Consider the following 109,793-nt stretch of genomic DNA (forward strand, 5'->3'; position numbering starts at 1 on the left):
GACATAGCGGCCGACCGTGGTGATGCAGATCGGTGGAGTGCTCGACGCGTACGTCACCTCCGGCTTGGCGTCGTAGCAGTGCGCGCCCGGCATATCCGGTGGCCCGTCCACCTGCGTGTAGTCGGGATTCGTCGTCGAATCGGCCTCTTCGGCGGCCATGTACCGGATGGCCGCTTCGGCGTCGCGGGTGCGGAAAACCGATCCGGTGGCGAATGCGGCGTAATCGACGCCCGCGTCGGCGATCGCGGCGGCGAGCTTGTCGGGTCGGGACGCGAGGTGCAGCAGGGCCTGGGTGGGATAGATCGCGCCCGCGGCGGGGTCGTCGGTCACCGGCAGGGTGCGGCTGAGAATGCCGTCGACATCCAGGGGCAGGTTCTCGATATCGGCGAGCGGGGTGGGCTCGTAGGACTCGAGCATCGCGAGTTGTTTGTCGAAGAATCGTTTCACGATGTCTGCGTTGGCTGTGGCGTCGAACGGCACGCTGACCGGGTCGGAGAGGTGCGCGTGGATCAGCAGGTCGCCGCGAACCAGCCAGGCGCGCAGATACTGAGTGGTGTATGAGCCCTTGGTGATATCGATGCGAACCTGTGCGTCGGGGTATCCGGGAATCTCGCCGGGCACGCCCGCGGTGCGTCGGCCCAATTCCTCGGCGGCGAAACGGGACTGGTCACCGCTCGCGTACCGGACTACCACGGTGTCGATTTCGCGGCCCGCACCGAACTGTTCCCGCCGGTTCGCGGATGTTTCCCAGCCCGCGACGACGCCGGGGATGGCGTCGAGGGTGTCCTTGCCGTTCTCGAAGCCGGTGCCCGAGAAATACGGCGGGTTCTCGGCGGTGACCGCATCGCCCGGCCGCTTAGAGAAGGGAAACCGGGTGTCGTAGTCATACGGTGTCGGCGAGGCGTTCCCGATGCGAATTCCCTCGCGAACCGCTCCTGACATCGCGGTCCTGGTTGCCTCGAGGTCGGTCGGCGTGGTCGGGTAGTTTCCGGAATCCAGCTGCGCGACGTCGACCCGCGGTGCCGTGGTGGTTGCCGAGTCCGCGTTGTCTCCACAGCCGCTCAATGCGATCGCGATAGCCGCAACGGTGCTGTAGGCAAAGATCTTTCGCATTCTCGTCTACTCGCTCTTCGTCAAGATCGCGTACTGCGCAGCGGTGCGTTCCTGCAGGGTGGGGTCGACGGACAGAGTTGTCCGCGATGAGCTGGCCAGCGACATCACCACCGCGACATACCGCTGGTAGACGAGCACGCAGAATCCGTTGTATCCCCGATTCGGGTCAGCTTCGGCCATCCGCACACACTGGGCGTCGGCGATGCCAGGTGGGGGTTCGAGCACCGCATCGCTCTTGTCACGGGCCGCGAGCACGGTCTGTAGCTTGAACGCGGCCTCGACATCGCGCGTGCGGTACACCGTACTGTAGCGTCGGCCGACCAGGTCGACGCCCGCCTCCTCGAAGGCGGCACGGGTTTCGGCGGGGTTCCGTTCGAAATGCAGGATCCCCGACGGCTCGAAGACACCGAAGTCTTCCTCGTGGTAGCTCATTCCGAACGGGTCACCGGCGGGTGATTCGCCGGTCGCTCGTCGCATGATCCCTTCGGGATCGAGGGGAGTGTCGAGCAGGTCGTCGGTGGGGATCACCTGGTAGCCGTCGAGTGGCGGAATCTGCAGTTCGAGAGTCTTTTCGACCATCGAGCTCAACTGGGCGAGATCGGGGGCGTCCTGCGAGGCGCTGACGACGATCACGAACGGGCCGTGTGCGAGGAACGCGCTGACCGAGGTGTCGTCCCGGTTCGAGGCGTTGGCCTCGGGATATCCCGCGATCGTCACCGGTTGCCTTGGGCGTTCACCCGAAGTGCTCGCCTGATACATGGCGGTCGCGGCGTTCCTGCTGTCCTGCGCGGTCGCGAAATGCAGGACGCTCAGGTGCAGACCCTTGGATTCCCGGACACTGCCGTTCACCCGCGACGCTGTGACGCCGGCGATGAAGTTGTTGTCGTCCACCGCGGACTCGAACATGGCCGGCAGGCCGTCGTCGTTCGACATGTCGGTGCCATCGGCGAACACCCTGGTGGTCAACCGGTCCGTCAGGTCCGGGTCGACATCGATCGGGTGGACGAGGACGTTGAGCAGGCGACGTCCGTCGATCAGCCTGATCGACTTCGCGGTGTCGGAGAACTTCAGCTCGAAGGCGGTCGGTTCCGTGACCGCCGCGCCGGTGTTCAGCCCGGCCAGGTCGACCGGCGTCATCCCGGGCAACGCTGAACCGGAAACGGTTGCCGCGCAGCCGGATGCGGCGACAACGAGGGCGAGCAGCCCGGCCAGCCGCCGCGTGTTCCGCATCGTCGGCGTACTCATCGGCGGGTGAGCAGGACGTACTGCGCGGCGACCTGCTGGTGGAGATCCTGCAGGTTCCGGTTGCGAACCTGGACGGCGTACCGGTCGACGTGCAGGTAGCAGCTGTAGTCCGCGACCTTCACCTCGCCGTTCAGCGACGACTCGTACGTGTTGGCTCGGCAGACGACCGCCTCGTCCAGGCCCTGTGGCGACTCGGCGGCCTGGGTGTCGTCCTCCGGCTGGTTCCACGCATCGAAATGATTCTTGGCCCCCGCCTCGGTGGTGGAGCGGAACACCACGGTGTCACCGAAGGTGATCAGGTCGACGCCGTACTCGGTGAAGGAGTCCAGCAGTTCGGCGTCCGGTTCGACGAACAGGCTCAACGCGCCGCGCCCGGTCGAGTACCCGTCCGGCTGCGCGCGGACCGGAGCGGCCGGATCCGAGGGCAGGGTGCGGCCGAGCAGGCCCGTCGGGTCGAGCGGGACCCGTTCGAGCTGGTCGGAAGGGGTCGGCACGAACTCGTCCAGGAGCGGGATCTGCACCTCGAGGGCCCGCTCGACCTGCGCGGTCAGCGAGGGCAGATCGGGTGCGCGGGTCTCGTCATCGATCTTCATGAAGATGATGTAGCGGTCGTGCACGGTCCACGAGCCGATCGAGGACACCGAAGGCCGCCAGTGGGCGTAGGTCTTCGGGAACTTGGTGATCGACACCTTCTCGTTGTCGGCGTTGAAGGTGAAGTCGTCGTTCTCGAGGATCGGTGCGACGGTTTCCGCGGTCTCGGCGTCCGGGAAGATCAGGACCGACAGGTTGAGCAGGCGCCGCGGCTCACCGCCGGACGGGCCGGTCGCCCAGGAATTCAGCCAGCCCGCGACGAGATCCTCGGCGACCTCGTCGAAGGTGTCGTTGATGATCAGCCCGCCGAGCCCCTTGCGGTTCAGCACGATCTGAGACGGGCTGACCAGGGTCTCTTTCCGGTTGTCGTACACGTAGGCAGGGTCGATCTCGAACCCGAGTGCCACGTGGTCGGCGAGGCGCTGAGCCTCCCAGGCTCGACCCTGGGTCAGGCTCTTGGCGTTGCCGACGGTGCGCGGTTGGGTCTGGTAGTTGCCGTAGTCGAGCGCCGCGGCATCCGGTTCGATCCTGACCGCGTTGCCCGAGACCTGCGCGCCGCACCCAGCGGCGAGCACCGCGGCCGTAGCCACCAGTGCCGTGCGTGTAATCGATGCACCCCGGATGAGCTGCACACCCTCCCCCTTCAACTGCCTAGCTGATCCGACCCTGGGCGGCGCTGTGTGAGTGGCAGTCCCCCGATGATCTGGTTCGCGGGGCATCGTAGCGCACCTGCGCTTGTAGGTTCCTTGTCAGACGGTGAGAAGAGGCTCTACCTGGGCATATAGCAGGCGATACCAGGGCCGCGTTCAGGCGATGCGCATGTCGTCGAGAGTTTCGGCGGTCAGGATCCGGGCCGCCCACTGGCGTAGCTGATCTGGGGTCGCGTGGCGCAGCGCGGCGGTGACTCTGGTCGGCATCGTGCCGAATTTCAGGGTGAGCAGCTCACGGAGGAGATCGGCTTGGCCCTCGGTCCTGCCTTCGGCCTTGGCTTCGGCCCTGCCTTCGGCGCGGAGTTGGTCAGCGGCGGTCACGATGGCTTCCTTTCCCTGGGGTCCGATGCGGTCGATGAGTGGTTGGAGCAGGTCACCCGAGGTGTCGCCCACACTGAGAATGTACGTCAGGAAAGCGGTCAGGTCATCCAGGGTGAGTTCGGAAAGGGTCGGTAGAAGTGGCTCGAGATCACGGTCGAGTCGCTTGTTCTTCGGGGCGGTCTTCAGCAGCACCTGGAGTGTGAGCGTCGGCGGGGTCGATGGACGCGCACAGAGTTCGGCGAGGGAGATTGTGCTGAGGTCGTCGAGGATGAACCGCAGACGTGGCAAATGGGGTGCCAGTGCCGATCGCAGGCCGGGTTCGACCTCGATGAGGTCGCACAGTTCGACCGGCGCGCTCCATGGTTGCTTGGTCGGGCTGGCGTGGACTACGACGGGGACGATCAGCGGCAGTGTCTTGCTCTTGGGATGTTCGCGAAGGTAGGCGTTCCAGATCGAAACCAGGTAGTCGATCATGCGGAAGGCCATCAGCGGGTCGCTGCGAGATTGGTGCTCGACGAGGAGATAGACGAAGGCGTCGTGACCGCCGACTGTGCGAGTGCAGAACAGGATGTCACTGAACGTGCCGCGGAGGTGTTTGGAGATGAAGCTGGTCGATACGCGGGTCAACTCGCTCCAGACGATCTGATCGGCGAGCTCCGGCTGCAGTAGTGGCCGCACCTGTGCTGCGGCATTGGCCGGAACGGCCAGCGTGTGCTGGACGACTGCGTCGTGCGGCTTGTCCGCTGAATCCCCCATAGCGACAAGCTATTTCAGCTGGTTTCTGCGGTCAATCGGGTGGCCGATGCCGCCGCAGCATCCCGAAGCCGGTCGGCGGACGGCTACTTCACTTGATAGTGCCGCGCCGGTACCCGCTCGGCGGTTCTCATCGAGCCGAGCTCCGGCAGCAGCATGCCCCCCGCACGGCCGCATTCAGGCTGCCACGCAGCAATTCGTCGACGTCGTCCTGCGATTCCTGCGGCGCTGTTGCTCTCCAGTCCAACGATGTCCAACCTTGCTCGGGCGATTCGCGGCGGCTCGCTGTTCTGTGCACCTGGTCACCGAGCAATGGATGATCACTGGAGTATCCATAAAGCGAGATAGTGGCTAGCATAGTGGCCATGAAGCGGCCCACTTCGCCTATCGTTGTCCGCAGTGCGAAGCAGATCGGGGGCTACCTGGCGAGTTGGCGCAAACTGCAGGGATCAACGGCGGAGCAGGTGGCCCAGCGCGCGAATATCACCAGGACAACCTTGCGTAGCGTCGAGAATGGGGGATTGGGCGTCACTATGGAGACTTACCTGTCGGTGCTGCACGCGCTCGGCATCCTCGGCGACGTGGCCAAAGCGGTCGACCCCTATGAGTCCGATCTCGGTCGTGCCCGTGCCGACCAGGCGCTCCCGAAGCGAGTTCGCCAGTGACCACCTCTGACAAGCTCACGGTGTGGGTTGAGTTGGGTGGACTGCCTGCGCGAGCAGGCTGAGCAAACAATCGCGGACTTGACTGTCTGAAGCCGCGGCAGGCCCGGGTGAGGCTACTTCACCCGGCTTTGCAGGACGGGGAGGAGGCGGGAGAGGAGGGTTTGTTCGGAGCTGGCGGTCCAGGTGCGGATGGAGCTGACGGTGATGGGGTCGTCGATGGGGATGACGGTGGCGCGGGAGCCCGTGATCTGGAAGGGGAGGCCGAGCAGGCCGCCGCCGCCTGCCTTCTCGTCGCTGCGGACGGCGAGGATGTAGCTGTCGTCGGGGGTGTCGAAGCGGGAGTAGGAGTTCTCGACCGGGCGGGGGGAGGGTTCGTCCCCGGTCTTGGTGTAGTTGAAGTTGTAGACGAAGCCCAGGTCTTCCAGGAACTTGGTTTGCAGGGTGCCGCCGAGGTAGGTGGCCACGGTGTTCTCGGCGTCGACGTCGACCATCAGGACGGTCTTGCCCGCGAAGTCGGGGTTGTCCTGGCGGGCCTGTTCGAGCGGGCTCAGCGCGGCCGGCGATGGTGCCGCGCTGGTGCCCGCCTGGGTCGACGGTGGCGGGTCGTCACCGGCCGCCCATACGCCGACGCCGACCGCGACGGCGACGACCGCGATCAGGGCGCCCGCGGCGAGCAGTACCTTATGCCGCGAATTCTTCGGTGCGGCACCGGTGTTCGGCGTCGGTGCGACCGGCGCGGTGGGTGCCTGGTTGGTCCACTGCGGCGGCGTCTGGATCGGATAGGTCGGCGAGGTGTGCGGGCCGGGGTGCTGCGCGCCCGGCATCAACGCGGCCGCCGCGGCGTCGGTGAATTCGCGACAGGTGAGATACCGCTCGTGTGGGTTTTTCGCCATCGCGCGGGCGAAGACCTGGTCGATGGCGGGCGGCAGGCCGGGGCGCACGCTGGTCGGCCGGGGTACCGGCTCGTGCAGGTGGCCCATCATCACCATGGCCGGTTGGGTCGCCGGATACGGGTTCTGGCCGGTGAGCAGCTTGAAGAACGAGCAGGCGAGGCTGTAGATGTCGGCGCGGTGGTCGAGCTGTCCGCCGGAGAGTTGCTCCGGTGGCGCGTAGGCGATGGTCGCGAGGAAGCTGCCGGTCTGGGTGAGTTCGGAGGCGTCGTCGGCCGACTTGGCCACGCCGAAGTCGGTGAGCAGCACGCGCTCGTCGTCGCCGTAGGTGTCCGAGAGCAGGAAGTTGGCCGGCTTCACGTCACGGTGCAGCAGGCCGCGGTGGTGCGCGAAGTCCAGGCCCTTGCCCATCTCGGTGATGATGCGCAGCGCGCGCAGCGGGGTCATCGCGTGCGGGTCGCGGGCGAGTTCGGCGGCGGCGTCGGTGCCCTCGACGAACTGCATGGCGATCCAGAGCTGGCCGTGCTCCTCGCCGCGGTTGTAGACCGAGACGATATTGGGGTGGTCGAGGCCGGCGGCGAGGTTGGCCTCGCGTTCGAAACGGGCCCGGAACTCGGGGTCACGGCTGAGTTCGGGGCTGAGGATCTTGAGGGCGTCGGTGCGGGGCAGGCTCGGATGGGCGGCCAGATAGACCGAACCCATACCGCCCGCACCCAGCTTGCGGATGATCCGGTAGCCACCGACGATGGTGCCTGGGCTCATCGCCATCTCTTACGATCTCCTGATTCGTTGCGACACTTGCCACGCTCCGGCGGGAGCTTACTGCCGGGGAGCGGTTCGCGCGGCGGGCACGTCATCGGCTGTTGGCGAAGACGGCGTATTGGGCGGCCGCTCGCTGCTGGGCGTCGAGCAACTGTTCGCTGCTGACGATGCCGACGTACTCCTTGTAGGCGAGGATGCAGCTGTAGCGCTTCTCGGCCTCGAAGCGCTTGTTCTCCACACACGCCGAGTCGGTGAGGTTGGGCGGGGGCGCGGCGTCCGCTTCGGTCGGCCAGAGGAAGAGTTTCTCGGTGACCGCGCGGCGCGCGGTTTCGGCATCGGGGGTGCGGATACCGATCGAGCCCCAGGCCACGGCCACCTGCTCGGCATTCATCGCGGTGAGCTGTTCGCCGAGATAGCGCCGGTTGTCCGGGATGGTGCCACCGGCGAAGTGCTGGAAACCTTGCCTGCCGGTGACGTAGGTGTATCCGCTGTTGGGCGCGGTCAGCTGGTCCGGGTTCAGCGTGCGCATGAGCAGATGGTCCGGGTCCCATGGCAGGGTCATGACCTGTTCATCGGTCAGCGGAGTCGCCTTGTCGAGCGCTGCTATCTGTTTGCCGTAGGCGGTCTCGGCCATGGTGGTGAGCGCGGTCAGGTCGGGGGTCGCGACCGAGAGCTGGAAGCCGATCACGAACGGGCCGTGCGGCATGAGGGTACGGAGGAAGGGTGAGTCGGGACGCCAATGCGCCGAGACCTCAGGGTATTTCGGCAGGCGCACCGCTTCGGCGCCGTCCTGGGCTGCGAGATCGGCGTCGTGGAATTCCCTGGCCGCGGCGCCGGCTCGCTCGGGGTCGGGGAACTGGAAGACCATGGTGGTGGCGGTAAGCCGGTTCGACGCCTTCTTGGTCGGCCAGCTGTCCCCGACGATGTCGGGGGTGAAGTCCTGTGAGGCACCCCTGGAATGGAAGCCGTAGAGCATCTGGTGCCGCTCCGCGATGCCCGACATGACGTCTTCGTTGCCCAGCTCGTCCGGGAGCAGGCGTGGGTTGGCGAAGTCCGCCGAGTTGCCGTACATCATCTGCGGATCGATGTCACCGGAGCTGATCGTGTAGTCGGCGATCCGCATCGCGGCCAGTTTGTACATCTCGTAGAAGTCGGGGACCGGATCGTCGTCGTGGGCATTGGGTGGCTCGGTCGGATACGCGCCCACATCGAGGGTGCTGATCGCGATCTCGCCGGGCACGGCGGTGCCTGCCACGGTGGACGCGCAGGCGGTCAGTGACGCGGTGAGGACGGCGCCGAGCAGCATCGACGCGGTGCGTGTCGTGGTTCTCATGCGGCGTTCACCAGCAATGCGTACTGCGCGGAGATGCGCTGCTGCACGTCGAGCAGCTGATTGGACCAGACGAACGCGGCGTAGCGGTCGTAGGACACCGCGCAGTAGAAGCGCACGGCCAGGCGTTCGCGGCCGATGTATTCCTTGCATCGGGCGACCGGCAGGTTCTTCGGTGCTTCGGCGGTGGTGAATTTGCGCGTCAGGCCGCCGAGTTCGTCGCGCACCGCCTGGGCGCCCGCGATATCCCTGGCCCGGAACACCTCGGAGCCGTCGTTGGCGTACAGGTCGACGCCGTTGTCGGTGATCATCTTCGTTGTCGACTCCGGGTCGGAGGAGAAATGGCGCGCGGTGCGGCCCGCGTACACGCCGGGCGGGTTGAGCCAGGAATCCTCGCGCGGGCGCGGCGCGGTGCGCCCGAGCATGCCGTCGCGGTCGCGTTGCAGCGTCATCAGCTGATCCACCGGAGTCGGCGTGAATTCGGCGACCGACCCGACGATGGTGTCGAGGCTCTGGCGGGTCAGGTCGAGCAGCGCTTGCTTGTCGACCTTCTCCAGCCAGATCTTCAGATAGTCGTAGAGCCAGGTGTAGATCACCAGGTGGCCGGTGGCGTACCAGGAGCCGATCGACTGCTGATCCGGCTGCCAATGCGCTTTGGCCGCGGGATAACCGGGGATCTCGATGGGCTGGTTGTTCGGCGCGTAGCCGAAATCGAGGCGCTCCAGTTCGGCAGCGGCGGAGGCGGCCTCGGCCTCGTCGGGGAAGATCATCACGGCGTTGACCATGTCGATGCCCTTGTTGTCGGGCGCGGTCTGGGCCGAGCTCACGAAGCCGCCGATGAAATCGGGCGCGATCTCGTCGAACCGGTCCACCGCCATGATCTTGCCGAGCGACGCCTCGGCGTCGATGAATACCGTGGCGATCCACTGATTGGCGTGCACGAACCGCGGGTCGATATCGGCGGGGGTGGGGACGTGATCACCAAGCCGTTCGGCCTCGATGAACCTGGCCTGATCCATATTCGCGACCGTGCCGACCTCGCGCGGCTGGGTCGCGTATCCGCCGACGTCGAGGGTGCTGATATCGATCGGGGGGTCGGTGGCCGTCGCCTGGGGCTCGTCACCGGTACCGCAGGCCGTCACGGTCGCGATCAGCGCCGCGGCGAGCGCGAGGCCCGCAGTTCTCGACATCGCCCTGGTACGCACGACAATCACCCTCCCCGAATCGATGGTCGGGCGGAATACTACGACACGACACCGACAGCGGGCGGGCCCGATTGTTCACAAACTGTTCGCGAGCAAGGCGAATTGGGCGGAGATCTTCTGGCGGACATCGGGTTCCTGATCGGAGCTCACAATGCCGAGATATCGCTTGTACGGCACGTAACAGCGGTATCTGTATTCCTCGTCGGCGTCGCCCTGATCGTTGAGTTGCAGGCATTTGGCACCGGGCACATCGGTGGGTGCGGCCAGCGAATCGTAGTGGCCGGAGGAGCCGATCAGCCCGGCCATCAGCGCCTGCGCACCGGCCAGGTCGCTGACCCGGGTAACCGAGCCGCCGTCGACCAGCGCGATGTACTCCGCGCCGGTGGATTCGATCAGACGCTGCCTGGTGGTCTGGTCGTCGGTGTTGTGCACCAGATGTCCGGTGCTGTACACGGCGAAGGAATGCTGATCGGGCACCAGGCCCGCGCGATTGTCGACGACGGCACGGGCGAGCAGGCGCTCGGAATCGATCGGCAGCTCGGCGAGTTTGTCGTAGGGGGTGGCCGTGAACGAGCTCAGCTGGTCGAGTTCGGCGGCCAGCGCCTTGTCGACCCAGGAGATGAGGTCGGCCGAGTCGGCGCGGGGACGCTGGACGAACAGCGAGATCACGAACTCCTCGTGCGCCAGGAACGCGCCGATCGTCGGCACACCGGGGCGCCAATGCAGGTACGCCTCCGGGTATTCGGTGGAGGCGAGCTTGCGATTGTCGGGGGAGACGGCGAGGTCGACGTCCTCGAGCTCGCGGGCGGCGAGCGTGGCCGCCGTCGCATCGGGGAAACGCAGCAGCGCGGTGGTGATCGCGGTCGCGTCGGCGGCGGGCCTGGTCTGGCCGTCGGGGTCGGGTTTGTCGGAGCCGAGCGCGGCGTAACCGGTGACGAATTCCCGGTTCTCCAGCACGGGTTCGGACACATTGGCGACGAAGTCGAGCGCGCGCTCCACGTCGGGGATGACGGTGCCGCCGCGGCCGTGCGACAGCGACGGATCGATCCGCACGGCGGGGACGACCGCGGCCGACATCCTGGTGCCCTCGACCAGCGCGCCCTTCGAGCCCGCGGTGTCGTCGTAGGTGTGCCGATCGGTCGGGTAGGTGCCGGTTTCCAGGCCGCGGACATCGGGTTCGCCCGGTACGGGTGTGCCACTGACGGCGCAACCGGTGACGGTGGCGACCAGTGCGGCACAACAGAGTGCGGACGCGATCTTCGTCGAAATGCTCATAACCGGCCCCTCGAATGTGCTGCCGCTGTAGGTGTGAAGTTACCGGACGAAGACCGCCCAGGGGGACCGATGCGGGTGGGTTTGCCATAGTCTGGACGGCATGGCGACGACCCTGCTGCGCGGTTCCGGTGGAGGCCGATTCCTGTGAAGGATCGGCAGGTCGAGGTGGTGCCGGGAAGCCACGCGGTCGCGCGGGTCGCGGGCGCGGTGATCGTGGTGGCCCATCGCGGTCCCGGGCGGCTGAGGTCCGATGACACCGCCGCGGTGGCGCTGGAGTCGCTGGCCGAGCTGGTGCGGGCCGCCGCCGAGGATCAGCCGGGTGGGCCTGGGTCGGTGGTCGCGCGGGAGGCAACGCGCTGGTTGATGAAGTACGCCGAGCAGATCTCGCCGGGTGTCCCGATCGATTTCGGCGTGCTCTCGGCCGCCGAGAACGGCGGCGTGGCGATCTTCCTGCACGGCGCGATCACCGCGGTGCTCGCCGGGGACGGCACCGCCGAGTACTACCGGGGCAGCGATGCCGCCTTCACTGTCGACCGGGTCGCGTCGGAGCCGGCGACCGCGGTCGCGCTGTTCGTCGACGACGCCAAGGGCCGCATACCCGATCTGCCCGCCGAACGCGGCGTCGGCTGGCTGGTCGAGGGCATCGCGCAGGCGGGCGGTGCGGTGGTCTGGTCCAACGGCACCAGGTCGCGGGTGCGGACCGCCGCTCCGGCGGGCGAGGCACGCCGCCCACCGCCGCCCACCGCGCGGGTCGACCGGGAACCGGCGCAGGGACAAGGGGATTCGCGACCGGCCGAGGCGCCCGAAACCGGCATGCAGCCCGCGACCTCGATGCTCGACGCGACCGGCACCGCCACCGGCCCGGCCCACGCGGCGGTCGATCCGTATTCGGTTGCGCCACCGGTCGATCGGCAGCATGCCGACACCAGCCACAGCGGGACCAACCCCGCCCCGGAACCCGACCCCGACCTGCAACGCAGATTGGAGTCGACCGCGCGGGCCACGGTGCTCACGGTGAAGGTGATGGGATTCAAGTGCGCGCGTGCGCATCCCAGCGATCCGCGCTCGGCGTTCTGCACGGTGTGCGGCATGCCGGTCGACCAGACCCAGGCCCTCGCCGAGGTGGTGCGCCCACCGCTGGGCATGCTGGTGCTCGACGACGGCATGACCTATCTGCTGGCCGCCGACGCGGTGATCGGCCGCGACCCGGAGAACTCCGAGGCCGCCCAGCGCGGGCTCATCCCGCTGCGCGTCGACGACTCCTCCGGCGGCATGTCCCGCGCGCACGCCGAAGTGCACCTGGTGAATTGGGACGTGCAACTGCTCGACCGCGGCTCCACCAACGGCACCCGCACCCGCCTGCCCGGCTATCGCGACTGGGTCCGGCTCACCGCCAACCAGCCGATGATCCTGATCCCCGGCACCGAGGTGATGATCGGCAACCGCGTCCTGCGCTACGAACCCGCCGCACCGCCCCCGTTCGGCTGATCGTCCTGCTGCCTCCGGCCCCGCACGGCCCGCGACTCGAGCACACCAGCGCCCCACCAAACACCGCCGGCTCCACACCTCACCCAGCCCCGTACGACCCGACCCCGAGGAGGGTCACGCCGCGCAGCGGCGGTCGCGGCCCGTCGGCGTCGATCAGGCGCCGTTTCGCAAGCGACGAAGGAGCAAGCAACGGCACCTGACCGACGCGACCAGGGATGCCGCACCCGAGCAGGCCAGCGGCTCAACAAAACACCGCAGCTGCACACCTCACCCAGCCCCGCACGACCCGACCCCGAGGAGGGTCCGCCGCGCAGCGGCGGTGACGGGGACCAAGGGGCCGCGACCCGAGCGCGCCAGCGCTCCAACAACTCAGCTGTATCGGGAAAGGCAGGTGGTTTCGCCGTTGAGGACGCCCGCCCGGAACGCGTCGACGCGGGAGAAGCCGCTCGGGACGGTGTTGCCCTCGGTGTCGCTGGCGGCGAGGCCGTCGGTGAGCAGGCCGGAGACGGCCTCGTCGAGGTCGCCCGCCGAGAGCTGGATATCGCCCTGGCTTGCGGGCCGGTTCGGCTCGGCGAGCTTGCCGGTGACCACGCCGGACAGGCAGGCCGCGCGCAGGCCGGTCTTCGCGCCGGTCAACTGCTGGCCGTTGCCGCGCTGCACGGCGAGGGTGTAGCGGGAGATGAATACGACGTAGCCGTTGTAGTCGCCGCTGACCTTCACCGGCAGCGGGCCGTCGTCCTCGGTATCGGCCGAGCCGCGTTCGGCCAGCGCGGGGACATCGGTGGCGATGACGTTCTCGGCTGGGCAGTAGGTGACCGGTTCGGTGGTCGCGCCGTCGGCACAGTCGATCCCGGCACCGGAGTACTGGTAGGTGGGGGCGTCGGACACCGGCAGGATGGCCTGCAACGCCTTGCTCAGCTCGACCAGATTGTCCTTCGTGATCGGGTACTCGCCGCGGCCCTGGTCGCCGGAGAAGGTCTGCGGCAGATTGCCCCTGCGCTGGTCGATCTCCTCGGCGTCGATGCCCTTGCAGCCGCGCGGGCCGTCGGTGAACCCGATCTGCACCGCGGTGACCCGCTCGAAGGCGGACCCGTGCACGCTCTCGGGATCGTCGGGATCGGAGTCGCGAATCGAAACGGTCGCGGCCAGTACCGAATTGAGCCCGTCGGAGGTGTTGATCGTGAAGTGTTTCGACTTGCCCTCGGCGACGTGCCGGATGAAGGCACCCGCGAAGCAATCGGCCTGCTGTTCCTTGACCAGCACCGGGGTCTTCTTGGTGACCATCTTGGCCATGGTCTGGATGGCGTGCCCGTACTCGTGCGCGAGCACCATCACCACCGACATCTTCCCGAAGGTCTCGGACATGGTGGGCAGCAGCATCGCGCGGTCCCAGCCGATCGAGTTGTCGCTGCGGCAGTAGGCGGCGTTGACCAGGTGGTAGGTGGTCTCCTTGCAGAATTCGACCGCTTGGCTGCGCGAGGCGCGGGCATTCCAGGAGATCAGCTTCTCGACCGGCGCGAAGGTCTCGCCGCGGAACTCGGCGGCGAACACGGCCTCCCAGTAGGTCTGGATGTCCTCGATGGCATTGAGCGCCAGCGCGTCGACCTCGCCGCCGTCGCCGTTGGTCGCGGTCAGCGTGGAATCGGGGACGCCGGGTCGCGGCCCGTTCGGTCCTCCGGTGGTGGGCAGGCCCGCCACCTGGAACGGGTCGTCGTAGATCGAGACGCCGCGGCCGTCGATCGACCGGGTGCAGCCGAGGCTGAGCAACGCCAATAGCACAGCGCTGATCGCAACGAACACTTGGCCTCTCGGCATCTGTCCCCCTGGTCGGCCGGATCGGAGTGCAGGTCGGGCGCCGGATCGGGCACGAAGCCTTCTCTCCGGGCACCGCCGATGTCCGGGTGATGGCATAGTATCCGCTCCATGTCTTCACCGGGGGCGCAGACCATCACCGTGCGCCATGATGGAACTGAACGAGTTTTCGAAGCGAGCCAGCAGATCACCATGGGACGGGCGCCTGAGGTCACCCTGTTCGTGGACAGTCCGCTGGTCTCGCGGGTGCACGCGACGCTACGCTTCCAGAACGGGGCCTGGGTGCTGGCGGACAATGGCAGTACCAACGGGGTGTTCGTCGACGCGCGCAGGTTGAACCAGCCCGTCTCGATCGACCGGCCGACCCAGGTGCGGCTCGGCGACGCGATCAGCGGCCCGCTGCTGCACCTGGTGCCTGCCGCGCCGTCCTCGCGGCACGCGGCGACCGTGCTCGCGCCGCCGTCGGCGCCGCAATCCCAGCAGCGTCCGCCGCAACGGCCGCAGCAGCCCTTCCCGCCGCCGCAGCAGTCCCGGCCGAATCCGCCGCAGCAACGGTTCGCGCCGTCGGCGCCGCAGCCGGTGGCGCCGCAGGACAACATCAACATGACGCGCCGCGCCGACTCCTCGATGCTGCCACCGGTGCGCAAGTCGGCCTCCACCGAGCCGGTGGCTCGCGGCGACCGGATCCCATCCGGCGGCCTGAGCATCGGCCGGACCTCCGACAACCAGATCGTGGTGAACGATCCGCTGGCCTCGCGCAAGCACGCGCGCCTGATCTCTTCGTCCGAGGGCCTGGTGATCGAGGACCTCGGATCGGCCAACGGCACGTTCGTCAACGGGCACCGCCAGCAGCGGACGGTGCTGCGCGAGCGCGACATCGTCACCATCGGCAATATCGACTTCGTCGTCACGCAGGGGGCACTGGCGCATCGGCAGAAGCCGGTGGCCGAGCTCGGCCTGTCGGTGCACGGGGTCGGGTTCACGGTCGAGGGCAACAAGCAGCTGCTCGTCGACGTCAACATGCAGGCCGGGCGCGGCACGCTCACCGCGCTGATCGGTCCGTCGGGCGCGGGCAAGTCGACGCTGTCGAAATTGGTGGCGGGCAATACCCAGCCGACCGGCGGTGTGGTCACCTTCGAGGGCCGCAACCTGCACGCCGAGTACGAAGCGCTGCGCTCCAGGATCGGTATGGTCCCACAGGACGACGTGCTGCACCGCCAGCTCACCGTCCGCCAGGCGCTCGGCTTCGCCGCCGAGCTGCGGCTGCCGCCGGATACCACCAAGGCCGACCGGCAGCAGGTGATCGACGGTGTGCTGCGGGAACTCTCGCTCACCCAGCACGCCGACACCCGCGTCGACCGGCTCTCCGGCGGTCAGCGCAAGCGCGCGTCGGTGGCGATGGAGCTGCTCACCGGCCCCTCGCTGCTGATCCTGGACGAGCCGACCTCCGGCCTCGACCCGGCGCTGGACCGGCAGGTCATGCAGATGCTGCGCGAACTGGCCGACGCGGGTCGCGTGGTGATCGTGGTGACCCACTCGGTCGCCTGCCTGGACATGTGCGACCAGGTGGTGCTGCTCGCGCCCGGTGGCAAGACCGCCTTCGCCGGTCATCCCGGCGGGGTCGGCGCCGCGCTCGGCACCTCGGACTGGGCGGAGATCTTCGCCAAGGTCGCGGCCGATCCGGATCAGGCGTTCGCGGCGTATCGGTCCAGACAGGCCTATGTGCCACCGCCACCGCCACCGCAACCGCTGCAGCGCGGCAACACGGGCGCGCCACCGCAATCGAGCGGGATGCGCCAGTTCAGCACGCTCGCGCGCCGGCAGTTGCGGTTGATCTTCGCCGATCGCGGCTATCTCGTGTTCCTGGTGGTGCTGCCGTTCATCCTCGGCGCGCTGTCGCTGGTGGTGCCGGGTAGTGACGGCTTCACGGAGGGGCCGCTGATCGCCCAGCCGGACGGATCCTTCGCCCGCTCCAGCGGCGGCGAGGCCCAGCAGCTGCTGGTGGTGCTCATTCTCGGCGCATGCTTCATGGGCGCCACCCTCACCGTGCGCGACCTGGTCGGCGAGCGGTCGATCTTCTACCGGGAGCGCGCGGTCGGCCTGCTGCCGTCGGCCTATCTGATGGCCAAGATCGTGGTGTTCAGCGTCACCGCGTTCCTGCAGTCGGCGGTGCTGGTCGGCATCACGTTCCTCGGCAAGAAGCCGCCGCAGGAGGGGGCGCTGATCCCGAGCGGCAGTGTCGAGCTGTACTTCGACATCGCGATGACCGCGGTGTGCTGTGTGGTGTTCGGTCTGCTGATGTCGAGCCTGGCCAAGTCGAACGAGCAGGTCATGCCGATGCTCGTGGTGATGATCATGGTGCAGCTGGTGATGGCGGGCGGCCTGATCCCGGTGACCGACCGGATGGGTCTCGAGCAGGTGTCGTACCTGTTCCCGTCGCGCTGGGGGTACGCGGCCGGTGCGGCCACCGTCGACCTGCGGGAGCTGGTGCTCGGCGCGCAGCAGGATCCGATCTGGGAACACAAGCCGGGCATCTGGGCCATCGACATCGTGCTGCTCGTCGTGATCACGGCGATTCTGGCCGTGATCACCTGGAGCAGGCTGCGGCTGAAGAAGAGTCAGGCATGAGTCGGCAGGTCAGGGCCCTATCGGAGGGCAAGATGCGCGTGTCGGCCGTCGACCGGGCACACTTGGTCCTGTGACGGTTCGAGTTGGCGCCCTGCACCTGGGGTGGGATGTGGTCTCCGTTGCCGCAGGCGGCGGCCAGACCCCGATCCGCCCGGTCGAGGTGGAGGGCACATACACCCCGCCCGCCTATCTGCTCGCCGACGCGGCGGGCCGGTTGCACACCGCCGGTGTCGACCGGCAGCGCCCGGATCTGGGGATGGCGATCGCCGATGTGCGCGACATCCTCGGGCATCCACAGATCGTGATCGCGGGCGCCACCTGGCCCGCGGAACTGGTCTTCCGCGCTCGGCTGTACAACCCGCTCGCCGCGGTCGGCAAGTATCTGCGCGGCAAGCCGCAGGTGGTGGCGCTGCCGTATCCGGACAGCTGGCCGGAGGAGAAGGTCGAGGTCTACGCGGCGCTGGTGGAGCAGCTCGACGTGGTCGTCGAGCCGCTGCCGGAGAGCGTCGCGCTGTCCGGGTATGTCCGGGCGCTCGGGCTGGTGTCGCCGCCGAGCGAGCGGCACCGGACCGGCCTCGGCGCCACGGGGGTGTACTCCGACGGCCGCACGCTACTGGTCGTTGCGGTACACGGGGACGACGAACAGCCCACCGAGTCGGTCGAGGTGTCGGTGAGCGCCGAGGCGCTGCGCGATGCCCGCACGGCCGACAACGTGGTGATCGAGGCGATGGCCGCGGCCCGCTCGATCGGCGCCGACACCTCGACGGTGCTGCTGGCGGGCAATGTCTGCTTCAACGACGCGCTGCGGCTGGCCTTCCAGAATCATCTCGGCCAGCGGCTGCAGGTGGCCGACCACCCGATGCACGCGCTGGTGCTCGGCGCGGCACATCTGCTGGTCAACGAGCCGGATCTGGACGAGGACGACTATCCCGAGTCCCAGCACCCCGGCCAGGGGTATGCCGCGCAGGTCGGCTGGGGCGCACCGCCACCGGCGCCGTCCGCCGGTCAGCCGCCGAGCCCGGCGGGTATCGTCGCCGGTCCGCCGACCCCGTCGACCGGGCGGCACGCGCTGCCCGAGCTGGAGGACGAGGAGCCCCGCGGCGGTCTGCTCGGCAAGGTACGCAAGGGTTTGTCCGGCGCACCGGTCGTGGTCGGTGCGCTCGCGGTGGTCGCGACCGCGTGGCAGGGTGGTGCCGCCGGTCCCGCCGCTGCCGCCGAACCGGTGCGCTGCGCGTTCACCCCGTACGTGACCACCGTCCCGCCGGAGGGGATCGCGAGTGCCCGCGGCGCGGGCCCGGTCTCCGAGGAGTGTGCCACCCCCGGCATCGACACCCTGCGCTACCGGATTCCCGGCCCGGCCCGTGCCACCGACCCTGGACCACCCGTGGTGATCTGACACCGGTGCCCGATTGTGGGGCGGTGATGCGTGGCTGGTATCGTTACCCGCTGGTGTGTGGAACGCCGGACTCGTTCGCGAGGTCGGCGCACCCTCGATGTCCCGGGTCTCCACCGGCCGCCGGGACGGGATCGAATCCACACCCGTGGCCGGCAACACCGACGACAGACAGGGAACGACTGTGCCTACGTACAGCCCCAAGGCAGGTGACGTCACCCGCAAGTGGTACGTCATCGATGCCACTGACGTAGTCCTCGGCCGTCTCGCCGTGCAGGCCGCTGGCCTGCTGCGCGGCAAGGGCAAGCCGACCTACGCACCGCATGTCGATGGTGGCGACTTCGTCATCATCATCAACGCGGACAAGGTTGCCATCTCCGGCAACAAGAAGCAGGACAAGCTGATCCACCACCACAGCGGACACCCGGGCGGCCTCAAGTCGCGCACTGTCGGCGAGGTGTTGGCGACCCGTCCCGATCGTCTCGTGGAGAAGGCCGTCAAGGGCATGATCCCGAAGAACAAGCTGGGCAACGCGATCGCGGGCAAGCTGAAGGTCTACGCAGGCCCGAACCACCCCCACGCCGCGCAGCAGCCGGTTCCGTTCGAGATCAAGCAGGTGGCCCAGTGACCGCTCCTGAAGAGTTCACCCCCGAAGAGTTCGACGCGGTCGACGAGACCGTGGTCGAGGTTGTCGAAGACGGCGAAGGCTACGAGGCCGAGTACGTCGAAGAAGCCACCTACGCCCCGATCGTGATCGATCGCCCGGTGCAGACCGTCGGCCGCCGTAAGGAAGCCGTCGTTCGCGTGCGCCTGGTGCCCGGTTCGGGCAACTTCGTGCTCAACGGCCGCACCATCGAGGACTACTTCCCGAACAAGGTGCACCAGCAGCTCGTGAAGTCCCCGCTGGTGACCGTCGAGCGTGTCGAGAGCTTCGACATCTACGCTCGCCTGGTCGGTGGCGGCCCCTCGGGTCAGGCGGGCGCCCTGCGTCTGGCCATCGCCCGTGCGCTGATCGAGGTCACCCCGGAGGACCGTCCCGCGCTCAAGCGCGCCGGCTTCCTGACCCGTGACCCGCGTGCCACCGAGCGTAAGAAGTACGGCCTCAAGAAGGCCCGTAAGGCGCCTCAGTACTCGAAGCGCTGATTTCGGTTCTGCCGACGGCAGGCTTTCCCCTACCCTGTGTTGGGTTACCCGCGTGAGCGGTGGGGGAGCCTCGTCAGCGGAGCACTTGTGCGAGAGCAGGCTGCCAGCTCATGCTGGCTGCCTGCTCTTGTGCTGCATTTCGGGACCTACGACTTTGAGGTAGAGGTATGGGACGGCTGTTCGGCACGGATGGGGTTCGTGGTCTCGCCAACGACACGCTCAGTCCGGAACTGGCGATGCGGGTCGCGGCGGCCGCGGCGCAGGTCCTCTCGCGTGGTAAGACGCGGGCGGTGGCGGTGGTCGGCCGGGACCCGAGGGCCAGCGGTGAGATGCTCGAGGCCGCGGTGACGGCGGGCCTGACCTCGGCGGGTGTCGATGTGCTCTCCGTCGGCGTGCTGCCGACCCCGGCCGTGGCATACCTGACCGGTCTCTACGACGCGTGCTTCGGCGTGATGATCTCCGCCTCGCACAACCCCATGCCCGACAACGGCATCAAGATCTTCGCGGCGGGCGGACACAAGCTCGGCGACGCGGTGGAGCAGCGCATCGAAGCCCTGATCGCCGACGGCAACACCGTGCGCCCCACTGGCGCGGGCATCGGCCGGGTGCGCGGCGACTACACCGTCGAGGGCACCCACGAACGCTATGTCGAGCACTTGCTCGAATCGACCGGGCAGCACCTGTCCGGGCTGACCGTCGTCGTCGACTGCGCGCACGGCGCGGCCGCCGAGGTGGCGCCGCAGGTGTACCGGGAGGCGGGTGCGACGGTGATCGCGATCAACGCCGATCCGACCGGCCTCAACATCAACGACAATTGCGGTTCGACGCATCTCGACGCGGTGCGCGCCGCCGTCCTCGCCCACGGCGCCGACCTGGGGATCGCGCTCGACGGCGACGCCGATCGCTGTCTGGCGGTGGACGCCACCGGCGAGGTCGTCGACGGTGACGCGATCATGGCCGTGCTCGCGCTCGCGATGCGGGAGGCGGGCGAACTCGTCGACAACACCCTGGTCGCGACCGTGATGAGCAACCTCGGTCTGCACATCGCCATGCGCGCCGCGGAGATCACCGTGCTCACCGCCGCCGTCGGCGACCGGTATGTGCTCGAGGAACTGCGCCGCGGCGGCTACAGCCTCGGCGGTGAGCAGTCCGGCCACGTGGTGTTCCCGCGCTACGGCACCACCGGTGACGGCGTGCTCACCGGTCTGCGGCTGATGGCGCGGATGGCCCAGACCGGCCGCCCGCTGCGCGAGCTCGCCTCGGTGATGAGCACCGTGCCGCAGGTGCTGGTGAACGTGCCGGTCAGCGACAAGGCCGCCGTCGCAGCGGCGCCCGAGGTGGGCGACGCGGTCGCCGAGGCGGAGCGGGTACTCGGCGACACCGGCCGGGTGCTGTTGCGGCCGAGCGGAACCGAACAGCTGGTGCGGGTGATGGTCGAGGCGACCGATCCGGTGCAGGCGCGTCAGCTCGCCGACGATCTGGCCAAGCGGGTCGCCGCAGTCTGAGCCCACGCTGCGCGCACACAAACCGCGCGCTGTGTGCTTTCCGGCCCCATCGCTCGGGTTTGTGGGCGCCAGGCGTGGCGGGTTTCCCGCTGGCGGGGCGTGCCGGGGCCATCTACTATCGGCATACGCCGTATGGACCTGTGTGCCGGTGGCGCGTGTGCTGCTCGGCGCACCGGAGAGTTTGGCGCGCAGCATGATTCGAAGGGGGCCGATCCATGTCGCCGCTGCCCGCCCGCAATTACCGCGACCAGGACCGGTATCCGGTGGAGTACGTGGAGCCCGATCCCTATCACCGCTGCGGCGGCGCCTGCGGCAGGCCGGGGTGCCGGGACGTGCCACAGGGGTATTCGCATCACACCGTGCCGATCCGGGACGAGGGTTATGGCCAGCCCGCCTACGAACCCGTCGCCGAACCGGAGCGCGGGTACTCGTTCGCGGTGCCGCGGCTGCCCAGATCCCGCGCGGCGATCGTGGTGCTCGTCATCGCGTTCCTCACCGGTGCCGCCGGGCTCGTCGGCGCGAAGCTCGGTTCCGATATCGACCTGTTCGGTGCGGCGGAAATGGCTGTGACGCAGTCGTTCTGATCAGAACTGGCCGACGACGAAGCCGCTGAACAGCACGCCGAACCCGCCGATCTCGGCCACGATCAGCCCGTACATCGACAGCCGTAGCGCGCCGGGGATCCGGCCCGCGAACTGATTGGTGGTGTCGCGGCGCCACCCGTGCAGCACGTAACTGGCGATCGCGCCGACGAAGAACGCGAGGACCACCAGCACGGCGATCAGATTGACAGCCGTCGGCCAGGCGCTGAGCTCGGTGAACACCGCGAGCAGCACACCGGCGAAGGAATACATCAGCGCGGCCCGGTGCGCGATGTCGACGTAGACATGCGCCGTCCCTTTGATCGAGGTACGGATGCCGTGATATTTCCACACCCCGAGCAGCAGGGCGCTCAGGAAGATGAGCCCGGTGATCAGCAGCGTGACACGGGTATCGATGCCAAGATCCATGGTGGTTCCTATTCCTCGGTGAGCCGCCCGCCCACCATGTGCCAGCGACGGGTCGCCCGCACAGAATCCAGCATCCGGCGATCGTGTGTCACCAGAATCAAGGTGCCGGTGAAGGATTCGACGGCCTGTTCGAGTTGTTCGATCGCGGGCAGGTCGAGATGGTTGGTCGGTTCGTCCAGTACCAGCAGGTTCACCCCGCGCGCCTGCAGCAGGGCGAGGGCGGCGCGGGTGCGTTCGCCGGGGGAGAGGGTGTCGCAGGCCCGGGTGACGTGCGGGCCGCGCAGGCCGAATTTGGCCAGCAGGGTGCGGACCTCGGCGTCGGGCCAGGCAGGCATCGCCGCGCCGAAGGTGTGCGCCAGGCTGTCGGAACCGCGGAACAGGCCGCGCGCCTGGTCGACCTCGCCGATCTCCACTCCGGAACCCAGTGCGGCGGAACCGGAGTCGGGAACGAGCTTGCCGAGCAGCAACGCGAGCAACGTCGACTTGCCGGAACCGTTGGCGCCGGTGAGCACGATCCGGTCGGCCCAGTCGATCTGGGTGGTGATGGGCCCGAGGGCGAACTCTCCGCGGCGCAGCACCGCGCCGACCGCGGTCGCCACCACCGACCCGCTGCGAGGCGCGGTCGCGATCGCCATCCGCAGCTCCCATTCCTTGCGCGGCTCCTCGACCACCTCGAGCCGTTCGATCCGGCGCTGCGTCTGCCTGGCCTTGGCAGCCTGCTTCTCGGTGGATTCGGCGCGGGTCTTGCGGCCCATCTTGTCGGCGTCGTTCTTGCCCTTGCGGCGGGCATTGCGCACTCCGTGCTCGAGCCAGTTGCGCTGCATCTGCGCGCGGGCCTCCAAACCCGCTTTGGTGTCGGCGAATTCGTCGTAGGCCTCGCGGGCGTGCCTACGGGCGATCTCGCGCTCGGCCAGATACGCCTCGTATCCGCCGTCGTAGAGGCCAACCTGCTGCTGGGCCAGATCCAGCTCTAGCACCCGGTTCACAGTGCGCGCGAGGAACTCCCGGTCGTGACTGATCACCATCAGCGGCACCCGCACCCCGGCGACGAAGCGTTCCAGCCTGTCCAGGCCGTCCAGGTCGAGGTCGTTGGTCGGCTCGTCGAGCAGCAGCACGTCGAAGCGCGACAACAACACCGAGGCCAGCCCCGCCCGCGCGGCCTGGCCGCCGGACAGGCCGGTCATCGGGGTGTGCAAGCCGCCGGGCAGACCGTCGGTGAGCCCGAGTTCGGCGGCCACCTCCTCGGCCCGCTGGTCCAGGTCGGCGCCGCCGAGGGCGAGCCAGTGCTCGAGCGCGGGCGAATAGTCGTCGTCCCCGCCGTCACCGAGGCGTTCGGCCGCGTCGTCCATCACCCGCTGCGCGTGCGCGACCCCGGTGCGCCTGGCCAGGAACTCGAGCACCGTCTCGCCGTCGATCCGCTCGGGTTCCTGCGCCAGGTAGCCCACCGTCGCGTCGGGCGGGCTCACGGTGATGCTGCCGGTGGCGGGCGTGCGGTCGGCCAGCATCCGCAGCAGTGTCGACTTGCCCGCTCCGTTCACGCCGACCAGACCGATCACATCGCCGGGCGCGAGGGTGAAGTCGAGGTCCGCGAACAGGGTCCGCTCGGCATGTCCCGCGGACAGACCGGTCGCTTGCAATGTGGTGCTCACGCCCTCAGTCTGCCCGTCTCGGGGTGTGACCCTGAGATCGGGCCCGGCGGAAATCAGGGTGCGAATAGGTCCGGTGACCGATGCGCCGGCCGGCCGCCGATCGGCACAGTGGAGTCATCACCGTTCGACAAGGAAGGCGCCACACAATGACTGCCCCCGCCCGCCGCTTCACCCGTTCGACCAGCGACAAATGGATCGCAGGCGTCTGCGGAGGGATCGCGGAGTACTTCGGCTGGAACGCCAATATCGTCCGCCTGGTCTTCGTGGTCTCCTGCCTGTTGCCCGGCCCCCAGTTCCTCATCTACCTGATCCTGTGGCTGATGATGCCCAAGAAGTGAGGACCGAGGTCCCCGTGAGCCGCTCGCGGATGACAGGATGGTGGTGATCCCGCCGCGCCGTCATCCGCGAGTTTCTGGTTTGAGGAGGAGTCCCATGGTCACCTCGGGCGACATCCCCGGCCTCGGTCTACCCGACATCGACGCCCATTCACCCCTGACCGACCTAGGCCCCGTCGAACTCCATCAGCCCGCTCAGGACCTCGACGGCGACGGAGTGGTCGACTCCATCACCGACAGCGATGCCCACGGCACGAGCGTCTGGTCCGACTACGACCAGGACGGTATCGCCGATCATGTGACAGTGGTGGAGTCCGACGGGGACTATGCCGCCTGGGAGTACCACCGTCATCCCGATGGGACATCGGAGTGGCGGCGGACCGATCAGGGGAACCTGGGTGAGTAGCGCGCGTCCGGTTCCGCACGTGGCCGACGTCGACTCGGCCTATATCGACGGTTTCGTCACCGTGTACGAACTCGTCGACGGTGAGTACAAGATGACGGGCAGTCGGCTGGTGAGCCAGTTGGCAGGCTGAGGAGCAGGCACGGAGTATCACCGTCATCCGGGCGGGACGTCAGTGTGGCGGCGGACCGACCAGGGGACCTAGGGGGAGTGAATTCGTGCGGCCGGTGCGGGAACCGGTGGGTGGGTTCGCGCGTCGAAGTAGGTAAGGCGCCGGTGTGGCGCATCCGAGGTAGCCGGAAGGTGGGGGAATGGGCGATACGGTTTCAGGCGGATTCGTGGCAGACCCGGTGGCGATGTCGCAGACGGTCGACACCGTGACCGACACCGTGACGACAACCCGGACCTCGGCGAAGGAGGTCGCGGCAGCGGCGTGGGTTGCTGCCGATGCTGGGCGGGCGTACTCCAGTAGTGGCCAGAAGATCGATTCGGCGTTGGATCGGGTGGTCAGCTGGGCGAAGGTCTGGACGAGCGCTTCCGAGCAGCTTGCGGACGCGATCGGCAAGGCGGCCATCACGTACACCGCTGTCGACAAGACCACCGCGCGCGGCCTCGACGGCGCTGCCCCAGCACCGGTGAAGTAGGCGCAGCGATGACCAGACCTATCAACGACGTGCTCGACGACGGCGCTCCCGGTCTGCAGTACTTCGAGCAGCTAGGGCCCCGATACGTCGCGGCTTTCGGCGGGAGCTTCGACTTCTACGAGTTGGTTCGGCCATACGACAACGAGCGCGACATGAACATCGCGAATCTCGAGGCCGCCGCAGGCGCGCTTCGCCAGCTCGTGACCACGGCCGACGCCAAGATCAGTGCGCAACAGTCGGCCGCCGGAACTATGCAGGCTGGGTGGCAGGGCGAGGCCGCCGCTGCTGCGGCGGGTCAGCTGGGGCAGATCGCCACCATGGCGAGTGAGGACCGAGACAAGATACGGACCTTCGAAGCTGCACTCTCCAAAGCCGCAGCGGAGATTCCCGGACTTGTTCAGGCCAAGGCAGACACCGTCTTGACATTGATGGACGACGCGGTGGACAAGTACTACGGGGGTAAGAAGACGAAATCGGTCCCTACGGTAGGTGGCCTGGCTCCAGCTGACATCGACAGTGTTATCGACGCCTCGAAGACCGGGAGCGGGCTCCTGAACGAGGAGTTGGCAGCGATCACGGCACATCGCAACTCCGAAGGCGTGACGGATATCCCGGATACTTCCGCGGAGATCAAGAACAAGACATCCAGGGAGTACCGCGACGCGATCAAGGACATGTGCCGACGCTGGCTGTCTATCGTCTTCATGCCCGACTACAACGGCAAGGTGCGGATCTTCACCGATCAATGCACCACGACTCGAATCGCTGTCGAGAGTCTTCTCGATGCCGTGGAGTCAGCGGCTGCCGGAGTTGTCGAGCGAAGCTACCCGTCTGTGTCGGGCACCGAAGTAGCCCCCGTCGAGGACTCGCAGCCACGAGGCGACCAGCCGAAGACGACGGACGATCAGACCACCACGGCTGGTACCCAACCGGGTGATCAGACGACATCGAATGGTGATCAGACGACGGACAACGGTGGTCAGACCACCACGGCCGGTACGCAAACCGGTGACACGACCACCGGGTCGACGGTGAAGACGACGACGAAGGAGACCACCACCGACGACTCGTCCACCGACGACGACTCGACGACCGACGACTCCGACATCAGCACGGCGCTGAGCACCCTCGCTTCGACGATCAGCGATCTGGGCACCACCGTCTCGGAGGCGTTGACCGGCGATCTGGGCGACACGATCACCTCCACGATCGAGTCGGCGGGTACGTCGCTCGGCGACAGCATCGAGCAGCTGACGGAACAGGCGAGCAGCCTGCTGTCGGCCGAGGGGCAGGAGGCGTCGTTCCAGCTGGGCGACACCACGGTGAGTATCGAAGCGGGGGCGAACGGGCTGACACTGACCACCACCGATTCCAGTGGTGCGACGAGCCAGTACACGCTCTCGCTGGACGAGAACGGGAATCCTGTTCTCACCCAAGATGCGTCGGGCGAGACCACCGATCAAGGGGATGAGTCGGCCGGCGTACTCGGTTCGGGCACACCACAATCCGGCACCAGCGACGGGGAACCCGGCGCGAGCGATGGCGGCGTGACCAGTGCTCCCGATGCGACCAGCCCGGAAACTCCCGATCTCACCGACGCGCCGGTGACCAGCGAAATCGGTTCCGGCGAAGAGTCTTCGGGCTCGGTGGCTGGCGGTGTTCCCGTCGGCCCACGCCCGGCCCGGCAGGAGGCCGACAGTGAACATGTCCCGAGTATCGATCAGCCGGTGAGCGATCCGGGCGACAGCGGAGCTGTGCTGGCCGAAGCGGGTCCGCTGTGATTGTTGGCGGATCGTCCGCGTTTTCGGGCGGATAGTCGACCGTGGACTACGCGGCAGAGATCGAGCAGATCGCGGCGGAAGCGCGGCGGCGGTCGGCGCTGCTGATGGACGAGATCGATGAGATCGACCGGCAGACCGCGATGCGCGCCGAACAGTTCGCCGTCGACGCCGCGGCGCGCCTGCGAGAACTGGCCGAGCAGGAGCCGGAGGCCACCGAAACCGCTGAGCCGCAGCCGGTACAGCCGGAACCAGACTACGAGGCCCCCGCACGCGCGGCGGCGCCTCCCGTAGCGGCCCCTTTCGTCCCCGACCCGACCATGACACCCGAACAGCAGCGGCAAGCCGAGATCCGGGCGGTGGTGGCGCGGGCTCGTGCCGCGCGGGAAGCCCGATCGACGGTCGCTCCGTCGGATGGCGACTACGACTCCGAGTCCGAGTACTACCGCCGGTCCACCTGGCTGGACTGAGAATCCCGCGCTCGAGTGGACGGGTGAGACCGGCCGGGGCAGTCTGAGCACGGTAGGCCGACGAAATCCGCTTCGCCGCGACCAATCCGGTCGCGGCGATCGAGGCCAACATGTCGGCCCCATCCCGTCCATCGTGCACCTGCGCCCCGACTTCCCGCTGGCCCTCGACACCGTGCCCGCCAGGGCGACTGCCAAGAGACCGACCGATCGTGTCGCCTTACGACTGATCGCGCAGACCTCGTACCACCAGACGAATCGCCAGGGTCATAGCGATGACGCCGAGCGAGAGGGAAGTCCAGATGACCAGGGGGCTCTCCTGCTGGGCGTACATGATCGGAACAGAGGCGGCCAGCACGGCCAATCCACTTCCCACAATCCACACGAACGGGGCCTTCGCGTCCTCGCGGATCTCAGGTGCGGGGCGCCGTGCGACGAGCAGTACCACCGCCACGACCGCCGGCGGGGGTACCCACTGGAGCAGATAGGAGCCTGACCAAAGGTCCCACCAGCCCTGGTCGCCGGTGCGGTACATCAGCTCGATCAATCCGACCACGGCGACCGGAGCCCCGACGAGGGAGCCCGCTATCCGCCAATCCGGGTGCCTCGGTGGCCGAGCGCTGTACTGGACTGCCATGGCATGGCCGAGGACAGCCGCGGCCGACGCGATCACCACGGCACTGGTCGCGGACCTCGCGAAGGATTGATCGCCCAGCGCGAGAGTCAGCGCGCTGCCTGCGAGGCAGATACTGACGCCGGCCACGCTCAGGACACGAGGACCGAGGAGGAAACCGAATCGGGCTGCCAGCCCCAACGGCACCAGCACCAGAAGTGCGAACGCTGTTCCCACGATTTCGATGGAATACCACCTCGCCCAGTAGTCCAGTCCGCTTGTCGTGAATACGAGCGCGAAGAACGCGAACCACAAAGCGAACAGCAACGGACCCTGGCCGGACGGTGCCGTCGGTCTCGGTGCCATGCTCTGCGGGGTTCGTGGGAGCGGGACGAATCCTGGTGGCGTAATGGCGGTTTGCGCGTTCGCAAGCATTTCCGGTGTCCAGGTGGGCGCCGGGGTCGGCCGGTTCCTCGGGGCCACCGCTGCGTTGCTCAGTTCCCGAGCCGCGGCCAGCGCGAACTGGGTGCAGGAGTCGAACCGCTGACGTGGATCTTTCGCCAATGCCCGCTGGATGACCATGTCCAATCCCGGTGGCAAACCCGGCCGCCGCTCCGAAACCCGTGGCGGCGGCGCGGACATGTGGGCGCCGATGACCGCCACCGGATTGGTTGCCGCGAAGGGAGCGGTGCCGCTGAGGAGCGTGAACAGCGTGCAGGCCAGGGAGTACTGGTCGCTGCGGTGATCCAGGACGCCGCCGGAGAGTTGCTCGGGGGAGGCATAGGCCAATGTCGCGGTGAAGGTACCGGTCTGGGTGAGGCCGTTCACGTCATCTCGAAGCCGTGCAATACCGAAGTCCGCGAGTAGTACGCGTTCGGGTTGGTGGGGCTCCGGGCTGGACAGCAGGATATTCGCCGGCTTCACATCACGATGCAGGATGCCTCGACCGTGCGCGAAGTCCAGTGCCGCCGCGATCTCGGTGATGATGCGGATCGCCCGTGCCGGATCGACCATGCCGAGGGCCCCGGCGTCGCAGCCTGCGACGTACTGCATCGCGATCCACAGGTTGTCGCCAGCCAACCCGCGGTCCTGAACGGCGACGATATTCGGATGATCGAGCTGTGCCACCAGGTCCGCTTCGCGCTCGAAACGCAGCCGGATCTCGTTGTCGCCGAGCAGATCCGAGTTGAGGATCTTGAGTGCGACCAACCTCGGGAGCCGCGGATGCCTGGCGAGGTACACGGTCCCCATCCCACCCCGGCCGAGAATCCGCTCGATTCCGTAACCGGCGAAGGTCTCGGATGTCCCCCTGGTGTCCACAGTGTTCCCTGTCTATCGCTTGGTCGTGTCGGCGCTTACAGCGGGCCCGCTTCGGCCAGCTGCGCACCCGAACTGCCAGGGGCCGTGGCCGGACCGGCGTCGGGGACGGTTGGCTGCGGGGTCTCGGCGGGTTCGTCGTCGGCTGTCCACAAGGGCGCGTTGTTGTAGGTGCCCGGATTGTGTTCGGCTTCCTGGCCCTTGGCGTTGAGTGCCCCGGTGGGATTCGCGGTCGGGCCCGCGGTGGTGCCACCGTCTTCGAGGCCTGCGGGGGCCTGCCCGGAAGCGGACGACGGCTCGCCAGTACCGGTGACACCTGATTCGGTGTTGTCGGTGATCACCGGGACGCCGTTCTCGTTCAGGGTGAGGCTGTACTCGTTGGCCGCGCCCTCGGAGTTCGTCGTGGTGAGCGTGAGCTGGCCGTTCTCGCCGGTGCCGACACTGACAGTGGTTCCGGCGATGGTGAATTCGGTGGTACCCGTGCCGTTGAACAGGCCGCTCAACTGTTCGATGCCGCTGGTGATCGAGGTCGCGAGGGAGCTGAGGCCGGTGCCGATCGACTCGGCGATGGATTCGGCGGAGTCCGATGATCCCGAGGTGAGGCTCGACAGTTCACCGACCACCGAGCTCAAGGTCGACAGACCGCTGGAAACGGTGGAGAGCAAGCTGCTCAGGTCGGTGGTCGACTCGTCGTCGTCGTTGTCGTCGTCGGTATCCGTTGTCGTTGTGGGGTTGGTGGTTCCCGCGGTGGTGGTGTCGGTGTCGTCGTCTTCGGTGGTGGTGGTGACGGGGGTGCCGCCGGTCGACGTGGTTGTCGTCTGCTGAGTTGTGGTCTGCTGTTGTTCTGTCGGCGGGGTTTCCGGGGCCGGGGGTGTGGAGAGATGCGCGACGTTGTTCAGGGCGTCGCTGACCACCTGCAGGTAGGCCTTGACGGCGGCATCGGTATCCGCGCACAGCGTGGTGTATGCCCTGAAGAACCCTTCGGCGCTTTCCTTGAAGGTTGTCCGCCAGGCCACGCACAGCGCGACAGCTTCAGTGTCGAACGCTGTCTTGTCGAATTCCGCGTTCGTGCTGTTGCCGCGGTCGTGATAGGTGGTATGGCCGGTCAGGACATTCGTGTTGGTTCCGAATACACCCTGCTCGGCAAGGCCTTTGATCCTGGCCCGAACACCATCGCCGATCCCACGGCGAAGCGCGTAATTGAGGATCAAGGAAACATCGTCGTTGCCCAGTGAAGCGTCATCGTCGTCATTCGTATTGATCCCCCGTCCGCCGCTGTCACCATTGCTCATCTCGACGCCATTGATTTCGGTGACCTGATAGAGCTTGCGGAAGGCGTTGGCTTTGCGCTGCAGACAGCTCTTCATCCCATCCACTGCCGCGTCGAGGACCCCTGGCAGGGCGCTGATTTCGGTGCTGGCTTCTTCCGACCACTCGTTGAGCGTGCTGAGCTTGTCTTTCGCCGCCTGGCCACTCGCGCCCTGCCAGGCGTATTCCAGAGTCTGTGCCACCTGGAGCTGGCTGGTCTGCGCCGCCGTCACCTTCGGGAGCGCGCTGGAGATGCGATTGCCTGCACCGACGAGATTGTTCAATGTCATGTCGGCTTGCTTGTAGTACGCCTTGTCGATCGCGTTCTCGGACTCCAGACAGATTCCAATGGCGCCCGCACCGCCACCCTCGCACGCGAGTTCGTAGCGAGCCTGAACGAGGTGGAACCAGAACAAGATGTCATCGGTCATGTCGGACATTCTGGTACCGAAATTAAGTATGCCCCACGCGTCTCGGCTGAGGTCATATTCACCGGTGTCTGCGGCGATCGAGTCGCCGAGCGATGTAGCGGTGTTGCCGTCGGGGCCGAATTCTGCCCACACCGCTGACGGATCGGTCCCGGAACCGTGCTCGATGATCCTGGCGTCGGTGCCCCCACTGCCGAGCCCGAGTTCGGATTGATCAGCCATCGGCTACTTCCCCTCGACGGTGAGGTCACCCTTGCTGTCGACGGAGACCCGATTGACTTCGCCGGCGAATTGATTATCGGTGTATTGCGCATTGTCGGCGCTATTGGTGAAAGCGTCGCCGAACGCGCTGCACGAACTGGACCAGTTCTTGACCGCGGAGGCGACGGCTTCGAAGCCTGCGACGATGTTCTTCGCCTCGGCGCTGTACTCGTCACCCAAGTCGTTCTCGGCGAACATGTTCCCCCACGAACCCGCCACCGCGGATAGTTCTTGCGAAGCGGAGGTCATCTCGGCGCCTTGCTGCCGGACGACAGTCGTATCGATATTGAGAATGCCGCTCATCACCTACACCAACCACGAATCGCGGCCGAACCCATTCGCCCTGGCCTCGTCGACATCCGTCCAGTCCGTCGGCTGGACATACACTTCCCGCTGATGGCTCGGCTGGGCTGCCTGCCGGGTGCGCATCCGGTACTCGTACATGAGCCGGTCCCGTTCCTCCCGTGCCTCGCGAGCCGCCTGCTCCTCCGGCGTCTCCGCGCCGAATCCCATCGCCGCGACACGCTCGCCGATCCGCTGCGTCGCTTCCGCGGCTTCGCGCTCGACCTGCTCGATGCGGCCTTCGGTCTCCCGTACGGCATCGATGTGTTCGCTGGTGATGCGATCGATTCTGGCCAGCCAGCTCATCGCCGACCACCCCGCAGCGCGGTACTCACTGTTGTTCCCCGGCGCATCTGCCTCCGCCCCTCCTACCGACTCCGGTACCCCCGAGGCTCCCCGCCCCGATGGCTCGAGACTCTACCGGACCAGCAGTCTTCTGGTTGAGGTGGAAGTCCGGTTTCGGCTGAGTCGGGCTACTTCCGGATGAGCTTTGCGATCGTGCCGACCGACAGTTTGGGAGCCTCCTCTTCGACCACGGCTTCCGGGTCGACGACGGTCGTGTGGGGAAGGACGGCTTCGGGGTCGGTGAAGGGGGCGTAGGTCTTGTCGGCGAGGAGGGTGTGCAGCAGGTAGCCGGTGAGGAGGGCACGGGTGGTCTTCTCGGTTTTGTGTTCGTAGCGGCCCGCGCCGAGGGCGGCGAAGAGGCGGCGGCCTTCGATGATGCCGTTGTGGGTGGCGCCGTCGATGGTGCGCAGGATGGTGGGGCCTGCCCAGTTGGTGGCCAGGACGCGGGCGTTGGAGCTGACCGAGTCGAGGTCGGTCGCGCCGGCCAGGATCAGGCCGGGCAGGTCGAGTTCGGGGGCGATGTTCTCCGCGGCCGGGGAGGTGGGGGCGGGGAACAGTGCGGCGACGGCGGCGACGCGGCGTTGCGCGGCGGCGATCACGGCGGCACCGGCACCCATGCCGTGGCCCGCAAGGGCGATGCGGTCGGGGTGCACGCTGATGGTGCCGTCGCCGAGGCGGACCTGGCTGACGATGTCGAGCGTGGTGAGCAGGTCGGTGGCGAGGTCGAGATGGGACGGGATCGGGCCGCGTTCGGTGTCGGGGGCGGCGACGACGAAACCCCACGAGGCGACGTGCTCGAGCAGGCTCTTGTAGTTCTCGGAGCTGGTCAGCCAGCTGTGCGCGAACGCGACCGCGGGCAGGTTTGACCCGGCCTCGGGGGTGAACACCACACCCGGCTGGCCCGCGATGCCGAGGTTTCCGCGCAGCACCCGATGGGGGCCACGCGCGGACAGGGTGCTCAGGAGCGACTTTGCAGACACCGACACGGCGTGAAGGGTAGCCGATCAGTAGGGTGGAGAACCATGTGCGGAATCGTGGGCTACGTCGGGTACCGGGACGCGCTCGGCGTTGTCGTCGACGCGTTGCGGCGCATGGAGTATCGCGGCTACGACTCGGCGGGGGTGGCGATCCTCGACGGGAACGGGTCGATCGCCATCGAGCGCAAGGCGGGCAAGCTGGCCAATCTGGAGGCCGAACTGGACGCCGCTGCCGCCGGGCGGTTCGCCGGTACCAGCGGGATGGGTCACACCAGGTGGGCCACCCACGGCGCGCCGACCGACCGCAACGCGCACCCGCATCGGGACGCGTCCGGGAAGCTGGCTGTCGTCCACAACGGCATCATCGAGAACTTCGCGCCGCTGCGCCGCGAGCTCGAGGACGCCGGCGTCGAGCTGCTGAGCGAGACCGACACCGAGGTGGCCGTGCATCTGGTCGCCCGCGCCTATGCCGAAGGGCCGACCGCGGGTGACTTCACCGCGAGCGCGCTGGCCGTGCTGCGTCGTCTGGAGGGCGCGTTCACGCTGGTCTTCACCCATGCCGACCATCCGGGCACGATCATCGCGGCCAGGCAGTCGACGCCGCTGGTCGTCGGTGTCGGGCAGGGCGAGATGTTCATCGCCTCCGATGTGACCGCGTTCATCGAGCACACCAGGGAGGCGGTGGAACTCGGCCAGAACCAGGCCGTGGTGATCACCGCCGACAGCTATACCGTCACCGACTTCGACGGCGGGACCGAGGGTGTGGTCAGCAGGCCGTTCACCATCGACTGGGACCTGGCCGCCGCCGAGAAGGGCGGCCACGACTACTTCATGCTCAAGGAGATCGAGGAACAGCCTTCCGCGGTCGCCGACACCCTGATCGGGCATTTCGTCGTCGACGAGAAGGGCGGCCGGATCGTCCTCGACGAACAGCGTCTCGCCGATCAGGAACTGCGCGAGTTCGACAAGGTGTTCGTCGTCGCGTGCGGCAGTTCCTATCACGCTGGTCTGCTCGCCAAGTACGCGATCGAGCACTGGACCAGGGTGCCGGTCGAGGTCGAACTGGCCAGCGAGTTCCGCTACCGCGACCCGGTGCTCGACCGGTCGACGCTGGTGGTGGCCATCTCGCAGTCCGGTGAGACCGCCGACACGCTGGAGGCGGTGCGCCACGCCAAGGAGCAGAAGGCGCGCGTGCTCGCCATCTGCAACACCAACGGCGCGCAGATCCCGCGCGAGTCCGACGCGGTGATCTACACCAGGACCGGCCCGGAGATCGGCGTCGCCTCCACCAAGGCGTTCCTCGCGCAGGTGGCGGCGAACTTCCTGGTCGGGCTGGCGCTCGCGCAGGCGCGCGGGGTGAAGTACCCCGACGAGGTGGCTCGCGAGTTCGCCGAGCTCGAGGCCATGCCGAAGCTGATCGCGCGGGTGCTGGAGACGGGGTCGCAGGTGCGGGCCATCGCACGCGAGCTGGCACAGGTGCCGACGGTGCTGTTCCTCGGCCGCCACGTCGGCTATCCGGTGGCGCTGGAAGGCGCGCTCAAACTCAAGGAACTCGCCTACATGCACGCCGAGGGCTTCGCGGCGGGCGAGCTCAAGCACGGCCCGATCGCGCTGATCGAAGACGGTCTGCCGGTGATCGTGGTGATGCCGTCGCCGAAGGGCCGTCCGGTGCTGCACTCGAAACTGCTCAGCAATATCCGCGAGATCCAGGCACGCGGGGCGCGCACCATCGTGATCGCCGAGGAGGGCGACGACACGGTGCGCCCGTTCGCCGACGATCTGATCGAGATCCCGGCGGCGCCCACCCTGTACCAGCCGCTGCTGTCGACGGTGCCGTTGCAGATCTTCGCCGCCGAGGTGGCCCAGGCGCGCGGCTACGACGTCGACAAGCCGCGCAACCTGGCCAAGTCGGTCACGGTCGAATAGTCACTCGACGGTGACGGTGCCGCGCATGTCCGGGTGCAGGCTGCACAGGTAGCGGTAGGTGCCGGGCTGGGTGAAGGTGTAGGACCATTCGCCCTTGGTGATGATGGGGCTGTTGATGCCCATCGCCTTGTCGCCGATGCCCTGCACGTTGTGCGGGGCCCGGTCGTCGAACTTCCAGGTGACGGTCTCGCCCGCCTTGATGGTGATCTCGGCGGGCGAGTACGTCATGTCCGAGACCGAGATGGTGTGGTCGGTCGGGGCGTGCGGAGTCTGGGCGGTCGTGGTGGCGACCGGGCGCGGCGTGCGGGTGGTGGACGCGGCGCTGTCCGAGTCGCCGGAGCAGCCTGCGGCGAACACGGTGGTGGCCGCGGCGCATCCGGCGAGGAGCAGGGCGGACGCGGCGCGGTGACGAACCATCGACATGGGTGTGCAGCGTAGTCTGCGAACGATCGCGGGCCGGTCGTGGCCCGCGGCGGCGCGATCGGGAGGCGACGATGTCGGATCGGCGTGGCTACTACACCACCGACGAGGTGCGGGCGGCCGAGGCGGAACTGTTCACCCGAGTGCCCGCCGGGATGCCGATGCGGCGGGCCGCCTACGGGCTGGCGACGGTCGTCGCGGCGGAATTGCGGTCGCGCACCGGCGGTGTCGCCGGTCGGGTGGTGGGGCTGCTCGTGGGGTCGGGCGACAACGGTGGTGACGCGCTGTGGGCCGGATCGATGCTGGCGCGGCGCGGGGTGGCGGTCACCGCGGTGCTGCTGAATCCCGAACGCGCACACCGCGACGGGCTCGCGGCGCTGCGGAAATCCGGTGGCCGGGTGGTCGAGCGGCTCGGCGCGGTGGATCTGGTGATCGACGGGATCGTCGGGATCTCCGGCCGTGGTCCCCTGCGGCCAGGTGCGGCGGAGATGGTTGCGGCCCTTGACGTTCCGATCGTCGCCGCCGACCTGCCCAGCGGTGTCGACCCGGACACCGGTGCGATCGGCGGACCGGCGGTGCGGGCCGCGGTGACGGTGGCGTTCGGCGCGTACAAGCCGGTCCACGCGCTGGCGGCGGCACAGTGCGGGCGAATCGTGCTGGTGCCGATCGGATTAAGGCTGCCGGAGCCGGGTTTTGCCCAGCTCGACCCGGCCGACGTCGGCGCAGGCTGGCCGGTCCCCGCCGCGACGGACGACAAGTACACCCAGGGGGTGGTCGGCGTATGCGCCGGGAGCTCCACCTACCCCGGCGCCGGGGTACTCAGCACCGGTGCCGCGGTGTCCGCGACGTCGGGGATGGTGCGCTACGCCGGTGACGACACCGAGGTGCTGGCGAAGTTCCCCGAGGTGATCGCCAGCGCGACGATCGGGGAGACCGGCCGGGTGCAGGCGTGGGTCTTCGGACCGGGCGCAGGCACCGACGCGGCGGCACGGCAGCGCCTCGCCGAGATACTCGCCACCGAGCTGCCGGTGGTCGTCGACGCCGATGGGCTCACGCTGCTCGCGGCCGAACCGGAACTGGTCCGTGGACGCACCGCGCCGACGGTGCTCACCCCGCACGCGGGAGAATTCGCCCGGCTCACCGGCACCACGCTCGGGCCGGACCGGGTCGCGGCCGTGCGGGCGCTCGCCGAGGACTGGCAGCTGACCGTCCTGCTCAAGGGCCGGGCCACGCTCATCGCGGCACCGGGCGAACCGACACTGGTCAGCGATGCGGGCGGCTCGTGGGCAGCCACCGCGGGCTCCGGTGACGTGCTGTCCGGGATCCTCGGCGCGCTACTCGCCGCGGGACGCCCGCCCGCCTGGTCGGCCGCGGCCGCCGCCAGGGTGCACGCGCTCGCCGCCGACCTCGCCGCGCACGCCGGTCGGCCGGTCGGCGCGCCGATCTCTGCTACGCCGCTGCTCGGTCATATCCGCGCGGCCGTCCGGGTGCTGCGCGAACTCGCCGGCGAGTAGGGGCCGGTTGGGCTACGGTGCTGGTCCGGTGATGCCGGGGCGCATTCCGGCTCGCCGACCCACCCCCGCGCGGTGGGCGCACCACGGCGCCGAGCAGTCCGGGTGCGCACGTGTCGCCCCAGGTGCGGGTAACGGTGCGGGTCCTGGCAGGATCGAAGCCGTGAATGCGCAAGTGGAAACTGTCATCGACCTGGATGCCATTGCCCACAACGTGCGTGTCCTGCGGGAGTTCGCGCAGGGCGCCGGGGTGATGGCGGTGGTCAAGGCGGACGGCTACAACCACGGCGCAGTCGAGGTGGCGCGGGCCGCGCTCGGCGCGGGGGCGGCAGAACTCGGCGTCACCACGGTGGCCGAAGCGCTGGCCCTGCGCGCGGCGGGTATCACCGCACCGATCCTGTGCTGGCTCAACACCATCGACGCCGACTACGCCGCCGCCATCGCCGCCGGGATCGAGATCGGGGTGTCCTCGCTCGCCCAGCTGCGGGCCGTCGAGCGGGCCGCTACCGCAGGCGGGCACCCAGCGACGATCTCGCTCAAGGTCGACACCGGCCTGAACCGCAACGGTGTGTCCGCCGCCGAATACCCACAGCTCCTGCGGGTACTGCGCAGGCTGGTCGACGAACAGACGGTCCGGTTCCGGGCGATCTTCTCCCATCTCGCGCACGCCGACGAACCCGAGCACCCGGTGCTGGACCGGCAGCGCGAACGGTTCGTGGAGACGATCGCCCAGGCCAAGGAGCACGGCCTGGAACCGGAACAGGTCCACCTGGCCAACTCCGCGGCCACCCTCACCCGGCCCGACCTGCACTTCGACCTGGTCCGTCCCGGCATCGCCGTCTACGGGCTTTCGCCCATCCCCGAGCTCGGCGAGTTCGGGCTGCGGCCCGCGATGACTTTGCAGGCCGAGGTCACGCTGGTGAAGAAGGTCGCAGCGGGGCAGGGCGTTTCCTACGGCCACCGCTGGATCGCGCCACGTGACACCACCGTCGCGTTGGTACCCGCCGGTTACGCCGACGGGGTGTTCCGTTCGCTGAGTGGGCGTTTCGAGGTGTGGCTGGGCGGTAGCAGGCACCGTAATGTCGGGCGCGTGTGTATGGACCAGTTCATGGTCGACCTCGGCGACAACGTGGGCGGGGTACGGCCCGGCGACACGGCGGTGCTGTTCGGCGGCGGCGCCGGGCACCCGCGCGCGCTCGACTGGGCCCGGCTGCTCGACACCATCGACTACGAGATCGTGTGCTCACCACGCGGTCGCGCGGTCCGTCGCTACGTGGGGACCGGCCGGTGAGGCGCGCCAAGGCCATCCGCCGTGGTGGTGTGGCGACGGCGGGCGTGCTCGGTGCGCTCGCGGTGGCGCACACCCTGCGCCGGATCGGCGCGCGGGTCATCTGGCCCGCCGAACGCGACGAGTACCGCGACGAGAACTTCGCTCTGATCGACGAGGACGCGCCGGGAGTGGTGTTCGCCGACGACGGCGTGTCGCTGGCCACCCGCACCTACGGCGACGACTCCGCCGAGCTGACGATCGTCTTCGTGCACGGCTTCTGCAACAGCATGGAGTCGTTCCACTTCCAGCGCCGCGACCTCGCCGCGCTGTGGGGCGATCGGATCCGGATGGTCTTCTTCGACCAGCGCGGACACGGCCGCTCCGGCACGCCGAGTACCGACAGCTGCACGGTGCAGCAGCTCGGCCACGACGTCGCGACCGTGCTGCGCGAGTGCGCGCCGACCGGGCCGGTGGTGCTGATCGGCCACTCGCTCGGCGGGATGGCGGTGCTCGCCGCGGCCGCGCAGTTCCCGGAACTGGTCGCCAAGCGCGTCGTCGCGGTGGGGCTGCTGTGTACCGCCGCCGCCGAGGTGACCTCGACGGGGCTGCCGCAGCTGCTGCGCAACCCGGCGATCGACGGCTTCCGGATGGCGGCGCGCACCGCGCCCGCGCTGGTGCAGGTGAGCCGCGCCGCGGGCAAACAGGTCGTCGCTCCGATTCTGCACGTCAGCTCGTTTCACGGGCCGGTGAGCCCGACGCTGTCGCGTTTCACCACCATGATGATCGACCGCACCCCGGTCGCGACGATCGAGAAGTTCCTGAAAGCGATTGAGCTGCACGACGAGTCGGCGGCACTCACGGTCCTTGCCGAGGTGCCGGTGCTGGTCCTCGGCGGCGCGCACGACATGGTGATCCCGTTCCGTAACTCGCGTGCGCTCGCGGCGGCACTGCCTGGCAGCGAGCTGGTGCGGGTGGCAGCGGCCGCGCACATGCCGCACATGCAGTACCCGGAACTGACGATGGCGGCGCTCGACCGGCTGCTCACGCGGGCCGGCTTCGGCGACGCGCGGGACGAGGAGGTCGTCGGTGGCTGACCAGCGGCAGCGCGTGCTGGCCACCGTCGACGACACCGAGGCCTTCGGTCGGGAGCTGGCCGCGACCCTGCGCGCGGGCGACCTGGTGGTGCTCGACGGCCCGCTCGGTGCCGGCAAGACCGCGCTGACCAGGGGAATCGCGGCCGGTCTCGGTGTGGTGGGCAGGGTCAGCTCGCCGACATTCATCATCGCGCGGGCGCACAAGGCCGGACAGCGGCCCGACGGCACGCCGGGAATCGCGCTGGTGCACGTCGACGCCTACCGCCTCGGCGGCGACCTGGACGAACTCGACGCGCTCGATCTCGACACCGACCTGCACCACGCGGTCGTGGTGGTGGAGTGGGGCAAGGGTGTCGTGGAACACCTCGCCGAACGGCATCTGCGGGTGCAGCTGACCAGGGAACCGGAATCCGATGTGCGCACGGCGATCTGGGAGTGGATCGAATAGTTCCCCGCCGGGCGGCACAGCTGCGCGCCAGGCGCGGATACCACCCGGTATTGTTGAGGCAATCATGCTCGTACTAGCAGTCGACACCGCGACACCCGCCGTTACAGCGGGATTGGTGCATCTGTCACCTGCCGCCGCCGCGGACACCCGGCCCGCCGTGGCGCCGCTCGCCGCCCGCGTGAAGGTCGACGCCCGCGCCCACGCGGAAGTGCTCACCCCGCAGATCCTGGAGTGCCTCACCGAGGCGGGCAAGCGCCGCGACGAACTCGACGCCGTGGTCGTCGGCGTCGGACCCGGCCCATTCACCGGCCTCCGGGTCGGTATGGCCACCGCCGCCGCGTTCGGCGACGCGCTCGGCCTGCCCGTGTACGGGGTGTGCAGCCTGGACGCCATCGCCGCCCAGGCGGCCACCGAGCAGCGCGATGCCGGTGAACTGCTCGTGGTCACCGACGCGCGCAGGCGCGAGGTGTACTGGGCCCGCTATCTGAACGGCGCGCGGGTGGCCGGTCCCGAGGTGTGCAAGCCCGCGGAGGTACCGATCGGCGCCGCGGTCGCGATCGCGGGTTCGGCCGCGCATGTCGACCTGTTCGATCTGCCGGTGCTGCCCGTCGAGACGCCGTCACCGGCGGGTCTGGTGACGGTCGCCGCCACCGAGCTGCTCGCCGGTACCGCCCCGGAACCGCTCGTTCCGCTGTATCTGCGCAGGCCGGACGCGGTGGAGAACAGCTTCCGCACCCTCGACCGGACCGGAGCGTGACCGCCGTGTCCGGCTACCGGATCGCACCGATGACGGTGTTCGACATCGACCGCTGCGTCGAGCTGGAGCATCTGCTCTTCCCCGAGGACGACCCGTGGCAGGCGGTGTCGTTCCGGTCCGAGCTGGCCGGACGGCACAATCGCTACATCACCGCCCGCGACGCCGACGACCGGATGGTCGGCTACGCGGGCATCGCGCTGCTCGGCGACCCCGCCAACCCCGAGGCCGAGGTGCACACCATCGGCGTCGATCCGGGCTGCCACCGCGGCGGCATCGGCACCCTGCTGCTGGAGGCGCTGCTGGCCACGGCGGGCGAACGCGGCGGGCCGGTGTTCCTCGAAGTGCGCACCGACAACGCGCCCGCCATCGCGCTCTACGCCAAGCATGGCTTCCACATCATCGGGCTGCGCAAGAACTACTACCACCCCAGCGGCGCCGACGCCTACACCATGCGCCGCCCCGAACTCACCGCCGCGGCCGACGAATGGGCGGCCCGCGACCGGCAGGACGAGGTGCTGTCATGATCGTCATGGGTATCGAAAGCTCCTGCGACGAAACGGGCGTCGGCATCGTCGGTCGGCACGCGGACGGTTCGCTGGAGCTGCTCGCCGACGAGGTGGCCTCCAGCGTCGACCAGCACGCCCGCTTCGGGGGCGTGGTCCCCGAGATCGCCTCGCGCGCGCATCTGGAGGCGATCGTGCCCGCCATGCGCCGGGCGCTTTCAGCGGCCGGGATCAGCAAGCCCGACGCGCTCGCCGTCACCATCGGACCCGGCCTGGCTGGTGCGCTGCTGGTCGGAGTGGCCGCGGCCAAGGCGTACGCGGCGGCCTGGGACGTGCCGTTCTACGCGCTCAACCATCTCGGCGGCCACGTCGCGGTGGACACCATCGAACACGGTCCACTGCCGCCCGCGGTGGCACTGCTGGTCTCGGGTGGGCACACCCACCTGTTGCAGGTCACCGACCTGGGCAGCCCGATCACCGAACTCGGCAGCACCGTCGACGACGCCGCGGGCGAGGCCTTCGACAAGGTCGCCCGGCTGCTCGGCCTCGGCTATCCGGGCGGACCGTACCTCGACGCGGCCGCCACCGACGGCGACCCGAACGCGATTGCGTTCCCACGCGGGATGACCGGACCGCGCGACGCCCGCTACGACTTCTCCTTCTCCGGTCTCAAGACCGCGGTCGCCCGCTACGTCGAGGCGGCCCAGCGGCAGGGCATCGGACCCGACCGGTTGCCGATACCCGATATCGCCGCGTCCTTCCAGGAGGCGGTCGCCGATGTGCTCACCATGAAAGCGGTGCGGGCCGCCCAGGATGTCGGGGTCGACACCATCGTGCTCGGCGGCGGCGCCACCGCCAACTCCCGCATCCGCTCGCTCGCCGAAGAGCGGTGCGCCGCTGCGGGACTCACGCTGCGGGTCCCCAAGCCACGATTGTGCACCGACAACGGCGTGATGATCGCGGCGCTCGGCGCGCACGTGATCGCCGCGGGCGCGCAGCCCGCGGATCTGACCGTTGCCACCGATCCCGGTCTGCCGGTCTCGGTGAGCGCGCTGCGGGGGTGATCCGGTCTCGACGATCGCCATCTGCCTGCCGGGGCGGGTGGCGACGGTCCTCGACGACCGCTCGCGTCGCCTGATCGACCGGGACGGCGATGATGCGGCCACCGCGCCGTAGGAAGTCGATCCGGTACACGGTGGCGACGCGACCCGAGCTGGGTCAGTCGGCCAGCTGGAGCTGGGGTCCGCTCGGGACGCTCGCGGCGGGCGGCACCGGCAGGTGACCGCGCGCCGGGGTCTGGGTGGGATAGGTGTTGGGTGTGGAAGGGCGCTGTTGCTGCTGCTGTCCGCCCGATGAGCCGCTGTTCAGCGGGCCAAGTGGCGATTCCGGGTAAGGGACCTCGGGCAGATTCGGGTCGGGACGCAGGGTCGGCGCTGTGGTGGACGTGGGCGCGGACGGCGTCGGGGTGGTGGTCGGCGCAGTGCTGGACGGTGTGGTGGCCGGCGCGACGGGGCTCGGCGTCAGCGCGGGTGGGGGCGCGTTGGTGGCGTCGGTGCGGTCGCTGCTCTCCTGGTTCTGCGGCGTCGGCGGGGGCAGCTGCGGCACCACCGGCAGCGGCTGCCGCACGGTGCTGCTCGTCCCAGCCGGGGTGACATCGGGGGTGTCCGGGGAGATGGCCTGCACGCCGTAGCCGATCACCAGCCCGACGACGACCACCGCACCCGCCAGTGTCCCGGCGACCTTGGCGAAGGTGCCCGACGGCGCGTCACCGAGCGCGACAGCCTGCAACGCGGACGGCGCGGCGGCGTCGGCGACCAGTGCCGCGCCCTTGGCGATCACCGCCTCCGGGTCCGGCACGGTGAGCACCGGCACGTCGAGACGATCGTGCAGGGTGTCGACCACGGCCGGGATATTGGCGCACCCACCGATCACCGCGACGGCCTCCGGGTACTTCGGGGCGCGGGTGAACACCGACGACGCGAACAGCGCGATGCTGCGCAGCAGGCCGCCGATGAGCTCCTCGAAATCGGAGCGGGTGAGCTCGAGCGGCTGCCCGGCCACATGGTCGATGGTGACCGCGGGCGCGATGGACAGATGTTCCTTGGCGGCCCTGCCCCGGTTGGTGAGGGTTCCGCGATTGGGCCTGGTGCCACGGCGGGCGTAGTGCAGGTCGACGAGGTGCTGGTAGATCAGCTCATCGATGGCATCGCCGCTCAGCGCGGGCGTGCGCTCGGAGTGCAGGACGGCGGTGTCGGCGAAGTCGACGACGCTGACGGTGAGACCGGTGGCGCCGAGGTCGATCACGGCGACGGTGGCGTAGCGGTCGAGCAGGCCGGTATCGCGCAAGTAGGTGATGGCGGCGGTGCCCTCGGGCACCAGACGCAGATCGCGGTGCCTGCTGGTGGCGGCCCGGATCGCCTGCGCCTGTTCGGAGTTCCGGTAGGCGACGGCGACGCTGGTCGGTGACAGCGACCGCGAGGCCTCGGTCTTGCGGTGCGCGCCCGAGTAGCGGCCGAGCGGCTCGCCGAGCTCGGCGCTGTGGGAGACGGGCAGCTGCGTGGTCATCAGCTCGATCGAGGACGACACGAGATCGCCGAGATCGGAGTGCGCGGCGTCGGCGGAGACGACGCGGTAGTCGAAATGTTGCTCACCGGCGGGCCCGGTGGCGACCAGCGCTGAGCACACCACCTCGTTACCCGCGGAGATGCCGAGGGATGTTCGCATGTTCACCTCCCTTCGAGCGGATGGTTCTGTGCTGCCGACCATCTCGAACGGAACGTTGTACAGATCCTTTCGCAGCCTGTTATGCGAACGTTACAGAATGTGGCAGTCGATGTGAAGATCACTGTCGAGTGTGGGCGTGTCGAAAACGCGACATTGGCAGAACCCGGCCTTGAGCGCTGGCACTCTCGCGTATAGAGTGCTAGTCGGCACTGTGTAGCTGTGCTTGTGCCAGTCGACTACTGGGCAGGGGTCCCGGCACCCGCGACGACGGGGCTACGCGCAGAGTCGCAAGCTGACCGAAACCCGGTCCGGAACAACAGTTCCGGACGACCGAATTCCCCTGAAAGTGGAGGGCTCAACGTGGCGAGCGTGAACATCAAGCCGCTCGAGGACAAGATCCTCGTCCAGGCCAACGAGGCCGAGACGACGACGGCCTCCGGCCTGGTCATCCCGGACACGGCCAAGGAGAAGCCGCAGGAGGGCACCGTCATCGCTGTCGGCGAGGGCCGGATCACCGACAAGGGTGACCGCATCCCCGTCGACGTCAAGGAAGGCGACGTCGTCATCTACAGCAAGTACGGCGGCACCGAGATCAAGTACCAGGGTGGGGAGTACCTCATCCTCTCGGCGCGCGACATCCTGGCCGTCGTCACCAAGTAGGCCAACGCCGCATTCGCGTTCCGCCCCGGCGTCGTCCCGCGACCCGGGGCGGAGTGCGTGGCCCAGCGCCTTCGGCGTATTGGCTGGCAGTGGAACTCTTCTGCGCAGCAGGCCCAGCGCCTTCGGCGTATTGGCTGGCAGTGGAACTCTTCTGCGCAGCAGGCCCAGCACGGGTTTCGGCCGGGGTGCTTGGGTTCATTGTGACTCGACAAAAGGATGGAACTCTATGGCAAAGCAGATCGAGTTCGACGAGAAGGCTCGCCGGGCTCTGGAACGCGGTGTCGACAAGCTCGCCGACGCCGTCAAGGTGACCCTCGGTCCCCGTGGCCGCCACGTCGTGCTCGCGAAGGCCTTCGGTGGTCCGACCGTGACCAACGACGGTGTCACCATCGCGCGTGACATCGATCTCGAAGACCCCTTCGAGAACCTCGGCGCCCAGCTCGTCAAGAGCGTCGCCACCAAGACCAACGATGTCGCGGGCGACGGCACGACCACCGCGACCGTGCTGGCCCAGGCGTTCGTGCGGGCCGGCCTGAAGAACGTCGCCGCGGGCGCCAACCCGATCTCCCTCGGCCAGGGCATCGCGCTCGCCGCCGAGAAGGTGTCGGAGGTGCTGCTGGCCGCGGCCACCCCGGTGTCCGGCGCGCAGGCCATCGCCCAGGTCGCCACCGTCTCCTCGCGCGACTCCGAGATCGGCGAGATGGTCGGCAAGGCGCTCACCACCGTCGGCAAGGACGGCGTGGTCACCGTCGAGGAGTCCTCGACCACGCAGACCGAACTCGTCGTCACCGAGGGCGTGCAGTTCGACAAGGGCTACCTCTCGCCCTACTTCCAGACCGACCCGGAGACCCAGCAGGCAGTGCTGGAGGACGCCTACATCCTGCTGCACCGCGACAAGATCAGCTCGCTGCCCGATCTGCTGCCGCTGCTGGAGAAGATCGCCGAGTCCGGCAAGGCCGTGCTGATCATCGCCGAGGACGTCGAGGGCGAGGCGCTGTCCACCCTGGTGGTCAACTCCATCCGCAAGACGATCAAGGCCGTCGCGGTCAAGGCGCCGTTCTTCGGTGACCGCCGCAAGGCGTTCCTCGACGATCTCGCCGTCGTCACCGGTGGCACCGTGATCAACCCCGATCTCGGCATCACCCTGCGCGAGGCCACCATCGAGCAGCTGGGCCAGGCCCGCCGCGTCGTGGTGACCAAGGACGAGACCGTGATCATCGACGGTGCGGGCACCGCCGACGAGGTCGCCGCCCGCAGTGCGCAGCTGCGTCGCGAGATCGAGGCCACCGACTCCGACTGGGATCGGGAGAAGCTCGAGGAGCGGCTGGCGAAGCTGGCCGGTGGCGTCGCGGTGATCCGCGTCGGCGCCGCCACCGAGACCGCGCTCAAGGAGCGCAAGTACCGCGTCGACGACGCGGTCGCCGCCGCCAAGGCCGCGGTCGAGGAGGGCATCGTCCCCGGCGGTGGCACCGCCCTGGTGCAGGCCGCGACCGCGCTGGTCGAGCTGCGCGATTCGCTCTCGGGTGACACCGCGATCGGCGTCGAAGCGGTCCGCAAGGGCCTGGAGGCGCCGCTGTACTGGATCGCCACCAACGCCGGTGTCGACGGCGCGGTCGTCGTCAGCAAGGTCTCCGACGGCAAGGACGGCTTCAACGCCGCCACCCTCGCCTACGGTGACCTGCTCACCGACGGTGTCGTCGACCCGGTCAAGGTGACCCGCTCCGCCGTGGTGAACGCGGCCTCGGTCGCGCGGATGATCCTGACCACCGAGAGCGCCGTCGTGGACAAGCCCGAGGAAGAGGCCGACGACCACGGTCACGGTCACGGTCACGCGCACTGAGTTTTTGGAGCGCTGGCGCGCTCGAGTCGCGGCCCCTAGGGGCCGCCGGTCAGCGCTCGAGACTCGCGCCTTCGGCGCATGCGCTTCGAGCGCTGACCGGCGACCCGGCCGCGACCAGCCGCTTCGCGGCTGCCGCTCCTCGGGGTCGCGGGTGCGGGGCTGGGAGTGCTGGTGTGCTCGAGTCGCGCCCGCGGAGTGACTGAGCCCCCGGACCGGGAAATCGGTTCGGGGGCTTTCTCGTTCCTGGCTAGCTCGCTACCGGGGGTTCCTCGGCGGCGATCGCGGCGAGCAGGCGGGTGCGCAGGGCGGGGGGAGGTGGGGTCGGAGTGCTCGCTCCGAGTTCAGCGAGGGCTTCGCGGGTGTCGCGGAGCTCTCGCAGGAACTCGGAACAGAGCGTGGGGTCTTCGGTATCGATGATGGTCTGGATCGCGTGATGGTCTTCGTCGTCGATCAATCCGAGCGCGACGGTGTGCGCGAGATCGATCTGGGCTTGGTTCATCTCACGTCACCCCCAAACTTTTCTTCAGTCGTGTCAAACCGTCCCGAATACGGGACTTAACGGTCGGTAACCCTATGCCGAGGTGCTGAGCTACCTCCGCGTAGGTGCGCCCGCCGTAGTAGGCGAGCGAGATCGCCTCGCGCTGGGTCTCGGTCAAAGTCGCGAGCCCACGCTGGACGGACTGCTGTTCGAGTCTGCGTTCCACCTCCTCCGTGACCTCGTCGAATTCGTTGCCGAGGACCCGCACCCCGTAGGCGACTTCGCGCTGGGTGTGGGCCTGCTCGGCGCGAACCCGATCGACCGCTCGCCGGTGCGCCAACGTCATCAGCCAGGTCACCGCGGACCCCTTGGCGGGGTCGAAACTCGTTGCGGTGCGCCAGATCTGGAGATACACCTCCTGGGTGGTCTCCTCCGCGTATCCCGGGTCGTGCAGGACACGCAAGATCAGGCCGAAGACGCGTGCGGACGTGCGGTCGTACAGTTCGGCAAAGGCTTGCTGGTCGGACTGGCCGCATCGTTCCAGCAATGCGGCTAGCTCGATACCTTCGGCCGCGCGTGCGGTAACTGCAGAATCCACGCTCGGTGGGAAGGCTTCGCTTCGGAACCCATTCTGTGTCATCGGTCACGAACCTAGCCCGCGGCTATGACCTCCCTTCGCCCGGGGTGCCTTTAGATCGCGTGCCAGCTGTTTGCTAGAGATTCGGCACGCCACGCCGGGCGGATGGGAACTGATTTGCCGAGGTACCTAGACGGCCATCCGGCGCCGGTTGCGGCGCGCGTGCATCTCTCGCTCGGTCTCCGACATCCCGCCCCAGATGCCGTAGGGCTCGCTCACCTTGAGCGCGTGGGTGCGGCACTGCATCAGCACGGGGCAGGCCCGGCAGATCTCCTTGGCGCGCATCTCGCGCGCGGTGCGGGCGCGGCCGCGCTCGCCGTCCGGGTGGAAGAAGACGGCGGAGTCCTGACCGCGGCACGAGCCACGCATCTGCCAATCCCAGACGTCGGCGTTCGGACCGGGGAGGTGGGTGGGCATGGGCATGTGAACTCCTTGTGGTGCGAGCTCGTCAGCGTTGTCGAGCGACGTGGTGGTGCGGCAGGTCTTCGCGCCACCCGGTGAGGTGGCCGGCTCGACGGTGCCTGACGGTGCCAACGGATGGTCGCTGCAATTTCGCGCGGCGCCGACCCCGGCGATGAGCTACGTTAGGGGTAGGCGGGAAATTCCGTCAATAGTTCGGCGCGCTGCTTGCGCAAATCCACAACGCTGAAATTTAACCTGAGCACTATTTACAATTCACACCGGGCTCGGCCATACTGTTCGTTTGGCTATTGCCGGGGCCGTGTGGGGTGTCGGGATCGGTGGGCGTTTTCCCAGGTCACTCTGTCGCACGGCGGATTCGTCCTGGTCGCGGGTCCGTGATTCGAGTGGCGCCGGTCACATCGATGGGCGTGTGCGGACGCGGGGGAGATGGCGGAAACGGGGCGTCGAGGTTAATTGCGCGAAACGCATGTGAATTCGAAACTTTGCGGTAGTGGCGTCGGCGGGCGGAGATTTACCTGATGGCAACATGGGGCGTGCAGGCAAAAGCTGACCGGTAGCTGAACCGGCACGACTGGGACATATCACGAGAACCGCCGGAGTTCGGTGGCGGCTACAGTCTCGGCGTGCAGACAACGGCCTCACCCGCGGATATCGGTTCCGAAATACTCGTTTCGACAGCTTTCGGGCCGACGCCCGGCAGGTCCGCTGCGGAGTTGCCGGAACCGGCGACGCCCGCGCAGCGCTGGTATCGCGCCGTCGCGCTCGGTGGCCAGGGGCACTATGCCGCAGCCAGGGCCGACCTGCTGATCGTCGGTGGGAGCCGGACCGATCCCGCCCTGCGCGCGCTGGCGGCGAGCACTACCGGCTCGCTGCTCCGTCAGCTCGGCGGCCACGCCACGGCGGCGGGGTTCGACGGTCGCGCCGCGAGCATCGCGCTCGGCGCCACCGGTGCGGGCAGGGCGGAGGCGCTGGCCGACGCGTTCACCGGTCTCGCCGCCGATGCGCTCGGCACCGGTCGGCTCGCCCTGGCCCAGCGGCTGCTCGGCCGGGTGGAACCCCTGCTGACCGACGCGCCCGACCGGTGCGTGGTGCGCTGGCACTGGGTGCGTGCGGAGACCGCGCTGGCCTGCGGTGCCGACGACGCCGCGCTGGCCGACGCGGAGCGCGCTGTCGACCTGGCCGCCGCGCTGGCGTCGGTGCGGCATCAGGTGAAGTCGGCTCTGCTCGTCGCCGCGGCCACCGCGGCGGCGGGTGACCGCGCGCGCTCGGCGGAACTGGCGGACGAGGTCGACCAGGCCTGCCGCGAACACGGCTTGCTCCCGCTGCGCTGGGCCGCCGCGATGCTGCGTGCCGGAGTCGCCGAATCCGCCGCCGCCGGGGCCGCCGCCGGCGAAGCCGCAGATCATGCGGCCCGGATCCGGGACAGGGGCGGAGTTTTCGCGCAGGCGCCGCGGTAAGGCGCCGCCGGTGATCTTTCTGAGAGCTCGCTCAGAAGGTACCGGGCCCGCTGGCGGGTGATCACCGGGTCGCTATTGTGGTTTCCGTTCCGCCACATCGGTGGAAGCTCGGTCACATCTGACCGCGCCACTCGTAACGCCAGGAAAATCTCTGACGATGACGCAAATGGGCGAAGAGTTGGACCTCGCCGTCGCTGCGGCTGCGCAGGGCGACAGGACCGCTTTAGCCCAGGTACTGGAACTGATCCGGCCGCTGGTAGTCCGCTACTGCCGAGCCAGGATCGGAGCCGCGGAGCGCGGGCAGCTCTCCGCGGACGATGTTGCGCAAGAGGTCTGTCTGGCTGTGATGACCGCCCTGCCCCGCTATCAGGATCAGGGACGGCCCTTCATGGCCTTCGTTTACGGCATCGCTTCGCACAAGGTCGCCGACGCCCATCGGAACGCCGCCCGTAACAAGGCGGAGGCGATGGCCGAAGTACCAGATGTCATATCCACCGACCAGGGACCGGAGCAGCGAGCTCTCGACTCGGAGACGAGCAGGCAGATGAACACTCTGCTTGCCACGCTCCCCGAGAAACATCGGGAAATCCTGATCCTGCGCTTGGTCATGGGTCTGTCAGCGGAAGAAACCGCAACCGCCGTGGGCAGCACGGCGGGGGCGATACGGGTAGCCCAGCACAGGGCACTCGCAAAACTGAAGTCACAAGTGGCGAGGGCAGGTGAAATGTATGGCTAGGGATGGCGAGCGCGGTCGGGGCGACCGGAAGGTTTGGCGTGGGTCGCAGGACAGCGGTCCCTACGCCGCCGAGGATGCCGGTGATTCCGGTCCGGTGGACATTGCGGCGGTGCGCAGCGACGATGCGCTGATCGACGCGATCGCCAGCGATGGACCGGTGCGTACCGACAGCCCCGAGGAATTCCAGCTGGCGTCGCTGCTTGCCGATTGGCGAGCCGACCTGCTGGCCGAGCCGATGCCTGCCGGGCCTGATCTGGACACCGTGTTCGCGGCGGTCAATCAGGAGATCGGCGCGCGGCAGGTTCGGGTCGGAGCATCCTCGCGCGGACGTCTACGGCTGGTCCGGCCCCTGCTCGGGGCCGCGGCGGCATTGGCCGTGGTCTTCGGCGGTCTCACGGCTTTCTCCTACAGCGCCGCCCCCGGCGATCCGCTGTGGCGGGTCAAGGAGGTCGTGTTCAGCGAGCAGGCGCAGTCGACCGTGGTGGCACGGGCCGACGACGATCTGATCGCCGCGCAGAATCTGCTCGATTCGGGTGATCCCGAGCAGGCGCGCGTGCGGCTGGAGAAGGCTTCCGCCACCGCGAGCCAGGTCGACGATCAGGGCAAGCGGGAGGATCTGATCGCCCGCTGGCACCTGGTGCGTGATCAGCTGGCGGCGAAGGCGCCCGAGATCGCGGCGAAGTTGCCGACCATGCCGCCGACGCCTGGCTCGACCAAGCCCACCTCGCCCGCGCCGGTCACCCCGGCACCCGGCACCCCGGCGCCGACGGCCCCCACCGGCCCCGGCTCCGGCACCACCGAGCCGACCGACCCGTCGGTGCCGCCGGTGATCATGAATACGCCGGGTCCGGAGACCAAGCCGGTGGTCCCGACCGAGCCGGTGGAGCCGACCGCGCCGACGCAGCCGCCGGTCGAGCCGACCGCGCCGACACAACCGCCGGTCGAGCCGACCGTGCCGCCGACGACTCCGCCGGTCACCGTGCCGACGGCGCCGGCGACGACCATCGTCGAACCGCCGCCGGTCGTGCCGACGGCGGTCCCGACCTCGCAGGTGCCACCGACCCTGCCGGTGCCACCGCTCACCGTCCTGCCGGTGCCCCCAGGGGTTCCGGCGCCGTAGCCTCGGCAGAAAAGGCCCCGAACCGTTTCGGTTCGGGGCCTTTCGCGTTGTTCAGGTGACCGACGCGGCGGTCCCCCACGCACGCGTGACCGAGCGGGGGATCGTCGCCGGGGTGGGCGGCTCAGTTGTCGAAGCCGTCGAATCCGTCGCCGTGGAATGCCTCGTTCATCGACGCGTCCGCGTAGCCGCGGCAGTAGTCCCAGGTGACGTATGCCTCCGGGGTCGGGTCGTAGGCGGGCTCGTGTGGGCGGACGGTGCCGTCGACGAGTAGCTGCAGCAGGTTCGCCCGCAGCATGTCCCAGTCGTGGTAGTGATCTTGCCGACAGTCCTCGCAGCTGACCACGAGCCCACGGATGCCACGATGGGCGAGCAGGGCTTCGTAGACGGCGAGGTCGGCGAGATCTTCCTCGACCGCGAGGCGCTCATGGGGATCCAGCGGCTCACCGGGCTCGATGGCATCGAGCGCGGCGGACGGGTCGGAGGGGTCTCCGGCGAAGGGATCCGGCGGCAGGCCAGGTGGTAGATGGTCACGCACATCCCCACGGTACGCAGTACTTGGTGGTCTGCGCCAGCGATGCACCGGGCAAGTTTCGCCGCAGGGCTCACTGCACGGGCGTGTCAGCCCGCCGGATACCATGGAATGCGGGCGTCGGCGAGCTTGTTCTCACCGACCATCAATCTTTTCCGCTCAGCACCGTCGCACTGCAGCTATCGGCGTCGGTTGCTACCGACGACCAGGAGGGGTCGATCCGAATGAGTAATCCCGTGCCGGGCGAACGAATCGCGGTGCGCCCTCCTACGGGTGGCGACGATCCGACCAAGATCGCCATGCTCGGCCTCACGTTCGACGACGTGCTGTTGCTACCCGCCGCCTCGGATCTCATCCCCAGCTCTGTCGAAACCGTCAGCAGGCTGACCAGGGAGATCTCCCTGCGCACCCCGCTGGTCAGCTCGGCGATGGACACCGTCACCGAGGCACGCATGGCCATCGCCATGGCAAGGGCGGGCGGCATGGGCGTGCTGCATCGCAATCTCGCTGCCGCCGATCAGGCCGCCCAGGTGGAGACGGTGAAGCGTTCGGAGGCGGGCATGGTGACCGATCCGGTCACCTGTCGGCCCACCGACACCCTCGCCGAGGTCGACGCCATGTGCGCCCGGTTCCGCATCTCCGGCCTGCCGGTGGTGGACGAGACCGGTGCGCTGGTCGGCATCATCACCAACCGGGACATGCGTTTCGAGGTCGACCAGGATCGTCGCGTCGACGAGGTGATGACCAAAGCGCCGCTGATCACCGCTCAGGAGGGCGTGACCGCGGAGGCCGCACTTGGTCTGCTGCGCCGCCACAAGATCGAGAAGCTGCCCATCGTCGACGGCAACGGCCGCCTGCGCGGGCTGATCACGGTCAAGGACTTCGTCAAGACCGATCAGTACCCCAACGCCACCAAGGACCGCGACGGCCGCCTGCTCGTCGGTGCCGCCATCGGCGTCGGCGAGGACTCCTGGTCGCGCGCCATGACGCTGGCCGACGCCGGTGTCGACGTGCTGATCGTCGACACCGCGCACGGTCACCAGTCGCAGGTGCTGCAGATGGTCGCCAAGGTCAAGGCCGAGGTGGGCGACCGCATCCAGATCGTCGGCGGCAACGTCGCGACGAGGGCGGGTGCCGCCGCGCTCGTCGAGGCGGGCGTCGACGCTGTCAAGGTGGGTGTCGGTCCCGGCTCGATCTGCACCACCCGCGTGGTCGCCGGGGTCGGCGCGCCGCAGATCACCGCGATCCTCGAGGCCGTCGCCGTGTGCAAGCCGGCCGGGGTGCCGGTGATCGCCGACGGCGGCGTGCAGTACTCCGGTGACGTCGCCAAGGCCATCGCGGCGGGCGCGTCCACCGTGATGCTGGGTTCGCTGCTGGCCGGCACCGCCGAGGCTCCCGGCGATCTGATCCTGGTGAACGGCAAGCAGTTCAAGAGTTACCGCGGCATGGGCTCGCTCGGCGCCATGCAGGGCCGCGGTCAGGCCAAGTCGTACTCCAAGGACCGCTACTTCCAGGACGACGTGCTCGCCGAGGACAAGCTGGTCCCCGAGGGCATCGAGGGGCGTGTCCCGTTCCGCGGCCCGGTCAACCAGGTGATCCACCAGCTCGTCGGCGGCCTGCGCGCGGCCATGGGCTACACCGGTTCGCAGAACATCGAGCACCTGCAGGGTGCGCAGTTCGTGCAGATCACGGCGGCGGGTCTCAAGGAGAGCCACCCGCACGACATCACCATGACCGTCGAGGCCCCGAACTACACCGGGCGCGGCTGAGTACAATAGACGCGTTTGTGCGCCGGAGGGCAGCCCTCCGGCGCACAGCCACGTGGACGACTCGTACCTTGCGAGGGCTTGCGGTCCACCGACCGACAGCGAAGGCTGACACTGGATATGTCACCTCCGATGCCAACGCTTCCCGCACCCGCGACCCCTCGGGGCCGCGAACACGCGCGCGCCAGCGCGCAGAAAGCAGAGCGTGACCGTGCGTGACATGGTGGAGATCGGTATGGGCCGGGTCGCCCGGCGGACCTACGAACTCGACGACGTCGACATCGTCCCCTCGCGGCGGACCAGGTCGTCGAAGCAGGTCTCGGTGGCCTGGCAGCTCGACGCCTACCGGTTCGAGATCCCGGTGCTCTCGCATCCCACCGACGCGCTGGTCTCGCCGGAGTTCGCGATCGAGCTCGGTCGCCGCGGCGGCCTCGGCGTGATCAACGGCGAGGGTCTGTGGGCCAGGCACGCCGATGTGCAGGACAAGATCGATCAGCTGATCGATCTTGTCGACAAGGGGGGTTACGAACGCGCGATCGCCCTGCTGCAAGAACTGCACGCCGCGCCGATGCAGCCCGATCTGCTCGCCGCCGCGGTCGCGCAGGTGCGCGCGGCCGGGGTGACGGTTGCGGTGCGGGTGAGCCCGCAGAACGCGCGCGCGCTGACCCCGGCGTTGGTGCAGGCGGGTGTCGACCTGCTCGTCGTGCAGGGCACCATCATCTCCGCCGAGCACGTCGGTGACGGTGAACCGCTGAACCTGAAGACCTTCATCGCCGAGCTGGACGTGCCGGTGGTAGCCGGTGGCGTGAGCGATCACCGCACCGCCCTGCACCTGATGCGCACCGGTGCGGCCGGTGTGATCGTCGGCTACGGCTCCTACCCCGGCGCGACCACCACCGGCGAGGTGCTCGGTATCGGCGTGCCGATGGCGACGGCCATCGCCGATGCCGCCGCGGCCCGCCGCGACTACCTCGACGAGACCGGTGGCCGGTACGTGCACGTGATCGCCGACGGTGACGTGGCCACCTCCGGCCAGCTCGCCAAGGCCATCGCCTGCGGTGCCGACGCGGTGATGCTCGGTGTGCCGCTGGCGGTGTCGGCCGAGGCGCCCGGCCGCGGCTGGTACTGGCCGTCGGCGACCGCGCACCCGTCGGTGCCGCGCGGGTCGTTCCTCCCGGTCGACGAGTCCTGGCTCGACGGTGCCGACGGCACCGTCACCAGGCCGAGCCTCGAGCGGGTGCTCTACGGCCCGTCCGACGATCCGTTCGGTTCGCTGAACCTGGTCGGCGGCCTGCGCCGGTCGATGGCCAAGGCCGGATACTCCGATCTCAAGGAGTTCCAGAAGGTCGGGCTCAGCGTCCGCTAACGCACGTGGGCGAGCGCGACCCGCTCGCGGAGGAACCGGCCGATCGCGGCGTTCACCGGTTCGGGGTGAGTCATAGTGACGGCGAGGCGGGCGCCATCGATCTCCACGAGGGTGGAGGCGGTGAGCCCGTCGGCCAGCGTGCGAGCCCGCGTCCCGGCGATACCGCTGCGGGTGGCGTGGATGATCAGTGCGGGACAGGTGATCTCGCCGAGCCGGTCGAGCACCGAATCCCGGCCGAGCAGGCAGCCGACCGCCGCGTCGAGGCCGTCGTGCGCGTCGTCGACCCAGCGCCGGGTCCAGATGTCGCGGTATTCGGTGTGGTCGCCGATGAGCCAGTCGGCGAGCCGGTTCGCGGCTTCGGCGCGGGAGCCGCGGTCGTGCCATTCGTCGAGGAAGCGCTGGGTGGCGGTGGACTGTTGTGTGGTCGGCCCGTGCGCCTCGGTGCTGATGAGGATGAGCGCGGCGACCCGCTCCGGTGCGACCAGCGCGGTCCGCAGCGCGGTGAATCCGCCCTGCGCGGTGCCGCCGACGATCGCGCGTTCGGCGCCGATCGTGTCGAGCACGGTGAGCGCGTCGCGGGCGGCGGTCCAATAGGTGAACGGCAGCCGCTGATCCCTGGTGCGTCCGTGCCCGCGCGCGTCCCATGCCACGATCCGGAATTCGGGGGCGAGCGCGGCCTGCTGCGCGGCGAACAGCGTGCGGTCCATGAAGAATTCGTGGGCGAGCAGCACCACCGGTCCCGTGCCACCGCTGTCCTCGTAGTAGATGTCGGCATCGATCGCGCGGGCGAATGGCACGGAGACGAGGATAGCCAGGTCGACCCCGTCTTGCGCAATGTTCGCCGGACGCGTGTGGCCCGGCCCGATCCCGCTGCCGGGCCGTCGTGCGAGGTCACTAAACTGTGGCGGTGGCAGAAACTCAGAGACCGGTCCTCGTCGTCGACTTCGGCGCGCAATACGCCCAGCTGATCGCCAGGCGGGTGCGCGAGTCACGAGTGTTCTCCGAGGTGATTCCACACACCATGACGGTGGAGGAGATCGCCGAGAAGCAGCCGCTCGCGGTGATCCTGTCCGGCGGCCCGTCCAGCGTGTACGCCGAGGGCGCACCGCAACTCGACGCGCGGCTGTTCGATCTCGACGTGCCGGTGTTCGGCATCTGCTACGGCTTCCAGGCGATGGCGCAGGCGCTGGGCGGCACGGTCGCCCACACCGGCACCCGCGAATACGGCCGCACCGAACTCAATATCGACGGCGGCGTGCTGCACGGTGGTCTGCCCACCATCCAGCCGGTCTGGATGAGCCACGGTGACGCGGTGACCGACGCGCCAGCGGGTTTCGAGGTCACCGGTACCACCGCGGGTGCCCCGGTCGCCGCCTTCGAGGACCGGGCACGGCGCCTCGCCGGCGTGCAGTACCACCCGGAGGTCCTGCACTCCCCGCACGGCCAGCAGGTGCTGAGCCGCTTCCTGCACGAGCTGGCGGGCATCCCGCCGCAGTGGACTCCGGCCAATATCGCCGAATCGCTGATCGCGAGCGTGCGGGAGCAGATCGGGGACGGGCACGCCATCTGCGGTCTGTCCGGCGGTGTCGATTCCGCGGTCGCCGCCGCGCTGGTGCAGCGCGCCATCGGCAACCGCCTCACCTGCGTGTTCGTCGACCACGGTCTGCTGCGGGCCGGTGAGCGCGAACAGGTCCAGCACGATTTCGTCGCCGCGACCGGCGCCAAGCTGGTGACCGTCGACGCCGTCGACAAGTTCCTCGGCGAGCTGAAGGGTGTCTCCGACCCCGAGGAGAAGCGCAAGATCATCGGCCGCGAGTTCATCCGCTCGTTCGAGGACGCGGTCGCCGGCATCGTGGCCGAGCACGGCGGCGACGGCTCGGCGCCGAAGGTCGAGTTCCTGGTGCAGGGCACCCTGTACCCGGACGTGGTGGAATCCGGCGGCGGCACCGGCACCGCGAACATCAAGAGCCACCACAATGTCGGCGGCCTGCCCGACGATCTCGAGTTCGAGCTGGTCGAGCCACTGCGGCTGCTGTTCAAGGACGAGGTCCGCGCGGTCGGTCGCGAGCTGGGCCTGCCGGAGGAGATCGTCGCCCGCCAGCCGTTCCCCGGACCCGGCCTCGCCATCCGCATCGTCGGCGAGGTGACCGCCGACCGCCTCGCGCTGCTCCGCCAGGCCGACGCCATCGCGCGCGAGGAACTCACCGCCGCAGATCTGGACTCCCAGATCTGGCAGTGCCCGGTGGTGCTGCTCGCCGATGTGCGCTCGGTCGGTGTGCAGGGCGACGGCCGCACCTACGGCCACCCGATCGTGCTGCGCCCGGTGTCGAGCGAGGACGCGATGACCGCGGACTGGACCCGTCTGCCGTACGAGGTGCTCGAGCGCATCTCGACCCGGATCACCAACGAGGTGAGTGAGGTCAACCGCGTTGTCCTCGATGTGACGAGCAAGCCGCCGGGCACCATCGAGTGGGAGTGATGGGTTACCGCTCGCTGCGCGGCGGGGTGGTGGCCTGCGGACGACGCTGGTAGGCCAACAGGATCCGGCCGAGCGGTAGCCCGTTCGGCGGACGGGTGGCTTGCGGGCGCTTGGTGTTCGCACCGGTGTTGTTCATCGCGCTTGTCCTCCAACGAGAACGGCCCGTCAGGTGGACGGGCCGTTCTGGTATCTCGGGTTCGGTTGTTCTTTCAGTGCCGCTTGCGGCGCGGGGAGAAGGTGAGCAGCAGGCCGATCACGATGGCCGCGAGGACGACGCCCCAGCCGATCGGCAGGATGCCGCCGTTGTCGGGGGTTGGTGCGCCGAGCAGGGCCCAGACGCTCACCGCGAGGGCGAGCAGGCCGGTGACCAGCAGGGAGAAGGCCGGGCGGCGGCGGGTTTCGATGTCTGCCTGGTCAGCCACGGGTCACCTCCACATCGCCGGCGAACATCTTGATCCGCAGGTCGAGCACGGGGGCTCCGGGCGTATTCGGTCCGGTGAGCCCGGATTCGCACCGCGAGTCCGGTGTGCTCACGTCACAGGTGGTGTTCACTGTCATCCCTTCCGGCAGATGCACTTTCGCGTCGCCGATATTCACCGCGACCTCGACGCTGCGTGATTCGGTGAGCTCGAGTTCCCGCAGGTCGAGCGTGCCCGAACCGAGGTCGAGCGCGTAACGCGGTTCCAGTTCGGCCATGGAGGTCGGCGTCCAGACCCGCTCGCCGATGGCCCTGCCCTCGAAGTCGATCGGCCCGATCAGCGAGGCCAGCAGCACGAACCCGGCCAGTGGGGCGGTGAGCACGAGCAATCCGTAGCCGCGCCGCAGGAAGGCACCGGCGATGAGGCCGAGACCGACCACGGCCAGCGCGAACGCGCCGATCCGCGCCGGGGTCATCCACTCGACGCCGGAGGCGGCGACCGCGCCTGCCACCGCGGCGGCCAGAATCGCCAGGCCGATGGTCACCGGAGTGAGCCGGGAGCGCGGCCGTTTCGGCGGTGGCGGGGTGGCGACGGCGTAGCGCGGAGCGGCTTCGGGCAGTTCCCAGGCCAGCGGGGCGATGCTGAGCGGGTCGATGCCGGGTGGGACCTGGGCGCCGGGACGCGGGAATCCCGGTGTGGGGCCGGGGAGATCCTTGGGCAGGACCATGGTCGGGTTGCCGGAATCCGTTCCGGTGGGGCGTTTTCCGAGGTCGATGCTCGAATCGCCCTCGGCCGGAACGATATCGGCGGAGTCGCCCTCGGATCCGAGCTCGGCACCGCGGGGGGAATCGCCGGGCACGGTGGCCGGTTTCGCCTCGGCCGCGGACGCCGGGTCGGGGTCGGTCGACTCGTCGAGCGGTGGCGTGGTGTGCGGGGACTTCAGCACCTCGGAATCCGCTGCTGCGGAGGTGGCCGGTTCCGGCAGGGCGGTTGTCGACGACATGTCCACGGCGGCTGGCGGATTCGGCGTCGGGCGAGCCGACTGGGTGTCCGCCTCGGCGGGAGCGGCGGTCGATCCGGCTGGGGGGAGCAACTGGGTGGCGGAGTCGGCGGGTCGGTCGGCACCCGACCCGGCCGCAGGGGCCCGCGGCACACTCGCCGGCACCGGTGGCTCGTTCGTCGGGGCGGTGGACGATTCCGCGAGCCGGTCGGCAGCGTGGTCCTTGTGCAGCACCACCGTCTCGGTGGTGTCGACGCGCAGCAGCGGCGTGGATTCGGCCGTGGCCTGGTCGTCCTCGCGCCGGAGCACGGTCGTCGCCGGATCGGGAACGTAGGCGTCGGGGAGTTTGGTGTAGGGCGTGTACATCCCGGTCGGCGGTACATCGGGGGTGTACGGGTAGCCGCGCACCGGCACGCCGGTCGGGTAGCCCGCCGTAGGATAGCCGGCCGGATAGCCGCCGGTGCCGAATGCCGCGGCCCGGTAGGTGTCGAAGCCCGCGGGCAGTTCGGGATGCCGGATGTAGAGCATCCACCAGCCCGCCAGCATCAGACCCATGCTGATCACCCCGGAGCCGCCGAGCCCGAGCCCGATCGGGCCCATGGTCGACACCGCGATGGCCAGTGCCACGATCAGCACGATGGTCTTGGTCTGCGAGTGCGAGCCGCGGGCGTTGTCGGTCAGCGTCTCGGCCGCCGACAGTTCGTTCCCCGCGGAACTCAGCACCAGCCACGCCAGCAGGTACAGCACGATGCCGGCGCCGCCGAAAATGGTCGACACCACGAACGCCACCCGCAACAGCACCGGGTCGACGCCGTAGCGCAGCCCGAACCCGGCCGCGACCCCGGCGATCGGCCCCTGGCGCGGCAGCCGGACGGGCCGCGTGTGCCACATCTGCTGGATCTGATCACCGAAGCTCGTTCTGCTCATGTTCTCCATGGTGTGCCCGACCAGCCCTTTCCCGCATCGGGGGTAACCCTGAGGTTTGCCCCGGGTTCAGGAGCAGGGTGGGCGATAGGTGACGTTCGGGAGGTGGCGTGCCCAGATCTGTTCGGTGAGCGCTCCGCCGGTCGCGGCGCAGATCCGGGCGGCGACCCGCTCCGGGTCGAGGTCGAACACCCCGAACTGCCGGTTCGTCGGCATGGCATTGAGAGCCGGCACCTGCCGGTAGGACTCGTCGGTGTGGCCGAGTGTCATCTGGAAACCCGCCGGGCCGTGATAGGTGGTCTCGTGCGGTGCCATCGGTCCCGCCGCGGCGACGGGTGCGAGCGCGGCGGTGGTCAGCGCGAGCGCGGCGGCGGCGAGCGTCGTGGTGGCGATGTTCATGGTGTCCTCCCCCGTGGTGACGGCCGGCGATCCGGCTCGACATCACGGTAGGAATCCGCCGCGGTGCCCGGACACCGCCGCGGCGCCGCGAACCCCGGTATCCGCAGGTGAGAAGGCTGCGACCGGTTATCCGGTCCGGTACCGGCAGACCGCTGGGCCTGCCCCGATGGTCCCGGTCGAAAGGCCAGGTAGAGCATGGTTTCCGGCCGGACCGGACAGCTCGCGCCGCAGGTCGGCGAAGATCAGGGTCATTCCCGATGCCCCGGTCGGGTCGGGCGTGCCACTATCGAAGTATGGATCCGTCTGTTCCCGCCAGCGCCGCCCAGGGGGCCACCGCCGCGTCCGGGTTCGGCGACGCCACACCAGGGAGCACCGATTCGCGCGGGCCGTTCGGTCAGAGACGTCCCGGCACCGGGCCCGGTATGCCGAGCGGCTCGGCCGCCTCGCGTTGGGGCGAGCCGAGGCGTGGGGAGCAGGTCTACGGAATGCCCGGTGGTGGCATGGTGAGCGACGGCCATGGCGTGCCGTACGGCCCCGCGGCGGGACCTGCCCGGTCGCAGGGGTTCGGCGCGCCGGCACCCGGGCCGGGGGCCGCAGCCGATCCACGCGGTGGGCACCGGGCGCACGGTACGCAGCGACTCGTCGCGCGCGCGTTCGGCGGCGGTGCCGTGTACGGGGCCCCGCAGCCGTACGCCCCGCCGCAGTACCGCGGCGCGCCCGCTCCCGGCTATTCCGGAGCGCCGGTCGGATACGGCGTTCCGCGCGGGTATCGGTCCGGCCTGCCGCAGGCAGCGGGCGGTGCGCCACTGGCCGCCACTCCGCGGCTGGTCCGCCGGACCGGTGGCCGGGTGGTCGGTGGGGTGGCGGGTGGTCTCGCCGATCATCTCGGTGTCGACGTGGTCAAGGTGCGGATCGCGTTCGTGCTGCTGTCGGCGCTGGTCGGTGCCGGCCTGGTGGCCTACGGGCTGCTGTGGATCTTCACCCCCGGCGGCGGTGACGCGGCCAAGCCGACCGGCGACGAGCGCAGGCAGGCCATCGGGCTCGCCCTGCTCGGCCTCGGTCTCGCGGTGACGGTGTCGTGGTTGTTCCAGGGCACGGCCGCGAAGGTGATCGCGCCGATCGTGGTGATCGCGGTCGGTGCCGCCCTGGTCTGGCGGGAGTACGACGTCGCCGCGCCGGGACCGCGCGCGCTGTTCGGGTTACCCGCGCGACCGTCGGTGATCACCTGGTCCCGGATCGTGGGCGGGGCGACGCTGATCGTGTTCGGCCTCGGCGTCGTCGTGCTGGCCAGGATCGATCTGAGTTCACTCGGGTCGGCCCTGATCGCGGTGGCGGTGACGCTGATCGGCGCCGGGCTGCTCACGGTGCCGCTGTGGCTGCGGATGGTCCGCGCCCTCAACGCCGAGCGTGGCGCCCGCATCCGCAACGAGGAGCGCGAGGAGATCGCCTCGCACCTGCACGATTCGGTGTTGCAGACGCTGGCCCTGATCCAGCGCCAGGCCGAGGACCCGCAGGAGGTGCTGCGGCTGGCGCGCAGCCAGGAACGGGAACTGCGCAAGTGGCTGTTCGACGACACCGCGCCCGCGCATTCCAGCCTCGCCGCCGCGCTGCGCACCATCGCGGGCGAGGTGGAGGACCAGCACGGGGTGAAGGTCACCCCGGTCACGGTCGGCGATGTCGTGATGGACCCCGGTGACACCGGCGCGGGCCTGCCGAAGGAGCACTTCACCGCCCTGCTCGGCGCCTCCCGCGAGGCCCTTGTGAACGCGGCCAAACACGCGGGCGTCCCCGAGATCGACCTGTTCGCCGAGGCCGAACCGCATCAGGTGAGCATCTTCGTCCGCGACCGCGGCGCCGGCTTCGACCCGACCACCGTCCCCGCCGACCGGCGCGGCCTGGCCAAGTCCATCCGCGCCAGGATCGAACGCCGCGGCGGTACCGCCGAGATCGACTCCACCCTCGGCCGCGGCACCGAGGTGCGGATCGTGATGCCACGTTCCGACTCGGGTACCGCCCCCGATATCCCGGCAGACAGCACGGGCGGTGACACACCCGCGGAGCCTGCCGCCGCCGCGGCACCCGGCCCGGACCACCTCGGGTCACCCCGCCCGGCGGCCGACCCCGGGCCTGATGCGGTGCGTGGGCACAGTGGACCGGAAGCACCCACCGGTGAGGTGCGGCGCGACCACGACGCGCCGGAGAGTGGTGCGCAAGGGCCGGTGCTCGGCGGCGAGGCGCCGGTAGCGGCGCGTGATCTCTGATCGTGGCGCCGACGAGCACGGGCCCAGCTGACCGGCGGGATTCCGGTATGCGCGCGTCGGCTCGGACGTAGGCGAGCGCGCGCCGGGAGTGCCCTGGTGTGATACCGATGAAGCGAGCCGATCCACGGGTGGGACAAGGGAGTTTGTCAGTGAGTGTTCGGGTTTTCCTGGTCGACGATCACGCGGTGTTCCGTTCCGGCGTGCGCGCCGAGTTGAGCCGCGAGACCGATATGGAGGTCGTCGGCGAGGCGGGCGGGGTGGCCGAGGCGGTCGCCGGGATCGACGCCGCGCGCCCCGATGTGGTGCTGCTAGACGTGCACATGCCCGACGGCGGCGGCGTCGCGGTGCTCACCGGGATCGCCGACGGCCCGGTGTGCCTGGCACTGAGCGTGTCCGACGCGGCCGAGGACGTGATCGCGGTGATCAGGGCGGGTGCGCGCGGATACGTCACCAAGACCATCTCCGGCGCCGAACTGGCCGACGGTATCCGCCGGGTGGCGGGCGGCGACGCCGTGTTCAGCCCGCGCCTTGCCGGTTTCGTGCTCGACTCGTTCACCGGCCGTTCCCCGGTCCCCGAACCGCCGCTCGACCCCGAACTCGATTCGCTCACCCCGCGCGAACTCGAGGTCCTGCGCCTGCTCGCGCGCGGCTACACCTACCGCGAGATCGCCGAAACCCTGTTCATCTCGGTGAAAACCGTGGAGACCCACGCCTCCAACGTGCTGCGCAAGACTCAGCAGTCCAATCGGAATGCCCTGACCCGCTGGGCGCATCGCCGCCGTATCGAGTGAGGTGGTTCAGGTGTGCGCCCGCGCTGGACGTGCACTGATCGCTCGAACGGTCATGCTGTCGACGGTTGACGCGATGGGTGTGCGCTCAGCGCGGTCCGGGCTCACATCACCGCGATGATGATCGCGATCAGGATGACCAAGCCGATCAGCACCCCTGCGCCGATGGCGAGCGGGGCGCCGTTGGGCAGGTTGTCCAGGAAGCTGCCGGTGCGCTGCGGCGCTGCCGGGGCGGCCAGCGGGGCGCGCTGGGGGCGGGGCAACGGTGCGGAGTGGGGGCCGCGCAGGCCGCTGGCGCCGTTGCGGGCGGCCCAGGACGGGATGGTGCCGTCCTCGGTGCGCAGCGGCACGCCGAGGATGTAGGCGGCCGTGCCAGGACCGAACGCGGCGGTGAGGATCTCGTCGCGTGCCTGGGCCATCGTCGGGCGGCGTTGCGGTGCGGGTTCGAGCATGTGCAGCAGCGGCTGGGTGAGGATGCCGGTGCGGCTCGGCGGGATGATCTGGCCCATCGCGGCCTTGGTGACCACGTCGTTCTCGTCGCTGTCGAAGCCGAACGGCGGCTGGCCCTCCACCATGGTGTAGAGCGTGGCGCCGAGAGAGAACACGTCGCTGGCCTCGGTCGGCCTTGCGCCGCGGGCTACTTCGGGCGGTAGGTAGGCGGGGGTGCCGGTGATGGTGCCTTCCGGGTCGTCGCCGCTGTCGCCCGCGCCGCGGGAGATGCCGAAGTCGCTGAGCTTGGCCTTGCCGAGATCGGTGCCGCGGTCGGCGACGAGGATATTGCCCGGCTTGATATCGCGATGCACGATGCCCGCGGCGTGCGCGGCGGCGAGCGCGTCGGCCACCTGGGCGCCGATCTGGGCGACCTCCACCGCGGGCAGGATATCGACCATGCCGAGCGCCTTGGCGACGCTGCGCGAGGGTAAGTACTCCATGACCAGCCAGGGTTCGCCCGCCTCGATCACCACGTCGTAGACGGCGATGGCGTGCTCGTGCGACAGCTTGGCCGCCACCCTGCCCTCGTGCACGATGCTGGCGCGGATCCGCTCGGCCTCGGCCTCGCTCAGCCCGGCCGTCGACAGCACCTGTTTGATCGCGACTTCCCGGTTCAGCAGCCGGTCCGTCGCCAGCCAGACCGCACCCATGCCACCGCCGCCCAATTTCGACTGCAGGCGGTAGCGACCCGCGACGAGGTAGTCGGGGCCGATATGGGGGCGAGCACGTTCGGTCACGGGTGCGAGGGTAGTCGAATATGCCGATGACTGGCCGGTATCGCGGCCCGCGGGTATAAGGGCCGCGCGGTGGACACGGGGGAGGGTCGGGTGCCACCCTGGTCGCCATCGAACGTATATTCGAATACGATCGATAGCTGGAACGGTGCTGCTGTTCCTGAGTTGAGCGGCATGAAGCTCGCGGGTCCATCGTGGAAGTAGGTGGTGTTGATGGGTTCGGAGGCGTCCTCACCCGAGGCGGACGCGCGGGAGCTGGTGCTGGCTGATCTTCGACGCCGGATGTCCGCGGTGCCTGCCCGCGGTCAGGAGGCGACCGCTCGAATACCCGGTGAACAGCCACTACGTCGAGATCTTCTGCCGGTTCCCGCCCCGCTCGCCGAGCTGTTGCCCGGCGGTGGCCTGCCCAAGGGCGCGGTGGTCGCCTACTCCGGCGCGCACTCGCTGCTCGCCGGCCTGCTGGCCGCGGTGACCGGCGACGGCGGGTACGCCGCGGTGGTCGGCCTGCCGCGGCTCGGTTTGCTGGCCGCCGCCGAGATGGGCGCGCAGCTGTCCCGGCTGGCGGTGATCGCCGACCCCGGCCCGGACCCGGGCGAAGTGGCCGCCGTCCTGCTCGACGGGCTCGATCTGGTGATCCTCGGTCTCGACGGTGTCGCCGTCCCGCCCGCGCGCTGCCGGGTGCTGGCCGCGCGCGCCCGCAACCGTGGCGCCACCCTGGTCGTCGCCGGCGGCGGGTGGACCGATCCGGCGCTGCGGCTGGATACCCGCGTCAGCGGATACGACGGCCTCGGTGCCGGTCGTGGCCGCCTGCGCTCGGTGTGCCTGGACGTGCGCGTCAGCGCCAAGTCGGGTCGACCGAGGCACGGCCGGATGGACCTGTGTGCCAAGGCAGGTCGCACCGAATGGCTCGCCCGCGACACGATGTCCCGCGTCGCCGAGGTGACCGACCTGAGAGAGGCCGTGTCGTGACCGGCGCGCGGCGGCCGCGTGGTCGGTCGCCCATCGTTGCCATGGCACGCGGCCCGGCCGCCTGCTCGATGGCATCGTGCTGCCGGTCGCGCACCTACTGCTTCAGTCGACCCGCGCTGCCTGTTCACTTTCGCGCCGATCGGTCGAAATCGGGGCCGGTAGCGCGAGTTGTGACGGCGCAGCGCGGAGTCGGCGGACTTCGGAACCGGCCATCGCGGCGCCGTGCGCCGGGTCGCGGCAGGCGCGGGTCGGTTGCGGCGGATCGCCCGGCGGCGTCGTGTGGGTGGTGGCGTTTTCGGGTGTGGGTGGTTTCGCGATGACTCGGGTCGACCGGGTGCTCGCTCTGCTGTGTCCCGACTGGCCTGCGATGGCGGCGGCGGCGATGGCCGGGGTTGGGGCGGATCGGCCGGTGGCGGTGTTGCGCGGGAACCGGGTGGTGTCGTGTTCGGCGATCGCGCGGGGCGACGGAGTGCGGGAGGGGCTGACGCGCAGGGAAGCGCAGTCGCGCTGCCCTGATCTCGTTGTCGCACAGGATGACCCGGACCGCGATGCCCGGCTGTTCGAATCGGTGGCCGGTGCCGTCGACGCGACGGTGCCCGGCGTGGAAGTGCTGCGTCCGGGACTCCTCGTGCTCGCGGCCCGCGGCGCCACCAGGTTCTTCGGTTCCGAGGAGGCGGCCGCGGTGCGGCTGATCGACACGGTGGCGGTGGCGGGCGCCGAAGCCCAGGTCGGCATCGCCGACGCCATGTCGACCGCTGTGCTGGCGGCCCGGCACGCCGCGATCGTGCGGCCGGGGGAAGGAGCGCGCTATCTGGCGCCGCTGCCGGTGGCCGAGCTGGCTGCCGAACCGGCGCTCGCCCCACCGCAACGCGCCGAGCTGGTCGACCTGTTGCACCGCCTGGGTCTACGCCGCATCGGTGATTTCGCCCGGCTCACCCCCGCCGACGTCGCCTCCCGTTTCGGTGCCGACGCGGCGCTGGCTCATCGCCTCGCGCGCGCTCTCCCCGAGCGCCCGCCGTCGGCCCGGCAGCTGCCGCCGGATCTCACCGTTGAACTCGACTGTGATCCACCGATCGACCGGGTCGATGCCGCCGCGTTCGCCGGTCGCGCCCTCGCGACCCGGCTGCACACCGCGCTCACCGGCGCCGGTGTGGCCTGCACCCGGCTCGCCGTCACCGCGCGCACCGAGGCGGGTGAGGAGTTGTCGCGGGTGTGGCGCTGTGCCCGTCCGCTCACTCCGCCCGACACCGCCGACCGCATTCGCTGGCAACTCGACGGCTGGCTCACCCACCGCGCCCGCCCGACCGCGCCGATCGTCACACTCCGGCTGGAACCGGTGGAGGTGGTCGCCGCCGGCGCGCTGCAACTCGGCCTGTGGGGTGGGGAGGGCGAGGAAACCGAACGTGCCAGGCGCGCCCTGGTCCGGGTGCAGGGCCTGCTCGGTGGCGAGGCGGTGCGGTTGGGGGTACTCAGCGGTGGCCGCGGCCCCGCCGAACGCATCACCATGATCGCCCTCGGCGACGAACTCGCCCCCGCCACCGACCCCGCCCAGCCGTGGCCGGGCCGGCTCCCCGAACCGGCCCCGACCCTGCTGCTCCTGCACCGCCCCACCGTCGAGCTGACCGCCGCCGACGGCACCGCCGTGCAGGTCACCGCCCGCGGCCTGTTCACCGCCGACCCCGCCCGCCTGCGCTGGGGCCGCAAGCAGTGGGCGCTGCTCGGCTGGGCGGGCCCGTGGCCGGTCGACGAACGGTGGTGGGCCGCTACCGATCAGCCCGGCTCCGCCGCCCGCGCCCAGGTCCAGCTCGACGCCGCCGCTACCGAGATCCGCGTGGTCCTGCTCGTCTACGACGCCGATTCCTGGCACGCGGAGGGTGTGTACGAGTAGGTGTCGCAAGCCCGTGTGAGCGGGTGGTCGCGGGTCTGTAACGGCAGGATCGGCCGGGTTGCTCCCGGTGCGGCAAGAACACAGGGTGCCCTTACTGCCGCGACGGGATCGGTTCTACAGTGACATGACATGTTCCGGATCGGCCGGACGGTCGATCGCGGAAGGAGCTGACATGAACCCGTTCGAGGGGATGGGGTGTTCGGCCGCGGCGGCCGACCTGCCGATGCTCGGCACCGCGGCCCACGTCACCGGCTGGCTGTGTATCGAACACCCGGGTGCCTGGGGCAGGGACGTGATCGGTGACGAGGTGCTCGGCCCGGAGATCACTGCCGAGTTGGCCGCGCGCTGCTCGGCGGCCGGGGTCCGCCCCACTTTGATCCGGCGCCCTGGCCGCAACGAGTTCACCGGCACCCGCACCGTCCTGCTGGCCGCCTCGCGGCCGGAGGGCTCCTGGTGCGAGCGCTTCGAGATCACCGACCTACGTGAACTCTTCGACATCGACCTGCGTCTCGTCGACGGCCCGCCGCCGGGAATCGGTGCGCGCGTGGACGATCCGGTGGTTCTTGTCTGCGCCCACGGCAAACGCGACCGGTGCTGTGCCCTGCTCGGCCGCCCCATCGCCGCCGCCATGGCCGCCGACAACCCCGGCCGGGTCTGGGAGGCCACCCACACCGGTGGTCATCGCTTCGCCCCCGCCGTGGTCCTGCTCCCGTCCGGCCTCACCTACGGCCGGGTCGACATCCCCGCGGCCCGTGCCGTGCTCTCGGCCGCCGACAGCGGCGCGGTGTCGATGACCGGCCTGCGTGGCCGTGGCTGCTACGACCCGATCCGGCAGGTCGCCGAGGTCGCGGTGCGCGAACAGCTACCACCGGTCCCGCTCGACGCCCTCACCGTCACCACCGACCCGCGTCTCGATACCGACCCGACCACGGCGGGTGCCGCCATCGTCACCCACCGCGACGGCCGTCGCTGGCGTGTCACGGTCCGCACGGTCTCCGCCACTCCGCGCCAGGCGAGCTGCGGCGGCCCGGCGAAACCGGTCACCTACCTGGAACCCACTGCGGTGCAACGGCTTTACGAGTCCCCTCGCCGCCGGGCGGAGTATCCGTCCGTTCCCTGACCGCCGTCCCCGACCAAGGCCGACCCAGGGCGCCCGACCGAGTCCGTCCAGCTGGACAACGATCACCAGGCGCTGGTGGGGTTCGCTCTCGGCTGCCGTTTGCAGCACAGCTTGGTGATCGAGTGCCCAGGCTTCACCAGTGGGTGCCGGGAACCCAGCGGGCGGCGCGGCGCAGTGCGGTGCCGGTGGCTTTGCGGGCGGGGGATTTGGGTTTGGGCGCGGGGTCGGTGGCCTCGGGTTTCGGCTCGGCGGTGGCGGATTCGCCTTTGGCGGCGGGGGAATCCGGGAGGGCGCGGTAGTAGCGGTGCAGGATGCGGTCGCGGAGTTTCGGGGTGAGGATGCCGCCGTACTCGGCGATCGTGCCGAGGGGGACGTCGATGCGCTTGGGGCGCTCGGTGAGGGCGCGGACGATGGTGGCCGCCGCCCACTCCGGTGACTCAGCCGGGCCCTGTTCGCCGCTCGGGGTGATCATCGGGGTGCGTACCAGCGGCATGTGGATGGTGGTGAAAGTGACGCCGTCGGCGAGGGTTTCGACGGCGGCGACCTCGGTGAACTTGTCCAGCGCCGCCTTGCTCGCGAGGTAGGCGGAGAACCGGGGGGTCGCCACCTGCACGCCGGCCGAGGAGATGTTGACGATGTGGCCGAAGCCGCGTTCGCGCATCTGCGGCAGCAGGGCGAAGGTCATGCGCAGCGCGCCGAAGTAGTTGACCGCCATGGTGCGTTCGAAGTCGTGCATGCGGTCTGTGGAGCGATGGATGGCGCGCCGGATGGAGCGGCCCGCGTTGTTCACCAGCATGTCGACGTGGCCGTGCTGGTCGAGGATCGTCTTGACGGCCGCGTCGACGGATTCGGCGTCGGTGACATCGCACGGGTAGCCGTGGGCGCGGCCGCCCGCGGCGGTGATCTCGGCGACCACGGTGGCCAGCTCGTCCGCGCGGCGGGCGAGCAGGAACACCACGGCGCCCTTGTCGGCCACCGCCTGGGCGGCGGCCCGGCCGATTCCCGACGACGCGCCGGTGATGACGACATGCCTGCCGGTCAGGTCGCGCCGCCTGCCGCGGCTGGATTCGACGGGAGGAACCTGGGACATCGCTGCTCCTTTGCAGTCCGGTACCACGAACTTACTCCAAAGTAAGATCCAGGGCGAGGGTTCGAAAAAACTCGAAAATACGTTCGAACGACACTCGCCAACATTCGAACGTATGTGCGATAATGATGCACATGGCGGACGATCGGATGGCGGATATCTATGCCGCGGTGCGGCTCGGCGGAATCGACCCTGACGCAGCGCGCGCGGCGTTGACCAGGCTCTGGGACGAGGTAGGGGAAGGCGGCGACCCGTTGCATCGCTGCGTGATCGCACATCACCTGGCCGATGTGCAGGAGTTGCCCGAGGGCGCGTTGCTCTGGGATCAGCGGGCCCTGGCCGCGGTGTTCGGGCCGGGCATCCCGCTGGACGAGGGGCTGCGCGGATTCCTGCCCTCGCTGTATCTGAACCTGGCCGACAGTCACCGCCGCGTCGGTGATTTCGAGATGGCGCGGATGCAGTTGACCATCGCGCGCGGGCATCTGGACGTGCTCGCCAACGATGCCTACGGCGCGGTGATCCGGTCGGGCCTCGGCCATGTGGAGGCTGCGCTGGATTCGCGGTCGATGGAGCGGTTGCCCGTCGGTTGAGGGGGCGGGCAACCGCTCGGGTGGAGGTGTTGCGGTGTAGGTGAGAGGAGCGGGTGTGGGCTGGAGCAACGGTCCACCGACCTGGTCGGAACTGGAGCGGGTGCTCTCGGGCAGGCCGAGCGGGCGCCCCGCCGAACAGCTGCATCCCGGCGACGGTGGTGACAGTCCGGCGTGGTCACGCAAACGTGGTGCGTACGAGGCGGAGTCGATCGAACGCCCCGCCGCGACCGTGCCCTACGCCGAGCTGCACGTCCACTCCGCCTACAGCTTCCTCGACGGCGCGAGTCAGCCGGAGGAGCTGGTGGAGGAGGCGGTGCGGCTCGGGCTGGAGGCGCTCGCGCTCACCGACCACAACGGGTTCTACGGGACCGTCCGGTTCGCCGAGGCGGCCAGGGAATGGGGAATGCCAACGGTTTTCGGTGCCGAATTGTCACTGGGAACCGATGCGGAGGCGGCGCCGGGCCGAGGGGATGCGGTCCGGCGCCGTACTGTTCCGCGGGGTGGGGTTCCGCGACGCGCGCCGGGCAGCGGTTCCGCCGCGCGATGGACGTCACGTGATTCGGTGAGCGATGCCGATTGTCGGGACGGTTCTGCCGCGGCCGGTGCGCCGGACCTGCTCGGTGCCAGGAACGCGACCGGGCGTCGTCTGGTCCGCGGCGCAGAGGACGCCGGTCGCTCCGGCGTGCCGGTGGGTTCGGGCACTGGACTCGACCTCGCGCCGGATTCGCTGCCGCGCACCGGGTTCCCCGATCCGATCGGTCCGCATCTGCTGATCCTGGCCCGAGGGCAGGAGGGGTATCGGCGACTGTCGAGGGAGATGGCGGCCGCGCACATGGCGGCGGGAACCAAAGGCGTCCTGCGCTACGACCTCGATACCCTCGCCGCGGCCGCAGGCGGGCACTGGCAGATCCTCACCGGATGCCGCAAGGGCCATCTGCGCGCCGCGCTCGAACAGGATCTGGCCACCGGTGATACCGGACTGCCGAAAGCTGAAGCGGCGCTGCGTGATCTGATCGACCGCTTCGGTGCCGACCGGGTGAGCGTGGAGCTCACCCACCACGGCATCGCCACCGACGACGAGCGCAACGCCTATCTCGTCGCCGTGGCCGACCGGGTCGGGGTCCCGGTGCTCGCCACCACCGGCGCGCATTTCGCCGCGCCGGCCCAGCGGCGCCGGGCCATGGCGCTGGCCGCGATCCGGGCCAGGAGCAGTCTCGACGAGATGGCGGGCTGGCTGCCGTCCACCGGTGGTGCGCACCTGCGCTCGGGGGCGGAGATGGCGCGACTGTTCGCCGAACATCCACGTGCCGTGCCGAACGCGGTGGAACTGGCAAGGGAGTGCGCCTTCGATCTGAGTCTGATCGCGCCGAGACTGCCTCCGTTCACGGTGCCCGAAGGCCACGACGAGGACTCGTGGTTGCGTCGTCTGGCCATGGACGGTGCCGCCCGGCGCTACGGGCCGCCGGAACGGAACCCGCGGGCGTACCGGCAGCTCGAGCACGAGCTCGCGGTGATCGAGCGGATGGAGTTCCCCGGCTACTTCCTGGTCGTGCACGACATCGTCGAGTTCTGCAAGGGCAACGGCATCCTGTGCCAGGGTCGCGGCTCGGCCGCCAACTCGGCGGTCTGCTATGCCATCGGCATCACCAATGTCGATCCGGTGGGCAACAAGCTGCTGTTCGAACGTTTCCTGTCCACCGAACGCGACGGGCCGCCCGATATCGATATCGACATCGAGTCCGATCGCCGTGAGGAGGCCATCCAGCACGTCTACGCCAAGTACGGGCGCGACTACGCGGCCCAGGTGGCGAACGTGATCACCTATCGCGGCAAGTCCTCGGTGCGCGATGCCGCACGGGCACTCGGCTTCTCGCCGGGCCAGCAGGACGCGTGGAGCAAACAGGTGAGCCGCTGGTCGGGGGTGGCCGCGGAGACCGGCACCGATATCCCGGCGCCCGTGCTCGACCTGGCGGGCGACCTCGACGGCCTGCCGAGGCATCTGGGCATCCACTCCGGCGGCATGGTGATCTGTGACCGGCCGATCGCCGACGTGTGCCCGGTGGAATGGGCGCGGATGGCGGGCCGCAGTGTGCTGCAGTGGGACAAGGACGACTGCGCCGCGGTCGGCCTGGTGAAATTCGACCTGCTCGGCCTCGGCATGCTCTCGGCCCTGCGCTACATGATCGACCTGGTGCGCGAGCACAAGGGCAAGACGGTGGAACTGCACGCTCTCGACCTCGGCGAGCCCGCGGTCTACGAGATGCTGCAGCGGGCCGATTCGATCGGGGTGTTCCAGGTGGAATCGCGAGCCCAGATGGCCACCCTGCCCAGGCTGAAGCCGCGGACCTTCTACGACCTGGTGGTCGAGGTGGCGCTGATCCGGCCCGGCCCCATCCAGGGCGGCTCGGTGCATCCCTATATCCGTCGGCGCAACGGGCTGGAGAAGCCCGACTGCGACCATCCCGCGCTGGAGAACTCGCTCGCCCGCACACTCGGGGTTCCCCTGTTCCAGGAGCAGCTGATGCAGATGGCCATCGACGTCGCCGGTTTCAGTGCCGCCGAGGCCGATCAGCTGCGCCGCGCCATGGGCTCCAAACGTTCCCCGGAGAAGATGGAGCTGCTCAAGGACCGTCTGTACCAAGGCATGCGCGATCTGCACGGTATCACCGGCGACCTCGCCGACCGCATCTACGAGAAGCTCTACGCCTTCGCCAATTTCGGTTTCCCGGAAAGCCATTCGCAGAGCTTCGCCTCGATCGTGTTCTACTCGGCCTGGTTCAAGCTGCATCACCCCGCCGCGTTCTGCGCCGGGCTCCTGCGCGCCCAGCCGATGGGGTTCTACTCGCCGCAGTCGCTGGTCGCCGACGCCCGCCGCCACGGCGTGCGGGTGCACGGCCCCGACATCAACGCCAGCAACGCCGAACCCACCCTGGAGAATCGCGGCACCGAGATCCGGCTCGGCCTGTCCGCCATCCGGCACATCGGCGCCGACCTCGCCGCGCGCCTTGTCGACGACCGCACCGCGCACGGCCGCTACACGTCGATGCTCGACCTCACCGGTCGCGTCGGCTTGACCGTCGCCCAGGCCGAATCGCTGGCCACCGCGGGGGCTCTCGACGTCCTGGTCGACGCCGAACCGGGTGGGCACGCGGCAGGAGTGCCCGGCGCATCGGTGGCCGGTGGTGAACGGTCCGCCGGTGTGCACCATCCGGACAGGCCGGTGAGTACGAGCGCGAACAGCAACGCGCGGATCGAGGCCGTCACGGTCGATGTGATGGGCGCCGGGGTGGACGATGCCCCGGTGGTCGCCGGTGGGGTGTCGGGTGGTGCGCCGGACGGGCGGGTTGAAAGTGGTGGAGTGGCGGCCGGTGTGCCGAGTGGGTGGGTCGACGGTGGTGGGGTCGCGGCCGGTGTGGGCGACGGGCGGGCCGTTGCGGGTGGTGCGGACGCCGACGTCGACGAGGCGGGGGCAGCCGACGGTGGGTCACACGGTCGCGGCGCTGACCGGGCGGGGCGCGGAAACGGTGTGCGCAGGGCTGCCGGTGTGGCGGCGGGGGAGCGGCCCGACCTGCTGCCGGGGACCGGTGCGGCAGCTGACCGGGCTCGGCGCGGGAGCAGTGTGCGCAGGGCGGCGCTGTGGGCGGCCGGTGCGGCGGCGGGGGAACGGCCCGACCTGCTGCCAGGGACCGGTGCGGCGACCCAGGCGCCCGCCCTGCCTGGGATGAGCGCTCTCGAACTCGCCGCCGCCGACGTGTGGGCCACCGGCATCTCGCCCGGCAGCTATCCCACCGAATTCCTGCGCGCGCACCTGAATTCGCTCGGCGTCGTCCCCGCGGCCGAGCTGCTGCTCGTCGAGGACGGCACCCGCATCCTGGTCGCGGGCGCGGTCACCCACCGCCAGCGTCCCGCCACCGCCGCAGGCGTCACCTTCCTCAACCTCGAGGACGAGACCGGCATGGTCAATGTGGTCTGCTCGGTCGGCCTGTGGACCCGCTACCGCCGCCTCGCCCAGACCGCCACCGCCCTGCTCATCCGTGGCCGCCTGCAGAACGCCGAGGGTGCCGCCAGCCTCCTCGCCGACCACCTCGAACCCCTCGACCTGCGCATCGTCGCCCGTTCCCGCGACTTCCGCTGACCCCTCGCCGAGTCGGTGGGTCCGCCCGACCGCTATCGACTCCCGTGTTCCGACACTGGTCAACCCCCTGCTCTCGGGCCAGAGCGCCGGTTGGGAGACAACTGGCCGACCCTGAACGGGTGGTACCATATATGGCATGATCAAGACGACCGTGTACCTCCCCGAGGATTTGGAGGTCCGGCTCGATGCCGAAGCTGCCGCGACCGGCGTCAGCAAGGCGGAACTCATTCGACGGGGGATATCGATGCTGCTCGACGCTTCCGACGTGCCGCGCAACGACGCACCGCTGCCGGTGTTCCGCAGCGGCCGTACCCGCACGGTCGAGGAGATGGATCAGGCGATCTACGACCACATCAAGTCGCGGTCGGCCCGCCGATGATCATCGTGGCCGACACGTCGGCCTTGTTCGCGGCGTTCGACGCCGATCAGCCCGAACACGATCGGGCAGCCGCGGTCATGGCGACCGAAACCCTGGTGATCTCACCGCTGGTCCTCACCGAACTGGATCATCTCGTTCATCGTGATCTCGGCTTCGACGCGGCGATGCAGGTGACGGACGCGCTGATGGCGCGCATGCTCGACGGACGCTATCGGCTCGCCGAACTCAAGCACGTCGATCTCACGGCCGCGCAGACGGTCCGGGCCAAGTACGAGGGCTTGCGGCTGGATCTCGCCGACGCGGTCGGTGTCGCGCTCGCCGACAAGTACCGGACCGACTGCATCTTCACCCTGGACCAGCGGGACTTCCGGGCGATCGAACCGCTCACCCCCGGTGTCGAGGCGTTCCGCATCCTGCCCGCCGATCTGTAGTGGGCGGCCGGCGCCCATTGCCGGCCACTGCGCACTACGCTGCGATCATGCGCAAGCTTGCGGTGGTGATGATCGGGGTGCTCGGGCTGTTCTTCCTGGCCGGGTGTGGGGACGACGCGGGGGACGGTGGTTCCGGCGAGCCGTTCTCGCCGACCGTCTCGGGTCCGGCGCCCGCGGTGGCACCGGGGTTCCGGGAGGGCGCGCCTGCGCAGGACAGTCCAGCGCCGCAGGATTCGGCGAACCGGAAAGAGGTGATCACCGGGTCCATCGACATCACCGCCGACGATCCGATCGGCGCCGCGGCCACCATCACCGAGCAGGTGCGGGCCGTGGACGGGCGGATCGACAGCCGCACCGAACAGCCGGGCACCGACGACCGCACCCCGCGCGCGGTGCTGAGCGTGCGGGTGCCCGCGGACAAGACCGACGCGTTCATCACCGGGCTCGGCGGGGTCGGCACCGTCACCAGGGTCAGTACCAATCGCGACGACGTCACCATGCAGTGGCAGGACCTGGACGCGCGGATCAGCGCCCTGCAGGCCTCGGTCGACCGCCTGCGCGCGCTCATGGCAGGCGCCACCAACACCGCCGACCTGATCGATGCCGAGGAGGCGCTGGCCAGCAGGCAGGGCGAACTCGACAGCCTCACCGCGCAGAAACGCAGTCTCGACGATCAGGTCGCGCTGTCGACCCTCACCATCACCCTCACCGCCGACGACAAGCGCGCCCCCGGCGATCCGGACAACTTCTTCGACGGCATCGTCGCAGGCTGGAATTCGCTGATCGACTGGTTGCAGGACGCGATTGTCTTCGCGGGCAAGGCGGTGCCGTGGCTCGGCTTCCTCGCCGTCCTCGGTGGCGCGTGCTGGCTGATCCTGCGGACGGTGCTGCGCCGCCGCAGGCCCCCCGCGCCGGAGCCGGCAGCGCCCGCATCGGCCCGAACGACGAAGGAGCCGACCGGTGCCGACGGTACGGGCGACGATCAAACCGAACAGCCGTAAAGGCCCCCTGGTCGAATCCGCCGACGACGGCTCACTCACCCTCTACGTCCGCGCCCCTGCCGTCGAGGGCAAGGCGAACAAGGCCGCCATCGAACTGCTCGCCGCGCACTTCGGCGTACCCAGATCCGCGGTCCGCCTGACCGCGGGTGCCACCTCCCGCTTCAAACGCTTCGACATCGACAGCTGAGCTGCCGCCGGACGGTTCGGTGCCGTGCCGACGGGTCAGACCGCCCCGGGGAAACCCAGCTGCCGCCAGGCCTCGTACACCGACACCGCTGCCGCGTTGGACAGGTTCATCGAGCGGCGGCCCGGCAGCATCGGAATGCGGATCTGCGCGGTGACGGCGGGATCGGCGAGGACCTCGGCGGGCAGACCGGTGGGTTCGGTACCGAAGAGCAGGGCGTCGTTGTCGCGATAGGCGACGTCGGTGTAGCGGGTGGTGGCCTGGGTGGTGAAGGCGAACACCCGGCCCGGCCCGATGGCGGCCAACGCGGCCGTCAGGTCGGGGTGCACCGTCACCACGGCGAGATCGTGATAGTCCAGCCCGGCCCTGCGCAACTTCGCCTCGGACAGATCGAAACCGAGCGGCTCGATCAGATGCAGCGCGCAGCCGGTCCCCGCCGCCAGCCGGATCGCATTGCCGGTATTGGGCGGAATCACGGGGTTGTGAAAGATCAGGTGCAGCACAGCGCACCACTCTGTCATGCCGGGTACGGCGGTGGTGCGCGCACTCGGCGGTCTGGAACAATCGGGGCCGTGAACAAGGCGGAGACGACCGGTAAGCATCGGGTCGTGCGGATGAGCGCGTGGGAGCAGTATCTGCGCAGTCATCTGCCGATGACCGTGGTCAGCGCGCTGATCGTGGTCGCGGTCGTGTTCGTGGTGTGGGACCGGTGGCGGCGCGGCGCGATCATCTTCGGTAGTGCGGCGCTGGTGGCCGCGGCGTTCCGGTTGTGCCTGCCGACGGTCCAGGTGGGCCTGCTCGCCGTGCGCAGCAAGCCCTTCGACGTGGCCGCCCTCACCGCGCTCGGCAGTGCCATCGTCTATCTGGCCGTCACCATCGACACCGCGGGCGTCAGCTGAGCGGGGACGCGCTGTCGTTCAGGCGGTGGCGTGTTCGGCCCGTACGGTGCCCTGATCGCCGTAGCGTTGCCTCGCCTGCGCAGGCGTGATCGTCGCCGGATCCGCGACCGGCGTGGCGGCCCGGTGGGCGGCCAGGATCTCACCGGTCATCGGGGCGATGTATGGTGCGGCTTTGATCAGCGCCCAGTTGTCACGGCGCGCGCTGGTCCAGGCGATCGCCCTGGCTGGAATCCGGACGGCCGGATCGACGGCTCTCGGTAGCGCGAAGCGGCCGAGCCTGCGCATCCACAGCGGCAGGGTGGGGATGGTCGCCAGCGAGAGCAGCCTGCTGCCGACGGCGAAGTGCCAGCCCTTGCTCGGCGGTGTCCACAGCAGATAGTGCATGCCCTCGATCGCTCGCTCCGAGACACACAGCTGAGGGCGAACCCGCTCGAAATAGGCGTGTACCTCGGCGCGGGTACGCGGCACGTCGGCGGGTTTGCAGGTCTGGAGTTCGGCCGCGATCGCGCATTCGGCCCAGTAACGGTCCTCTTCGTCGTGGCTCAGCGGGCCGGGGCCGTACATCTCGTAGGCCTTGAGCACCGAGTGCCACCCGGTGATGTGGATCCACAGCTGCGCGTCGGGATTGTTGGCGCTGTAGCGCTTGCCGCTGATCGGTTCGATGCCGGTCATCGGCGCGTGCACCTTCATCAGGTGTTCGGCGGCCTGCACGGCGGTGCGTCCGTCGCCGAGCGCGACCAGCAGGAAGTAGGACAGCGTGTGGTCGAGCCGGGTGGCCGGGTTGTCGTAGATCCCGTGCGAGTCGGCGACGGCCGCGGTGAGGAACGGATCGAAGTGCTCGAGGGTGACCGCGCGCTGGAACCCGATCAGCGCGGTCGGCGCCGCCCACACCTTCCAGCTGGGGGAATCCGGACCGAAGAAGCCGTAGTCGTCGCGGCGCAGAGTCGAGGGATCGAAGGCCATTGCACCTGCTCCTTTGCAGTGCCAGGGAATACAACACCACCGTAGCAATGGTGTCCGGCGAATACAACGGTTGCGTAGGATTGAGTCCGATGGGGCGAGACCCGGGTATCGTCATCGCGGAACAGGAGGCAGGCATGACCGCGACGCAGGAGCAACGGCCGCGCCGCCGCTATGCCCAGCGTCTGCCCCCGCACGAGCGCCGCGCCCAGCTACTCGACGCCGCCTTCACCGTGCTCGGCGACCGGGAACTCCACGAACTCAGCATGGAAGCCGTCGCCAAAGTGGCGGGCGTCGGAAAACCGGTGCTGTACACCGTGTTCAAGACCCGCGCCGAACTCGTCGAAGCCCTGCTCGAACGCGAGCGGGAGCGGGGTCTGGAGCAGATCGCCGACACGCTGCCGGAGAATCTGGTCGACACCGACCCGGTCGAAGCGGCGCTGGCGACGGTCGAGGCGTTCGTCGATGTGGCACTGGCGAATCCGACGCGCTGGCGGCTCATCCTGGCCACCCCGGCGAGCGCGCCCGACGAATACCGCGCCGCCCTGCGCGCCGCTCGCGCCGATATCCTCGAACGCGCCGAAGCGCTGGTCCGCGTCGGTATCGCGATGTCGCCGCGCTGGTCGGCAATGGACGCGGACCTGCTGGCGAACTCCACCCTCACCGTCGCCGAGATGCTCGGCAGGCTCGCGGTGAGCGAGCCACGGGAGTATCCGCGCGAACGGCTGCGCGCCTACGTGCGCTCGATCGTCACCCTGCTCGCGGGCGCGCGGGACTGAAACGGCCCGCGCGTCAGCGGTTCTCGCGCGCCAGCCGCATGGTCTCGGTGAGCAGCTTGGACACCGCGGCTGCCTCGGTGAGGAAACCGTCGTGCCCGTCGCGGGAGTGCACGATCTCGAGCCCCGCGCAGCCGGGCAGGCCATCGGCCAGTTCTGCCTGGGTGTGCAGTGGGTAGAGGCGATCGGAATCGACACCGCCCACCACGCACGGCACCGGTGTCGAGGCAAGCGCGGCGGCGATGCCACCGCGGCCACGACCCACATCGTGGCGGTTCATGGCCTCGCTGAGCAGCACATAGGTGGCCGGATCGAACCGCTGGACCAGTTTGTCGGCCTGATGCTCGAGATAGCTCTGCACCGCGTACCGCCCGCCGCGCCACGGATCTTCCTCGCCCTGAGGCTGATTGGTGAAGCGGTGGTCGAGTTCGCCGTCGGTGCGGTAGGTCAGATGCGCGATCCGGCGGGCCAGGCCCATGCCGGTCGTCGGTGCGCGACCGGTGCCGTGATAGTCGCCGCCGAGCCAGTCGGGATCGGCGGTGATGACAGCCATCTGGGTGGTCTGGGTACCGATCTGGTCGGCGGTGGCGCGGGCGCCCACCGCGAGCACCAGCGCGGCCGCGACCCGCTCCGGCTGCCCGATCATCCACTCCAGCACCCGCATGCCACCCATCGACCCACCGACGACGGCGGCCAGCCGCTCGATCCCGAGCAGATCGAGCAGCCGCGCCTCTGCGGTGACCTGGTCCCGGATGGTCAGGTCGGGAAAGCGGGAGCCCCACGGCCTGCCGTCCGGGGCGAGCGACGAAGGCCCGGTGCTGCCGCGACAGCCGCCGAGCACGTTCGTCGCGATCACACACCACTCGTCGGTGTCGACCGGGGCGCCCGGCCCGATCATGCCCTCCCACCAGCCGGGCGCGGTGTTGTCCGCGCTCGCGACGACATGTGAGTCACCGGTGAGCGCGTGCTCGACCAGCACCACATTGTCGAGGGTGGGGGAGAGCTCACCCCAGCGCTGCACCGCGAGCCGCACATCGGGGACGACGGCGCCGTTCTCCACGGTCACGTCCCCGATGGCGACCACGCCGAGTCGCCCGTCCGGCGGTGGCAGCGTGGCCACGCCGGTCGCGGGACGGGTGATCGGCGATTCGGTGCTCACAGTCACGTCGTCGCCGCCGCGAATCCGGCGCGTAGATCGGCCAGGATGTCGTCGATTCCCTCGATACCCACCGCGAGCCGCACCAGCCCCGGCGTGACACCGGCGGCCAGCTGCTCCTCCGGCGTCAACTGCGAGTGCGTGGTTGACGCCGGGTGAATCACGAGAGAACGCACATCACCGATGTTAGCGACATGGCTGTGCAGGCTGAGCGCGTCCACGAACTTCTTGCCCGCATCGACACCGCCGGCCAGCTCGAACGCCACGATCGCGCCCGCACCCTTGGGGGCGAGCTGCTTGGCCCGCGCGTACCAGGGCGAGGACGCCAGCCCGGCGTAGTGCACGGCTGTGACGCCCGGCTGTTCGCTGACGAACTTCGCCACCGCCTCGGCGTTGGCCACGTGCCGCTCCACCCGCAGGCTCAGCGTCTCGATGCCCTGCGCGATGAGGAAGGCGTTGAACGGCGACACCGCGGCACCGAGGTCGCGCAGCAGCTGCACGCGGGCCTTCAGCGCGAAGGCGGGCGCGCCGAGATCGGCGAACACCGCGCCGTGATAGCTGGGGTCGGGCTCGGTGAAGCCGGGGAACCTGGCCGCGCCGTCGGTGTCGCGCACGGTCCAGTCGAAGGTGCCGCCGTCGACGAGCGCGCCCGCCACCGCGGCGCCGTGGCCGCCGAGGTACTTCGTCGCCGAGTGCACCACGATGTCGGCGCCGTGGCGCAACGGCTGGATCAGGTACGGAGTGGCGACGGTGTTGTCGACGATCAGCGGGATGCCCGCCGCGTGCGCCACCTCGGCGATGCCGGGGATGTCGAGCACGGCGCTGCTCGGATTGGCGATGGTCTCACCGAAGAAGGCCTTGGTGTTGGGCCGGATCGCGGCCCGCCACTGCGCGAGATCGTCGGGATCCTCGACGAAGGTCACCTCGATGCCGAGCTTGCCCAGCGTGTAACGGAACAGGTTGTAGGTGCCGCCGTAGAGGTGCGGGCTCGACACGAGGTGGTCGCCCGCACCGGCCAGGTTCAGGATCGCGAAGGTCTCGGCGGCCTGGCCGGAGGCGAGCAGCAGCGCCGCGACGCCGCCCTCGAGCGCGGCGATACGCTGCTCGACCGCGTCCTGGGTCGGGTTCATGATCCGGGTGTAGATGTTGCCCGGCTCGGCGAGCCCGAACAGCGCGGCGGCGTGCTCGGTGTCGCGGAAGGTGTACGAGGTGGTCTGGTAGATCGGCAGCGCCCGCGCGTTGGTGCTCGCGTCGGGGGCCTGGCCCGCGTGGATCTGCTTGGTCTCGAAGGACCAGTTCTCGGGCAGCGTGGACTCGGTCATGAACGTTTCTCCATGGGTTGTTCGCCGGTGTGCGTCAGATGGGTCGGATCGACGGACAACAACACATAGGGGACCTCCTGCGATGCGCGCTTGCTCTCGACCTTCGAGAGCCCGGTCATCACCCGGAGCACCCCACCGCAGCTGGAGGGTTGCCGACCAGCGAGCCGGGGCTTGGCGCTGGTACTCATGACCTCGGCGACATCCTAACCGGATGGTGCGCCCATGCGGAAACTTCTCCCCGAAACGTCGCCTTGATCACTTTCGCCGGCGCGATCCCGGATCGGCGGGGCCGCGTGGTCTCGGTTACTCCTGGGTAGCCGAGTGGGGTGTCGGCGGGCCGGGGCGGCGGGGTAGGTTCGTCAAGTCCCGCACAGCGGGCCCTCCCGTCGCGGTGAGGGTGGGGGCAGCAGTACGCTCGTCTTGTTTGCACCACACGTCCCGCAGACAACGCGGGGCATATACGTTGTCTGTTGGAACAGCTGGGGTCCGCTCACAAGCGTGTTCGCCTGGCCGTGCAATGAGGGCACCATCCTAGGAGGACACGAAGATCCATGTCCAAGATCAAGGTTGAAGGTACCGTCGTAGAACTCGACGGCGACGAGATGACCCGGATCATCTGGCAGTTCATCAAGGACAAGCTGATCCACCCGTATCTCGACGTGAACCTCGAGTACTACGACCTCGGCATCGAGTACCGCGACAAGACAGACGACCAGGTCACCGTCGACGCGGCGAACGCCATCAAGAAGTACGGCGTCGGCGTCAAGTGCGCCACCATCACCCCGGACGAGGCGCGGGTGAAGGAATTCGGCCTCAAGAAGATGTGGCGCTCGCCCAACGGCACCATCCGTAACATCCTGGGTGGCACCATTTTCCGCGCGCCGATCATCATCTCGAACGTGCCCCGCCTGGTTCCGGGCTGGACCAAGCCGATCATCATCGGCCGCCACGCCTTCGGCGATCAGTACCGCGCCACCGACTTCAAGGTCTACGAGGCCGGCACCGTCACACTGACCTTCACCCCGGAGGACGGCAGCGAGCCGATCGTGCACGAGGTCGTGAAGATGCCCGAAGACGGCGGCGTCGTCATGGGTATGTACAACTTCAAGAAGTCGATCGAAGACTTCGCGCGCGCCTCGCTCAACTACGGGCTGCAGCAGAACTACCCGGTCTACATGTCGACGAAGAACACCATCCTGAAGGCCTACGACGGCATGTTCAAGGACACCTTCCAGGAGATCTTCGACACCGAGTTCAAGAGCCAGTTCGAGGCGGCGGGCCTGACCTACGAGCACCGCCTGATCGACGACATGGTCGCCTCCTCGATGAAGTGGGAGGGCGGCTACGTCTGGGCGTGCAAGAACTACGACGGCGACGTGCAGTCCGACACCGTGGCACAGGGCTTCGGCTCGCTCGGTCTGATGACCTCGGTACTGCTCACCCCGGACGGTCGCACCTGTGAGGCCGAGGCCGCGCACGGCACCGTCACCCGGCACTACCGCCAGCACCAGCAGGGCAAGCCGACCTCGACCAACCCGATCGCGTCGATCTTCGCCTGGACCCGTGGGCTCGAGCACCGCGGCAAGCTGGACAACACCCCCGAGGTGATCGGCTTCGCGCAGGCGCTCGAGGACGTCGTCATCAAGACCGTCGAGGGCGGCCAGATGACCAAGGATCTGGCGCTGCTCGTCGGCGGCGATCAGGGCTACCTGAGCACCGAGGAGTTCCTCGGCGCGCTCGACGTCAACCTGGCGCGTGCGCTGAAGAGCTGACAACTCGACCCGCCGATCGGTTCGGTCGACGTGCGATCCACGTCGACCCGACCATCGAGTCAGGGAGTTCGCCCGGCCCGGTGATCGGCCCGTGTTCGCCCCGAGCGCACCGGGTACGTGATCCGGGCCGTTGTTGTGCGCGAACTGCCAGGTGGCCGACGCTGTCGGGAAGTTGTCGAGCCGGCGTCGGCCGTGCGGTTCTCGCCGCGGATCACGCGGGTCGCATCGACCGGCCGGCCGGGGGCGGGTACGCATTCGGTCGGCGTGCATAACCGATCCGCGCGAGTGCCGAACGACCAGGGGTCGGCGGTGGGATAACTCACGGTGCGCTCGGGTAGCGATCGGAACGCGCTGGTCGTTGCATGGAATCGTGACTCCCTCCCTCGCTACCGCCGAAGTGCCGCGTACGAGCTGGCACATTCCCGCGATGCTGGCGCTGGCGCTCGGCGGGTTCGGCATCGGCACCACCGAGTTCGTGACCATGGGGCTGCTGCCCGATATCGCGGCGGCGTTCGGGACGTCCGAGCCGACAGCAGGGCATGCGGTGTCGGCCTACGCGCTCGGCGTGGTCGTCGGTGCCCCGCTGATCGCGGCGCTGTGTGCGAGGGTGCCGCGTAAACGGCTGCTCATGGCATTGATGGTGGCTTTCACCCTCGGCAATGCGGCGACGGTGCTCGCCCCGACGTTCGGCACCCTTGTGCTCGCCCGGTTCGTTTCCGGGCTGCCACACGGCGCCTATTTCGGGGTCGCCTCGCTGGCCGCGGCCACGCTCGCGCCGGTGGGGCAGCGAGCCAAGGCGGTGGCCACGGTGATGCTTGGGTTGAGCGTGGCGAATGTGATCGGCGTGCCCGGCGCGACCTGGCTCGGCCAGCATCTCGGCTGGCGTGACGCCTATGTAGTGGTCGCGGTGATCGGGGTGGCGACGGTCGCCGCGCTGTGGCGGTTCGTCCCGGATCTGCGCGGCATGCGGGTGAGCAATCCGCTCACCGAGCTCGGCGCGCTGCGCCGCCCGCAGGTACTGCTCACGCTGGCCGTCGGCGCGATCGGCTTCGGTGGCATGTTCGCCGTGTACACCTATGTCGCCACCACCATGACCGATGTGGCCGGGATGCCCATCGGCGCCGTCCCGATCGTGCTCGCCCTGTTCGGGCTCGGCATGATCGCGGGCAATATCGCCGGTGGCATCATGGCCGACCGCGGTGTCGACAGGTCGATCTTCGTGGCGCTGCTCGCGATGGTGGTGATCCTCGCCGGGTTCGTCCTCGCGGCCCACAATCCGGTCACCGCGTCGATCGGCGCGTTCCTTGTCGGCGCGTCCGGCGCGGCCCTGGCACCCGGTCTGCAAACCCGCCTGATGGACGTGGCCGCCGACGCCCAAACCCTCGCCGCCGCCCTGAACCACGCCGCCCTCAACATGGCCAACGCCGCGGGCGCCTGGCTCGGCGGTCTCGTCATCGCCGCCGGCCTCGGCTACACGGCCCCCGCCGCGGTCGGCGCCATGCTGGCCGTGCTCGGTGTCCTGCTGTTCACCGTCACCGTCTGGCTCCAACGCCGCGCGTCACTCAACACGCCGTAGCCGATTCGAAAGTATCTTCGAGTCGCCGTAGTTGCGGCACATGCCGAGCTACCTTCACGAAGCTTTGCTCGACCTGTTCCGCAACGAGTTGTCGCCGGCGTTCGCGCTGCTGGCCGATGAGTTCGGAGTCCCTGTCCCCGATTTGGCCCACCTGCGTGCCGAACCCTGCGATTTCACCGACATCGGACCCAAGGAGTTCCGCGGTGACCTGGCCTCGAGCACACACGACGCCCGCGACCGTCCCGTCCTCGGTGTCTGCCTCGAGGTGCAGCTCGACCCCAAGGACGTCCGCCGGTGGAAATGGCCGGTGTACCTGACCACGCTCCGATCCCGGCTGTGTTGTCCGGTGGTGCTACTGGTGGTGACACCGAGCCCCAAGGTCGCCAAATGGGCCGAGCAGTCGATCGAACTCGATACTTCGGGTCGGTCATCCGCCCGCAGGTACTCGGTCCCGACCGCTTTCCCCTGGTCACCGACCCCGACGAGGCAAGGCGATGCCCCGAACGCGCGGTACTCTCGGCAATGGCGCATGGCGCTGGACCGCAGATGAATGAAGTCCTGGCAGCCTCCCTGTCCGGCCTGCTGGAAACCGACGACGAACATGCAAAAACGTACCTTGAACTGGTCGATGAGACGCTGTCCACTGCGGCAAGCCGGCGCCTGGAGGAACTGATGGAGCGTACTCCCGAATACCGCGGCCGCATCGCCACGAAGTATGTGGCGAAGGGTCGCACAGAGGAAGCTGCCCATGCGGTGCTCATTGTGCTTACCGCGAGGGGTCTCGAACTGTCGGCTGCGCAGCGCGCCCAGCTCGGCGAGTGCACTGACCTGGATCAGCTCAATTCCTGGCTGACCCAGGCCGCCATCGCAACGTCCGCAGACGAGCTCTTCGGCTGACGTCTACGCACTGGGTGGTCGCGATGGCCGGAGCGAAGGGACCGGTGCGGTCTCGCGAGTATGTTCCACGCGGGCGCATCGTCAAGAAGTGGATGACGGAAGGCTACGCGGAGGGCTGGTCCGGGCAGCCACCGTCGATCATGTCGGCTCCGGCGGAGTTCCGACCGCAGGGCGGGACCAGCCGATGCTGAGTTGGACTGCGCGTCGCCACATTTCGTAGTCGTCGTCGCGGGGCTGGTGAGGGTGCCATTGGGCGGCGACTCTCCAGTTGCGGCGTAGACCAGGGAGGTCGGGCCAGAAGCCAACGGACAGGCCTGCGGCGTAGGCGGCGCCGAGGGAGACGGTTTCGGTGACCAAGGGGCGCATCACGGGGATGGCGAGGACGTCGGCGATGGTCTGCATGAGCAGGTTGTTGGTGGCCATGCCGCCTGCCACGCGCAGGGCGGTGGCGTGCAGACCCGCGTCGGCGTTCATGGCTTCCAGAACGTCGCGGGTCTGCCAGGCGGTGGCCTCTAGAGCGGCGCGCGCCAAATGACCCTTGGTGACGTAGGAAGTCAGGCCGATCAACAGCCCGCGGGCGTCGCTGCGCCAGTGTGGTGCGTACAGGCCGGAGAAGGCGGGGACCAGGTAGCAGCCGCCATTGTCGTCGACAGTGTTTGCGAGCGTTTCGATTTCGGGTGCGGTGGCGATCAGGCCGACGACGTCGCGCAGCCACTGCACCAGCGAACCGGTGACCGCGATCGGCCCCTCCAGCGCGTACACCGGGTCGGTGCCGACCTGGTAGCCGATGGTGGTGAGCAGTCCGTGCCGCGACCGGATCAGCTCGGATCCGGTGTTCATCATCAGGAATCCGCCGGTGCCGTAGGTGCATTCGGTCTCGCCGGGCGCGAAGCAGGTCTGGCCGAACAGTGCCGCGTGTTGATCGCCGAGTGCCGCGCCTATCCGCACACCGGGCGCGGCCGTGCGGGCGGTCCCGAAATCACCGGTCGACGGTTCGATGCGGGGGAGCATGGCGCGTGGAATGTCGAAGAAACGCACCAGTTCCTCGTCCCATTGCCGCGTGCGCAGGTTCATCAGCAGGGTCCGCCCCGCATTGGTGACGTCGGTGACATGACGCCCGCCGTCAGGGCCGCCGGTGAGGTTCCAGATCAGCCAGGATTCCATGGTGCCGAACAGCACGTCGCCGCGTTCTGCCCGCGCTCGGAGTTCGGGATCGGCGTCGAGTAGCCAGCGCAGCCGCGGTGCGGCGAAGTAGGTGGCCAGCGGCAGCCCGCTCAGCTCCGCGATCCGCTGCGCGCCCGGCTGTTCCCGCAACTGCTCGACCAGCGCCTCCGTTCGGATGTCCTGCCACACGATCGCGGGTCGCACCGGAACCCCGGTGTCGCGATCCCATACCACGGTGGTCTCACGCTGATTGGCGATCCCCATGGCCGCTACCTGGTCGACGCTGACTCCCGCATCGCGCAGCGCGGCGGGTACCAGCCGCTCGACGGTCCGCCAGATCTCCATCGCGTCCTGCTCCACCCAGCCCGACCGCGGATATCGCTGCCGATGGGTCCGCTGCGCGAGCCCGGCCAGCCGCGCATGCGCATCGAACACGATGCAGCGACTCGAGGTGGTGCCCTGATCGATGGCGAGTACGAACCGCGGTGTCATCGCCGTCTGCCCTCCGAATCGAGAGTTCGCGGCTCGGATTCCGCAGTCTCCGGCCACCGGCCGATGACACTCGTCCTGGTGCGCCGGGGAGACGCGGTCACCGCGATGGGCCTCATCGCGCCGCCGTGAGATCGCGATGGACGGCTGTCGCCGCGGCCCGGACCCGCTCGATCAACGCCGGACGTACCTGGAGACGGTTGTCGCACAGCCGGTCCGTCGGCCCGTTGATGCCGATCGCCGCGACAACCAGCCCACCCCTGGCGCGCACCGGGGCGGCGATACCCGCCTGCCCGGACCGGAATTCCTCGACCTCACCGGCCCAGCCGGTCCGCCGCACTTCGGCGACGGCTCGATCCAGCGCGGCCGGGCTGGTGATCGTGCGCCGGGTGAACGCGGGTAGTGCTCCGGGTTCCGTCGCGGTGTCGTAAGCGAGCAAGACCTTGCCCAGTGCGGTGGCGTGCGCGGGCAGCACCTCGCCCACCGCGAGCGCCTGCGCGCTGTTGTCCGGCCGGAACACGTGGTGGATCACGGTGACCTCCCCGTCCCGCGCCACCGCGATACGTACGGATTCGCCGGTGCGCGCGGCGAGCGCGTCGGCTCGGTGGATCGCTCGTGAGCGCAATTCGTTGACGTCGAGCCGGTCGGTGCCGAGCTCGTCGAGCGCGGGGCCGAGCAGATACTTTCCGGTCGCCGCGTCCTGGGTGACGAAACCCACCCCTAGCAGGGTGCGCAGGATGCCGTGCGCGGTCGGCTTGGCCAGATCCAGCGCGACCGCGATCTCGCCGACGGCCAGCGGACCCGGCCCGCGCGCGAGCAGGCGCAGCACGGCGGCGGCGCGTTCGATCGACTGGATCGGGCCAGGCACAGCTGGAACCTACCAGGCCGTTCGGCATTGTCGAACGGCACCCGTGGTCGGCGGCGCTCGCGATTCCTAGCGTGGAGACCGGCCGACGCCAGGCCGGGGTAGACGGACTCGACGCCGAGTCCGGGAAGGACAACGCGATGACGCGGTATGTGGGCGCGATCGATCAGGGCACGACCTCGACGCGCTTCATGGTCTTCGACCGGAACGGCGCCGTCGTGGCCCGGCATCAGCTCGAGCACGAGCAGATCATGCCGAAACCCGGCTGGGTGGAACACAATCCGGACGAGATCTGGGAACGCACCCGCACCGTGGTCAAGACCGCGCTGGCCACCGCCGATCTCACCGCCGCCGACCTGGCCGCCATCGGCGTCACCAATCAGCGTGAGACCACTGTGGTCTGGAATCGCCGCACCGGTCGCCCGTACTACAACGCGATCGTCTGGCAGGACACCCGCACCGACCGCATCATCGCCGCCCTCGACGCGGCCGGGCTCAGCGATCTCATCCGCGAGCGGACCGGCCTGCCGCCCGCGCCGTATTTCTCGGGCGGCAAGCTGCGCTGGATCCTCGACAACGTCGAGGGCGTGCGAGCTGACGCCGAGCGCGGTGACGCCCTGTTCGGCACTCTCGACACCTGGCTGATCTGGAACCTCACCGGCGGCATCCGCGGCGGTGTGCACGTCACCGACCCCACCAACGCCTCCCGCACCATGCTCATGGACCTGGAGACGCTGAGCTGGGACGACGAGCTGCTGCGCGTCTTCGGCATCCCGCGCGCCATGCTCCCGGCCATCGCCCCGTCGGCGAACCCGGCGGGCTTCGGCACAACCAACCCCGACGGCCCGTTCAAGGGTGCGGTGCCGATCGCGGGCGTGCTCGGCGACCAGCAGGCCGCGAGCGTCGGCCAGGTGTGCTTCCAGCCGGGCGAGGCCAAGAACACCTACGGCACCGGCAATTTCCTCATGCTCAACACCGGGCACGATATCGTGCGCTCGTCGCACGGCCTGCTCACCACCGTCGCCTACCAGTTCGGCGCCGACAAGCCCGTCTACGCGCTGGAGGGTTCCATCGCGGTCACCGGCTCGGCCGTGCAGTGGCTGCGTGATCAGCTCGGCGTCATCGCGGGCGCCGCGCAGATCGAGGACCTGGCCGGACAGGTCGCCGACTCCGGCGGCGTGTACTTCGTGCCCGCGTTCTCCGGGCTGTTCGCCCCGTACTGGCGGCCCGATGCGCGCGGCGCGGTGGTCGGGCTCTCGCGCTACAGCAACAACGCCCACCTGGCCAGGGCCACTCTGGAATCCATCGCCTACCAGACCCGCGATGTCGTCGAGGCCATGCAGCGCGATTCCGGCGTGCGGCTGGCGACGCTGCGGGTCGACGGCGGCGTCACCATGAACAAACTCGCCATGCAGATCCAGGCCGACCTGCTCGGTGTCCCGGTCTCACGCCCGGTTGTCGCCGAGACCACCGCGCTCGGCGCGGCTTACGCGGCCGGTCTCGCGGTCGGGGTCTGGAAATCCACCGACGAACTGCTCGCGAACTGGCACGAAGACGTCCGCTGGTTCCCCGCCTGGTCCGACGAGCAGCGCGAACGCGGCTACCGCCGCTGGCTCAAAGCCGTCGAACGCACCCTCGACTGGGCCGAACTCGACTGATGCACGATCACCTCGACAAGGAGCAAGCCGTGTCCATACCCCTGGACTCCACCTACCGCGCCGCGGCGATCGCGGCCCTCGACGACAACGAGATCGATGTGCTGGTGATCGGCGGCGGTGTCACCGGCGCGGGCGCCGCGCTCGACGCCGCCTCGCGCGGGCTCTCGGTCACCCTGGTCGAGGCCCGTGATTTCGCGGCCGGGACGTCGAGCCGTTCGTCCAAACTCATCCACGGCGGCCTGCGCTACCTGGAGCAGCTGGACTTCGCCCTGGTCCGCGAGGCGCTGAAAGAGCGTGGGCTGCTGCTGAACACGCTCGCCCCGCACCTGGTGCGCCCGGTCCCGTTCCTGTTCCCGTTGCAGCACCGGGTTTGGGAACGCGCCTACATCGGCGCCGGCGTGGCCCTCTACGACACCCTCGGTGGTGCCCGCGCCGTGCCCATGCACAAGCACCTGACCCGTTCCGGCGCACTGGAACTCGCGCCCGCACTGCGTGACGACGCGATGACCGGCGCTATCCGCTACTACGACGCCCAGGTCGACGACGCCCGCCACACCATGATGATCGCCAGGACCGCCGCCGATCACGGCGCGACGGTGCTCACCCGAACCAAGGTCACCGGGCTGGTCCGGGACGGCGAGCGCGTGATCGGCGCGCAGGTGGTCGACCTGGAAACCGGGATACCGCACACGATCCGGGCCCGCAGCGTGATCAGCGCGACCGGCGTGTGGACCGACGACATGATCAAGCTGACGGGCGTCGACTTCCCGTTCCACGTGCAGATGTCCAAGGGTGTGCACATTCTCGTGCCCCGCGACCGGCTCGACCTGCACACCGGGCTGATCATGCGCACCGAGAAGTCGGTGCTGTTCGTGATCCCGTGGGCCGAGCACTGGATCATCGGTACCACCGACACCGCGTGGTCGCTGGACAAGAACCACCCCACCGCCACCGCCGCCGATGTGCGCTACATTCTCGACCACGTCAACGCGCTGTTGCGCGAGCCGTTGACCAGAGCCGACATCGTCGGCACCTATGCCGGTCTGCGTCCGTTGATGACCGGGGCGACGAAGGAGACCGCCAAGCTCTCCCGCGAGCACGCCGTCGCCGAGCCGGTGCCGGGGCTGTTCGTGATCGCGGGCGGCAAGTACACCACCTACCGGGTGATGGCCGCCGACGTGGTCGACGCCGTCGCCAACCGCCTCGGTGGTGACATCCCCGCCTCCGCGACCGCGCAGCTGCCCATCGTCGGTGCCGATGGCTACCGCGAAATGCGCGCCGAGACCAACGAACTGGCGGCCACGGCCGGCCTCCCCGCCGATGTCGTCGAGCATCTGCTCGGCCGGTACGGCGCCCTGGCCACCGACATCTTCGACCTGGTCGCGATCGACCCCACCCTGCGCAAGCCGCTGCCGGGCGCCCCCGACTACCTGGCCGCCGAGATCGTCTACGCGGTGACCAACGAGGGTGCCCTGCACCTGGACGATCTGCTCACCCGCCGCACCCGGATCTCCATCGAGGTCCCCGATCGCGGTCTCGCCGCCGCGCCGGAAGTCGCCCGGTTGATCGCGCCGCTGCTCGGCTGGGACGACGAGACGGCCGATGCCGAGATCAACCGCTACTACGACCGGGTGCACGCCGAACTCGCCGCCAACGAGGCGGGCGACGACGAGGCGGCCAACTCCGCCCGGCTGGTCGCGGTGCGGTGACACGTCGATGTGTCCCGCCTGCTGAACCCGAGCGGTTCGGCCGCGGCCTACCGCTTACCAACACGCCTGTATGTAAGCGGTAGGATCGCCCGATGACCAGCACCGCAGCCGATAAGCCGCAGCGCCGGACGCAGGAACAGCGCAGCAGCGAGATGCGCGTCCGGCTGCTCGACGCGACCATCGACTGCCTGGTCGAGTACGGCTACGCGGGGACGACCACGCCGCGGGTGGCCGAGCGCGCCGGTGTCACCCGGGGCGCGCAGGTGCACCATTTCGGGTCCAAGCACGATCTGGTTGTCGCCGCGATCAAGCATCTGGCCGAGCGGCGGGTAGCGGCTGCCATGAGCGAGGTGGCGCAGGTCAGGGTGGGTGCGGATCCGGTCGGCACCGCCCTCGAATTCCTCTGGGATCTGCACCAGGGACCGCTGTTCATCGCGACCGTGGAGTTGTGGTTGGCCGCCCGCACCGATCCGGTACTGGCCGCCGCCATGGCCGAGGTCGAACCGCTGGTCAACACCGCCGTGCTGCGCGCGGTGGCCGAACTGTTCCCGGACGACCTGCACCGCAAGGGCGCCCGCGACTTCACCTACACCGCGATGGACGCGCTCCGCGGCATCCTCGTCGCCAACTTCGTCGCCCCCGATCCCGAACGTGCCCATCGCCGCTGGCATCGCGCCATGGTGGACCTGCGCGCCGCCGCCGCGGCCGTGCTCGCCACCGGTTCGCGCTGACTTCGGCGAGCAGCCCCTTGCCGGTCGCTGATTCGTCCGCATCGGGTGGATGCTCGGGCCGTCCGGCCGGTTCCGCCCCTCGGCGCGGGTGAACCAGCAGGCAGTCCCGGTGACGGCCTCGGTATGCCCGCACGAACCCGACCGTCGACGAAGCGCCTCGACGGCGAAGTTCACCGGTTAGCGTGAACGCATGTTCAGTGAATCCCTCCCCGCTCGCGGGCTGTCATGAGCCGGGGCACCATCCTGATCACCGGCGCCAGCTCCGGGCTCGGCGCCGAGATGGCCCGCCAGTTCGCCGCCATCGGCTACGACCTCGGCCTGTGTGCCCGGCGTACCGCGCGGCTCGACGAGGTGCGCGCCGAGATCCTCGCCGCGCATCCCGAGCGCGTGGTGTCGGTGAAGCAGCTCGACGTCACCGACGACGCCGCCGTGTTCACCGTCTTCGACGAGTTCGTTGCCGAGTTCGGCACCGTCGACCGGGTGATCGTCAACGCGGGCCTCGGCAAGGGCGCGCCGATCGGCACCGGTAAGCACGCTGCCAACCGCGAGACCGCCGTGGTGAATTTCCTCGCCGCTCTGGCTCAGACCGAGGCCGCGATGAAGATCTTCCGCGCGCAAGGCCGTGGCCACCTGGTGATGATCTCCTCGATCTCCGGCCTGCGCGGCATGCCCAAGACGCTGACCACCTATGCCGCCACGAAGGCGGGCGTCGCCGCGCTGGCCGAGGGGCTGCGCGCCGAAGCTGTTCCCGGCGTGGATATCTCGGTGATCTATCCCGGCTACATCCGCTCGGAGATGAACGATCGGATCAAGCACGAGCCCCAGTTCATGGTCGATACCGAGACCGGCGTGCGGGCCATGGTCGCCGCCGTCGAGAAGCGCCGCGCCAAGGCGTACGTGCCGAGCTGGCCATGGGTGCCGATCGGTTTCGCTCTGCGTACTCTGCCGCTGCCGCTGGTCCGCAAACTTCTCTGACGAGGGCGAAAGCCGGGCAGGGCGAAAGAGTTCGCCCTGCCCGGCTTTCGTGTCTGCTGGTCACCCGAAAGCGTTGTGAAGATACATTCAGCGCTGTATGTTTGTGGCCAAGCGTGAGGATGGGAGTGCGATGGCGAACAAGGTCTATGTGATCGGCGTCGGGATGACGAAGTTCGAGAAGCCGGGCCGCAGGCAGGTGGTCGAAGCCGACGGTGGCAGCCGGGCCTGGGACTACCCGGACATGGCCCGCGAGGCCGGCGCCCGTGCGCTCGCCGACGCGGGTATCGACTATCGCGAGGTCCAGCAGGCCTATGTCGGCTATGTCTACGGCGAATCGACATCGGGACAGCGAGCGGTCTACGAACTCGGGATGACCGGCATCCCGGTGGTCAATGTCAACAACAACTGCTCCACCGGTTCGACCGCGCTCTACCTCGCGGCACAGGCGATCCGGGGCGGGCTGGCCGACTGCGCGCTGGCACTCGGCTTCGAGAAGATGCAGCCGGGCTCGCTCGCCTCCACCTGGGACGATCGCGAGCAGCCGATGGGCAGGCATGTGCTGGCGCTGGCCGAGATCTCCGAGGTGCTGTTCCCGGTGGCGCCGTGGATGTTCGGCGCGGCAGGGCGCGAATACATGAAGGAATACGGCGCCACCGCCGAGCACTTCGCCAAGATCGGCCACAAGAACCACAAGCACTCGGTGAACAATCCGTATTCGCAGTTCCAGGAAGAGTATTCGCTCGACGACATCCTCGGCTCGCGGATGATCTACGACCCGCTCACCAAACTGCAATGCTCGCCGACCTCCGACGGTTCCGGCGCGGCGATCCTGGCGAGCGAGGCGTTCGTGGACCGGCACGACCTGTCGGCCCAGGCGGTGGAGATCGTCGGGCAGGCGATGACCACCGACTTCACCTCCACCTTCGACGGCAGCGCCAAGAATCTGATCGGCTACGACATGAACGTCGTCGCCGCGCGACAGGTCTACGAGCAGTCCGGCCTCGGCGCCGACGATTTCCAGGTGATCGAGCTGCACGACTGCTTCTCGGCCAACGAACTGCTGCTCTACGAAGCGCTCGGCCTCTGCGGCGAGGGCGAGGCGCCGTCGCTGATCGACGCGGGCCAGACCACCTACGGCGGCAAGTGGGTGGTCAACCCCTCTGGCGGCCTGATCTCCAAGGGGCACCCGCTCGGCGCGACCGGGCTGGCCCAGTGCTCCGAGCTCACCTGGCAGCTGCGCGGCACCGCGGGAAAACGCCAGGTCGACGACGTCACCGCCGCGCTGCAGCACAACATCGGCCTCGGCGGCGCCGCCGTGGTCACCGCCTACCAGCGCGCCGTGCGCTGACCGCAGGAGAACCGACATGGGACACATCGAAGCCACCAAATCCGTCACCGCCACCCCCGAGGCCCTGTGGGCCGTCGTCTCGGATCCGCAGACCTGGGACAAGTGGTTCACCATCCACGAGAAGTTCATGGAGTCCCCGCCCGCCGTGCTCACCGAGGGCGCGGGCCTGGTCGCCAAGATCGTCATGCTCGGCATGGCGAACAAGATGGAGTGGACGGTGAAATCGGTCGAGGTGCCGAACCGGCTGACCCTCACCGGCGCCGGAATGGCCGGAGTGCGGACCGAATTCACCTTCGACATCCGGCCCGACGGCACCGGCAGCACCATCGTGGTCTCCGGCGACTTCGAGGGCGCCCTGATCAAGGGCGCGCTCGGCAAGGCCGTCGAGAAGGACGGCCGCACCCAGCTCGACAAGTCCCTCGACCAGCTCGACGCGCTGGCCTCGGCATAGGGCGGGAGCAGATGTCATCCCAGGCAGCGGGTCGGGTCGTCGAGTTCGACGAGTCCGGTCTGGAGAAATGGAGCGACGCCGAGGAATTCGCGGTCACTGCCGAGCGGATCGCGGAATACGCCGCCGCCACCAACGATCCGATCGAGGCGCACCGCGACGGTCTCGTCGCGCCGCCGGTGTTCGCCATCGTGCCGGTATTCGAGGCCATGATGATGCCGGTCATCGACGTGGCGCCGTTGGATGTCTTCGGCCGGGTCGTGCACGGCGAGCAGGACTTCCACTTCCATCGGTCGATCCGGCCGGGTGAAGTGCTCACGTCGCGGGCGAAGGCCGTCGGCTACACCAGCAAGTCCACCGGCAGTACCATCACGATCCTGGTCGAATGCCGCGATGCCGCAGGCGAATTGGTGAACGAGCAGTATCTCACCGCCTTCTTCCGCAATATCGACGCGGGCAGGTCGGTGGGGAAGCAAGCGCCTGCGCACCGTTTCGACGAAAGCCGCAGGGCCGCCACGCCGTTCGCTGTGGTCGAGCACCACGTCGACGACGACCAGACCTTCCGGTACTCGCCCGCCTCCGGCGACCCGGTGCCGCTGCACCTCGACGAGCAGGTGGCCAAGGACGCGGGCCTGCCCGGCATCATCGCGCACGGCCTGTGCACCATGGCCATGGCCTCCTGGGGTGTGCTCACCGCGACCGCGGGCTCCGACACGCACCGGTTGCGCCGTTTCGCGGTGCGCTTCGCCGAGCTCGTCTTCCCCGGTGACGATCTGCAGACCCGGATCTGGCCGGTCACCAGCGCCGACGGCGTCACCACCTACGCGTTCGAGACGGTACGCGGGGAGGACGTCGTGCTCAGCGACGGTCTCGCCGTGATCACCGACTGAACCCCTCATACACAGGAGTCATCCATGAGTTCCCTGGCAGGCAAGGTCGCCGTGATCACCGGCGCCGGGCGTGGCATCGGGCGCGAGCACGCGCTGCTGTTCGCCCGCGAAGGCGCCATGGTCGTGGTGAACGATCTCGGCGGCAGCAACGCGGGCGAAGGCGCCGACGTCGGCCCGGCCCAGCGGGTCGCCGACGAGATCCGCGCCGCGGGTGGCGAGGCGGTCGCCAACACCGACAACATCGCGACCTGGGACGGTGCGCGCACCCTGATCGAGCAGGCCGTCGCGGAGTTCGGCGGGCTCGACATCGTGGTGAACAACGCGGGCATCCTGCGCGATGTGTTCGTCGCCGCGATGGACGAGGCTCAGTGGGACGCCGTGATCGCCGTGCATCTCAAGGGCCACGCCGCGGTGCTGCACCACGCGGCCGCCTACTGGAAGGCGCAGAGCAAAGCCGGAAATCAGCCCAACGCGGCCGTCATCAACACGGCCTCGGCCTCGGGCGTCACCCTGCCGAACGCGGGCCAGGCCAACTACGGTGCGGCCAAGGCGGGCATCGCGGCGCTCACCCAGGTCGCGGCCGAGGAGCTGGGCCGCTACGGCGTGCGGGTCAACGCGATCGCCCCGATCGCCCGCACCCGGCTCACCCTGGCCACTCCCGGCATGGGGGAGATGTTCGCCGCCGAGGCCGCCGCGGCTGAGGAGTCCGGCTCGTTCGACGCGTTCAGCCCGGCCAACATCTCGCCGCTGGTGGCCTACCTGGCCTCCGACAAGTGCCCGATCAGCGGCAAGGTGTTCGCCGTGCAGGGCGGCGCCATCTCCGAGCTGGCAGGCTGGCACGACGTGAAGACCATCGAGACCGAAGGGCCGTGGGCGATCGACGACATCGCCGCGCGGCTGCCCTGAGCACGGGAGACGACGATGATCGAATGGTCCGAGACGGATCTCATGATCCGCGACGCGGTGCGCACCTTCATCGACAAGGAGGTGCGCCCCCACCTGGACGCCCTCGACAGTGGTGAGATGCTGCCGTACCCGATCCTGCGGAAGCTGTTCAGCCAGTTCGGGATCGACGCCATGGGTGAGGACGCCGTGGCCAAGATGCTGGCCAAGGAGGCGGCGGGCCCCGGCGAGAAGTCCGGTGGCGGCTCGCCGTTCGGTGGGCAGCAGTCGATGATGGCGGTGCTGATCAGCGAATTGTCCGGCGTCTGCATGGGTTTGGTGTCGGCGCTCGGCGTGAGCATCGGGCTCGGCGCCACCACCATCATGTCGCGGGGCACTCTCGCTCAGAAACAGCGCTGGCTGGCCGACATCGTGACGCTGCGCAAGGTGGCGTCGTGGGCGATCACCGAGCCCGACTCCGGTTCGGATGCCTTCGGCGGCATGAAGACTCGCGTCGAGCGCGACGGCGAGGGCTACATCCTCAACGGCCAGAAGACCTTCATCACCAACGGCCCGTGCGCCGATGTGATGATCGTCTACGCCAAGCTCGACGAAGGCGACGGCGCCGAGAAGCGCGACCGCAAGGTGCTCACCTTCGTGCTGGACAAGGGCATGGAGGGACTCACCCAGGGCAAGCCGTTCAAGAAGATGGGCTTGCACTCCTCACCCACCGGTGAGCTGTTCTTCGACAACGTGCGCCTGGGCCGGGACCGGCTGCTGGGCGAGACCGAGGAGCACAAGGGCGGCGACGGACGCGAGAGCGCCCGAGCGAGCTTCACGGCCGAACGGATCGGCGTGGGGTTCATGGCGCTCGGCATTATCGAGCAGTGCCATCGACTCTGCGTCGACTACGCGCGCAGCCGCACCCTGTGGGGCCAGGAGATCGGGCGCTTCCAGCTGATCCAGCTCAAGCTGGCGAAGATGGAGATCGCCCGGATCAATGTGCAGAACATGGTGTTCAACGTGCTCGAGCGAGCGAAGGCGGGCAAGCCGCCGAGCCTGGCCGAAGCGTCGGCGATGAAGCTGTACTGCTCGGAGGCGGCCACCGAGGTGGCGATGGAGGCGGTGCAGCTGTTCGGCGGCAACGGCTACATGAGCGAATACCGCGTCGAACAGCTCGCGCGCGACGCGAAGTCGCTGATGATCTACGCGGGCAGCAACGAGATCCAGGTGACCCATATCGCCAAGGGTCTGCTCGGTAAGTGAGTGCGCGCGGCACCCCGAGCGCGGGTGCCGCGCGGCTCAGACCGCGCGCAGGTGGCCGCGACTGGCGTAGATGTGCTCGGCGATGAGCGTCGCGATCCGGTCCGGCGCCTCCAGCATCGGCACGTGCCCCACTCCGTGCACCAGGATCCGATCCGCGGAGGCGGGGAGCTCGCGCAGGTAGCGGGTGGCGTACACGCGGTTGGGGATGATCCGGTCGTACTCGGCGAGCAGCATCCGCACCGGGGCGGTGAGCTCACCGAGATCGTCCATGCCCGGTGCGCGCAGGCTGCCCAGGATCAGCGGGAGCATCGCGTCGCAGTGCAGCACCGCGGTGATGGTCGTGGCCAGGTCGCGGCGAGCCACCGCGCCGGTGTTCTTGGCCAGCAGGAACGCGACCACCTGCTGCACCAGCGGATTGTTGATCGCCAGGCCACCGAGCAGCTTGCCGATCTCGACGAACGGGATCATCGCCGCGAACTTCATCCCGATGCGGACCTGACTGAGCGACGGTGACGCCCAGCCACCCGCGGCGGCCACCGTGGTGAGCGTGCGGGCCCTGCCACGGCGCGCGAGCTCCAGCCCGACCCAGCCACCCAGCGAGTTACCCGCGATATGACAGGTCCGCCAGCCCAGTTCGTCGAGCTGACGCTCGATCTGATCGGCCAGCGCGTACACATCCAGCGAGCTACCGTCGACCTGCGGCCCACCCCAGTGCCCGGCGAACGCGGGCGCGTACACCTCGCAACTCGCCGCCATCCGGCGCGCCACCTGCTCCCAGCAGTGCGGCGACAACATGAACCCGTGCAACAGCAGTACCGGGTCGCCGGACCCGAGATGCAGGGCCGCGACGGGCGCGGGACGGGCAGCGGGCTTCGCGGTGCGTGACGTCATCGTCATTCACCCCTTCCTGGACGACGGTGTCCTCTCCGGAGCGTTCCTGACCTGCCATTGTACGGTTTCGGGGTGGCTCTCATCCTCTCAACAGTTAATTGTCAATAGGGGGTGTACGCTTGCGGTGTGGCTACCAGGGAAAACGTTGACGCACCATCGGATTGGGTCCTCTACTTCCGCAAGTCCGGGCCCGGCGACAAGTCGATCGAGGACCAGGAGCGCGTCGGCCGTCGCGACATCGCCAGCATCGGGGGCACCGTCGTCGCGACCTTCAGCGACAACCTCTCGGCGTCGCGTTACCGCCGCGTCCAGGACCGGCCAGGATTCCAGCAGGCACGCAAGGCAATCCAGGCGGGCAAGGCGCGAGGCCTCTGGACGTTCGCCGCGAACAGGGCACACCGCGACCTCGACGACTATGTGGATCTGCGACGCCTGTGCATCGAGACCGGCTCCCTGTGGCGGTACGGCGGCCGCACCTACGACCTGTCGCAGACCGCGGACCGGCGCACCGCGAACGCTGACGCGCTGCGGGCGGAGGAGTACAGCGACGACCTGGCCGACGCGATCAACCGCGGTGTGAGTCTCGCGCTCGAGGACGGCAAGCCCCACGGCCGCCTGCCCCGCGGCTACCGGATCATCCGAGACGAGCTAACCGGCAAGCCGATCGAGCGCCGCGCGATCCCCGAGCAGGCCGCCGTGATCCGATGGGCGGCCGAGCAGGCACTCGCCGGCGCGAGCATGCACGCACTGTCGAAGGAGTTTGGCGAACGGTGGGCGACCGCTGGCGGCAAGCCCTTCAAGCATGGCGTAGTGGATCAGCGGTTGCTGCGGCGAATGCTGATCAACCCGACCTACGCTGGTTTGCGCACTCACCGCGGGGAGGTGCGCCGCATTGGGACCTGGGAGTCGATCCTCGACGTCGGGATTCACCAGCAGCTCGTCGCTCTGCTGACCGACCCGAAGCGCAAGCTGCATCGCGGCACAACGCCGCGGTACTTGTGCACCCACATCGCCGAGTGCGGAGTGTGCGGTGACGGCGTTGGTGCTCGGAGGCCGACTTCTCGTGTCGGCAAGCCGTGCCCGCCGGTGTACCGCTGCCGCCTCGGTCATGTGAGCCGCAGGATGGAGCGAGTCGACGAGCACGTCGAGGAGCTGCTGATGCAGATGCTCGAGACCACCTCAGTGTCGTCAATGCTGGGCGAGACCGAGGACGGCGCCAAAGTGATCGACAGGGAGCTGGCCCTCATTGAGGAACTGCGCAAGGAGAGCACCGAGTACGTGCGGGAGGCGGCACGCACGAGGATGCGGGCCGAGCTGGTCGCGGTGTATGTCGACGGCCTGGATGATCAGATCCGAGAGGCCGAGGAGCGCATCGCGGCGATCACCGGCTCGTATGCGTCAGATCTGCTGCTGGAGCTGGCGAAGGACCCCCGCCGCAAGTGGCAGGACTATGACCTGCTCCAGCGGCGTGAGGTGCTGCGCCAGACGGTGCGGATTGTCGTCATGCCCGCGCCGCGCGGCGGCTTCGGCCAGGAGGGGCCATTGCATGTCGACGTGTTCCCGGCGGGCGCGCTGCATCGCGGCGAGGGCGCGGTGTCATCGAAGGGAAAGCGCTGGCCGACGTGGTATGCCGAGCAGTCCGGCGGCCGTGATGCCGATTAGCCCTGGCACGGTCCACCATTGACCCCAGGTGCCGAGCCATGTCGCGAGCTGGCTGCGGTCGATGACGAGGAGCGACAGCACGTATGCCGCGATGACGACACCAACCGCACCGGCCATCGCCATGCCGGCGAGCTGGCCGTGGATGCCGTGGTCTCGGACGCCGACGGCGGCGGCCGCGGTGACGAGCAGCGCGGTGACCAGGATGGCTGTCCAGAAGACTGCGAGGTAGGCGACGCCTGACGGGTCGGCCAGTGCGCCGTTGTCGTCGATCGCGGTTGTGCGGGCATCCGAGGTCCGATGCAGCCCCACCATTGCCACAGCTACCACCGCGCTCGCGATCAGCGAGCACCGGCGGGAATCGAATGTCCTATCACCTGGTAGGGATTCGATGAGGGCATTCGCCGATTGTCCGGCAAAGAAGGAGCACGCCGACAGCAGGTAAAGACCTTTGAGCAGATCGGAGATATTCTCGCCCAGCCCTATTCGCGCGGCCGCGGGGTCGAGGAGGTCGTCTCCGAATTCGGCGAGGCCGAGGATTGTCGCCGCGGTGACAGAGGCGATGGCCGCGGTGAAGCGCGGGAAGTCGAGATCGTCAGACTTCAACTCGGAGTGGAATCGCATCCGCGCGAGGACGACTGCGCTCGAGGCCGCGAGCAGGATGCAGGCTAGTAGCAGGGGTGACACGCGGTGAGCGTATCGCCTGCGTATGACAGAAACCGGGGAATCGCTGCGCCTACCTGCGGCGCTTCGGGTTGAGCGCTTTGCGCCAGGTGTCGGCGGCTCGCTCTGCATGGGAGGGGATTTCGCCGTTGTGGACCATCGCCCATGCTTCGGCCTTGAGCGCGCCGGGTTCCAGGCCGAGGACGATCTCGATGACGTCGAGCTCGGGACCGGTGACCGCGCGCTCGCCCATCTCGGTGCGCCGGTAGGTGTTGAGCTTCATGCCGACAGCAGCGGCCATTGCCAGCTGGGTGGGAAATCTACCCCGGCGGGCGGATTCGATTACCGCACCGTAGGCAATGCGGAGTTGTCGTCGTAGCTCATCGAATTCGCTCACGCCGCACCGCCTTTCAAACTGTCGTGGATCGGAGGCAATGTATCAGCGATCGTCGGGCGACCTGCCGGTTACCGGATTGTGACGTTATCGGTTTTCCATTCTTGGAAACGGCGCGCTTGCTGCTGAGTAGCGTGGTCGCCAGAAAGTCCGCCCTGCAGGGAGGGGCGGTGTAGCTGCCAGGGGGCATCGTGCACGACACCGGAGAGTCCGACCATCGTCTGTCCAGCATGATCGGAGTGGTGGAGCGGCCGCCGGTGGGGCGAGTGTCGATCGCACCTGACGGCCTCCTGGAAATCGGCGCGCTCATGCTGCGCGATGGTCGTGTCTATATGGTGCCGCGCCACGGTGTCTCGGATGTGCAAATGGACATCCTTCGCGACGAGGCTCGGCGAGCAGCCATCTGTGGCGCTGGCCGCCATTGGCCTCATCGTCGAGGCGGTCGGCTGATTGGCGTCCGAGAGGATCAGTCGACGTCATCCAGGGAGTCTAGGACGGCTTCCTCGTCTGTCGGCGAGAGCGGAGCCAGCTTCGCGCGGCGATTCCATGCGAGGTCGTAATCGCCCTGGTCATCCCAGTCGGAGAAGCGCGCCCGGCCGAGGGCGTCGATGAACTGCTGCACCTTGGCGATGTCTTCCGCCGGTAGCAGGGTTAGCCGCTCAGCGGCGAATGCGATGTTCGCGGCGCGCAGCTGCCCGAGTGCGCCGGTCGCGAAGTCGGCCTTCACCTGAACGAGCGGGGCGTCCGAGCGTGGCTTCCGCCCACTGCTGGAGCCTTCCCGCGCGCTCCCAATGCGTGCCGCGATCTGGCTCAGATCGATGCTCGGGTCCGTGCGCCAGCGATCTAGGATTCCTTGCTCCCAGCCGAGTGCGGCTTCGATCTTGGTCCGATTCGCTTCCCATGGCCACGTCTCGGCCGACTCGAGATTACTGACCGTGCGGATGTTGACGCCGGCCAAGCGCGCGAAGGCGTTCGCGCTCAGATGGCGGGACAACCGCTCTTGCTGTATCGCGGCGCCGATCGCCCTGCGTCGCGCCGCATCATCCGCAGCATCATTACCCGTCATGTACCCATCTTGTGGGAACACGTAGGAACAATTCAAGCCGTGAGGCATGTTCCTGACCTGCGAATTTCCTGGCAACCAGTCGCAACATTGCGTACACAATCGCCCTCTAGGACCGTGTAGATGCGGCGATCTGCCATGTGATGCGTCGGATGATCCCGAAATAAGATGCAAACATGCGTTGCGTGTTTCGGTTTCGTACCTTACTGTCGAGGCATGGCAAACCGGGCACCAGCGGCCGACTCTCTGGCCAGCGAATCCGATCCACAGCGAGTGGGTGAAACCCTGCGCACGATCCGCGAACTCCGGGGCGTAACCCCGCTGCGGATGGCCCAGGCATTGGGGATATCGAGGTCGTACGTCTACAACCTCGAGTCCGGCCGGAAGCCGCTTACCTATGTGCTGCTCGCGCGAGCGGCGGCATTCCTGGATGTCCCGCAGATCTCGATCATGCGACCCGAGTCGGCTGCGCCTGACGGGGCAGAGCAGTGACCGCCCGGCGGGAGGTGACTCCCGAGATGCAGGCGTGGATCGACGAGCAGATGAAGCACTTCCGTCTGCCCGAGGACATGGAGCCCGCCGTCCGGCTGATGCGCCAGTACGCCCGTGAGGCACGGAAGAACCAGGAGTCCGCGGCATGAGCACCGAGCTGATTCGCTTCGCATACGAGGGCTCCACCGTGCGCACCGTCGTGATCAACGGCGAACCATGGTTCGTCCTCGCCGACCTCTGCGCGGTGCTGGATATTCGCAACGCCCGAGATGTAACCGCCCGACTGGCCGACGATCAGAAGGGTGTCGATCTGATCGACACCCCTGGCGGCCGTCAGCAGATGACGATCGTCAACGAGTCCGGCATGTACGAGGTTGTCATCCGGTCCGACAAGCCGGGCGCTGTCGTCTTCCGCCGCTGGATCACCGCCGAGGTCCTCCCCGCCATCCGTAAGACCGGCGGCTACGCGGCCACGACGGCCCTGCCGGACCGGCGCGCGCTGGCGCAGATGGTGCTTGAGGCCGAGGACCGCGCCGATGCCGAGCATGCGGCACGACTAGAGGCCGAGCAGCACGCCCGCGCCCTCGAAGCCCCGGCGTCGGCCTGGTCGACGATGGCCGAGTCGTCCGGCGACTACTCGGTAGCCGATGCCTCCAAGGTGCTGTCCCGCGACGCGAACATCTCGATCGGCCGGGACCGCCTGTTCTCGTTCATGGCTGCCGAGGGCTGGATCTTCCGGGACCGCGGCACATCGTCGTGGAAGGCGCGCCAGACCCAGGTCGACATCGGCCGTCTGGTCGAGAAGCTCGGCACCCCATTCCTGCACGAGCGCACCGGCCAGATGCGCCTGCCTGCGCCGACGATCCGCATCACGGCGAAGGGGATGGCTGAGCTGCACAAGCGGCTCGGCGGGACCGGCCAGCTGCCACTGATGGCGGTGACCGCGTGACCACCTACCTGCTCTTCGGATCCATCTTCCTGGCCTGCTGGATCGCTGCGTCTGTCGTGGTCGTCGGCCTGTACGCCCAGGCGGCGCGTCGCTTCAAGTCTTCCTCGCGCCCGGCGGTCCGCCCTGGGCTCGGGGACGGCCCTGCCGCAGGGGACGCGGCAGGGCCCACCAACTTCCCCCGGTAACGAGTTCGGCCGCCGGGGTCGCATCCCGACGGCCGAGCGTCACATCTCTCACGAAGGAGTCTACCCAATGACGCCGAAACAGTATCCCACCAGCCGTGTCGACATTGCCGCGAACCTGTCCGCGGACATCCTTCACGCCCGCGGCGACAGCGAGGCCATCCGCAACGCGATGCGCACCGCCGACCATGCGCTGGTAACTCTCGGCTACCGCGACGATCACGCCTGGCTGTGCAAGCACAGCGAGCGGCTGACCCGCGAGGATGTCGCCGCACGCCTGCATGTCGCGCAGAAGCTGATCGAGCGGCTGCACATCGAGGGCGACGCTTCGGCACCGGATCTGACCGGCCGCACCCTCGACGCCCTGGTCGCCGATGCGAAACGGCACCTCGCCGTGTCCGGTGATCGCCGCGACTTCGCTGGTCGCCTGATCGCCCACAACAGCGGCTTGACGATCGAGCAGCACCTCGAGCAGCTGGCGCTGCTGTGCACTGATGCCGCCTATCGGCTGGTCGGGTACGCGGCGGCAGTGGACGAGCTGAATGATCTTCGCGCCCGGGTCGTCGCGCTGGCTGACATCAGGCAGGCCAAGGCCGAGCAGGCTGTTGCCGAGGCGGTGCAGGCATGAACCTGTTGCGCCGCTTCGCCCGTCACGCCCGCCACGACTTCGCCGAGGGTCGAGAGACCGTCGAGCAGATGCTGGCCCGCATCGACGCCATGGACACCCCGCCGGTGCCGCCCGCCGACGAGTACCCGACCGCCAAGCTGCCGGTGTTCACGGTGCGTCAGATCGAGGAGCGCGCCAACGGCATGAAGGTGCTGGTCGAGGTCGACGGCGGACGGCCGATCCACGACCTGGACTACGCCACCCGGATGGACGGGGGTCCGCGATGAGCTGGCCCGAACCCGCGATGGTCGCCGAGTACGACCAGATCCGCGCCAACACCGGCGCCCAGCTCGACCGCATCGTCGCATGGCTGCTCGAGCAGCACCACGACTGCCCGTGTGACGGCGCCGTGGACGGCATGAGCCACATGATCGACCTCGCTCAGCAGCTGCTCGACGACTTCGATGCCCCCACCCTGGCCGACCTGCTGACCGAGTCCGCCGCACGTCTTGCCCTGTCGAAGGAGTGCCAGTGAGCATCGCCCACATCATCCAGGTCTTCATCCTCGCCGGCGTCCTCTTCGGTGTCACCGCGGTGTTCGTCGGCCTGGTCCGCGCCGACCTGCGCGCGAATCCGCCGATGGCCGTCGTGCGCAACGACACCCCGGCCGACGAGGAAGACGACGGCGACGATCCCGGTGCCGAGTGGGACCGGGCCCGTGACCGGTGGATCGACCGCGAGATCGGGGCCGCGTGATGGTCGACGACCCGGAGTTGGGGCGCGTCATCCGCTACCGCAACGGCAAGCCGGTCACCGAATCCGAGATCTACGCTATCGCGCGCGCATTCGGCTACGTGAGCTTGACCGACTTCGAACGCGCCGCCCGCGGTGAACGCAACCACGGGATGGGGTTGGGCTGATGGCCGACGACTTCGAGATGGACGCCGGGCTGGTGGTCGGTGATGAGATCCCCGCCGAGATCCAGGACGCTGCACGGCTGACCGTGGCCAGCCATTCGGCATCCGCCGCTGAGTGCCGGGACACTCTGCGCATGCTCGGCCTGATCGGGTCGGAGCAGCAGAAGGGTTGCCGTCATTGCGGCGGGCCGCTGTCGATCGCCGCCCTGTCGAGCCAGAACGGCTACCGAGGCTGCTGCTCCCCGTCGTGCCGTGACCGCATGCGCGCCGCGAAGGCGGTGTCGTGATGCGCCATACCGACCACGATGCGATCTCGGCCGAGGCGCTGAGTCTGCGTGCCGCGGTGCGCACGGTGGAGCCGATCGAGCTGTACGACCGGCTCGCCCATGACTGCGCCGCTGACCCCGAGCGGATGGCGCAGGTGATGATGGCGCTCGCCATCATGGTCGACCCGGCCGCGACACCTGATCAGCTTGCCGAGCTGGCGCAGGGCGCCGCCGCCTGCCTGACTCCGGTCGACGAGCTCGCCGACATGGAGATGGTGGACGTCCAGCTGCTCTGCGACCTCCACTCCCAGGTCGGCGTTCTACCGAAGGGGTCACAGCAGCGCGGCGCGATCGTCGACGCGGGCTGGGTGATCAGGGTCAGCGAGTCCTGCCGGGTGGTGGTCCCTCGAAACGCCGCCCGCATTCAGCGCAAACACCACGCCACCGTCGCTACGAAGGTGGCCGTCCAGCAGGAGTACCAGCACGCCTGCGCCGAGCTGAGCATGAGCCACAGTGCCGCGGTCCGCTGGGTGATGGACAGGTTCGGCCTGGACGAACGGACCATGCACCGCTGGGGCTTCTCGATGGAGGTCGCCGCATGAGGCGCGACTTCTGGGACGGCCGGTCCTACACCCGCATCTCCACCGAGCCCGACGGGCGGATCGCTATCGAGGGCTACGACGGCGAGCTGCTGGTGCACCGCACTACCTACAACACGGCCACGGCCGAGGCGATCGGCCTGGCCGTCATCGACGCAGTGAAGGAGGTCCTCGATGCCCGTGCGTGATGCCGAGGACTACCGCGAGTCCTGGCCCGACGGCACCAGCTCCACCGAGCTGGCCCTGGAGGACACCGGCCGCGTACTCGTCCGCGGCTACGACGGGCCGGACCTCATGCACTGCACCAGTCATACCCCGACCGAGGCCGACGCCATGGCCGACGCTCTGCGCGCTATGGCCGCCCATTCCCGAGGAGAGCAGTGACCGACTACAGCATCAAACGCGACTTCTACGGGCGTCCGTGGGTCACCACGGACGGCGGCCCGCTGCGCTACGAGGACGGCCGCAAGTCCCCGGTCAACGCCACCCCCTACACCCGTGTCTCCACCCTCGCCGAGGCTCTCGACGACAAGTCCGGGCTGATGCTGTGGCAGGCATCCAACGCCGCGATCGGCGTGGTGCGCGATCCGTCGCTGTACGCCCAGATCGCCGCGCTGGCTTCCGCGCACCGCGACCCGTGGAATGTGCCGGAGGCGAAGCGGGAGCTCAAGCCGCTGGTGGAGCGTGCCCAGCAGATGGCCGGCGCCGGTGAGGCGGCCGGTCTGGGCACCTCGTTCCACTCGTTCGCCGATCAGGTCGACGCTGGGAAGTTCCCGGAGTTCGTTCCGCCGCCGCTGATTCCGTGGCTCGAGGCGTACCGGGAGGCGACGGCCGACTGGGAGGTGATCGACTCCGAAGGGTTCGTCGTCACCGACGAAGTACAGGCGGCGGGCTCCTATGACCGACTGCTGCGTCATCGGCGCACCGGCCGGATCGTGGTGGGCGACATCAAGTCCGGCAAGTCCGACCCCGACTACCCGCTCAAGGTCACCATCCAGACCGCGGTCTATGCACACGGCGAGCGCTACGACCAGGAGACCGGAGCCCGCGCACCGCTTCACCCGGACATCGACCTGGCGCACGGCGTGCTGATCCATGTGCCGATCCGCTCCGGAAAGCCGCGGGCCGCGCTCTACCCGTTGGACCTGACGCGCGGATGGGAGCTGGCGAAGGCCGCAGTGATGGTGCGCGAGGCGCGGCGCATGCCGAAGCTTGAGGTGATCGCATGACCTCACCGACCGGGCTGGCGAAGATGCGGGAGCCGTTCCCTGAGCATCAGGTTTCCCAGCTTCCGAAGCCCTTCCGTAAGGACTCCGAGAAGGGGCGGTGCCGGGAGTGCGGCGGGTTCCACGGCTTGCCCGCGGTCCACCTCGACTACGTCGGACACGCCGCGCTCACCGATCGGCTCCTCGACGCCGACCCGGAGTGGATGTGGGAGCCGGTGGCCTTCGACGAAGCCGGATTGCCACGCATGGACCGCAACGGCGGCTTGTGGATACGGCTCACTGTAGCCGGGGTGACCCGCTACGGGTACGGCGACGCTGACGGCAAGTCCGGCGGCAACGCGATCAAGGAGGCCATCGGCGACGCCTTGCGCAACGCCGCCATGCGCTTCGGCGCCGCACTGGATCTGTGGCACAAGGGCGATTTGCACGAGGCGGAGCAGCAGCGTGGCCGCGAGCCTCATCCGGCCGACGTGGCGCGTGAGGAGCTGCTGGAGCTGCTGCGCGCCAAGGGCATCGATCCCGGCGAAGCGGTGGCCGAGTTCGCCCAGCAGAAGAACGGCGCGGACCTGCGCACAACCGAGGATGCGGCGGCCCTGCGTGAGCTGATCCAGCGATACAAGGAGGCCCAGTGAACGCCCCCGCGACCCCGAACGAGGCCGTGCTGCACCTGGCCGAGCTTGCTCGTCAGCTCGACCAGGTCACCCGCGAGCTGAACGAGGCCGATGTGGCCGCGGTCAACGCCCGCGAGACCGCCAAGCTCGCCGAAGCCCAGGCGTTCCTGCGCGCTGAAGGCTCGGTGGATGCACGGAAAGCCATGGCCGTCAACGCCACCCACGAGGTGCGCTTGGCCGCGGAGGTTGCCGACGCGCTGGTGCGTGGCCTGCAGCGGACCTCCCGAACCTTGCAGACCCGCATCGACGTCGGCCGGACGTTCTCGGCGACGGTGCGCTCGGAGATCGGCCTGGCCGGATCGGGGGTGCATGGCGCATGAGACGCAACGAGAAGCGCACCCGCCGCATCGTCAAGCACCGCGCGGGGGATCTGTGTGAGCGCTGCGGCATGGTCTTCGGCCAGTCCGCCCACCACAGAAAAAACCGTGGTCAGGGAGGGGAGTGGTCACCGACCAACATCGTCTGGCTGTGCGGCGACGGCGTGGCCGGTTGCCACGGCTGGGTGACCGCGCACCCGGCCGACGCACGCACGACCGGCTTCCACGTCCCCTGGTGGGAGGAGCCTGCCGAGATCCCGATCCGGTCCCTGCTGCACGGCGTCGTTCTGCTCGCCGATGACGGCACGGTCACCTGCTACCCCGACGCCGAGGAGGCGAACCGATGAACGAACTGACCGCGATCAACTTCCACGGCGACCAGCTGATGGTGACCGAGATCGACGGCAAAGCGTACGTCGTGCTCAAGCCCGCGTTCGAGGCGATCGGCCTGGACGCGGACCGGCAGATCGCGAACCTGCAGGAGCAGCCTTGGGCAACCACTGCTGTTACAGCGGTGGTTGCCCGGGATGGCAAGTCGCGCAACATGATCACCGCCGATGTCCGGTCTTTCCTGATGCACCTGGCAACCATTCCGGTCTCCAGGGTGGCCGAGCACGTCCGGCCGAAGCTGGTCGACTACCAGTGCGAGGTCGCTGAGGTGATTGAACGGCACTTCTCCCAGACCCGTCCACACCTGACCGAACCGAACACGGTCACCTGGGAGGAGGCCGCGGCGCTGATCCGGCAGCGGTACGGCATCCACCTGCATCAGCACGACCTGACTCGCGGCCTGCGTGACGCCGGGGTGCTCAAGCAGAACCTCACCGCCCCGAAGGCCGAGTTCGCGGCGTGGTTCTGGTTCACCGGCTCGGCGTGGACGATCCACCCGCACATCCTGCCGGAGCTGGTGCGCAAGCTCGTCGACACCCGCAGGGCGTTGGGGGACATCCAGTCTCAGCTCGCTCTGGATGTCGCGCTGGATGAGCAGCTGCGGCGTGAGATCGGCAGGCGTTGATGGCGGGCCGATACGGGCGCACCCCGTGCGAGGTGTGGGACAACGCCGATTACCTGGCCTTGAGCTGGCGTGCGAAGTGCCTGGACTACATGCTGCGCGAGGGGCCGGGCATCTCCTTTTGTGGTCGCGCCGATTGGCGTCCGGCCCGGTTGCTTCCGCGCGCCGGCGGGCTGACGGTCGAGGAGCTGCGCGCCGCGGGCGCCGAGTTGGTGGCGGCGGAGTTCGCGGCGATCGATGAGGTGACCGAAGAGGTCCTGATGCGCAAGCACATCGCTTGGGATGAGCTGCTGCGTAATCCGAAGATGGCCGTCGCGGTGGTGAAGGCGTACAGCGATCTGGCGTCGCCAGCGCTGAAGGCGGCTGTAGTCACCGAGGTGCGGAGGGTGCATGCGGCGGCGCCTGAGTACTCGTCGTGGACGTCGCCGATCTCGGGTGAGCAGCTGGCCTG

The 109,793-nt window shown here is 68.9% G+C and carries 114 protein-coding genes and 1 riboswitch (2 of these 115 cut by a window edge); of the genes, 75 read left to right on the plus strand and 39 right to left on the minus strand.

The genetic code is table 11. From position 1 onward, the window contains the following. The 4 genes from ACFOW8_RS07575 to ACFOW8_RS07590 form a co-directional block, all read right to left on the minus strand. Positions 1 to 1,113: the 5' portion of a DUF7373 family lipoprotein gene (locus ACFOW8_RS07575; protein WP_378547437.1), read on the minus strand. 81 nt of this gene lie to the left of the window's left edge; the window shows 1,113 of its 1,194 coding nt (coding positions 1-1,113); it begins with the start codon at positions 1,111 to 1,113; its stop codon lies off the left edge, out of view. A 6-nt stretch (positions 1,114 to 1,119) separates the two neighbouring features. Next, the gene (locus ACFOW8_RS07580) at positions 1,120 to 2,343 is read right to left on the minus strand and encodes a DUF7373 family lipoprotein (RefSeq protein ID WP_378547440.1); all 1,224 of its coding nucleotides are present in this window, start codon (positions 2,341 to 2,343) and stop codon (positions 1,120 to 1,122) included. An 11-nt stretch (positions 2,344 to 2,354) separates the two neighbouring features. After that, positions 2,355 to 3,539, minus strand: coding sequence for a DUF7373 family lipoprotein (locus ACFOW8_RS07585; protein ID WP_378547443.1), 1,185 nt, complete (start codon positions 3,537 to 3,539; stop codon positions 2,355 to 2,357). A gap of 216 nt (positions 3,540 to 3,755) precedes the next feature. Further along, entirely contained in the window at positions 3,756 to 4,736 is a 981-nt protein-coding gene (locus ACFOW8_RS07590) for an Rpn family recombination-promoting nuclease/putative transposase (protein WP_378547446.1), read from the minus strand. 362 nt (positions 4,737 to 5,098) lie between these two features. On the opposite strand from ACFOW8_RS07590, the gene ACFOW8_RS07595 reads away from it, so the two are divergent. Continuing rightward, positions 5,099 to 5,398 (plus strand): helix-turn-helix domain-containing protein, encoded by a 300-nt coding sequence (locus ACFOW8_RS07595; protein ID WP_378547449.1) that lies wholly within the window; start codon positions 5,099 to 5,101, stop codon positions 5,396 to 5,398. Positions 5,399 to 5,511: 113 nt separating this feature from the next. Here ACFOW8_RS07595 and ACFOW8_RS07600 read toward each other — a convergent pair whose 3' ends face one another. From ACFOW8_RS07600 to ACFOW8_RS07615, 4 genes are all read right to left on the minus strand, one after another. Continuing rightward, complete coding sequence (locus ACFOW8_RS07600) at positions 5,512 to 7,056, minus strand: serine/threonine-protein kinase (protein WP_378547452.1); 1,545 nt, start codon at positions 7,054 to 7,056, stop codon at positions 5,512 to 5,514. 85 nt (positions 7,057 to 7,141) lie between these two features. Further along, the gene (locus tag ACFOW8_RS07605) at positions 7,142 to 8,383 is read right to left on the minus strand and encodes a DUF7373 family lipoprotein (RefSeq protein WP_378547455.1); all 1,242 of its coding nucleotides are present in this window, start codon (positions 8,381 to 8,383) and stop codon (positions 7,142 to 7,144) included. Next, complete coding sequence (locus ACFOW8_RS07610; RefSeq protein ID WP_378547458.1) at positions 8,380 to 9,585, minus strand: DUF7373 family lipoprotein; 1,206 nt, start codon at positions 9,583 to 9,585, stop codon at positions 8,380 to 8,382. Before ACFOW8_RS07610 ends, ACFOW8_RS07605 begins: the two co-directional genes overlap by 4 nt. 75 nt (positions 9,586 to 9,660) lie before the next feature. Further along, the gene (locus ACFOW8_RS07615; RefSeq protein WP_378547461.1) at positions 9,661 to 10,860 is read right to left on the minus strand and encodes a DUF7373 family lipoprotein; all 1,200 of its coding nucleotides are present in this window, start codon (positions 10,858 to 10,860) and stop codon (positions 9,661 to 9,663) included. A gap of 144 nt (positions 10,861 to 11,004) precedes the next feature. Between ACFOW8_RS07615 and ACFOW8_RS07620 the strand changes: the two genes are divergently transcribed. After that, positions 11,005 to 12,348: an FHA domain-containing protein gene (locus ACFOW8_RS07620; RefSeq protein ID WP_378547464.1), complete on the plus strand. Its 1,344-nt coding sequence runs from the start codon at positions 11,005 to 11,007 to the stop codon at positions 12,346 to 12,348. 369 nt (positions 12,349 to 12,717) lie between these two features. Here the strand turns inward: ACFOW8_RS07620 and ACFOW8_RS07625 are convergent, their stop codons facing one another. Beyond that, the gene (locus ACFOW8_RS07625) at positions 12,718 to 14,163 is read right to left on the minus strand and encodes a metallopeptidase (protein ID WP_378547467.1); all 1,446 of its coding nucleotides are present in this window, start codon (positions 14,161 to 14,163) and stop codon (positions 12,718 to 12,720) included. A gap of 108 nt (positions 14,164 to 14,271) precedes the next feature. On the opposite strand from ACFOW8_RS07625, the gene ACFOW8_RS07630 reads away from it, so the two are divergent. The 6 genes from ACFOW8_RS07630 (at position 14,272) to ACFOW8_RS07655 (ending at position 21,413) form a co-directional block, all read left to right on the plus strand. Continuing rightward, a complete protein-coding gene (locus ACFOW8_RS07630; protein WP_378547470.1) occupies positions 14,272 to 16,788 on the plus strand; it encodes an FHA domain-containing protein in 2,517 nt (838 codons plus the stop codon). 70 nt (positions 16,789 to 16,858) lie between these two features. Then, positions 16,859 to 18,184, plus strand: a complete 1,326-nt coding sequence (locus ACFOW8_RS07635) for a hypothetical protein (protein WP_378547473.1) — start codon at positions 16,859 to 16,861, stop codon at positions 18,182 to 18,184. A 181-nt stretch (positions 18,185 to 18,365) separates the two neighbouring features. After that, positions 18,366 to 18,809, plus strand: coding sequence for a 50S ribosomal protein L13 (rplM, locus tag ACFOW8_RS07640; protein ID WP_022567307.1), 444 nt, complete (start codon positions 18,366 to 18,368; stop codon positions 18,807 to 18,809). Beyond that, a complete protein-coding gene (gene rpsI / locus ACFOW8_RS07645; protein ID WP_110037104.1) occupies positions 18,806 to 19,324 on the plus strand; it encodes a 30S ribosomal protein S9 in 519 nt (172 codons plus the stop codon). The genes rplM and rpsI overlap by 4 nt, the downstream gene beginning before the upstream one ends. A gap of 167 nt (positions 19,325 to 19,491) precedes the next feature. Beyond that, a complete protein-coding gene (gene glmM / locus ACFOW8_RS07650; RefSeq protein ID WP_378547477.1) occupies positions 19,492 to 20,829 on the plus strand; it encodes a phosphoglucosamine mutase in 1,338 nt (445 codons plus the stop codon). A 215-nt stretch (positions 20,830 to 21,044) separates the two neighbouring features. Beyond that, on the plus strand, positions 21,045 to 21,413 hold the full coding sequence (locus ACFOW8_RS07655; RefSeq protein ID WP_378547480.1) for a hypothetical protein: 369 nt from the start codon (positions 21,045 to 21,047) through the stop codon (positions 21,411 to 21,413). Here the strand turns inward: ACFOW8_RS07655 and ACFOW8_RS07660 are convergent, their stop codons facing one another. Next, positions 21,414 to 21,839, minus strand: coding sequence for a hypothetical protein (locus ACFOW8_RS07660; RefSeq protein ID WP_378547483.1), 426 nt, complete (start codon positions 21,837 to 21,839; stop codon positions 21,414 to 21,416). Positions 21,840 to 21,847: 8 nt separating this feature from the next. Beyond that, positions 21,848 to 23,488 carry an ABC-F family ATP-binding cassette domain-containing protein gene (locus tag ACFOW8_RS07665; RefSeq protein ID WP_378547486.1) on the minus strand — a complete coding sequence of 547 codons (1,641 nt, stop codon included), beginning with the start codon at positions 23,486 to 23,488 and terminating at the stop codon, positions 21,848 to 21,850. Positions 23,489 to 23,634: 146 nt separating this feature from the next. Between ACFOW8_RS07665 and ACFOW8_RS07670 the strand changes: the two genes are divergently transcribed. The 6 genes from ACFOW8_RS07670 (at position 23,635) to ACFOW8_RS07695 (ending at position 27,118) form a co-directional block, all read left to right on the plus strand. Then, on the plus strand, positions 23,635 to 23,826 hold the full coding sequence (locus ACFOW8_RS07670; protein WP_378547489.1) for a PspC domain-containing protein: 192 nt from the start codon (positions 23,635 to 23,637) through the stop codon (positions 23,824 to 23,826). A 94-nt stretch (positions 23,827 to 23,920) separates the two neighbouring features. Next, complete coding sequence (locus tag ACFOW8_RS07675; RefSeq protein ID WP_378547492.1) at positions 23,921 to 24,229, plus strand: DUF6802 family protein; 309 nt, start codon at positions 23,921 to 23,923, stop codon at positions 24,227 to 24,229. After that, positions 24,222 to 24,359 carry a hypothetical protein gene (locus ACFOW8_RS07680; protein WP_378547495.1) on the plus strand — a complete coding sequence of 46 codons (138 nt, stop codon included), beginning with the start codon at positions 24,222 to 24,224 and terminating at the stop codon, positions 24,357 to 24,359. Before ACFOW8_RS07675 ends, ACFOW8_RS07680 begins: the two co-directional genes overlap by 8 nt. A 178-nt stretch (positions 24,360 to 24,537) precedes the next feature. Further along, positions 24,538 to 24,870, plus strand: a complete 333-nt coding sequence (locus tag ACFOW8_RS07685; protein WP_378547498.1) for a hypothetical protein — start codon at positions 24,538 to 24,540, stop codon at positions 24,868 to 24,870. Between the two features lie 8 nt (positions 24,871 to 24,878). Further along, the gene (locus ACFOW8_RS07690; protein ID WP_378547501.1) at positions 24,879 to 26,651 is read left to right on the plus strand and encodes a hypothetical protein; all 1,773 of its coding nucleotides are present in this window, start codon (positions 24,879 to 24,881) and stop codon (positions 26,649 to 26,651) included. A gap of 41 nt (positions 26,652 to 26,692) precedes the next feature. Then, on the plus strand, positions 26,693 to 27,118 hold the full coding sequence (locus ACFOW8_RS07695) for a hypothetical protein (protein WP_378547504.1): 426 nt from the start codon (positions 26,693 to 26,695) through the stop codon (positions 27,116 to 27,118). Positions 27,119 to 27,335: 217 nt separating this feature from the next. Here the strand turns inward: ACFOW8_RS07695 and ACFOW8_RS07700 are convergent, their stop codons facing one another. The 5 genes from ACFOW8_RS07700 to ACFOW8_RS07720 form a co-directional block, all read right to left on the minus strand. Then, on the minus strand, positions 27,336 to 29,048 hold the full coding sequence (locus ACFOW8_RS07700; protein ID WP_378547507.1) for a serine/threonine-protein kinase: 1,713 nt from the start codon (positions 29,046 to 29,048) through the stop codon (positions 27,336 to 27,338). 35 nt (positions 29,049 to 29,083) lie between these two features. Beyond that, a complete protein-coding gene (locus ACFOW8_RS07705; RefSeq protein WP_378547510.1) occupies positions 29,084 to 31,003 on the minus strand; it encodes a hypothetical protein in 1,920 nt (639 codons plus the stop codon). 3 nt (positions 31,004 to 31,006) lie between these two features. After that, a complete protein-coding gene (locus ACFOW8_RS07710) occupies positions 31,007 to 31,345 on the minus strand; it encodes a hypothetical protein (RefSeq protein ID WP_378547513.1) in 339 nt (112 codons plus the stop codon). Between the two features lie 3 nt (positions 31,346 to 31,348). Next, on the minus strand, positions 31,349 to 31,690 hold the full coding sequence (locus ACFOW8_RS07715) for a hypothetical protein (protein ID WP_378547516.1): 342 nt from the start codon (positions 31,688 to 31,690) through the stop codon (positions 31,349 to 31,351). Positions 31,691 to 31,857: 167 nt separating this feature from the next. Continuing rightward, positions 31,858 to 32,715 carry a poly(ethylene terephthalate) hydrolase family protein gene (locus ACFOW8_RS07720; protein ID WP_378547519.1) on the minus strand — a complete coding sequence of 286 codons (858 nt, stop codon included), beginning with the start codon at positions 32,713 to 32,715 and terminating at the stop codon, positions 31,858 to 31,860. A 36-nt stretch (positions 32,716 to 32,751) separates the two neighbouring features. On the opposite strand from ACFOW8_RS07720, the gene glmS reads away from it, so the two are divergent. Continuing rightward, complete coding sequence (gene glmS, locus ACFOW8_RS07725) at positions 32,752 to 34,632, plus strand: glutamine--fructose-6-phosphate transaminase (isomerizing) (protein WP_378547522.1); 1,881 nt, start codon at positions 32,752 to 32,754, stop codon at positions 34,630 to 34,632. Here the strand turns inward: glmS and ACFOW8_RS07730 are convergent, their stop codons facing one another. Continuing rightward, on the minus strand, positions 34,633 to 35,055 hold the full coding sequence (locus ACFOW8_RS07730) for a cupredoxin domain-containing protein (RefSeq protein WP_378547525.1): 423 nt from the start codon (positions 35,053 to 35,055) through the stop codon (positions 34,633 to 34,635). A 71-nt stretch (positions 35,056 to 35,126) separates the two neighbouring features. Here ACFOW8_RS07730 and ACFOW8_RS07735 point away from each other — a divergent pair, with 71 nt between their 5' ends. The 7 genes from ACFOW8_RS07735 (at position 35,127) to tsaD (ending at position 41,699) form a co-directional block, all read left to right on the plus strand. Further along, positions 35,127 to 36,566: an NAD(P)H-hydrate dehydratase gene (locus tag ACFOW8_RS07735; protein WP_378547528.1), complete on the plus strand. Its 1,440-nt coding sequence runs from the start codon at positions 35,127 to 35,129 to the stop codon at positions 36,564 to 36,566. A 31-nt stretch (positions 36,567 to 36,597) separates the two neighbouring features. After that, entirely contained in the window at positions 36,598 to 37,854 is a 1,257-nt protein-coding gene (alr, locus tag ACFOW8_RS07740; RefSeq protein ID WP_378548556.1) for an alanine racemase, read from the plus strand. Then, positions 37,851 to 38,927 (plus strand): alpha/beta fold hydrolase, encoded by a 1,077-nt coding sequence (locus ACFOW8_RS07745; RefSeq protein ID WP_378547530.1) that lies wholly within the window; start codon positions 37,851 to 37,853, stop codon positions 38,925 to 38,927. Before alr ends, ACFOW8_RS07745 begins: the two co-directional genes overlap by 4 nt. Next, the gene (tsaE, locus tag ACFOW8_RS07750) at positions 38,920 to 39,375 is read left to right on the plus strand and encodes a tRNA (adenosine(37)-N6)-threonylcarbamoyltransferase complex ATPase subunit type 1 TsaE (protein ID WP_378547533.1); all 456 of its coding nucleotides are present in this window, start codon (positions 38,920 to 38,922) and stop codon (positions 39,373 to 39,375) included. The genes ACFOW8_RS07745 and tsaE overlap by 8 nt, the downstream gene beginning before the upstream one ends. Positions 39,376 to 39,439: 64 nt before the next feature. After that, a complete protein-coding gene (tsaB, locus tag ACFOW8_RS07755) occupies positions 39,440 to 40,132 on the plus strand; it encodes a tRNA (adenosine(37)-N6)-threonylcarbamoyltransferase complex dimerization subunit type 1 TsaB (RefSeq protein WP_378547536.1) in 693 nt (230 codons plus the stop codon). Positions 40,133 to 40,161: 29 nt separating this feature from the next. Next, positions 40,162 to 40,656, plus strand: a complete 495-nt coding sequence (gene rimI / locus ACFOW8_RS07760; RefSeq protein ID WP_378548559.1) for a ribosomal protein S18-alanine N-acetyltransferase — start codon at positions 40,162 to 40,164, stop codon at positions 40,654 to 40,656. Beyond that, on the plus strand, positions 40,653 to 41,699 hold the full coding sequence (tsaD, locus tag ACFOW8_RS07765; RefSeq protein ID WP_378547539.1) for a tRNA (adenosine(37)-N6)-threonylcarbamoyltransferase complex transferase subunit TsaD: 1,047 nt from the start codon (positions 40,653 to 40,655) through the stop codon (positions 41,697 to 41,699). Before rimI ends, tsaD begins: the two co-directional genes overlap by 4 nt. A 154-nt stretch (positions 41,700 to 41,853) precedes the next feature. Here the strand turns inward: tsaD and ACFOW8_RS07770 are convergent, their stop codons facing one another. Next, positions 41,854 to 43,359 (minus strand): Hsp70 family protein, encoded by a 1,506-nt coding sequence (locus ACFOW8_RS07770; protein WP_378547542.1) that lies wholly within the window; start codon positions 43,357 to 43,359, stop codon positions 41,854 to 41,856. 360 nt (positions 43,360 to 43,719) lie between these two features. Here ACFOW8_RS07770 and groES point away from each other — a divergent pair, with 360 nt between their 5' ends. Together groES and groL are read left to right on the plus strand one after the other, a co-directional pair. Further along, on the plus strand, positions 43,720 to 44,019 hold the full coding sequence (gene groES / locus ACFOW8_RS07775; protein WP_110037083.1) for a co-chaperone GroES: 300 nt from the start codon (positions 43,720 to 43,722) through the stop codon (positions 44,017 to 44,019). A 226-nt stretch (positions 44,020 to 44,245) separates the two neighbouring features. Further along, a complete protein-coding gene (gene groL, locus ACFOW8_RS07780; RefSeq protein ID WP_378547545.1) occupies positions 44,246 to 45,859 on the plus strand; it encodes a chaperonin GroEL in 1,614 nt (537 codons plus the stop codon). Between the two features lie 247 nt (positions 45,860 to 46,106). Here the strand turns inward: groL and ACFOW8_RS07785 are convergent, their stop codons facing one another. From ACFOW8_RS07785 to ACFOW8_RS07795, 3 genes are all read right to left on the minus strand, one after another. Beyond that, positions 46,107 to 46,358, minus strand: a complete 252-nt coding sequence (locus tag ACFOW8_RS07785) for an RskA family anti-sigma factor (protein ID WP_378547548.1) — start codon at positions 46,356 to 46,358, stop codon at positions 46,107 to 46,109. Between the two features lies 1 nt (position 46,359). Beyond that, a complete protein-coding gene (locus tag ACFOW8_RS07790; RefSeq protein ID WP_378547551.1) occupies positions 46,360 to 46,977 on the minus strand; it encodes a sigma-70 family RNA polymerase sigma factor in 618 nt (205 codons plus the stop codon). 126 nt (positions 46,978 to 47,103) lie between these two features. After that, complete coding sequence (locus ACFOW8_RS07795; protein ID WP_022567299.1) at positions 47,104 to 47,397, minus strand: WhiB family transcriptional regulator; 294 nt, start codon at positions 47,395 to 47,397, stop codon at positions 47,104 to 47,106. Positions 47,398 to 48,110: 713 nt separating this feature from the next. Here ACFOW8_RS07795 and ACFOW8_RS07800 point away from each other — a divergent pair. From ACFOW8_RS07800 to ACFOW8_RS07810, 3 genes are all read left to right on the plus strand, one after another. Next, complete coding sequence (locus ACFOW8_RS07800) at positions 48,111 to 48,854, plus strand: hypothetical protein (protein WP_378547554.1); 744 nt, start codon at positions 48,111 to 48,113, stop codon at positions 48,852 to 48,854. A 157-nt stretch (positions 48,855 to 49,011) separates the two neighbouring features. Next, positions 49,012 to 49,590, plus strand: coding sequence for a sigma-70 family RNA polymerase sigma factor (locus ACFOW8_RS07805; protein WP_378547557.1), 579 nt, complete (start codon positions 49,012 to 49,014; stop codon positions 49,588 to 49,590). A 109-nt stretch (positions 49,591 to 49,699) separates the two neighbouring features. Then, a complete protein-coding gene (locus tag ACFOW8_RS07810) occupies positions 49,700 to 50,710 on the plus strand; it encodes an anti-sigma-D factor RsdA (RefSeq protein WP_378547560.1) in 1,011 nt (336 codons plus the stop codon). A gap of 121 nt (positions 50,711 to 50,831) precedes the next feature. Here ACFOW8_RS07810 and ACFOW8_RS07815 read toward each other — a convergent pair whose 3' ends face one another. After that, positions 50,832 to 51,245 carry a DUF5319 domain-containing protein gene (locus ACFOW8_RS07815; RefSeq protein ID WP_022567296.1) on the minus strand — a complete coding sequence of 138 codons (414 nt, stop codon included), beginning with the start codon at positions 51,243 to 51,245 and terminating at the stop codon, positions 50,832 to 50,834. A 218-nt stretch (positions 51,246 to 51,463) separates the two neighbouring features. On the opposite strand from ACFOW8_RS07815, the gene guaB reads away from it, so the two are divergent. Both guaB and ACFOW8_RS07825 read left to right on the plus strand, forming a co-directional pair. Beyond that, positions 51,464 to 53,008 carry an IMP dehydrogenase gene (guaB, locus tag ACFOW8_RS07820; protein WP_378547563.1) on the plus strand — a complete coding sequence of 515 codons (1,545 nt, stop codon included), beginning with the start codon at positions 51,464 to 51,466 and terminating at the stop codon, positions 53,006 to 53,008. 208 nt (positions 53,009 to 53,216) lie between these two features. Further along, positions 53,217 to 54,371 carry a GuaB3 family IMP dehydrogenase-related protein gene (locus ACFOW8_RS07825; RefSeq protein ID WP_378548562.1) on the plus strand — a complete coding sequence of 385 codons (1,155 nt, stop codon included), beginning with the start codon at positions 53,217 to 53,219 and terminating at the stop codon, positions 54,369 to 54,371. Here the strand turns inward: ACFOW8_RS07825 and ACFOW8_RS07830 are convergent. After that, the gene (locus ACFOW8_RS07830) at positions 54,368 to 55,168 is read right to left on the minus strand and encodes an alpha/beta fold hydrolase (RefSeq protein WP_378547566.1); all 801 of its coding nucleotides are present in this window, start codon (positions 55,166 to 55,168) and stop codon (positions 54,368 to 54,370) included. The genes ACFOW8_RS07825 and ACFOW8_RS07830 overlap by 4 nt on opposite strands. Before the next feature lie 104 nt (positions 55,169 to 55,272). Here ACFOW8_RS07830 and guaA point away from each other — a divergent pair, with 104 nt between their 5' ends. Next, the gene (gene guaA / locus ACFOW8_RS07835; RefSeq protein ID WP_378547569.1) at positions 55,273 to 56,850 is read left to right on the plus strand and encodes a glutamine-hydrolyzing GMP synthase; all 1,578 of its coding nucleotides are present in this window, start codon (positions 55,273 to 55,275) and stop codon (positions 56,848 to 56,850) included. Positions 56,851 to 56,854: 4 nt separating this feature from the next. Here the strand turns inward: guaA and ACFOW8_RS07840 are convergent, their stop codons facing one another. The 4 genes from ACFOW8_RS07840 to ACFOW8_RS07855 all read right to left on the minus strand — a co-directional run bounded on the left by ACFOW8_RS07840 (position 56,855) and on the right by ACFOW8_RS07855 (position 59,592). After that, on the minus strand, positions 56,855 to 56,986 hold the full coding sequence (locus tag ACFOW8_RS07840; protein WP_378547572.1) for a hypothetical protein: 132 nt from the start codon (positions 56,984 to 56,986) through the stop codon (positions 56,855 to 56,857). Positions 56,987 to 57,059: 73 nt separating this feature from the next. Beyond that, positions 57,060 to 57,272 carry a hypothetical protein gene (locus tag ACFOW8_RS07845; protein ID WP_378547574.1) on the minus strand — a complete coding sequence of 71 codons (213 nt, stop codon included), beginning with the start codon at positions 57,270 to 57,272 and terminating at the stop codon, positions 57,060 to 57,062. Next, a complete protein-coding gene (locus tag ACFOW8_RS07850) occupies positions 57,265 to 59,196 on the minus strand; it encodes a PspC domain-containing protein (RefSeq protein WP_378547577.1) in 1,932 nt (643 codons plus the stop codon). The genes ACFOW8_RS07845 and ACFOW8_RS07850 overlap by 8 nt, the downstream gene beginning before the upstream one ends. Positions 59,197 to 59,262: 66 nt before the next feature. After that, a complete protein-coding gene (locus ACFOW8_RS07855; RefSeq protein ID WP_378547580.1) occupies positions 59,263 to 59,592 on the minus strand; it encodes a hypothetical protein in 330 nt (109 codons plus the stop codon). 779 nt (positions 59,593 to 60,371) lie between these two features. Here ACFOW8_RS07855 and ACFOW8_RS07860 point away from each other — a divergent pair. Further along, positions 60,372 to 61,853 carry an ATP-binding protein gene (locus tag ACFOW8_RS07860; protein WP_378548565.1) on the plus strand — a complete coding sequence of 494 codons (1,482 nt, stop codon included), beginning with the start codon at positions 60,372 to 60,374 and terminating at the stop codon, positions 61,851 to 61,853. Positions 61,854 to 61,960: 107 nt separating this feature from the next. Continuing rightward, positions 61,961 to 62,644: a response regulator gene (locus ACFOW8_RS07865; RefSeq protein WP_378547583.1), complete on the plus strand. Its 684-nt coding sequence runs from the start codon at positions 61,961 to 61,963 to the stop codon at positions 62,642 to 62,644. Between the two features lie 101 nt (positions 62,645 to 62,745). Here ACFOW8_RS07865 and ACFOW8_RS07870 read toward each other — a convergent pair whose 3' ends face one another. After that, positions 62,746 to 63,870, minus strand: coding sequence for a serine/threonine-protein kinase (locus tag ACFOW8_RS07870; RefSeq protein ID WP_378547586.1), 1,125 nt, complete (start codon positions 63,868 to 63,870; stop codon positions 62,746 to 62,748). Between the two features lie 210 nt (positions 63,871 to 64,080). Here ACFOW8_RS07870 and ACFOW8_RS07875 point away from each other — a divergent pair, with 210 nt between their 5' ends. The 3 genes from ACFOW8_RS07875 (at position 64,081) to ACFOW8_RS07885 (ending at position 67,844) form a co-directional block, all read left to right on the plus strand. Beyond that, positions 64,081 to 64,836: a hypothetical protein gene (locus ACFOW8_RS07875; RefSeq protein ID WP_378547589.1), complete on the plus strand. Its 756-nt coding sequence runs from the start codon at positions 64,081 to 64,083 to the stop codon at positions 64,834 to 64,836. Between the two features lie 316 nt (positions 64,837 to 65,152). Then, positions 65,153 to 66,724 (plus strand): DNA polymerase Y family protein, encoded by a 1,572-nt coding sequence (locus ACFOW8_RS07880; RefSeq protein WP_378547592.1) that lies wholly within the window; start codon positions 65,153 to 65,155, stop codon positions 66,722 to 66,724. A gap of 172 nt (positions 66,725 to 66,896) precedes the next feature. After that, a complete protein-coding gene (locus ACFOW8_RS07885) occupies positions 66,897 to 67,844 on the plus strand; it encodes a sucrase ferredoxin (RefSeq protein WP_378547595.1) in 948 nt (315 codons plus the stop codon). A gap of 133 nt (positions 67,845 to 67,977) precedes the next feature. Here ACFOW8_RS07885 and ACFOW8_RS07890 read toward each other — a convergent pair whose 3' ends face one another. Continuing rightward, a complete protein-coding gene (locus ACFOW8_RS07890; RefSeq protein WP_378547598.1) occupies positions 67,978 to 68,934 on the minus strand; it encodes an SDR family NAD(P)-dependent oxidoreductase in 957 nt (318 codons plus the stop codon). A 131-nt stretch (positions 68,935 to 69,065) separates the two neighbouring features. Between ACFOW8_RS07890 and ACFOW8_RS07895 the strand changes: the two genes are divergently transcribed. The 6 genes from ACFOW8_RS07895 (at position 69,066) to ACFOW8_RS07920 (ending at position 75,654) form a co-directional block, all read left to right on the plus strand. Continuing rightward, complete coding sequence (locus ACFOW8_RS07895; RefSeq protein ID WP_378547601.1) at positions 69,066 to 69,521, plus strand: hypothetical protein; 456 nt, start codon at positions 69,066 to 69,068, stop codon at positions 69,519 to 69,521. A gap of 55 nt (positions 69,522 to 69,576) precedes the next feature. Then, complete coding sequence (locus tag ACFOW8_RS07900) at positions 69,577 to 73,656, plus strand: error-prone DNA polymerase (protein ID WP_449289757.1); 4,080 nt, start codon at positions 69,577 to 69,579, stop codon at positions 73,654 to 73,656. 136 nt (positions 73,657 to 73,792) lie between these two features. Next, positions 73,793 to 74,035 (plus strand): ribbon-helix-helix protein, CopG family, encoded by a 243-nt coding sequence (locus tag ACFOW8_RS07905; RefSeq protein ID WP_378547604.1) that lies wholly within the window; start codon positions 73,793 to 73,795, stop codon positions 74,033 to 74,035. Then, positions 74,032 to 74,466 carry a type II toxin-antitoxin system VapC family toxin gene (locus tag ACFOW8_RS07910; protein WP_378547607.1) on the plus strand — a complete coding sequence of 145 codons (435 nt, stop codon included), beginning with the start codon at positions 74,032 to 74,034 and terminating at the stop codon, positions 74,464 to 74,466. Before ACFOW8_RS07905 ends, ACFOW8_RS07910 begins: the two co-directional genes overlap by 4 nt. Positions 74,467 to 74,513: 47 nt before the next feature. Continuing rightward, entirely contained in the window at positions 74,514 to 75,467 is a 954-nt protein-coding gene (locus ACFOW8_RS07915) for a DUF4349 domain-containing protein (RefSeq protein ID WP_378547610.1), read from the plus strand. Then, a complete protein-coding gene (locus ACFOW8_RS07920; protein WP_378547613.1) occupies positions 75,427 to 75,654 on the plus strand; it encodes a DUF167 domain-containing protein in 228 nt (75 codons plus the stop codon). Before ACFOW8_RS07915 ends, ACFOW8_RS07920 begins: the two co-directional genes overlap by 41 nt. A gap of 35 nt (positions 75,655 to 75,689) precedes the next feature. On the opposite strand, the gene ACFOW8_RS07925 is transcribed toward ACFOW8_RS07920, so the two are convergent. Continuing rightward, a complete protein-coding gene (locus ACFOW8_RS07925) occupies positions 75,690 to 76,172 on the minus strand; it encodes a tRNA (cytidine(34)-2'-O)-methyltransferase (protein WP_378547616.1) in 483 nt (160 codons plus the stop codon). A 93-nt stretch (positions 76,173 to 76,265) separates the two neighbouring features. Between ACFOW8_RS07925 and ACFOW8_RS07930 the strand changes: the two genes are divergently transcribed. Continuing rightward, complete coding sequence (locus ACFOW8_RS07930; protein WP_378548571.1) at positions 76,266 to 76,550, plus strand: DUF3017 domain-containing protein; 285 nt, start codon at positions 76,266 to 76,268, stop codon at positions 76,548 to 76,550. An 18-nt stretch (positions 76,551 to 76,568) separates the two neighbouring features. Here ACFOW8_RS07930 and ACFOW8_RS07935 read toward each other — a convergent pair whose 3' ends face one another. After that, positions 76,569 to 77,513, minus strand: a complete 945-nt coding sequence (locus ACFOW8_RS07935) for an oxygenase MpaB family protein (protein WP_378547618.1) — start codon at positions 77,511 to 77,513, stop codon at positions 76,569 to 76,571. A gap of 134 nt (positions 77,514 to 77,647) precedes the next feature. Here ACFOW8_RS07935 and ACFOW8_RS07940 point away from each other — a divergent pair, with 134 nt between their 5' ends. After that, entirely contained in the window at positions 77,648 to 78,289 is a 642-nt protein-coding gene (locus ACFOW8_RS07940) for a TetR/AcrR family transcriptional regulator (protein ID WP_378547620.1), read from the plus strand. A 13-nt stretch (positions 78,290 to 78,302) separates the two neighbouring features. Here ACFOW8_RS07940 and metX read toward each other — a convergent pair whose 3' ends face one another. Together metX and ACFOW8_RS07950 are read right to left on the minus strand one after the other, a co-directional pair. Continuing rightward, a complete protein-coding gene (gene metX / locus ACFOW8_RS07945; protein WP_378547622.1) occupies positions 78,303 to 79,451 on the minus strand; it encodes a homoserine O-acetyltransferase MetX in 1,149 nt (382 codons plus the stop codon). Further along, on the minus strand, positions 79,448 to 80,764 hold the full coding sequence (locus ACFOW8_RS07950; protein WP_378547624.1) for a bifunctional o-acetylhomoserine/o-acetylserine sulfhydrylase: 1,317 nt from the start codon (positions 80,762 to 80,764) through the stop codon (positions 79,448 to 79,450). The genes metX and ACFOW8_RS07950 overlap by 4 nt, the downstream gene beginning before the upstream one ends. Before the next feature lie 81 nt (positions 80,765 to 80,845). Next, positions 80,846 to 80,956, minus strand: a riboswitch (SAM riboswitch). Between the two features lie 359 nt (positions 80,957 to 81,315). Here ACFOW8_RS07950 and ACFOW8_RS07955 point away from each other — a divergent pair. The 4 genes from ACFOW8_RS07955 to ACFOW8_RS07970 all read left to right on the plus strand — a co-directional run bounded on the left by ACFOW8_RS07955 (position 81,316) and on the right by ACFOW8_RS07970 (position 85,009). After that, the gene (locus ACFOW8_RS07955; RefSeq protein ID WP_378547626.1) at positions 81,316 to 82,536 is read left to right on the plus strand and encodes an NADP-dependent isocitrate dehydrogenase; all 1,221 of its coding nucleotides are present in this window, start codon (positions 81,316 to 81,318) and stop codon (positions 82,534 to 82,536) included. Positions 82,537 to 82,963: 427 nt separating this feature from the next. Further along, complete coding sequence (locus ACFOW8_RS07960; RefSeq protein ID WP_378548574.1) at positions 82,964 to 84,112, plus strand: MFS transporter; 1,149 nt, start codon at positions 82,964 to 82,966, stop codon at positions 84,110 to 84,112. 40 nt (positions 84,113 to 84,152) lie between these two features. Beyond that, the gene (locus ACFOW8_RS07965) at positions 84,153 to 84,662 is read left to right on the plus strand and encodes a hypothetical protein (protein WP_378547628.1); all 510 of its coding nucleotides are present in this window, start codon (positions 84,153 to 84,155) and stop codon (positions 84,660 to 84,662) included. Beyond that, a complete protein-coding gene (locus tag ACFOW8_RS07970) occupies positions 84,659 to 85,009 on the plus strand; it encodes a hypothetical protein (RefSeq protein ID WP_378547630.1) in 351 nt (116 codons plus the stop codon). The genes ACFOW8_RS07965 and ACFOW8_RS07970 overlap by 4 nt, the downstream gene beginning before the upstream one ends. Before the next feature lie 138 nt (positions 85,010 to 85,147). On the opposite strand, the gene glpK (ACFOW8_RS07975) is transcribed toward ACFOW8_RS07970, so the two are convergent. Together glpK (ACFOW8_RS07975) and ACFOW8_RS07980 are read right to left on the minus strand one after the other, a co-directional pair. After that, complete coding sequence (gene glpK, locus ACFOW8_RS07975; RefSeq protein ID WP_378547632.1) at positions 85,148 to 86,665, minus strand: glycerol kinase GlpK; 1,518 nt, start codon at positions 86,663 to 86,665, stop codon at positions 85,148 to 85,150. Between the two features lie 112 nt (positions 86,666 to 86,777). Continuing rightward, entirely contained in the window at positions 86,778 to 87,530 is a 753-nt protein-coding gene (locus ACFOW8_RS07980; RefSeq protein ID WP_378547634.1) for an IclR family transcriptional regulator, read from the minus strand. 137 nt (positions 87,531 to 87,667) lie between these two features. Between ACFOW8_RS07980 and glpK (ACFOW8_RS07985) the strand changes: the two genes are divergently transcribed. From glpK (ACFOW8_RS07985) to ACFOW8_RS08025, 9 genes are all read left to right on the plus strand, one after another. Further along, positions 87,668 to 89,185: a glycerol kinase GlpK gene (glpK, locus tag ACFOW8_RS07985; RefSeq protein ID WP_378547636.1), complete on the plus strand. Its 1,518-nt coding sequence runs from the start codon at positions 87,668 to 87,670 to the stop codon at positions 89,183 to 89,185. Beyond that, entirely contained in the window at positions 89,185 to 90,894 is a 1,710-nt protein-coding gene (locus ACFOW8_RS07990; RefSeq protein WP_378547638.1) for a glycerol-3-phosphate dehydrogenase/oxidase, read from the plus strand. The genes glpK (ACFOW8_RS07985) and ACFOW8_RS07990 overlap by 1 nt, the downstream gene beginning before the upstream one ends. Before the next feature lie 92 nt (positions 90,895 to 90,986). After that, the gene (locus ACFOW8_RS07995) at positions 90,987 to 91,625 is read left to right on the plus strand and encodes a TetR/AcrR family transcriptional regulator (RefSeq protein ID WP_378547640.1); all 639 of its coding nucleotides are present in this window, start codon (positions 90,987 to 90,989) and stop codon (positions 91,623 to 91,625) included. A gap of 225 nt (positions 91,626 to 91,850) precedes the next feature. After that, complete coding sequence (locus tag ACFOW8_RS08000) at positions 91,851 to 92,600, plus strand: SDR family oxidoreductase (RefSeq protein ID WP_378547642.1); 750 nt, start codon at positions 91,851 to 91,853, stop codon at positions 92,598 to 92,600. 130 nt (positions 92,601 to 92,730) lie between these two features. Beyond that, positions 92,731 to 93,948: a lipid-transfer protein gene (locus ACFOW8_RS08005; RefSeq protein WP_378547644.1), complete on the plus strand. Its 1,218-nt coding sequence runs from the start codon at positions 92,731 to 92,733 to the stop codon at positions 93,946 to 93,948. Positions 93,949 to 93,964: 16 nt separating this feature from the next. Beyond that, the gene (locus ACFOW8_RS08010) at positions 93,965 to 94,399 is read left to right on the plus strand and encodes a type II toxin-antitoxin system Rv0910 family toxin (protein ID WP_378547646.1); all 435 of its coding nucleotides are present in this window, start codon (positions 93,965 to 93,967) and stop codon (positions 94,397 to 94,399) included. An 11-nt stretch (positions 94,400 to 94,410) separates the two neighbouring features. Further along, positions 94,411 to 95,286: a MaoC/PaaZ C-terminal domain-containing protein gene (locus tag ACFOW8_RS08015; RefSeq protein ID WP_378547648.1), complete on the plus strand. Its 876-nt coding sequence runs from the start codon at positions 94,411 to 94,413 to the stop codon at positions 95,284 to 95,286. Between the two features lie 24 nt (positions 95,287 to 95,310). Beyond that, the gene (locus ACFOW8_RS08020) at positions 95,311 to 96,192 is read left to right on the plus strand and encodes an SDR family oxidoreductase (protein WP_378547650.1); all 882 of its coding nucleotides are present in this window, start codon (positions 95,311 to 95,313) and stop codon (positions 96,190 to 96,192) included. 15 nt (positions 96,193 to 96,207) lie between these two features. Then, positions 96,208 to 97,434 (plus strand): acyl-CoA dehydrogenase family protein, encoded by a 1,227-nt coding sequence (locus ACFOW8_RS08025; RefSeq protein WP_378547652.1) that lies wholly within the window; start codon positions 96,208 to 96,210, stop codon positions 97,432 to 97,434. A gap of 36 nt (positions 97,435 to 97,470) precedes the next feature. Here the strand turns inward: ACFOW8_RS08025 and ACFOW8_RS08030 are convergent, their stop codons facing one another. Continuing rightward, on the minus strand, positions 97,471 to 98,331 hold the full coding sequence (locus tag ACFOW8_RS08030) for an alpha/beta fold hydrolase (protein ID WP_378547654.1): 861 nt from the start codon (positions 98,329 to 98,331) through the stop codon (positions 97,471 to 97,473). 120 nt (positions 98,332 to 98,451) lie between these two features. Between ACFOW8_RS08030 and ACFOW8_RS08035 the strand changes: the two genes are divergently transcribed. Further along, on the plus strand, positions 98,452 to 99,987 hold the full coding sequence (locus tag ACFOW8_RS08035) for a recombinase family protein (RefSeq protein WP_378547656.1): 1,536 nt from the start codon (positions 98,452 to 98,454) through the stop codon (positions 99,985 to 99,987). On the opposite strand, the gene ACFOW8_RS08040 is transcribed toward ACFOW8_RS08035, so the two are convergent. The 3 genes from ACFOW8_RS08040 to ACFOW8_RS08050 form a co-directional block, all read right to left on the minus strand. Beyond that, positions 99,922 to 100,671, minus strand: coding sequence for a hypothetical protein (locus ACFOW8_RS08040; RefSeq protein ID WP_378547658.1), 750 nt, complete (start codon positions 100,669 to 100,671; stop codon positions 99,922 to 99,924). The genes ACFOW8_RS08035 and ACFOW8_RS08040 overlap by 66 nt on opposite strands. Before the next feature lie 49 nt (positions 100,672 to 100,720). Beyond that, positions 100,721 to 101,044: a hypothetical protein gene (locus ACFOW8_RS08045; protein WP_378547661.1), complete on the minus strand. Its 324-nt coding sequence runs from the start codon at positions 101,042 to 101,044 to the stop codon at positions 100,721 to 100,723. Between the two features lie 463 nt (positions 101,045 to 101,507). After that, on the minus strand, positions 101,508 to 102,107 hold the full coding sequence (locus ACFOW8_RS08050; RefSeq protein ID WP_378547664.1) for a helix-turn-helix domain-containing protein: 600 nt from the start codon (positions 102,105 to 102,107) through the stop codon (positions 101,508 to 101,510). Between the two features lie 213 nt (positions 102,108 to 102,320). Here ACFOW8_RS08050 and ACFOW8_RS08055 point away from each other — a divergent pair, with 213 nt between their 5' ends. The 18 genes from ACFOW8_RS08055 to ACFOW8_RS08140 form a co-directional block, all read left to right on the plus strand. Continuing rightward, complete coding sequence (locus ACFOW8_RS08055; RefSeq protein ID WP_378547667.1) at positions 102,321 to 102,596, plus strand: helix-turn-helix domain-containing protein; 276 nt, start codon at positions 102,321 to 102,323, stop codon at positions 102,594 to 102,596. Beyond that, positions 102,593 to 102,745, plus strand: coding sequence for a hypothetical protein (locus tag ACFOW8_RS08060; protein ID WP_378547670.1), 153 nt, complete (start codon positions 102,593 to 102,595; stop codon positions 102,743 to 102,745). Before ACFOW8_RS08055 ends, ACFOW8_RS08060 begins: the two co-directional genes overlap by 4 nt. After that, positions 102,742 to 103,545, plus strand: coding sequence for a BRO family protein (locus tag ACFOW8_RS08065; RefSeq protein ID WP_378547673.1), 804 nt, complete (start codon positions 102,742 to 102,744; stop codon positions 103,543 to 103,545). The genes ACFOW8_RS08060 and ACFOW8_RS08065 overlap by 4 nt, the downstream gene beginning before the upstream one ends. Positions 103,546 to 103,797: 252 nt before the next feature. Next, positions 103,798 to 104,355 carry a hypothetical protein gene (locus ACFOW8_RS08070; protein ID WP_378547676.1) on the plus strand — a complete coding sequence of 186 codons (558 nt, stop codon included), beginning with the start codon at positions 103,798 to 103,800 and terminating at the stop codon, positions 104,353 to 104,355. After that, positions 104,352 to 104,621, plus strand: coding sequence for a hypothetical protein (locus ACFOW8_RS08075; protein WP_378547679.1), 270 nt, complete (start codon positions 104,352 to 104,354; stop codon positions 104,619 to 104,621). Before ACFOW8_RS08070 ends, ACFOW8_RS08075 begins: the two co-directional genes overlap by 4 nt. Continuing rightward, positions 104,618 to 104,869: a hypothetical protein gene (locus tag ACFOW8_RS08080; RefSeq protein ID WP_378547682.1), complete on the plus strand. Its 252-nt coding sequence runs from the start codon at positions 104,618 to 104,620 to the stop codon at positions 104,867 to 104,869. The genes ACFOW8_RS08075 and ACFOW8_RS08080 overlap by 4 nt, the downstream gene beginning before the upstream one ends. Beyond that, entirely contained in the window at positions 104,866 to 105,090 is a 225-nt protein-coding gene (locus tag ACFOW8_RS08085) for a hypothetical protein (protein ID WP_378547685.1), read from the plus strand. Before ACFOW8_RS08080 ends, ACFOW8_RS08085 begins: the two co-directional genes overlap by 4 nt. Next, positions 105,090 to 105,254, plus strand: a complete 165-nt coding sequence (locus tag ACFOW8_RS08090) for a hypothetical protein (RefSeq protein ID WP_378547688.1) — start codon at positions 105,090 to 105,092, stop codon at positions 105,252 to 105,254. Before ACFOW8_RS08085 ends, ACFOW8_RS08090 begins: the two co-directional genes overlap by 1 nt. Further along, positions 105,254 to 105,538, plus strand: a complete 285-nt coding sequence (locus ACFOW8_RS08095) for a hypothetical protein (RefSeq protein WP_378547691.1) — start codon at positions 105,254 to 105,256, stop codon at positions 105,536 to 105,538. The genes ACFOW8_RS08090 and ACFOW8_RS08095 overlap by 1 nt, the downstream gene beginning before the upstream one ends. After that, complete coding sequence (locus ACFOW8_RS08100; protein ID WP_378547694.1) at positions 105,535 to 106,119, plus strand: hypothetical protein; 585 nt, start codon at positions 105,535 to 105,537, stop codon at positions 106,117 to 106,119. The genes ACFOW8_RS08095 and ACFOW8_RS08100 overlap by 4 nt, the downstream gene beginning before the upstream one ends. Continuing rightward, the gene (locus ACFOW8_RS08105) at positions 106,116 to 106,304 is read left to right on the plus strand and encodes a hypothetical protein (RefSeq protein WP_378547697.1); all 189 of its coding nucleotides are present in this window, start codon (positions 106,116 to 106,118) and stop codon (positions 106,302 to 106,304) included. The genes ACFOW8_RS08100 and ACFOW8_RS08105 overlap by 4 nt, the downstream gene beginning before the upstream one ends. Beyond that, positions 106,291 to 106,500, plus strand: a complete 210-nt coding sequence (locus tag ACFOW8_RS08110; protein WP_378547700.1) for a hypothetical protein — start codon at positions 106,291 to 106,293, stop codon at positions 106,498 to 106,500. Before ACFOW8_RS08105 ends, ACFOW8_RS08110 begins: the two co-directional genes overlap by 14 nt. Beyond that, positions 106,497 to 107,345, plus strand: a complete 849-nt coding sequence (locus tag ACFOW8_RS08115) for a PD-(D/E)XK nuclease family protein (protein ID WP_378547703.1) — start codon at positions 106,497 to 106,499, stop codon at positions 107,343 to 107,345. Before ACFOW8_RS08110 ends, ACFOW8_RS08115 begins: the two co-directional genes overlap by 4 nt. Continuing rightward, positions 107,342 to 107,974, plus strand: coding sequence for a hypothetical protein (locus ACFOW8_RS08120; RefSeq protein ID WP_378547706.1), 633 nt, complete (start codon positions 107,342 to 107,344; stop codon positions 107,972 to 107,974). Before ACFOW8_RS08115 ends, ACFOW8_RS08120 begins: the two co-directional genes overlap by 4 nt. Further along, on the plus strand, positions 107,971 to 108,333 hold the full coding sequence (locus ACFOW8_RS08125; protein ID WP_378547709.1) for a hypothetical protein: 363 nt from the start codon (positions 107,971 to 107,973) through the stop codon (positions 108,331 to 108,333). The genes ACFOW8_RS08120 and ACFOW8_RS08125 overlap by 4 nt, the downstream gene beginning before the upstream one ends. Next, positions 108,330 to 108,677: an HNH endonuclease gene (locus ACFOW8_RS08130; RefSeq protein WP_378547712.1), complete on the plus strand. Its 348-nt coding sequence runs from the start codon at positions 108,330 to 108,332 to the stop codon at positions 108,675 to 108,677. The genes ACFOW8_RS08125 and ACFOW8_RS08130 overlap by 4 nt, the downstream gene beginning before the upstream one ends. Further along, positions 108,674 to 109,345 carry a phage antirepressor N-terminal domain-containing protein gene (locus ACFOW8_RS08135; protein WP_378547715.1) on the plus strand — a complete coding sequence of 224 codons (672 nt, stop codon included), beginning with the start codon at positions 108,674 to 108,676 and terminating at the stop codon, positions 109,343 to 109,345. The genes ACFOW8_RS08130 and ACFOW8_RS08135 overlap by 4 nt, the downstream gene beginning before the upstream one ends. 32 nt (positions 109,346 to 109,377) lie before the next feature. Next, on the plus strand, positions 109,378 to 109,793 hold the beginning of the coding sequence (locus ACFOW8_RS08140; RefSeq protein ID WP_378547718.1) for a hypothetical protein. Its footprint extends 745 nt past the window's final position; the window shows 416 of its 1,161 coding nt (coding positions 1-416); the start codon lies at positions 109,378 to 109,380; the stop codon falls past the right edge of the window.

The organism is Nocardia rhizosphaerae, from assembly GCF_042650365.1.
GTDB classification, from domain to species: Bacteria; Actinomycetota; Actinomycetes; order Mycobacteriales; family Mycobacteriaceae; genus Nocardia; species Nocardia rhizosphaerae.

Excerpts from the sequence above, each read along its gene's own strand:
- ACFOW8_RS07580 (WP_378547440.1), bottom strand. The coding sequence starts at position 2,343 with ATGCGGAACACGCGGCGGCTGGCCGGGCTGCTCGCCCTCGTTGTCGCC.
- ACFOW8_RS07590 (WP_378547446.1), bottom strand. The coding sequence starts at position 4,736 with ATGGGGGATTCAGCGGACAAGCCGCACGACGCAGTCGTCCAGCACACG.
- ACFOW8_RS07595 (WP_378547449.1), top strand. The coding sequence starts at position 5,099 with ATGAAGCGGCCCACTTCGCCTATCGTTGTCCGCAGTGCGAAGCAGATC.
- ACFOW8_RS07600 (WP_378547452.1), bottom strand. The coding sequence starts at position 7,056 with ATGGCGATGAGCCCAGGCACCATCGTCGGTGGCTACCGGATCATCCGC.
- ACFOW8_RS07605 (WP_378547455.1), bottom strand. The coding sequence starts at position 8,383 with ATGAGAACCACGACACGCACCGCGTCGATGCTGCTCGGCGCCGTCCTC.
- ACFOW8_RS07615 (WP_378547461.1), bottom strand. The coding sequence starts at position 10,860 with ATGAGCATTTCGACGAAGATCGCGTCCGCACTCTGTTGTGCCGCACTG.
- ACFOW8_RS07625 (WP_378547467.1), bottom strand. The coding sequence starts at position 14,163 with ATGCCGAGAGGCCAAGTGTTCGTTGCGATCAGCGCTGTGCTATTGGCG.
- ACFOW8_RS07630 (WP_378547470.1), top strand. The coding sequence starts at position 14,272 with ATGTCTTCACCGGGGGCGCAGACCATCACCGTGCGCCATGATGGAACT.
- glmM (WP_378547477.1), top strand. The coding sequence starts at position 19,492 with ATGGGACGGCTGTTCGGCACGGATGGGGTTCGTGGTCTCGCCAACGAC.
- ACFOW8_RS07655 (WP_378547480.1), top strand. The coding sequence starts at position 21,045 with ATGTCGCCGCTGCCCGCCCGCAATTACCGCGACCAGGACCGGTATCCG.
- ACFOW8_RS07660 (WP_378547483.1), bottom strand. The coding sequence starts at position 21,839 with ATGGATCTTGGCATCGATACCCGTGTCACGCTGCTGATCACCGGGCTC.
- ACFOW8_RS07670 (WP_378547489.1), top strand. The coding sequence starts at position 23,635 with ATGACTGCCCCCGCCCGCCGCTTCACCCGTTCGACCAGCGACAAATGG.
- ACFOW8_RS07675 (WP_378547492.1), top strand. The coding sequence starts at position 23,921 with ATGGTCACCTCGGGCGACATCCCCGGCCTCGGTCTACCCGACATCGAC.
- ACFOW8_RS07685 (WP_378547498.1), top strand. The coding sequence starts at position 24,538 with ATGGGCGATACGGTTTCAGGCGGATTCGTGGCAGACCCGGTGGCGATG.
- ACFOW8_RS07690 (WP_378547501.1), top strand. The coding sequence starts at position 24,879 with ATGACCAGACCTATCAACGACGTGCTCGACGACGGCGCTCCCGGTCTG.
- ACFOW8_RS07705 (WP_378547510.1), bottom strand. The coding sequence starts at position 31,003 with ATGGCTGATCAATCCGAACTCGGGCTCGGCAGTGGGGGCACCGACGCC.
- ACFOW8_RS07710 (WP_378547513.1), bottom strand. The coding sequence starts at position 31,345 with ATGAGCGGCATTCTCAATATCGATACGACTGTCGTCCGGCAGCAAGGC.
- ACFOW8_RS07715 (WP_378547516.1), bottom strand. The coding sequence starts at position 31,690 with ATGAGCTGGCTGGCCAGAATCGATCGCATCACCAGCGAACACATCGAT.
- glmS (WP_378547522.1), top strand. The coding sequence starts at position 32,752 with ATGTGCGGAATCGTGGGCTACGTCGGGTACCGGGACGCGCTCGGCGTT.
- ACFOW8_RS07730 (WP_378547525.1), bottom strand. The coding sequence starts at position 35,055 with ATGTCGATGGTTCGTCACCGCGCCGCGTCCGCCCTGCTCCTCGCCGGA.
- ACFOW8_RS07735 (WP_378547528.1), top strand. The coding sequence starts at position 35,127 with ATGTCGGATCGGCGTGGCTACTACACCACCGACGAGGTGCGGGCGGCC.
- alr (WP_378548556.1), top strand. The coding sequence starts at position 36,598 with ATGCCGGGGCGCATTCCGGCTCGCCGACCCACCCCCGCGCGGTGGGCG.
- tsaB (WP_378547536.1), top strand. The coding sequence starts at position 39,440 with ATGCTCGTACTAGCAGTCGACACCGCGACACCCGCCGTTACAGCGGGA.
- rimI (WP_378548559.1), top strand. The coding sequence starts at position 40,162 with ATGACGGTGTTCGACATCGACCGCTGCGTCGAGCTGGAGCATCTGCTC.
- tsaD (WP_378547539.1), top strand. The coding sequence starts at position 40,653 with ATGATCGTCATGGGTATCGAAAGCTCCTGCGACGAAACGGGCGTCGGC.
- ACFOW8_RS07770 (WP_378547542.1), bottom strand. The coding sequence starts at position 43,359 with ATGCGAACATCCCTCGGCATCTCCGCGGGTAACGAGGTGGTGTGCTCA.
- groL (WP_378547545.1), top strand. The coding sequence starts at position 44,246 with ATGGCAAAGCAGATCGAGTTCGACGAGAAGGCTCGCCGGGCTCTGGAA.
- ACFOW8_RS07785 (WP_378547548.1), bottom strand. The coding sequence starts at position 46,358 with ATGAACCAAGCCCAGATCGATCTCGCGCACACCGTCGCGCTCGGATTG.
- ACFOW8_RS07790 (WP_378547551.1), bottom strand. The coding sequence starts at position 46,977 with ATGACACAGAATGGGTTCCGAAGCGAAGCCTTCCCACCGAGCGTGGAT.
- ACFOW8_RS07795 (WP_022567299.1), bottom strand. The coding sequence starts at position 47,397 with ATGCCCATGCCCACCCACCTCCCCGGTCCGAACGCCGACGTCTGGGAT.
- ACFOW8_RS07805 (WP_378547557.1), top strand. The coding sequence starts at position 49,012 with ATGACGCAAATGGGCGAAGAGTTGGACCTCGCCGTCGCTGCGGCTGCG.
- guaB (WP_378547563.1), top strand. The coding sequence starts at position 51,464 with ATGAGTAATCCCGTGCCGGGCGAACGAATCGCGGTGCGCCCTCCTACG.
- ACFOW8_RS07840 (WP_378547572.1), bottom strand. The coding sequence starts at position 56,986 with ATGAACAACACCGGTGCGAACACCAAGCGCCCGCAAGCCACCCGTCCG.
- ACFOW8_RS07850 (WP_378547577.1), bottom strand. The coding sequence starts at position 59,196 with ATGAGCAGAACGAGCTTCGGTGATCAGATCCAGCAGATGTGGCACACG.
- ACFOW8_RS07855 (WP_378547580.1), bottom strand. The coding sequence starts at position 59,592 with ATGAACATCGCCACCACGACGCTCGCCGCCGCCGCGCTCGCGCTGACC.
- ACFOW8_RS07865 (WP_378547583.1), top strand. The coding sequence starts at position 61,961 with ATGAAGCGAGCCGATCCACGGGTGGGACAAGGGAGTTTGTCAGTGAGT.
- ACFOW8_RS07875 (WP_378547589.1), top strand. The coding sequence starts at position 64,081 with ATGGGTTCGGAGGCGTCCTCACCCGAGGCGGACGCGCGGGAGCTGGTG.
- ACFOW8_RS07880 (WP_378547592.1), top strand. The coding sequence starts at position 65,153 with ATGACTCGGGTCGACCGGGTGCTCGCTCTGCTGTGTCCCGACTGGCCT.
- ACFOW8_RS07885 (WP_378547595.1), top strand. The coding sequence starts at position 66,897 with ATGAACCCGTTCGAGGGGATGGGGTGTTCGGCCGCGGCGGCCGACCTG.
- ACFOW8_RS07890 (WP_378547598.1), bottom strand. The coding sequence starts at position 68,934 with ATGTCCCAGGTTCCTCCCGTCGAATCCAGCCGCGGCAGGCGGCGCGAC.
- ACFOW8_RS07895 (WP_378547601.1), top strand. The coding sequence starts at position 69,066 with ATGGCGGACGATCGGATGGCGGATATCTATGCCGCGGTGCGGCTCGGC.
- ACFOW8_RS07905 (WP_378547604.1), top strand. The coding sequence starts at position 73,793 with ATGATCAAGACGACCGTGTACCTCCCCGAGGATTTGGAGGTCCGGCTC.
- ACFOW8_RS07910 (WP_378547607.1), top strand. The coding sequence starts at position 74,032 with ATGATCATCGTGGCCGACACGTCGGCCTTGTTCGCGGCGTTCGACGCC.
- ACFOW8_RS07915 (WP_378547610.1), top strand. The coding sequence starts at position 74,514 with ATGCGCAAGCTTGCGGTGGTGATGATCGGGGTGCTCGGGCTGTTCTTC.
- ACFOW8_RS07925 (WP_378547616.1), bottom strand. The coding sequence starts at position 76,172 with ATGACAGAGTGGTGCGCTGTGCTGCACCTGATCTTTCACAACCCCGTG.
- ACFOW8_RS07930 (WP_378548571.1), top strand. The coding sequence starts at position 76,266 with ATGAGCGCGTGGGAGCAGTATCTGCGCAGTCATCTGCCGATGACCGTG.
- ACFOW8_RS07935 (WP_378547618.1), bottom strand. The coding sequence starts at position 77,513 with ATGGCCTTCGATCCCTCGACTCTGCGCCGCGACGACTACGGCTTCTTC.
- ACFOW8_RS07940 (WP_378547620.1), top strand. The coding sequence starts at position 77,648 with ATGACCGCGACGCAGGAGCAACGGCCGCGCCGCCGCTATGCCCAGCGT.
- ACFOW8_RS07950 (WP_378547624.1), bottom strand. The coding sequence starts at position 80,764 with ATGACCGAGTCCACGCTGCCCGAGAACTGGTCCTTCGAGACCAAGCAG.
- ACFOW8_RS07955 (WP_378547626.1), top strand. The coding sequence starts at position 81,316 with ATGTCCAAGATCAAGGTTGAAGGTACCGTCGTAGAACTCGACGGCGAC.
- ACFOW8_RS07960 (WP_378548574.1), top strand. The coding sequence starts at position 82,964 with ATGCTGGCGCTGGCGCTCGGCGGGTTCGGCATCGGCACCACCGAGTTC.
- ACFOW8_RS07965 (WP_378547628.1), top strand. The coding sequence starts at position 84,153 with ATGCCGAGCTACCTTCACGAAGCTTTGCTCGACCTGTTCCGCAACGAG.
- ACFOW8_RS07970 (WP_378547630.1), top strand. The coding sequence starts at position 84,659 with ATGAATGAAGTCCTGGCAGCCTCCCTGTCCGGCCTGCTGGAAACCGAC.
- glpK (WP_378547632.1), bottom strand. The coding sequence starts at position 86,665 with ATGACACCGCGGTTCGTACTCGCCATCGATCAGGGCACCACCTCGAGT.
- glpK (WP_378547636.1), top strand. The coding sequence starts at position 87,668 with ATGACGCGGTATGTGGGCGCGATCGATCAGGGCACGACCTCGACGCGC.
- ACFOW8_RS07990 (WP_378547638.1), top strand. The coding sequence starts at position 89,185 with ATGCACGATCACCTCGACAAGGAGCAAGCCGTGTCCATACCCCTGGAC.
- ACFOW8_RS07995 (WP_378547640.1), top strand. The coding sequence starts at position 90,987 with ATGACCAGCACCGCAGCCGATAAGCCGCAGCGCCGGACGCAGGAACAG.
- ACFOW8_RS08000 (WP_378547642.1), top strand. The coding sequence starts at position 91,851 with ATGAGCCGGGGCACCATCCTGATCACCGGCGCCAGCTCCGGGCTCGGC.
- ACFOW8_RS08005 (WP_378547644.1), top strand. The coding sequence starts at position 92,731 with ATGGCGAACAAGGTCTATGTGATCGGCGTCGGGATGACGAAGTTCGAG.
- ACFOW8_RS08010 (WP_378547646.1), top strand. The coding sequence starts at position 93,965 with ATGGGACACATCGAAGCCACCAAATCCGTCACCGCCACCCCCGAGGCC.
- ACFOW8_RS08015 (WP_378547648.1), top strand. The coding sequence starts at position 94,411 with ATGTCATCCCAGGCAGCGGGTCGGGTCGTCGAGTTCGACGAGTCCGGT.
- ACFOW8_RS08020 (WP_378547650.1), top strand. The coding sequence starts at position 95,311 with ATGAGTTCCCTGGCAGGCAAGGTCGCCGTGATCACCGGCGCCGGGCGT.
- ACFOW8_RS08025 (WP_378547652.1), top strand. The coding sequence starts at position 96,208 with ATGATCGAATGGTCCGAGACGGATCTCATGATCCGCGACGCGGTGCGC.
- ACFOW8_RS08030 (WP_378547654.1), bottom strand. The coding sequence starts at position 98,331 with ATGACGATGACGTCACGCACCGCGAAGCCCGCTGCCCGTCCCGCGCCC.
- ACFOW8_RS08050 (WP_378547664.1), bottom strand. The coding sequence starts at position 102,107 with ATGACGGGTAATGATGCTGCGGATGATGCGGCGCGACGCAGGGCGATC.
- ACFOW8_RS08055 (WP_378547667.1), top strand. The coding sequence starts at position 102,321 with ATGGCAAACCGGGCACCAGCGGCCGACTCTCTGGCCAGCGAATCCGAT.
- ACFOW8_RS08065 (WP_378547673.1), top strand. The coding sequence starts at position 102,742 with ATGAGCACCGAGCTGATTCGCTTCGCATACGAGGGCTCCACCGTGCGC.
- ACFOW8_RS08070 (WP_378547676.1), top strand. The coding sequence starts at position 103,798 with ATGACGCCGAAACAGTATCCCACCAGCCGTGTCGACATTGCCGCGAAC.
- ACFOW8_RS08075 (WP_378547679.1), top strand. The coding sequence starts at position 104,352 with ATGAACCTGTTGCGCCGCTTCGCCCGTCACGCCCGCCACGACTTCGCC.
- ACFOW8_RS08080 (WP_378547682.1), top strand. The coding sequence starts at position 104,618 with ATGAGCTGGCCCGAACCCGCGATGGTCGCCGAGTACGACCAGATCCGC.
- ACFOW8_RS08090 (WP_378547688.1), top strand. The coding sequence starts at position 105,090 with ATGGTCGACGACCCGGAGTTGGGGCGCGTCATCCGCTACCGCAACGGC.
- ACFOW8_RS08095 (WP_378547691.1), top strand. The coding sequence starts at position 105,254 with ATGGCCGACGACTTCGAGATGGACGCCGGGCTGGTGGTCGGTGATGAG.
- ACFOW8_RS08105 (WP_378547697.1), top strand. The coding sequence starts at position 106,116 with ATGAGGCGCGACTTCTGGGACGGCCGGTCCTACACCCGCATCTCCACC.
- ACFOW8_RS08110 (WP_378547700.1), top strand. The coding sequence starts at position 106,291 with ATGCCCGTGCGTGATGCCGAGGACTACCGCGAGTCCTGGCCCGACGGC.
- ACFOW8_RS08120 (WP_378547706.1), top strand. The coding sequence starts at position 107,342 with ATGACCTCACCGACCGGGCTGGCGAAGATGCGGGAGCCGTTCCCTGAG.
- ACFOW8_RS08130 (WP_378547712.1), top strand. The coding sequence starts at position 108,330 with ATGAGACGCAACGAGAAGCGCACCCGCCGCATCGTCAAGCACCGCGCG.
- ACFOW8_RS08135 (WP_378547715.1), top strand. The coding sequence starts at position 108,674 with ATGAACGAACTGACCGCGATCAACTTCCACGGCGACCAGCTGATGGTG.